Genomic DNA, 115,343 nt, shown 5'->3' with positions numbered 1-115,343 from the left:
TCTCTATGATGTTGATACAGACAAATTGAAAAGTAAAGCTGCTATTGAAGACTTCCTTAAAAAGCAAAAGAGATAAATATAGCCGTAGGAAAGTTTCTTTACCAATCCAAAGAATGTAGGATTTGGCTTTTCAAAAGAAAAGCGTTATATTTGCATGCTAAATGGATTCTGCCAATCAAGGTGGGAAAGAAGAAATAACATCTTCCCTTTCTACACCTATGAAAAAAGTACTTTCACGAAGGAAACTTTATATAGCAGAAGACAGCTAACCTCTTTTTTAGATAGAACATACTCTGAGGGGGAGATAAGAAACAGCGTATCATAGAGATACAAAAGCTAATGGAAAAAGAAACACTCAAGGAGAAAACAGCCAAAGGACTCTTTTGGGGTGCATTGAACAATGGTACAATGCAACTGCTGAATATTGTCATTGGAATCTTATTGGCACGTCTGCTCACGGCAACCGACTATGGATTGATGGGAATGTTAGCTGTTTTTACAGCGATTGCAGGGGCATTGCAGGAAAGTGGATTTACTACTGCGCTTGCCAATATGGAACGTCCAACGGATAATGATTATAACTCTGTCTTTTGGTTTAGTGCTATAATGGGTTGGATTTCATATATCGTTCTCTTCTTTTCAGCCCCTCTGATTGCAGCTTTCTTTCATCATTCAGAGCTTATCAGCCTATCCCGTTTCGTCTTTGCATCACTGCTTTTTTCGTCTTTAGGTACGGCCCCATCGGCTTACCTTTTTAAAAACATGATGGTCAAAGAGACAGCTTTGCTGCGTATCACCAGCCTTATTATTTCGGGTGTGGTAGGAATCATCTTAGCATTAAAGGGTTATGCTTATTGGAGTTTGGCTTGGCAGCAGGTGCTTTATATCAGCCTTACAAGTCTGTGGCGCTTCTTTATAATTCCTTGGCGACCCTCTTTTCACATCGACTTTACACCTGTGAAGAAGATGTTTTCCTTTAGTTATAAGATTCTTGTGACGACGATTGTCAACACGATTAGTCAGAATATTCTAACCTTTATCTTCGGTCGTTTATACTCAGCAAAGGTGGTGGGTAACTTCTCTCAAGCCTTCAAGTGGGACACAATGGCAAGCACGTTTGTATCAGGAACAGTGTCACAAGTAGCGCAACCAGTATTGGTGGAGGTGAATAATGACCTCAAAAGGCAAGTAAATGTGTTTAGAAAAATGATGCGTTTTACCGCCTTTTTGGTCTTTCCCGCTATGTTCGGATTAGCGATGATATCGCACGAATTTATCATTCTTCTTATATCAGATAAATGGATAGAGAGTATTCCTTTGTTGCGTATTCTTTGTATTATCGGGGCTTTCCTACCTTTTTATACAATGTATCAAAACCTCATTCTCAGTCGAGGTAAGTCTGCTGTTTATATGTGGTGTACGGTCTTATTAATCGTAGCACAGGTAGGACTCATTATCCTATGTTACCAACAAGGAATCGTCTTCATGGTGAGTGTCTATACAGCTATTACTATCCTTTGGTTGGGTGTGTGGCAGTTCTTTGCACATAAAGAGATTGGAATACGCTTCATAGATATCCTTAAAGATATATGTCCTTATCTATTAACATCCGTGGCGGTAATGATTTCAACCTATCTCATTACCTTATGGATACAGAATCTTCTACTTCTATTATTGACGAGAGTCGTCTTGGCAGCCCTGCTTTATTATATCGTAATGAAGATGGGAGGTTCGCAAACACTAAAGGAGTGTCTCAATTACTTTCATAGTAAGAAAGGGTAATAGCCTTAATCTTAGTGGTACATGTACAACTGCATGATAGGATAAAGCATAGCACGAAGTAGCTTAATAGGTCCACCACCTGATGTATGAAAGAGCTTCTTATAGTTCTTCGTTAGTAGATATTGTAAACGTAAGAAAGCAAAGACGCCCTGCTTGGTCTCCATTCGCATTGCTTCGCGGGCTTCGATGAAATCGTGTATATTTGAATGTAAGCCCTCCATCAACATAAGCTTACCTTGAAAGATGGGAACAACCTTCTTACGTATCTCTTTATAATGGTTCAGACTCCACGTTAACTCAGTGAGAGCGTTCCTCCATGAGGGTAGACTACTACTATAATCATTGTAAGTAGTAGCCGCTGCATGGCGTCGGAAATTAACTAACACCTTATTACAATAGACGATACTGTCGTAGGATGCGGCAATAATACTCAATACAGCATCGTAAAGGGTGACCTTAAAAACAGGACTCTCAATGGGTGGTAAGAGATTAATCAATGTACGCTTACATAATAAAGTATGGCCCGGTAGACCTAAGAACATCATACGAAAGATATTCACATTACGTGGTCTGTTGTCGAAATAAGCAAAGGAACCATCTGTCGAGAAGGGTCGTGAGTGTCCACTACATAGCAGCTTATCTCCTATACATCGCATCTGTATTTCTATCTTATCCCTCTCCCAGATATCATCTTGATCGGAGATGGCAATGTAATCACCTGTTACACGATGCAATGCAGAAAGGAAGTTCGCATTAACACCATGTTCGCCTTCATTCTTAAAAGTACGAATAACAGTATGTTTTGACGCATACGCTTGTAGTATCTCCCATGTCTGATCCGTCGAACCATCATCTTGAATGATAATCTCATGGATAGGATAAGACTGAGCGAGCAGTGAGTCTATCTGCTCCCTCACGTATTTCTCCCCATTGTAAGTACAGAGGACTATTGATACAGAGGCTTTGCTTTCCATAACTTTACTATAGTGTGAAGATGACGAGCGCACTGTTATAAACAATGAGGTAGAAAGCTATCAAGGCTGTCAGTAGGGTGATAGCATTCCTAATCCCACCTTTCGTTGACTTTATCAAGCAACCTATACACAACGGTATGACGTAAGCCCAATGCGCTGTCATTATATATACCTCGTTAATACCAAACCCTAAGCCTATATGAAGTATCATGTCAAGGGCGAAGAATGACAAACACATCCACATCAGCTTACTACGTCTACCAGCCCAGATTCCGCCTAAAAAGAGTAAGACGATAAGACCTTCAACAATATAGTTTACGACCCAGTTATAACTAACGAAGACTGGGCGATCGCGAATAACATCACATAACGTGTACTTCTGGTGCAACTGTATTGACTCACCAAAGAGATTCTCAACGAGTGTCTCACAGCGAGAAGTAGTCACATCTGTCCAGTTCAAGAACGGTTGTTTACTCACTGGCGTACCAGAATGAGCATATTGTGGTGCGCTATACTTTACCTTCAGCTGTGCCTTTCGGTGCTTTTTCCATAGTAACGCAAACGCTTCTGTCTGTTGTTTACTATCTTTAAGATGCGTAGTATCGCTGAACTCCTTCCACATCTTGGTCTTCTCATCCTTTACAGCTTTCTTTTCGTGTGCCTTTCGTGTATTGACACTATCGGCAACGAACGTTTTGTACTCCCAAAGACCAAAGCTCCAGATTGCTGCAGAAGGCAAGATGACAACAAGAATAAGGTTCTTAGGATGAAAGAAACGCTTTCCCTTTGAGAAAAGATCAGCTAATAACACCTTTAACCCATTATTAAGTGATACGCCAGCAGTAAGGATAAAGAAGACAATCGTCTGCCATTTTTTCAAGGGCTTATGCTCTGCCATCTGCTTACCTGTCACATAAATCACTAAGAGAATAAGAAATAACGACAAGATGAAATGGTCGGGTGAGATAGCTGCTAATAGTACGTATGCAAAGGAGAAGAGTAAAAAAGCAAGTACAGAAGACTCTCGTTGCGAGAGATGAAGGAGCTCTCTTCCTATTCGTATCATTAAAAGGAACGCATAAAGGGAACTGATGAGAAGGACGATAGCAACCAAGAACTGTACACAGTTAATACCCAATAAGCTTATTAATCCCTGATTAATAAGATAGACCGGATAGTAGAAAAAAGCCAATAAAGGGTGTCTATGCACATCGTAGACTGTTGTCCAGTCGGTAACAACGCAATAAGTGAGTGGGTCGAAACCAGACACATGGAACCAATCGAGAAAGTTTTTCCGATAATCCTTTGATATTCTTGAGAACACCGAATAGTAAGGAATAATCACTGTGGCGTGCATGATGAGCTGCCACAGGAGGAATAAACAAACCGAAAGACGCTCGTCTTTTCTTATTTTAATAAACTTCATCCACATAGCTTACGACATTAAGCTTACGACATTAAGTAATAGACTGTCTGTCCTGCATTGCAAATCCAAAGGTAGATGGTTAGCATGATTAACGCCACGCGCATCAATTTTAGCCATTTCATCGACAATCGTTTCAGTAAATAACCATAGGAGATAGGGATAATGAATGCCCATCCTGAAGTCATTATATACACTTCAGTGACGGCAAATCCGAGGATGAGATGCAAGGTGAGGTCACAAGCAAACCAAGCTAAAAGCATTTTAAAGAACCGTTGCTTATAGCTAAACACTATACCTACGATAAATAAGAGGACTACAAAAGCCTCGATGATATAATTCACGCTCCAGTTGTACTCCACAAAGATGGGACGTTCCCACGAAACATCCTTTAATAACGAACGCTGATGAAGCTGAATAGACTCGCCAAAGAAGTTCTCTACAATGGTTGGAACACGTGGTGTAGAGACATCCATCAACTTCGTTATCACCCCATCTCCAACAGGCTGACCGAGGTGTGTTCGCTGCCATTCATCTCTTTGTTTCTTGTGTTCGAGCACCTTCTGCGGGTTTTTCTTCAGTGTTTCGCTTTCGATATGACGCACAACTGCTTGCTGTGGAACCTCCAAAAGATAATATTGAGACTGTTGAATACCGAGCAACAAGAGCAATGGCAGGACTACTCCGATAGAAATAAACTTACAGGTAAATACCTTTTTTCCATTGGTAAACAAACCTGCTAACAGGGTCTTCACCCCATTTGAAGTTGCCATTCCTGCCGTGAAGAAGGTTAGAACTAACGATTGCCAAGCTGTTAGTAATTGTCCTTTCTTCATCTTCTTTCCCGTGATGTAGAGTGTCAGAGAGAGGAGCATCAGGGAGATAACGAAATGATCGGGCACCATGGTTGGGATGAGTACGTGTCCAAAAGAGAATAACAACAAGGTAAGTAGTCTTGCATCTTTCCGCCTCAACTCCAATACTTCACGGAAAACACGGTACATAAAGAGTACTGCATAGAATGCCGAAAAGACAATGATGACAGCCATGAAATACACAGCAAAGTTGTATCCTACATTTTGTATGAGCCAATCATTGAGCAGATAGAGCGGATAAAGAAAAGTAAGATACAACGGATGACGTGAAGTAACGAAGTGGATACGACCTCCCGAGACCGTTATCCACGACCAGCAATCATAGCCTGACATACGAAAATTCTTGGTAAAGACACTCCAAAATCCACCATGTGCTTCCATGGTGTAGACGTGATAGTGGCTTGCTATCACCATCGCATTGAACGTAATAAAGACTGCTAACATCGTAAAAGCCAGCCAGCGTTCTTCTTTCTTCACCTTGAAAATATTGAATATGTGCATTGAGTAGCTTTGATTATTTGGTACAAAGGTACAAATTAAAGCACATTTAACAAAGGAAATAAGGAGAAGAACTCGTTTTGCACGTAGCTATCTGCCTACTATTTCGACTTCTTTTCATGATAATAAAAGTTCTTCCCTTAAACACGTAGATTGTTAACAGAATGAGTTTAATCCACATATATGGTATGATTACCTCCCAATTAGATAGTTTTAGAACGGGGGATAAACTACATGATAAACGTCATTAGGTACGAAGTCTATCTGTATTCACAAACAACTTATTCCCTTACTACTTGAAGTTTGTAAATTATTTTCGTACAATTCGAAACCAACACATGCTCTTTTGGCTTCTAAAAGACGCCCAATTGACTTGCAAAAGGTGCCCTTTAAGGCCCTTATTAACGCCCTTTTGAAGTCCAATTAAGCACCTTTTACTTTGCTAATTTATAACTAATTGATTTCCTTATGGTTACAAACCTGCTTCGTATATGTGTTTTTGCCGTTATTTATTGGTGTTTTATTTAAAATTATGTAATGATTTTTCAAACACTTATCTGCAACTTTTCGAAATCTTGAAATGAAAAGATTTTCAATGAAAGAGGATGAAAATAGGATAGATAATTGACTATCTTAGCTATATGTCTATTTATTGAGGAACTTCTTTTCGTGAACAAAAACAATTCTTTTCATGAAAACAAGCTGCATCTGGGGCTTAATAAGGAGTAACACCTTACTTCCTATGTAAGAAAAAGCGCACTAAAAGGAAGTTGATTGGAACACAAATAGCGAACATAGGAATCAATGCTATCTGCTTGCTGAGACCTAAAAGAAGGAAGATTTTCAGGCAGACACTTTGCAAAAGGAAGTTGATGATATGCGAAAAGATGAAGCCTACGCCTCGTTTGGTAGTCGACTTTACACGGAAGGTGTAACGTGTGGAAGCGATATAGTTGAATGTGAAGCTAACAAGGTAAGCAATAGTATTTGCAATGAGGGGCTGTAGCCAGCATATTAATAGCAAATATGTGCCGTATTGTATGGCTGCGGCTGATGATCCAACGATGATAAAACGTACGATTTCACCGAGCTTTTTCTTGTTCTTTATTTCATTCTTCAGCATTCTATTTCTTATTTCTGAAAGGTTTGTAAAAGCCTTTGTCTGCAAAATCAAGTAGTTCTTTATCGCCTCTACTATCTCCAAAGGCGATTAAATCGTAGGCTTCACGATGTGGATAAAGTGCTGTGAGGCGATTCACTTTTTCCTGTCCATAGCAGTTTTTAGTGGTAAATTGTCCTGTTAGACGACCTCCCTTTGTTTCTATTTGCGTCCCTAATACCTGTATTTTTTTATCGATTCCATCGAAAAAAGGTCTTACCCAGTTGTCAATGCTTGCGCTGATGATAAGTACAGTGGCTTGTTCTTCGATAGCCTGTCTTACTTTCTCTATTCCTGCAGGGCGAAGTAGGTGTTTGTTTTGCTCTGCAAAGTGTGTACAAAGTGCGTTGAAATCGTCAATATTCATCCCTTTGAAGAAGTAAGAAAAAACCTGCTGCTTTACCTTCCAGTTAGGATAAAGATGCAGTTTCATCAGTATGAGGAGGGGTGAAAAGAGTAAAAAACCACAAAACATTTGTCCGTTTCCTTTTGCGAAACGGATAAATTCAAGGAGAGTGTCCTTAGTAGTCAGTGTGCCATCGAAGTCGAAAGCATATATCTTTCTCATGTCCTATTGGATATTCTTAAGTACGTAGATAATGAAAAGGAAGGCAAGTCCGAAGGCTAAGACGATGAACTGCATAAAACGGTCGTGTATCATCACCTTTGTTGGGTCACCACTCTTCTTGTCGACAACTGATATTTGGATATAACGAAGTAGTCCTAAGAGTACAAAAACACTGGTCAGATAAAGGTGATCCGTGTGGAAATTTGCAATGGTTTCAGGACTTACTGTGTACATAATGTAGCACACGAGGGTGACACTCGCTGTAATCGTAATGGCTTGATTGATAAACGTAAGATTATAACGAATCGTATTCTGGCGAGGTGCATGGCCAGTCTCGTTCATCTTCACAACATCGTCACGGCGTTTTGCAAAGGACAAGAAGAGCATTAACAAGAATGTCATCAGAACAATCCACTTACTCAGATGTATGTCTGTTGCATATCCTCCGGCAAGGATACGAAGTACAAATCCGAAGGCAACAACACACACGTCAATGATTGCATAACGCTTCAAACGGAGACAATAACCTATATTTAACAGCCAATAGAAGATTATTACACTGGCTGTCTCAACCTGACGTACATGCAACAAAAAGGTCGAAGTCATCGATAGAATAAACATCAATCCCATCAATATATAGCCCTGTGTAATGCTAACAGCCCCCGATGCCATTGGGCGATGACATTTCACTGGGTGCTGACGATCATCATGAACATCGACAATATCGTTCAGACAATAGATTGACGAGGCCGTCAGACTAAAAGACAGGACTGTGATTAACCCTGCATAAACCGCTTCCCATTGCAGTAAAGCACCTCCAAAGAAGACTGGAAGGAAGACGATAAGATTCTTAATCCATTGATGTGGACGTATTAACAGTATAAGGTTCTTCATTTTATTCTATTCTCTATGGGCGTTATAATCCCTTTAATTACAGTCTGTAAGAGCCATGCAAATATCAGACTAATGACGGTCGTCACAACAAACTTGTGCCAATAAGACCAATCAGTCTGCTCAAGATAATCGAGTACGAAGTGGGAATGTATCAAATAAAGTTCCAAACTCAATGCACCAAATACTTTTAGTATTTTGTTGATATACTTTGGTGTATGACGAAGGACTTGATTGAAGAGGATAATCGATGTAAACGTAAGAGGGATATAAAGCATACGTTCAAGGAATAAAGGGAACTGTCCGTGCTTCTCTTGTTCAAGAAACAGACAAGAGGAAAGAGCAATAATGAATGTTATCACTATCATCCAAATAGCCGAGCCACCCACGATGTCTTTCCGTTTCACCACCTCTGCAATGTTAATACCTATAAAGAAGATGGGTGCACGGCTCCAGAATATCTCTAAATGACCTACTGAATCATGCAAAGGGGTAATATATTCCACCACAATACACCACATTATCATGACAACAGGAGTCCAACGATAGATAGGATTCTTGGCGATAAGCATCATATAAAATGGACTCACAAGATAGAAAACCATAATAGCTGGGATATACCAGAACGTTAGCTCATTGTGCATCCAGAAGTCCCAGTTAATCGTTATATCCCCGATGAGATCGATGATATTCATACTGTGCCCGCTATGTCCTGTGAGATTGACGTTAAGGAAATCGGGTATATAGTAGAGACAAGCCATGAAAAGCCAAGTAGGATAGACACGTAAGAAACGGCGAAGATAAAACTTTCGCAGGGAAGGGTTCTTTGTCCAAGAGAACCACAAGCCCATACCGCTCAAGAAGAGAAAGAAGTCTACACCGATATTACCCATTCTCTTCAAGCCAAAGAAGGCATCTTCACGTGGCAATCCCACATGAAAAAGAATAACGAAGATGATGGCCAACCCCATCAACTCTCCTCGGTAACGGCTTATATCAGCTAATTCAATGCTTCTTATCTTCATTTATTGCGATGAAATCGTGTATTTATAAGACTCCTTTACTTTAACTTTGGACTCGGTATCTTCTTCATTAACTCTTTGAACAACCATGCTAAACAAAGCGAAGAGATAACGTAAAGGAGAAGTCCCGTCCAATATTCTCCCCCTCGAGAGATTGGAATAAATATCTTTCTTGTGATAGGATGACAGACGAAAAGGGCTGCTGAGATGCTGCCAACCCACGAGAGAACATTCATAACAGAGAAATACTTATTGCCAACTACACCTTCTATCCAACTGAGTAATCTCACAAAGGTAATAGAGGCAACACATATTACAAGTGGAATAAAATACCATGTTATATAGTTGAAACTCATCAATAGTATGGCAAATAATGAAAGGACAAAGGCTACAAGGTTTGTAGCAGTCGTCCAGGCGTGTGCGTATCTCGCATAAAGTACACCAAAGCCGAATGGCAGCATCCCACCGATAAAGTTATATCTCCAACGGTTCAGGGCCTCACTTTCTGGTTCACAGGATAACTGTATGGCAAAACAAAGCACTATCAACATAACATTCCATGCCCAATGTCGGCGATAAAGGAAAAGTCGATACACGATATACAACTGTATCATAAGCCCAAAGAACCAGTAAGGACCAGGCCAAATAATATCGTCGGGATTGGGAAGAAGATTATTAAAAAGTCCCATTTGACCGATAATATCCATCACATGATAATCGTGTGGAGCGTCTGTAATAGCGTCAACCATCGTAAAAGCCACAAAGCCAACTATCATCATACGGAAAAGCTTTACCCAATGATATTTGATAAAACCAAAGACTGGAAGACTTGATTGTGACTGCAGCATACTTGTTGGCACTGTTGGCTGGTGCTTTTCGTACTTCATTGTCAAGCCGTATGCTGATAAGAAGAGGAATACAGGTACTCCATAATGCCCAAAGAACGATAGAATATGAAAGAAGAACAATTCGTTCCACGACCCTTGTAACACTTGATAGAGTTTGTCTACATTGCGTTGAAAATACTGATATTCGTTCTCCTTTACCACTGGACGCAACCAATGGCAGTAGTTATGTAGGAAGATTCCGATAATGGCAAGCCCTCTCAACGCATCACACTCTACCCGTGTAAGCAACGCTTCTCGGCGTTCTTTCCTCTGTTCTGGTACGGATTGTTCTGTATATGTATTCCTTTCCTTATTAAACATCCTAACTTTAATGATTGATTTTGTGCGCTTTAAGCGTTTCTTTATACTGATCTAATTCCCCTCTATGCGTCCAACAGCCACCTTGAAAGCTGTCTTCTATTTTAATATAGACTTCTGATTCGGTAAGAGATGCTACTCCGAAGGACGAGTAAGCTTATCGTAATCCGTTGTATTCTTTAGTATTCTCGGTCTCATTTCATTGTATTGTGGACTGAGGATATTATACTCTGCATGGTAGTCTTTCGTATGAATACCTGCCAAATAGAGCAGCATGTGCGGTAGTGCATCCGTCATAAAACGACGGTTTTTAGCACCGATTATTTCTTTGTAAATGTCGGGATGCTTAGCAGCATACTTATAAGAGCAGAAGATCCAGAAAGGAATTTCAAACTCATAATGCGCTAAGTCGTAATCAATAGCAGCCGAGTGATTGCGACAGATGAATCCACGATTACCCTCATAGCATTCCTCTCCATGATCAGGCATATAGATAATGATAGCCTCCTTGTCCTCAAAACGACTAATAATAGCATCTACAATGGAGTCATTATATAAGACAGCATTGTCGTAATCAGCCAATACATTTCGCTGTTTTCCATTAAGGTCGGCACGTTTCTTCTCATAATCTTCTGCCTTAAAGTGGCGACGGTCGCTTGGGAATCGTTGGTTATATTTGACGTGCTGTCCGAGGAGATGGAAGATGATAAGATTATGATCGGTGTTGTGTTGTTGCTGATTTTTATCGTAATCATCGAGCAATCCTCGATCAAATCGGTATAATTGTTGATTGCGTGAATCAAACATCGCCTCTGAAAGTTCTGGATGATTAAGGAAGAATCCACCACTAAAATCATACACAGCCTGCTTTGCCTTAGGCAAGAACTGATTAGTTATAAAGGTCACATGATAGCCTGCCTTACGGAAGAGTGAAGGGAAAAGTGGGTAATCGCACCACTCCCCTTTCTCTCCAACAACGTGTAGAGAAAAGACGTTCTTAAACACGAAACTGGTCAGATTCCATGGTGCTACGACATCACTGAACGGTACAAGTAATCCCGACTTCTCTCGTTTAATCTGACGTGGGGTCGTCGGCATGAAGTAGCCATACTGTTGTGAATGTAGCTTTCCATAGCTTTCACCGATGATAAGGACGATATTTGGCGATTTAAACGAACAACTATCCACACTCATCTTGTCTTTAGCTTCGATGAGACGGTCAACTTGTTGCGATGCTAACTCATTAGAGAAAATACTGAAAGCAAGGCGATAAACAGGCAGATAGAACTGTGCACAATCTGCAGTTGTTAGTTCATGTTCTACAGAGCCAATGGTGTCTAAAGAGAACATTTGTACCATTTCTTTCTTGTTGTGAGCAGATGATTCAATCGCCCAACCAAGAAATACGAGACAAACGCCCCCAAGAATGTGGTAATTATGGTTAATGATTTGTTTCGCCACTGTTACCTTATAGCTAATAGCTGGTGACAGTTTTACCTTCTTCAGAAATGTTGTTAGAATATGAATAAGCATCACAAGCAGTAGTAATCCTACACTTGAGAAGATAAGGTCAGACGTAAAATAACTACTGAAAAACTCGATTGCCTCACGTTCATCAGTCTCACCAACAAGTAGGAGCATTGACGGATTCAACGTTGATTGGAACTTTACCCAACAGAAGAGGTCAGTAAGACTCGTGCAGTAAGTGATGATATACAAAAAAGCACGAATCCATCGGCGAATCTTTAGAGGGAATAGTGTAAGAATGATGCAGATAACATATAGGTCGAGAAACAACTCTAACCACAGGTTACTATATACAGTAGCATCGGGGTTGTTGGTTGGCAACTCCGCATATGATACTAATATACCGATAAGGTACATGAAGAAAAAGAATGAGGCGTTGTCCTTAATGGGCTGATACGCCTTATTCAGTAAACTGACAGCATACTTAATAAATTTCATGTAAACGTATATATTTGTTTGCAAAGTTAACACTATTTTAGTACAAGGCAAAGTTTAAATACAAAATAATACGGTGTTAGCAAGCAAGTCTTGTCTCGTATGAGTTTTATAGGTCCTTCCTTTAAATGTGTGGATGCTTTCCCGTATAGGTTTAAACCAACGCTCATTAGCCCACAATAGTTGTTTTTGGGGTTCTACTATTAAATGTATAAATTAAAAATAGAATAAAAAGTTACACGCTTGTAGGCTATTACTATCTCAAATTAGTTGGTTGTACAAAGGAGGATAAACTACAAGATATAACGCAAATTGCTACAATGTCATTCCGTCTTCTACAAGCAACCTATTAGCACATCAATGATATTTGTAAACTATTTTCATACACTCCGAAACCAATACATGCTCTTTTAGCTTCTAAAAGACGCTTAATTGACTTGCAAAAGACGCCCTTTAAGACCCTTACTAACGCCCTTTTGAAGTCCAATTAAGCACCTTTTCTGATACTACTTTATAACTAACTGAATTACTGATGGTTACAATATCGCTTTTTACATGTATTTTTGTACTTATTTATAAATCGTTTACTCGAATTTATGTAATGATTTTTCAAAGCGTTATCTATTACTTTTCAAGTATTAAAAAGAAAAAGGGTCTCTGCTCGGAGGATGAGAAAAGAATAGATAGTGGACAGTCCTAACTATGTCTTTGTTCCGTTAACGCTATACAAAAAAGCATCCACACATTCAACCGAAGAACATAATTCTTACTATAGTATGCCTTCCGATTTGGGTTAAAAACAAAGGAAATAAGTATTATTCTTGGTTAATATTCGTCATTATCATACATTATGATTATCTTTACATCCAAAACTAAATACTTAGAACATGGAATATGACCTTCTATCCTTTTTTAGTATCATCTTATTTTCAATAGCATTATTGGGCTTCTTCTATCTTATCTCTAAGCTTAACCAAATAAGTAATACGCTAAACAACGTCAGTTTTGAGATTTCCACACTGAAACTTATCATTGAAAAGATGCAGCGTGAGAAACAGAAACAAGCTGAAACTGCAACAGAAATAAAGCCAAAAGAGAATATTGAACAACCTAAGGAGCAGGTCGTAGAAACTTCGAAGGAAGTTCAGAATGAGTCCGTTAGTCCTAATCCTAACTGGTGGCAACAACCTATAACGGACGAAACACCAACAACCGATAAGGCTGAAGAAACAGAGACTACGGGTGAAAACGAACAGCCAGAGCTACAGGAAACACCAGAAACTATAGAAGTTCCTATTGTACACAATGAGGATATCAGACCTTCTACTGTAGAAATTCCTATTCAAGAGACAGAGGATAAGACTCCAGAAGTTGAGGAAGAAACCCCTGAAACCATTGAAGAACCTGTAGAAGAAGAACAGGAAGAGCCTGCAATGGCTATGGAGGAAGAGGAGGAAATTGAAGAATATGCCACTTCTGAGACCAACTTTGAGAAATATATCGGTGAGAACCTCTTTGGAAAGATTGGTATTCTCATCTTTATCATTGGTATCGGTTTCTTCGTTAAATATGCTATCGACCAGAACTGGATCAATGAGACTGCACGTACATTGATGGGCTATGCAGTCGGTGCAGGTATGTTGGTACTGGCTGAGCGATTACACAAACGCTACCATACTTTCAGTTCACTGTTAGCAGGTGGTGCCTTTGGTATCTACTATTTGATTACAGCCATCGCCTTCCATTACTATGCCTTGTTCTCTCATACAATAGCATTCGTGATTTTATGCGTCACAACTATCTTCATGTCGGCAGTCTCCGTCCTATACGATAGGAAGGAATTGGCAGTCACAGCACTCGTTGGCGGCTTTATTGCACCTTTCATTATTAGTACGGACTCAAGTAGTATCATTAGCCTACAGATTTATATTACCATATTGAACATTGGTATGTTCTGCCTTGCAATGTATAAGAAATGGGCAATACTACCTATGGTTTCCTTCGCTTTCACCTATATAATATTATGGGGAACAACAGCATTAGGATCATTCTCTGATAGTGAGGCTGTCACAACTTATCCTACCCTATTTGCTTTTGCAACATTATTCTACGTCATCTTCCTATTGCCTGTTGTCTTTATTCTGCGCACACAGTATGGTGAAAATACCAGACTTGGACTATTGGGTATCATCACAGCTAATAGCTTCATGTATCTTATTTATGGCGATTTCCTCTTACAACACTTTGAGGCATCATCTGATACGACAGCTTACTTAGCTTTCTTCATAGCTGCTGTCAACCTGGCAATACACCTTTATTTGCGATTCCGCGTCGAAGGACAAGACACACTGCGCAACCTTATGTTAGGACTTGCGGTCACATTCGCCTCTATGGGTATTCCAATTCTGTTCAGCGCAGCCAATGTTCTTATGGTATGGGCAGCTGAGTCAGTACTTCTTTTGTGGCTCTTCACAAAGGAGAAAAACAGAATCTACGAGTTGGCTTCAGCAGTATTGTTACTCTTAACATTGGGAGCATTGGCATACTACAGAACAACTGACACCTTCATCCATGATACAGGAGATAGTTTATTCTTCAATGGTGCCTTCTTTGTGACTACATTTGTAAGTATAGCCTACTATGTTGTAGCTGTCATTATGCAATTTAATAAGGAACTATTCAGTGATACGAAGCGTCTAATCGCATACACTCCATGCAATGCTATAGCCTATGCGTTGGGCTTCAGCATCCTGTTCCTTGCTTTCAGAGACAACTTCAACTTCCATCTTGAGCAACCAATATCAGAGTATGCGTCTCTACTTACAGCAAACATAATGCTCTTAGGAGGAGCACTTATCCTGCGCAAACGCTTCGAAATAAGTGAAAACAAGTTAGCATACGAGATAAGCCTCTACCTTGCAGGAATCTTATTTGCTATGACTGTATGGAATTACACAGCTCCAGACGGACTCTTACTGAGATGGTTAATGGCACTCGTAACAATCGCTTATATGGCATATTGTATGCGTGGGCAACTCCTTGTAACCTCTAATCAGCGAAACTTACATATAGAATACTCCATCATATCAACACTGATGTGGCTTACTTTGACGCGTTTATTGCTGATTACTTTCAATGAAGTAAACTTCAGTACCGCCTTCTCTTTGTCGTTAGGTATTGCAGCCTTCATCTTGATGTGTATCGGTATGCGTTACCACAGTAAGGAGATTCGTATTGTTAGCTTGGCAGAATTCGGTATTGTCATTGGCAAACTCATTCTCAATGACGTATGGGCAATGCCTGCTCTTGGTAAGATTATTGTCTTCATCAGCCTTGGAGCCATTCTCCTTATCCTCTCATTCCTCTATCAGAAGCTTAAAGATGCTCTCTTCAATGAGAAAGAACAAGAACAGGAGTAAGCCTCAACATCAGACATTAACATAACAACAATCGCCCTTATCTGTCCAAACTTCATTTTTATCTTGGACTGATGAGGGCGATTGCTTTGGTATAGTATTCGTGTTTCTTAACTATTATATTAGAGAGATATACTTCTTAATAATTCAATCCAAACATCCAAAGAGGTATGATATTACCTGTACCAATCTCGATATCATCTTTTACTACATACCCCTTCTTAGCTTCAACAATCTGTTTCTGCCCCTTACTCTTTCCTCCGACTTCAAAGGTTACACCATTAATCTCAAAGTCTGAGATACGAGAAACTATAATATCATTATGTACTCTCAACTGATTATAGAAGAAAGTCTCCCTTATATTCCCAATATTAGCTTCGCTACCTGCTAAGATATAAGCTAAATTAGGATTATCGAGATAAACCTTATCGACCTTACCTAATCCTCTTATGCCACCAGTAGCATCTCGTAGTTGACTAATAATCCCAGCCTTTTCCATATATAAGAAGTAATCTGGAAGCACATTCCTACTCACTCCCACCATTGTTGCCAAAGAATCCATAACAGGCTTAAAAGGTACGCTACGTGAAATTATAGCAAGTAACTTCTTTAGCTTACGACTTGTTGAAAGTGTCATATTTGCAAACTGTGGTATATCAACCTCCATCGTAAGATTGACACTTTGGTTTAATAACATTATAAATTCAACGTCATCTCCAAATGGATAATACCCATGACGCAAATACTCTTTAAACAAAGGTAGTGGATGTTCCAGTCCTTTGGGGAGTTCCACACGATGTTGAAGGATATCTTCTAAACTATAAGCTGGAACAACAATGCCCTTAAACATTTCCAGATACTCTCTGAAAGAAAGTCCCTGTAAATGATAAACAGGAGCGCGACGGCTAAGGTCTGCCTCTCCTTGTATTATATCAAGAACCGACGAACCTGTAAAAGCAACTTTCAAATCAACGTGGGTATCATATATTTGCTTTAGTTCTTGTGCCCATCCTGTGTACTTGTGAATCTCATCAATAAAGAGATATTCTCCTCCTTCTCTGCAGAATTCATCTGCCAAATCAACAAGTGTATGAGATGAGAAATAGACATAATCAGCTGATACATAAAGCATATTCTGCTCTGACTGATGCTCCTTTATATATTGTAAAAACATCGTTGTCTTACCGACACCACGTGGACCAACCAGTCCTAACATCTGTCTTCCCCAGTCTATACGATTATATAAATAACGATGAAAAGTGGTAGAGGTGTGCTCTATCCTTTCCTTCATAAATTGTATTAAACTAATATCCATAGCTCTTCTTTTTGCTACAAAGATACGAAAAATGCACTAACCACAGTGCAAAATCAGTAATAAATTGCACTATGAGCAGTGCAATTTGTGTTAAACAATGCACTTCCCACAGTGCATTTCGCAACGATCCCTGCACTATCCACAGTGCAATTGAAATAATGCATAGCATAAAAGAATGCTTATGAGTACTGCACTCTGGTGAGTCTTTTCCATATATTGATTAGTTATTAACCTCTTATTATCATCATTATAATAACCTTGATGCTCCTTTCTTCCCAACCTCAACCCATGTGCGAGTACTCCGCACACGTCGTGTTGATGGTTCGCACCAATGGTGTTCGGCCTCCGCACCAGTGGTGCGGAGCACTAAACACATTATAACAGCTTACCGAAATATATTCAACTTATTGATAGAAGCAAGCTATACTACCAAAACAAACTAACCAATATGCGGTTAAAAAAAGTTTCACATACAAGAGAATACTATTACAGCAACAGATAGTCACAACACATAAAGCTGTCCTTTTAGAAGTTTAAAGACATCGAAAATTACCGATGAAGCATGTTAAAAGAATAAAAAAAACACATCGCTAATGTAGTTCTTCAGTAAAAAAAACGACTAATAGAATAACATTGGTCTTTTTTATTTACCTTTGTAATAAGATAATTTCCAAGACAAATAACGTCTTAATGACACCTTTAAGGTGAGAAGAAGTAACATTAAATGGCAGAAAAGTATATATTTAACACATAAAACAATAAGCACATGAAAGCAAAAATCTTACTTTTTGCAGCCTCATTCATAGCTACATCAGCTATGGCACAGGGACTGAAGTCGGGCGTAGACCGCAACAACATGGACTTTAACGTGAAGCCCGGTGAGAACTTCTATGAGTATGCTGCAGGTAACTGGTTGAAGAGCCATCCGCTTGACAAGGAGCATCCAATGAACGGTGCCTTTGTTGATTTGGAAGAATTGAACAAGAAACGCATCCGTGAAATGGTTGAGGACTATGCTAAGAAGCCACAAACGAAAGGCACTGTAGCACAGAAGATTGCTTCTATCTACAACCTTTACATGGATAGTGTACGCCGCAACCGTGAGGGATATACCCCTATTAAGCCTGTATTGGCAAAGATTAGGGCTGCTAAGAATCGTAAGGAACTCATCAAACTGATGTATGACCTCGACGTGAAAGGCTATGGCACCTTCCCTGTTGGCTTTGGTATGACAGTAGATGCAATGAACTCTGACCGTTATATCATTGGTATCTCCCAAGGTGGTATTGGTCTTGATCCTGAATATTATACAAAGCCTAACGATCAACAGAAGGCTGTTATAGCAGCATATAAGAGTCTGAACAACGATTTGTTCAAGATGACTGGTAACGATGCTGCAACTGCGAAGAAGAAGATGGAGGCTGCTTTCTCTATTGAGAACCAGATTGCAAAGGTTAGCTATGACCAAGTAAAGTCACGCGACCCACAAGCTAACTATCACCCAATGACTTGGGAACAACTCTTGAAAAACTATCCAGGTGTCGATTGGAACTACCTTTTGAAGGCTTCTGGCTATCCAAATAACGGCGGAAAGGTAGATGTTGGACAGCCAGAGCCTGTACATGAAGTTGAGAAGATACTTGCTACAGCTCCGTTAGACGCATTGAAAGCCTACATGGAACTTGCTGTTATCTCAAGTTCTGCAGGTATGTTGTCTGATAACTTCTCTGATCGTAACTTTGAATATACCAAGGTAGCATACGGTGTTCAGCAGCAACAGCCACGTTGGAAACGTGCTTTGTCATTCGTACAGGGTATCATGGGTGAGGCTGTAGGTAAGCTCTACGTACAGAAATACTTCCCTGAGAGCAGCAAGCAACGTATGATTACATTGGTAAAGAACCTCCAAGATGCTTTTGCACAGCGCATTGAAGAGAACACATGGATGACTGCTGCAACAAAGAAAAAAGCAATAGAAAAGTTGCAAGCATTTGATATTAAGATTGGTTATCCTGATAAATGGCAGAATATGGATAGCGTTTTCGTGATTGATGACAATAAGTCATTGATTGAAAACGTGAAGGCTGTACAGGAAGCAGCTATGAAGTACCGTATTGCTAAACGCTGGGGTAAGCCTGTTGACAAGAAGGAATGGCACATGACTCCACAGACGGTTAATGCTTACTATGACCCAACAACCAACAGTATTAACTTCCCAGCAGCTATTCTCCAGCCTCCTTTCTTCGATCCAACAGTGGATGATGCAGCTAATTATGGTGCTATCGGTGCTGTCATTGGTCATGAGATGAGCCACGGATTTGACGACCAAGGTTGTCAATTTGATAAGGATGGTAATATGAAGAACTGGTGGACAGAAGAGGATAAGAAGAACTATGACGCTCGTACAAAGGTTCTTGTAGACTGGTTCAACAAGCAGGAAGTAATCCCTGGCTTGTATGTTAACGGTGAGAAGACACTCGGTGAAAACATCGGTGATAACGGAGGTTTGAACATTGCCTTCCGTGCACTTGAAAACAGTATGAAAACAAAACCATTGAGCGATATGGACGGTTTCACACCTGCACAGCGTTTCTTCCTCGCTTGGGGACGTGTTTGGGCAAGCAACGTTGCTCCTCAGTTTGTTGCTTATATTGTCAATTCTGATGTTCACTCACCAAGTATCAGCCGTGTGAATGCAGCCCTTCCTATGATTGATAATTGGTATAAGGCTTTCGACATCAAAGAAGGTGACAAACTCTTCGTGCCACAACAGAATCGTGCACACATCTGGTAAGAGAATATTTTAATAATGTACATATCATTTGATATGCCTTATAAGCTCTGTAGTGTCACTATCTATTAAGCAATGACCACGGAGTTTTATACCTAATATAAAGGGAGTGTGTCCAACAAAAAGGATCCACTCCCTTCTTTCTTTTGAACGTTTCTTTTTTAAAGTTCTACCTTCTCGCATCAAAGTAGTTTTTGTTAAACAAAAATCAAAAGTCTTCCTGTCGACAAAACTAAAACCAAAATACAAGGAATAAATAACCACAAGCAACCTTTTTGAGCACAGAGAAGGATGAAAAAGAGAAAAACAAAAATGATATTTCATAGTCATTCTTTTATCAGATTAAGCATAAAAACGCTGATTTTACCGTAAATTAGAACTAAATATTTTACGAATAGAATAATCTTTAAGCCCTAAAAATCAAACACATTAGCCTCTATTATAGGTGTAACAACAAAGTATTTTGTCATAATTTAACAAGTACAACGAGAAACATGATACTTTCCTTAATTCTCATATTATTGATAAGAAATAGTATTATTTATCTATTAATTCAATAAAATATTGTATATTTGCACCCAACAATAATTTTAATTGTAGATAAAATAGTAAAAAGTTTTTGCATAACAGCGCAATTTATATGCATTACTGAGCATAAAGAGTATCACAGGAACATAATAAACAGATTAAGATTCAAGATTTCAAGCAGCAGTAGGTAAGCTTACAAAACAACATTCTTTCATTAAAGACAGAATAAGAAACAAAGACATCGTTCTGCAAGAAACAAATAGATGTACAGACAAACATAATAAGTCTTGCCTAAATTCACCTGCTAAAATGTAATAAAAAAGGAAACATACATACCGAATCTTTTCAGATTAGCATAAATAAAAATAACTACCAAAATCCTATTTTCAATGGGATATTTTTAGTTACCAGTGGGATTTCATCGTGAGATGAGATCCCACACCTTTTTATATATAGTGGTATAAGATGATTCCTCTATTGTGCAAGTTCCCTCTTATACCCCACCTCACTATCATCTAAAAAACAGTTTTATAGAATCTTTATCCCATAAAACTGTAATCATTTCATTTCTTTTCAGTATCTTTGCGTTCAGATTAATCATCAATTAAAAACAGAAAGAATATGAACGTAGGAGATAAAGCACCGGAGATTCTGGGAACTGACCAGGATGGAAAAGAAATTAAGTTGAGCGATTATAAAGGACAAAAGATTGTTCTTTATTTCTACCCTAAGGATTCAACATCAGGCTGCACAGCGCAGGCATGCAACCTTCGTGATAACTACAAGGAGTTAAGAGACAAGGGATATGTGATTATCGGAGCAAGTATACAGGACGAGAAGTCACACAAGAAGTTTATTGAGAAGAATGAACTTCCCTTCCCACTCATTGCCGATACCGACTTAAAGCTCGTTGAGACATTCGGTGTTTATGGTGAAAAGAAGATGTATGGCCGCACCTACATGGGTACATTCCGCACTACTTTCATCATCAACGAAGATGGTATCATTGAGCGCATCCTCGGTCCAAAGCAAATTAAGACTAAGGATCACGCTGCTCAAATCCTTGCTGAAGACTAAGTCTTGCAATGGAAGACATAGTAACAGAAAGCCGATAACACGCTCATAATAATAAGAGAACGCCGATAATAAAAGAATCAAAAAACGCTCTCTACTAAAAGAGATGTGATAAAAAAGAAACGAGACAACTATGTCTAAAGCTCAAGACACAAGCAGTAAGAAAACGAAGACGATAAGCAAAGATAGCAAAAGTCTAAGGAATAAAAAGCAACCTCACCATTCACTTCCCTCTTCACTTGGAGAGGGAGGGATGGTGAGGTCTTTTTGTAAAGATATAGAAACGAAGTCTTTACGAAAAAGACTTCTTACCCTTGCTAACAAATATGAAACCTCGTCTTTTCTCAATGGCGACCCATCATGGTTTATGCACCAAGTGATTGGCAAAAGAAATCAAGAAACCATCGCTTTTATTGCTGCTTGCCTAAGTTATGGTTCACGACAACTTTTCCTGCCTCGCATACAATATCTGCTCGATTGTTCACGTAGCGAACCCTATGAATGGATTAAAGCAGGAAGGTACACACTCGACATTCCTAATGACAATCAATGTTTCTATCGCTTGTATACCAATGCTATGATGTGCGATCTCTTCCATGCACTACGAAAGATGTATGAGGAGTATGGCGACATGGAGAATTACATTCGCAGCTATGCAAACCTCCAAAAGGGAAGTAAAAAGACTGATACAATTACCGCAATTGAAGCTATTTGTGCGCATTTTTTTAAACATGAAGCCGTCGGAATCGTGCCCAAAAACACGAATTCAAGCTGTAAACGTGTATGTATGTTCCTACGCTGGATGGTTCGAACCAACTCTCCAGTAGACCTTGGACTATGGTCTGAGTTCATCGACCAACGTTCGCTCATCATCCCTCTTGACACCCATGTCATACAGCAGTCTCTGCAATTAGGTCTCATTACAAGCAAGACTGCTTCTATGTCAGTTGCTCGAAAACTAACCGATAAACTGTTAGAGATCTTCCCTGATGACCCTCTAAAAGCTGATTTTGCCCTCTTTGGATATGGAGTAAACCTGAAATAGAACAATCATCCTAATTTGATGATAGGCTCAAAGGATAAAGTAAGAACTCGTTTTCTCTATTACCTTTGTAATAAAAATTCAAAGACTCAAAATTTAAAGAGGCTTAATTAGACGCTAACTAAGGCTTAATAGCCTTGCAAAAGGTGCCCTTTTGAGGTCTAACTAACGCCCTTTTGAACCCTTATTAAGCACCTTTTAAAACACACCTTCATACAACTCTGACTATAAGATAGTTACAAAAACAGGAGGGAAGGGTGTTTTTTCTTAAATATTAGACTTCCTATACTCGCTTTTTGTAAAGTTATTTCACATCCACTGAATCCTAAAACCTGCTTTCGAAAAGAAAAGAAAGGGAGTATAAACAAGCGAAAGACGGTACTTAAAAACAAAGAAAAACAAAAATCCCGACTACGTTATAAACGCAGACGGGACCTTGTTACTACTCTCAAATTTCTAAATTACTTTCTTAATTAGGCAGCGATGTGATTATTCAAGTTAACTGCCTTTGCTACTAATGCTGCAACTACTACAGCTGATAATACTACTGAAATCATAATCTTTTTACCTTTAATGGGGAACCTTTTTCCCCTGTTCATTAATATGTTATCCTTTAATTACGAGTGCAAAGTTAGACAAAAACAAAACATCCAACAAAAGAAACAAACAATAAACTTAGGAATCTACCTTTTAATTAGCCTGTATCAAGTCGATTGATGTAAATCAAAGAAATATCACTTGCTTTTCTCAAATATTTAAACTAACTTTGCCAGCCGCAAGCAAAAAGGCACAAAAAGAATGGAGAAAAACCAAGAATTACGCAATGCGTGGGACTTTGTAGAACACACTGGAATAAGTATTTTCCTCACAGGAAAGGCTGGAACTGGTAAAACAACCTTCCTTCGCACACTCAAAGAGCGCAGCAATAAACGAAACATTATTGTTGCTCCTACTGGCGTGGCTGCTATCAATGCGGGCGGTATGACGATTCACTCTTTCTTCCAGTTGCCCCTCTCACCTTTCGTACCCAATACTAACATCAAGAATCGATTTGATTATAGCAAAGAGAAACGCAAGATTATGCGTACTCTCGACTTGCTTATCATTGACGAGATTAGTATGGTACGAGCTGATGTTCTTGATGCAATTGACTCCGTTTTACGTCGTTTTCGTGAGCCAGATAAGCCCTTTGGTGGTGTACAACTCCTGATGATAGGCGACTTACAACAGCTTACTCCCGTTGTAACTCCTGAAGAAGAGGAACTATTACGACAGTATTATGACACTCCTTATTTCTTTGGTTCAAAGGCATTACGCAGCATTAGCTATGTAACTATTGAGCTAACCCACGTCTATCGACAGCAAGATGCGACCTTCATCACCTTACTTAATAATATAAGAGAGGGAAAAGTTTCTGCAGATGACCTCCAGCGTCTCAACGAAAGATATGATCCAACGTTCCAACCAAAGGAGGGTAGTGATTATATTCGATTGACAACACATAACAGAATGGCGGAAAGCTATAACGAAGACCAACTTCGTAAACTTCCCGCAAAAGCTTATACCTTTAGCGCAGAAACGGATGGTAACTTCCCTGAATACAACTATCCAACGGACTTCAACCTTACGCTGAAGACGGGTGCGCAGGTGATGTTCATACGTAATGATAACAATGGCCGTTACTATAATGGGCGTATTGGACACATCACCCATGTTGATAACGAGAAGATATACGTTCTTTGCCATGGAGAGGATGAGGAATTTGAGGTTGAAGTTGAGACATGGGAGAACACTAAATACACCTTAAACGAGAAAACAAAACAAATAGAAGCAGAGGTGCAGGGGACTTTTAGGCAGTATCCACTGCGTCTGGCGTGGGCTATTACCATACATAAGAGCCAAGGACTTACCTTTGAACATGCTATTATAGATGCGCAAGCATCCTTTGCTTCGGGACAGGTTTATGTTGCATTAAGTCGTTGTAAGACCTTAGAAGGTTTGGTTTTGGCATCTCCGATTGGTAATACTGCGATTATAAATGATAACCGTGTAAGTGAGTATATCTCACATCAAACAGAAGAAGCTGAAAAGAGTATCTCCGCTTTACCTGCCTTGAAAGAAGAATACCATCGCCAATTACTTATCGAATTATTCAATTTCAACGAGATTAAAACCTACGAGACGGCTCTCTTTAGGGTATTAACAGAGTTCTTCTTCAAGTTTACAAAGATAAATGCACTGCATAAGATGGCGCTTACTGACTTAGAGTCACGCATCATTCAAGTATCGATGAAATGGGAGAATCTTATCAAAAAGATGACAACCGAGCAGCTTCACGAAGAGGATTTCAAGGAGAGAATAAAGAAAGGAGCGCTCTACTTCCATAGTGAGTTGACCGAAATCTTCAGTAGAATGATAGAGTTGACCAAGGAAGTACAGACAAATAATAAAATAGGTGCTAAACGTTTTGACAACGCTTACACTGAACTTAAACAGACTTACCTGGCAAAGCATGATCTGTTAGAAAGCATAATGGAAGATGGTTTCTCGATTACTACCTACCTCACAGCAAAGCAAGAGGCTATTCTCAACAGTATTTCCGATGGAAACGAGAGAAAAAGAAGAAAGAGAAAAGAAGATAAAGACAAACCTAAAGAGAAAAAAATCAGCACTTCTGAACAGACATATAACCTCTTCAAAACTGGAAAAAGCGTTGAAGAGATTGCCAAAGAGCGAGGATTGACACAAGGTACAATCCAAGGACATCTCGTATCTTACATCCTAAATGGAGACATAAAGCTTGAAGAAGTGATTGATGAAAAGAAAATAAATATCATCAAGCGGATAATTAAAGCTGTTGGAACAGAAAGCGGAATGAACCCTATTAAGGAGTTATGCCCTTCAGATATAACCTATAATGACATACGATTAATTATGAAAACAATGGTAACTTAAAGACTAAACAACACCTTTACAATCTTATAAAAAGAGGGATTACCATGCTTTTCAAGGTAATCAAAATATCAAAAAACGTCAAAAAAGAAAACCTAATAAAATAAAACAACCTCTGAGACGTTGTCATACAACATAAAATCCCAGCATAGACCGTACTAAAAAGGAAAGAGTGAGGTTTTCTGAGATTATTTTATTATCTTTGTATTAGACAACAACACAAATATATCATGATACTAAGTTATGCAACTTCATTGGCAGCTATAATTGCTTCGGCTATATGCTTTGCCATCATTGCATTGATGTATTGGAAGTCACCAAGTGGTCCACTCACTTTTAAGCGTAGAATAATTATATTGGACTATGGGCTTCTTCTTCTATATCTTTGCTGTCATTTTATACGGAGTGAGAACGATGAAACCGAAATATTATGTGTTCCATCGATATTATCATTATACCTTCTCTGGGAGTCTTTCCTTATCACATGCACGACATTCAGCAATGGAAAGATTTACAAGAATACGTATGCTCTGTTATTCTATAACCTCCTACCGCTATCACTACTTGTCCCACAGATGATATATGCAGCGAACGGAGACATTCATCATTACCAGAATTACAGTCAACTACAAGCTGATCTCCAGCAAACGATGCCAATACAAGCATTAATGCGTATTATCTTTTCAGCAGGTATCCTCTTCTGCAAGCTATTGATGATTATAGAGATTGTAACACAACAGATTAAATATAAGCATCAAATTATCGATGAAAACGGAGACCTTAGAGGTATAGCACGACGCAACAAAATCTATTTAGGGACGGGAATACTCCTCATAATGATAACGATAGGACAGCTTGTTCCGTCTACAATTTACCATGCCTTATTAAAGATTTGTATCATATTTACTGTCATAGCAATCACACGTTTTTACGTGAATCTACATAAACACATTATGATTTTGGAGTCAAACAACTATAACAAAGGCAATTCAATTAAAGAGAAAATAGACAAGTGGCTTCATCAGGACCCATTCCCATTGGCTGATACAGAGCTTACAATGGAGAAGACGGCAGCATCTATAGGAATACAGACCGTAGCCCTCTCCTACTATATCTATGAGTTTGCGGGTAAGACATTCCTATCTTGGCAAAGCGAATGTCGTATGATTCATTGCCGTGAGTTACTCAAAAACGATGACAAAAACATATCAGAAATCGCATACGAATGTGGTTATAGCGACCTTGCGGCTATGAGTAAAGCCTTCAAAAAGAGGTTCGGAGTAGCTCCAACCATTTATAGGAAGAGGCTTAGCGACACTAAAAGACCTCAAAACACAGAATCGCTTGAAGATGAAGTTTAATCGATGAAATGGGAGAAAAATGACGTTTAAAAAGGGTATAAAAGGTAGTTATAATAAAAAATAAGTCTTATAACAAATATAATTTATTTGCACAGACATCTTTTTTCCCACAAAATAACTATCTTTGTAATATCAATTAAAGATATTTCTTGAGTAGCAATCAAATTACGTTTAAATAGTTATTAGTAAGTTAATAGTCAAATTAAACTAATTAGGATGGTCCTCGTGAGAAGATTGCCTAATGATTTTTTGAGTCAAATAATTTTTTGAGTTATTTAGTTAAGTGGCTGAGTGTATGTCTGCGTGAGCAGATATACACTTTTTTCTTTTCTATAGTTTGAGCCGACAAATCGCGTGGTTTCATAAGAACTTCACGTATAAACAATTCTTTAGAAGCCTACCTTATAATTCACAATGAGGCAAACACACCTCTTCCCTACCATCTTTATCCATTGTATTATTGCTTGTTCCATGTCGTGTTCTTGGTAAACACCAATTGTGCGGAGCATGAGCACCAATCGTGCGAAGCATTAACACCATTCGTGCGGAGGGTTAAACACCTTATAATATACGACTAAGATGAAAGGCATTTGTTGCTAATAAAGAGCTATATAGCCCAAAACAAAATGGCATTATTGGATTAAGAGGCATCCTTTATCAAAGACAATAGGAATGAAAAGAGCATAACTATCAGCTTTAAAGTACAATTTCGATTAAAAATTATTAGGCTGTAATAATAGAGAATAATATCCTTAAATACTTTGCCAGATAATCTGAAAATAACTAATTTTGCAGATAGAACTTTCATTATAAGACAAAAGATATGGCAAATTTAAGATTTGGAGCTGTTGAAGAAGCATTCAAAAAACGCCCCTTAGAAGTCAAGACACCTACAGAACGTCCAGAACAGTTCTACGGTAAGTACGTCTTTAATCGTGCAAGAATGTACAAGTATCTCCCTGTTGATGTGTACCAAAAGCTGATAGACGTCATTGACAACGGTTCACGATTAGACCGTTCCATCGCAGATGCAGTAGCGCAAGGTATGAAGAAATGGGCAGAGGAACACGGAGCAACTCACTACACCCACTGGTTCCAACCGCTAACAGAAGGTACAGCAGAGAAACACGATGCCTTTGTCGAGCATGATGGCAAAGGAGGAATGATTGAAGAATTCTCAGGAAAACTACTCGTTCAACAGGAACCTGACGCCAGTTCTTTCCCTAATGGAGGAATCCGCAATACCTTTGAAGCACGTGGCTATTCAGCCTGGGACCCAACCAGTCCTGTATTCATCATCGAAGACACACTTTGTATTCCTACAATATTTATATCTTACACTGGAGAAGCACTCGACTACAAAGCACCATTATTAAAATCACTCCATGCTGTTAATGTTGCAGCAACTAAGGTTTGCCAATACTTTTATCAAGACGTAAAGCAGGTTCATACTAACCTTGGATGGGAACAAGAATACTTCCTTGTAGATGAAGACTTGTACTTTGCTCGCCCTGACCTTATGCTTACAGGCCGTACGCTGATGGGGCATGACTCTGCAAAGAACCAGCAAATGGACGACCATTACTTCGGTACAATCCCTGAGCGTGTACAAGCTTTCATGAAGGATCTTGAGATACAAGCACTCGAATTGGGTATTCCTTGTAAGACACGTCACAATGAGGTTGCCCCCGGTCAGTTTGAGTTGGCTCCTATCTTTGAGGAATGTAACCTTGCTGTAGACCATAACATGCTATTGATGTCACTCATGAAGAAGGTTGCACACAAGCATAGTTTCCGCGTTCTTCTACATGAGAAGCCTTTCGATGGAGTCAATGGTTCTGGTAAGCATAACAACTGGAGCCTAAACACTGACACTGGTATTCTCCTCCATGCAGCAGGTAAGACACTTAACGATAACCTTCGTTTTGTAGTCTTCATCGTAGAAACCTTGATGGCTGTCTATAAGCACAATGGTCTTCTGAAAGCATCAGTAATGAGTGCAACCAACGATCATCGTCTTGGAGCTAACGAAGCGCCACCTGCTATTATCTCCTCATTCCTCGGAAAACAGATTAGTGACCTCCTTGAGCATATAGAAAAGGCTGACAAGGAAAACATCTTTAGCCTTACTGGAAAGACTGGTTTACAGATGGACATTCCAGAGATTCCAGAGTTACTTATCGATAACACCGACCGTAACCGCACATCTCCTTTTGCCTTTACAGGTAACCGCTTTGAGTTCCGTGCAGTAGGTTCTGAGGCTAACTGTGCATCTGCGATGATTGTACTGAACACTGCTGTAGCAGAAGCTTTAGAGCGTTTCAGTGAGCGTGTTGACACCTTGGTTGAAAAAGGTGAAGACCTGACATCAGCAATCATCGATATCATTCGTGAAGATATCAAGACCTGTAAGCCTATTCACTTCGATGGAAACGGATATTCTGATAGTTGGAAGGAAGAAGCCAAGAAGCGTGGACTCGATTGCGAATCAAGTTGTCCTAAGTGCTTCGACCGCTACCTTGACGAAGATTCTATCAAGATGTTCGAGTCGATGAACGTGATGAAGCGCAACGAGTTGGAGGCACGTAACGAGGTAAAATGGGAGACATACACCAAGAAGATACAAATAGAAGCACGTGTAATGGGCGATTTGGCGATGAACCATATCATCCCTGTAGCAACACATTACCAGAGTCAACTGGCGAAGAATGTGCAGAATATGGTCAATATCTTCGGAGATGTAGAGGGAAAACAGCTCAGTGAACGTAATATAAAGATTATACGTGAGATTGCTGAACGCACTAATATCATCGAGACGGGTGTTGAAGAACTTGTCAATGCACGTAAACAAGCCAACAAAATAGAAAGTCAACGCGAAAAAGCAATCGCTTATCATGATACTATCGCACCAAAGATGGAAACCATCCGATATCAGATTGATAAATTAGAGTTAGTGGTCAGCGATGAGCTTTGGACACTTCCTAAGTATCGCGAACTGCTCTTTATCAGATAAAAGATTGCGATTTCATCGACAATTAACACTTTCTTCGTATCTTTACTTAACATTGTAAGGGGCGAAGAAAGTACCAAAAGAAAGGCAGGTAATCCAAACATCAACGGATTACCTGCCTTTCTTCTATCTTTCTAAGAAACGTATTACTGCTCTTCTTTCTCCTTATAGATAACATTATTAGCACCACTTGTGAACTTCAGTGCCTCTGGATGCTCATCTACAAAGCTCTCAATATGACGAACACGCTTCTCTTCGAAAATCTCATCAACCGCTATAAGGATACCAGTTTCCTCTACATCACCAAAGCCATAGTTGATAGCTGTACCGAAGAGTTTCATCGTTGGAGAAAGATTCATATAAGCATTCACTAAAGGAGGGATGTTATATCCCAACTCACGTATCTCTCTATTTAATATTCTATAGTCCTCCTTAAAACCATTTCCTTGGAAAAGAGCATCCAACTCAGTGGTTGGAGTGTCAATTTTCAACGGTTTAATCGGTATAATAAGGTCGTCCTTATCATCAAAATACTTCTTCAAAAAGTAAAGAATCATATCCCTACCACGACGGATATAAGAAGGATACATGGTCATCTTTCCGAAGAAATACTTACATTCAGGGTACAACACCGTCAACGCTCCAAGTCCATCCCAAAGGTTATCCAGCGCAAAGATGCTCTTAGAATTCTTACGAACGTTCTGGTAATCCAATGAAACAAAAGAACGTCCAAGCTCAACTGTATAAGGAGCATACTCCTTCATGAACTTATCAGAGAAATGGAACATGTGACTTGTTGCGACCTTTGGCTGTCCGTTTTTATCTATTTCCCACTCGCTACCGAAGATATAACGATATCCACCGATAATCTCTTCCGCTTCAGGGTTCCAAACAATCAACTGTCTACAACAATTCTCCATCGTGTCGAACTCATCGACATCCATCGATTTGCCCGTACCACCCCCAGCCGAACGAAAAGCTATTTCGCGCAGACGTCCAATCTCCTTCATCACGTTTGGCGCAGTCTTAGCCGTCACAACATAAATTTCATTGTGACTTTTGTTCGTCGAACGAAGCATCCGTTCAGGAGTCAACTCGCTCTTGAGTAGCTCCTTACTAATGGGTTGGATGATTTCTTCTTCCATATATTCTATCTATCTTTTTCTTTCTCTAAATCTAATCGCTTGATTGAACTCTTTATTCTATCATTTAATAAGGCTAAATTTTAGAGTTCATAAACCATGTCTTCAACATATTTCGCCCATTCCATCGATGTGCGACTCTTATCAAACGTCTGCCAAGGGATTGGTTTTCCTATTGCAACACGGAACGTTTTACCAACGTTTCTGTACATCTCATCAACAAGGAATAGCATCGCTATATTCACCTTCTTAACGTATTTATCACTGAAACGCGCAATACGATAGAATCGATCAGAATTACGTCCGCCAAAGAAGATGGGAACAACATCACGCTGATACTCCACACTCTTGGTGATAAATGTCTTCTTCCACTCTAAGTCATGAATCTTCCCATTAATCTTACGACTATTCAGTCCAGCAGGAAACATCAAAATATGATTATCACTTTTAAAGCCAGCCTCAACCATGCGAGGGAAATCACGACTCTGTTTTCCAGTTTTGTTGATGCCAATACTTACTGGTTTTAAGCCCGGAAGATTGAGTAATAAGTCATTAACCAGATAGCGAAATCTGCCATCATAGTGCTTTCCGATAATCGATCCCAATGCTACACCATCCTGTCCACCAAGGGGATGATTTGACACAAAGGTATAAAGCTTACCATCATCCTTATCTGGAAGATTCTCTAAACCTTCGATTTGCAGCGTCATGTCAAGATATCGAACACACTCCGTGAGCCATTCTGTCCCTGACAAACCACGACTATCCCATAGAAACTGATTGACCTCATCTTCATGGAGGATTCTTTTTAGCCAATTGACAGCAAAAGAAGGAACGAATTTAGCCTTCGCCCCCATCTTATCTCTTAGAATCTTGTCTATGTCTATCGTCTTCTCTATTTCTGCACCCATGTACTCAATTCTCTCCTAACAAAATGCAAAAATAACGAAACCATTTGGAATAGCTTGCGTTTTTTGCAAAAAATATATGTTTAAACAGAAAAAATCATGTCAACAACAGCGTTGATTACTCGTATTTAAAACCAAATGCTCCATTTTACCCCACTATTTTTAGGATCCTCCACTTCACATAATGAGCCTTAAAACCAACTTTGATACACCAAAAAGACTGAAAGAAAGGCAACTCAAAAAGAAGGAAATAAAAGCAAAAAGGGAACAACAAAACTCGTACTAAAAAACGTATTTTGTAATAATATTTCACAACATCAATTTCAATATATGCTCTCTTAGCATCTTAAAGACGCCCAATAAGCTTGCAAAAGGTGCCCTTTAAGACCCTTACTAACGCCCTTTTGAAGTCCGATTAAGCACCTTTTAAAAACCACCTCTATAACCATTTGGTTATCTGATACTTACAAAGGGATTCAGGACAATACTTTTTAGACCTAAATTAGCATTTTAAGCCCTCATAGTTGTAAATATATTTCAAACCACCACACAACTCACTCAACACGCTTAACACACAGCAAAAATCAAGTACACCACAAAGCGCAATTGACAAGAGGACAGAAACGTCGGCCAAAGTGTTAATATTCTAAAAATAGAGGTCGTTAACAAAATATTGTGGAGCATAGTGGGGATATGTGGGGAAAAATGTGTAACTTTGAAGCCAAATACAGCTTTATAAAAAATAAACATGAGATTCTTAGGCAATATCGAAGCAAAAACAGACGCAAAAGGAAGAGCCTTCCTGCCTGCAGTCTTCCGCAAGGTGCTCAACGCATCAGGCGAGGAATCGCTGATATTGCGCAAAGATATCTTCGAGCCATGCTTAGTTCTCTATCCCGAGTCTGTATGGAACGAACGAATGGACGCACTCCGCAAGCGTTTGAGCCGCTGGAGCCGTCGCGACCAGATGATTTATCGCCAGTATGTCACAGATGTTGAGATGATTACATTGGACGGAAACGGTCGTTTCCTCATCCCAAAACGATATCTAAAAATGGCGAATATCGACCAGCAGATTAGGTTTACAGGAATGGACGATTGCATTGAAATCTGGGCGAACGGTGAAAATAACGAGCCATTCATGTCGGCTGAAGAATTCAGCAAGGCCATGGAAGAAACCATGGGCATGGAAGGAGCCATCTCGCTTGATACCCCTTCACAAGACAACGATTAGTCAACCACAAAAGAATCAACAGCATGATTAAGACTGCAGAATGTTATCATATCCCAGTACTCCTCAACGAAAGCATAGAAGGATTGAACCTACATGCCAACGGAGTCTACGTGGATGTAACTTTCGGAGGTGGAGGTCATAGCCGAGAGATTCTTTCTCGCTTAGCAGAGGACAGTCATCTTTACAGCTTCGACCAAGATGCTGATGCCGAACAGAATATTGACAACATGGGCTTAAGCGATGAACAGGTAGACCGCTTCACCTTTGTTCGCTCCAACTTCAGATACCTGAAGAACTGGATGCGGTATTATGACGTAGGATACATAGACGGACTACTTGCCGACCTTGGTGTTAGCAGCCATCACTTTGATGATGAGACACGTGGGTTTTCTTTCCGCTTCGAAGCTCCACTCGACATGAGAATGAACAAACGAGCAGGAATAACAGCTGCCGACATTCTCAACGACTACGATGAAGAACGATTGGCAGACATACTCTACCTCTACGGAGAACTGAAGCAGTCGCGCCGCATCGCCTCAGCCATCGTTAAGGCAAGAGGACAGAAAACATATAAAACAACGAACGACTTACTGACAACCATCGAACCTTTCTTTCAGCGGGCACGCGAAAAGAAAGACATGGCAAAAATGTTTCAAGCCCTTCGCATCGAAGTAAACCACGAGATGGATGCCTTGAAGGAAATGCTTATGGCAGCAACCGAACTGCTTCGCCCTGGCGGTAGACTATCGGTTATTACCTACCACTCCTTAGAGGATAGAATGGTAAAGAACATTATGAAGTCAGGAAATATAGAGGGTAAAGTGAAACAAGACTTCTTCGGACGAATAGAAACGCCATTCCGATTAGTCAATAACAAAGTTATCACTGCAAGTAACGACGAACAAGAACGCAACCCACGAAGCCGAAGTGCAAAACTAAGAATAGCAGAAAAGAAAGCAAATGAATGACGAGAACGACAAGAAGAATCCAACGCTGACGGAGCATCCTCTCACAGAAGATCAGACTGCTTTCACTGAAGAGAGCATAAACGTCACAGAGCCACTCGTTAAGGCAGAGACTATAGAAGATCAACAAGAAGCTACTGCGAATAACGAGGTAGCAACACCACTAACGGAGGAGGAAGAAAAAAGAATAGAAGAAGAGGTTGAAGTAGAAAAGATTAAAGCTGCCATTGAGGAGCAAGCACGCGAAGATGAGCAACCACAATCATCAAACTTCACACTAAGAAAGATTCTTGGAGGTGACATCCTCTCTACACGACTCCTACGTAATAACATCTGGTTGATTATCACCGCTGTGATTTTCACTATCGTCTACATATCAAATCGATACAGTGTACAGAAGTACCTTATTGAGATTGATAAGTTGCAAAAAGAGTTAGAGGACGCTAAGTATCGTGCACTTTCAAGTAGTAGTCAACTCACAGAGAAGACACGTGAGAGCCATATACTTGAGATATTGAAAACAAGAAAGGACAGTGTACTGAAAATGTCTGACCGTCCACCTTATATTATAGATGTACCCGAGAAATAGGATATGAGTAAGTTTGATAATAGCAAAGTAATGCCTCGCTACAGCGTTATAGCGATCATCATGTCGCTTGTAGCTGTAGCTGTTATTGGTAAGACTATCTACACCATGACTGCAGGTAGAACCTACTGGCTGGAAGTTGCTGCTTCTCAAAAGAAAGACAGCGTCACAGTAAAGCCTACCAGAGGTAATATCCTAAGCTGTAATGGGCAACTTATGGCAAGTTCATTACCTGAATTTAAGGTTTACATGGACTTCAACGCACTCAAAGCTGCTGGAAACGACACAGCGTTTGTCGATAGCATCAACTATATCAGCAAGGGATTGAATAACATCTTCCCTGAGAAATCAGCAGCCTACTTCAAGAAGTACCTCATGGAAGGCTACCACAAGGAGAGTAAGCATTGGGCAATATGGAACGAGCGCATAGACTATAACACATTTAAAGAGATACAGAGCCTCCCTATTTTCCACCTTTCTAAATATAAGAGTGGATTCCACTGGGATGAGTTTAACGCACGTCGTCGCCCGTTTGGCTCACTCGCTCAACGTACGATAGGCGATATGTTCGGTGCAAAAGATACAGCTCGCTGTGGATTAGAACTTTCATACGACTCTATTCTGCGTGGTACAAATGGTATCATCCACCGTCGTAAGGTTCGTAACAAGTTCCTTGATATCACGGATACAGCACCAATTGATGGTGCCGACATCATAACTACCATTGACGTCAGCATGCAAGACTTAGCAGAGCGTGCCTTATTAGACGAGCTGAAAGACCCTAATGTAAATGGTAACGTAGGTGTTGCTATTGTGATGGAAGTCGCAACTGGTGACGTGAAGGCTATTGTCAACTTAGATAAATGTAGTGATGGCGAATATAGAGAGGTTAAAAATCATGCCGTAAGTGACTTGCTTGAGCCTGGTTCTGTCTTTAAGACAGCCTCTATTATGACCGTCCTTGATGATGGACTCGTTGATACTATGTACACCGTTCAGACTGGACCGGGTGTATGGAATATGTACGGACGAGACATGAAGGACCACAACTGGACACGTGGAGGATATGGAACGCTGACGCTACCATGGACTTTGAAATACAGTTCAAACATCGGTGTCAGTCGTATCATTGACATGCACTATCACAAGAACCCAGAGAAATTCGTTCAAGGTATCTACGACTTAGGTCTTGCAACCGATTTCCATGTCCCTATTGTAGGCTATTCACCAGCACGAATCCGCATGCCACATAAGAATAGTCATGGTCAGTATGACAACTGGAGTGCCACAGCTTTGCCATGGATGAGTATTGGTTATGAGACACAGATACCACCAATATCGACTCTTACCTTCTATAATGCGATTGCCAATGGTGGTAAGCTAATGCAGCCACGATTTGTAAAACAGATTGTAAAAAATGGCGAAGTCATCTATAACAATCCGCCAAAGGTATTAAAAGAGCGTATTGCAAAGGAAAGTACCATCAAGAATATTACACGCATTCTGACGGAAGTTGTTTCTGAAGGCTTGGGTAAGAAGGCTGGCTCTGACAAATTCCTCGTTGCAGGTAAGACTGGTACTGCCCAGATGTCAAAGGGAGCCTTGGGTTATAAGACTGGTGGAACAAACTATCTCCTCAGCTTTGCAGGCTTCTTCCCTGCCGACAAACCACGTTACAGTTGTATTGTCTGCATACAGAAGACAGGACTTCCAGCATCCGGAGGTGGCATGAGTGGTGTTGTATTCCACCACATTGCGGAAGGCATTATGGCACAAAGTCTGAAGCTGAATGTTACTGATGCACACGATGCTTCATCTGTAACAATCCCTACAGCAAAGACAGGCAACCTGCTTGCAACAGACTATGTGTTGAATTCTCTCGGCTTCCAAATAACGAATGGTTGGAACGGTGCTTACCCATTTGGTAATCCTATATGGGGAACTACCACCATAAAAGGAAAGTCATTGACCTTCCAAAAGGAGCAAACACCAAAAGCCAACATAGTCCCTGACGTCCATGGCATGGGTGCTCGCGACGCTGTTTACTTGATGGAGAAACTTGGTATTAAAGTAATACTTACCGGTAGAGGTCGTGTTATTAAACAAAGCGTTGCACCGGGCGAGAAGGTTAAGAAGGGCATGAAATGTGAATTAAGAATGGGATAAACATTCACTTCACAAAGGCAGAACACTTCGATTACAATCATAAAGAATAAGAAAAGAACAAAGATATGAAGTTAAGCGAATTACTCAAAAACGTTAAGGTTATTGCCAGCCAAGGCAATATTGACGTTGAGATTAAAGGAGTGAACATTGATAGTCGTAAGATAGAGAACGGCCACTTGTTCATCGCAATGAAAGGAACACAGGTAGACGGACATAAATTCATTAGCAAAGCTATTGAGTTAGGAGCCGTAGCAATTCTACTTGAAGATATGCCTGAGGAACTGAATGAAAAGGTAACATACATTCAGGTAGCATCAACTGAGGAAGAAGCAGGAAAGGTTGCCACAATGTTCTATGGAGAACCATCACGCAAACTAAAGTTGGTTGGTGTAACTGGAACGAACGGTAAGACAACCATTGCCACCTTATTATATAGAATGTTCCGTGAGTTCGGTCATAAGGTAGGCTTACTCTCTACCGTATGTAACTATATTAATGATGAGGAAGTTCCTGCAAGTCACACTACTCCAGACCCAATAGAACTTAACTGTCTACTTGCCAAGATGGTTGAGGCAGGCTGCGAATATGCGTTCATGGAGTGTTCCAGCCATGCTATCCATCAGCATCGTATAGGTGGTTTAGAGTTTGTAGGAGGCATCTTCACCAACCTTACACGTGACCATCTCGACTACCATAAGACTTTCGAGAACTATCGCAATGCCAAGAAGATGTTCTTCGACGGATTACCTAAGACCGCTTTTGCCATTACCAATGCCGATGACAAGAACGGAATGATTATGGTTCAGAACACAAAGGCAACAGTCAAGACCTATTCTATCAAACGAATGGCAGACTTCCGTGCAAAGATTCTTGAATGCCACTTTGAAGGAATGTACCTTGAAGTTGACGGCAAAGAGGTTGGCGTACAGTTCATTGGTAAGTTCAATGTGAGCAATCTGCTTGCAGTATATGGCGCTGCCATCATGTTAGGTAAGAAGCCAGAGGATGTCCTAATAGCAATGAGCACACTCAAGAGTGTTAACGGACGATTAGAACCTATCCAATCACCAGAAGGCTACACTGCTGTTGTTGACTATGCCCATACACCAGACGCATTGGAGAATGTCCTCAGTGCTATTCACGATGTACTTGATGGTAAGGGCGGACATGTCATTACTGTCTGCGGTGCAGGCGGACATCGTGACAAGGGAAAGCGTCCATTAATGGCTCAAGAGGCTGTTAAACAAAGTGACACTGTCATCCTTACAAGTGACAATCCACGCGACGAAGAGCCACAGGCTATTATCGATGATATGCTTGCAGGACTTGACACTACACAGCGCAAGAAGGTTCTCACGATTACTGATCGTAAGGAAGCAATTCGCACTGCAGCCATGATGGCACAGAAAGGTGACGTTATTCTTGTTGCAGGTAAGGGACATGAGAACTACCAAGAGATAAATGGTGTGAAGCATCATTTCGATGACCACGAGGTTATCCGTGAAATCTTCGGTATTAAGTAATTCTAAAATAGAGACCCTATCGTCTATCGTAAGAACAACATAAAAGAGAAATAAAATGTTATACTATCTCTTCCGTTGGCTTGACCAGTTCGGTATCAGTGGTTCTCACCTTTGGGGCTACATCAGTTTCCGTTCTATCTTGGCAATGATATTAGCACTGATTATCTCTGCATGGTTCGGAGAACGCTTCATTAAATACCTCAAGAAGAAGCAGATTACAGAGGTACAACGAGATGCACAGATTGACCCATTTGGTGTCAAAAAGATTGGTGTACCATCAATGGGTGGTATTATCATCATCGTTGCACTCTTGATTCCTGTCGTCTTGTTAGGTAGATTACGTAATATCTATCTGCTCTTGATGATTGTCACAACCATTTGGTTGGGTTTCCTCGGTGGTATGGATGACTTCATAAAGATATTCAAGCACGACAAGGAAGGACTGAAGGGTAAATATAAAATTATCGGACAAGTAACCATCGGACTCATCGTTGGCTTAACACTTTGGGCTTCTCCTGACGTTAAATCAAACATGAACCTTGAGGTTGCAAACCAGAATGGTAAAGAAATTGTTATAAAACATGAGGCACAAGCCGAAAAGACATTGAAAACAACCATTCCATTTGTCAAACTGCATAATCTGGATTATTCAGAGATAGTAGGCTTTTTAGGCGAGTATAAGAATGCAGGTGGCTGGATTCTCTTCGTGCTTATGACTATCTTTGTTGTCACTGCCGTCTCTAACGGTGCAAACCTTAACGACGGAATGGATGGTATGTGCGCAGGAAACTCCGCCATCATAGGTGTCGTATTGGGTATATTAGCCTACGTAAGTAGCCATATACAATACGCAGCCTACCTCAACATTATGTACATTCCAGGCTCGGAAGAGTTAGTAGTGTTCTTCATGGCATTCATTGGAGCATTGATAGGCTTCCTTTGGTACAATGCTTATCCTGCACAAGTGTTCATGGGTGACACGGGAAGTCTTACCATCGGAGGTATCATAGCAGTAGGTGCAATCATCATTCACAAGGAGTTGATGCTCCCTATTCTCTGTGGCGTATTCTTTGTTGAGAGCTTAAGTGTTATCGTACAGGTTTGGTACTACAAGTTAGGAAAGCGTAAAGGTGTTAAACAGCGTATCTTTAAGCGCACACCAATACACGACAACTTCCGTACACAAGATAGCCAACTCGATCCAGAGTGTAAGTATCTCTTGAAGAAACCACATAGTGCAGTGCATGAGAGTAAGATTACACTACGCTTCATCATCGTGACTATCATCCTCGCTGCAATGACTATCATCACACTGAAGATAAGATAAACACGAGGCGTGCGAAGCCTTAGCACGATATGTGCGGGGCGTTCGCACAATTGGTGTTCATACGAAACACCACACAGCTGACCACTACCCAAGAGGCAAGTAACCGTTTACTCGAAGAGAGGTAAGCAGCCAGCAAACAAAAACATTACATAAGCAAGAGTAAGGAAAGGAAAGATATATGAAAAGAATAGTAATACTTGGTGCCGGTGAAAGTGGTGCCGGCGCAGCAGTATTGGCAAAGAAAGAAGGCTTCGATGTCTTTGTTTCTGACATGTCAGCCATTAAGGACAAGTATAAGAAGATGCTTGATGACCGTGGTATAGAATGGGAAGAGGGACAACACACAGAAGAGAAGATTCTCAATGCTGATGAAATCATCAAGAGTCCTGGTATTCCTAAAGAAGCTCCTATGGTTCAGAAACTTATCGCACAGGGTACACATATCATTAGTGAAATAGAATTTGCTGGTCGATACACCAACTCTAAGATGATATGTATTACTGGAAGTAATGGAAAGACCACAACAACGAGCCTCATCTATCATATCTTCAAAGATGCTGGTTACGACGCTGGTTTGGCTGGTAACATTGGTAACAGTCTTGCACTGCAAGTAGCAGAAGACCCACATGAGTATTATATCATTGAGTTGAGCAGCTTCCAGTTGGACAATATGTATGACTTCCGTGCCAATATTGCCATCCTTCTCAATATCACCCCTGACCACTTGGACCGCTATGACTACAAGTTTGAGAACTACGCAGACGCTAAGATGCGTATCATTCAGAATCAAACCAAGGAGGATAGCTTCATTTACTGGAACGATGACCCTGTCATCAAGAAGGAACTCGAGAAGTTTGATGTACATGCCGTATGCTATCCATTCTCTGAATTAAAGGAGAAAGGCAGTATCGGTTACATTGAAGAAGGACAGTATACGATTGAACAGCCTGAGCCATTCAACATGGAACAGGAAGACCTTTCGCTCACAGGACGTCACAACATCTACAACTCTTTGGCAGCAGGTATTGCCTCAGACATTAGCGGTATTAAGAAAGAAAACATCCGTAAGAGTCTGAGCGACTTCCCTGGCGTTGAACATAGATTGGAAAAGGTATGTAAGGTTGCTGGCGTACAATACATCAACGACTCTAAGGCTACCAATGTTGACGCTTGTTGGTATGCACTTGAAAGCATGCGCACACCAACAATCTTGATTATTGGTGGCAAGGATAAGGGAAATGACTATAACAGCATTAAGGACTTAGTTAAGCAGAAGTGTGCTGGAATTGTCTACCTTGGAGCTGACAATAAGAAGCTACATGACAACTTCGACGACCTTGGTCTTCCTATCCGCGACACCCATTCCATGAAGGATTGTGTTGCAGCTTGTGCAGAGTTAGCAAAGCCTGGTGACACAGTTCTCCTAAGCCCATGCTGTGCAAGCTTCGATCTTTTTAAGAATATGGAAGACCGTGGCGAGCAGTTCAAGAGCTATGTAAGAGCATTGTAGGAAAAGACTTATCTGGCTAATTGGGCTAATAAGACTAAATTGGGCCAACAAGACTAATTGGGCTAATAAATCCCATAAGGAACAAAAAATAATGAAGAATAAATCTCTCAGTAACATATTCAAAGGAGACAAGGTTATTTGGATGGTCTTCTTCTTCCTATGTATCATCAGTATCATTGAGGTATATTCAGCCTCAAGTTCACTGTCGTACACAGGAGGTAACTACTGGAGCCCTATCATCTACCATTGCAGCATCCTTGTTGTTGGCATTGCTTTGATGGTGGTTGTATTAAATATTAAATGCCGTTACTTCAAACTTATCACACCGATTGTACTGGGCATGTCCATACTAATGCTTATATGGGTACTCGTAGCAGGACAAAGTACGAATGGAGCAAGCCGATGGATTAGTTTTGCAGGTATACAATTCCAACCTTCCGAATTAGGCAAGGGTGCTTTGGTATTAGCCATTGCACAGATACTTAGTGCAATGCAAACCGAACATGGAGCAGATCGAAAAGCCTTTAAATATATCATGTGGCTATCTGGTGGTATTATTCTCCTGATTCTTGGTGAGAATCTTTCCACAGCTATGCTCATTGGTTTGACCGTAGTATTGATGATGTTTGTGGGAAGAGTTCCTTTTAATCAGTTAGGTCGTTTGATCGGTTTCATCGTCTTACTTGGAGTTTTCGTCCTATCTATGGTGATGCTTGTGGGTGATGACAAGAAAGCTGAGGACGAATTATCTGCCAAACAAAACCTTACAGAACAGACGGTAGCTGCACAGCAAGAGGAATCACCCGGATTCATTGGTAAAATTCTCCACCGCGCTGACACATGGAAGGCACGTGTCAAGAAATTCTTTAGTAACGAATATGTTGCACCAAAAGATTACGACTTAGATAAAGATGCGCAGGTGGCACATGCAAACATAGCCATCGCTTCATCAGACGTCGTTGGTAAAGGACCAGGAAACTCTAATGAAAGAGACTTTCTTTCGCAAGCCTTCTCCGACTTTATCTATGCGATTATCATTGAAGAAGGAGGTATCGAAGGAGCCATCTTTGTGGCACTCCTATATATTATCCTTCTGTTCAGAACTGGAATTATAGCCAACCGGTGTGAAAATTCTTTCCCTGCTTTTCTCGCTATGGGTATCGCTTTCCTCCTGGTTACACAGGCGTTATTCAATATGTTAGTAGCTGTAGGATTGGCACCAGTAACAGGACAGCCACTTCCTCTTATCAGTAAGGGTGGTACTTCAACTATCATTAATTGCGTCTACATAGGCGTAATACTCAGTGTAAGCCGTTCGGCAAAGAAAAAGAAAGAAGAAAAGAAACCTTCTGAGAAAGTTTCACATGCAATAGTCTAATCTGTAGAGAAGGCTAAAAAGAATGTGAAAGTTGAAAGAAGATAAAAAAAATGATTACCTTTGTAGGTTATAAAGAAGATGCAAATGGACGAAGAATTAAGAATTATCATCAGCGGTGGCGGCACGGGAGGACATATTTTCCCTGCAGTATCTATTGCTAATGCCATTAAGGCAAAACACCCAGAGGCGAAGATTCTCTTTGTGGGTGCTGATGGACGTATGGAGATGCAACGTGTTCCTGCTGCTGGTTATGAGATAAAAGGCCTACCTATCAAAGGTTTCGACCGTGCTAATAAGCTAAAGAACATTGAAGTACTTTGCAAACTTTGGAAGAGTCTTCGCATGGCTCGCCAGATAATAAAAGACTTTAAGCCACAGGTTGCTGTGGGTGTTGGTGGTTATGCCAGTGGTGCAACGCTCTATGAGTGTGCAAAGATGGGCATCCCATGTCTTATCCAAGAGCAGAATTCTTATGCTGGTGTTACCAACAAACTATTGTCTAAGCGTGTGAAGAAGATTTGTGTTGCTTACGAAGGTATGGACCGTTTCTTCCCTGCTGATAAGATTATCATGACGGGTAACCCTGTTCGTCAGAACGTCCTCTCTACCCCACTCTCTATTGAAGAATCACGTGAGAGTTTCGGTCTTGACCCTAACAAGAAAACGATTCTCCTCGTTGGTGGTAGCCTTGGAGCAAGAACTATCAATCGCTCAGTCATTGAGCACCTTGATCTCATCAAGCAATCAGGCGTTCAATTCATATGGCAAACGGGTAAGTTCTATCATCAACAGATATTGGATTCGATGAAGGGTAAGGAACTTCCAAACCTAAAGATAATGGACTTTATCAGTGATATGGGTGCTGCATATAAGGCTGCTGACCTTGTTATCAGTCGTGCTGGCGCAAGTTCTATCAGTGAATTCCAGCTTATCGGAAAGCCTGTTATCTTGGTACCAAGTCCAAACGTGGCAGAAGATCATCAGACAAAGAATGCGATGGCATTGGTCAATAAAGATGCTGCACTCTGCGTAAAGGACGTTGATGCACCTGACACTTTGATAAAACTTGCACTCGATACCATCACGAATGATGAGAAGTTGGCAAGTCTTAGTGAGAATGTTAAGAAGATGGGGCTGAAGAACTCCGCAGAGATTATTGCTGACGAGGTTATCAAACTCATTAAGGGATAAAGCTATCTTCCAATAGATAGGGTTTAAAGAAACCATCGTAGAACGCTGTTCTATCCCCAAACAAAAGAAAGAAAAAGAATATATAACACATGGAACTCAAAGATATTAAATCAGTTTACTTCGTAGGTGCAGGTGGCATCGGTATGAGTGCTATTGCCCGTTATTTCCTTCATAAAGGATTGATAGTTGCAGGTTATGATAAAACTCCATCTGAACTTACCCACACTTTGGAGAAAGAAGGAATGGACATTCATTATGAGGAGAATGTTCAACTCATCCCTGCAGCGTGCAAAGAACCAGCATCAACGTTGGTAATCTACACACCTGCCATCCCTTCTAACCACGCTGAGCTGGTTTACTTCCGTGAGAATGGCTTTGAGATTCAGAAACGTGCACAGGTTCTCGGCACACTCACCCGAACACATAAGGGTCTTTGCTTTGCTGGAACACATGGAAAGACAACGACTTCCTGTATGTGTGCACACCTTATGCACCAAAGTCATTTGGACTGTAACGCCTTCCTTGGTGGTATTTCCAAGAACTATGGCACTAATTATATCCTCTCTGACCATAGCGACTTTGTTGTGATTGAGGCAGACGAGTTCGACCGTTCTTTCCATTGGTTGCGTCCTTGGATGAGCGTTATCACCTCAACAGACCCTGACCACTTGGATATTTATGGTACAAAAGAGGCTTACCTTGAGAGTTTCCGACACTATACAGAACTCATTCAAAAGGGAGGTGCACTCATTATCCGCAAAGGATTAGAGATGAAACCAAACGTACAAGAAGGTGTTAGAATCTATGAATACAGCCGTGACGAAGGCGACTTCCACGCTGAGAATATACGAATTGCAAACGGAACAATCACCTTTGACTTCGTTTCTCCTATTGAAAATATAAAGGATATTGAGCTTGGACAACCTATACCTATCAACATTGAAAACGGTATCTCCGCAATGGCTATGGCTCAACTCAATGGCTGTACGGCAGAAGAATTACGCAATGGAATGAAGACATATGGTGGTGTTGATCGTCGTTTCGACTTCAAGATAAAGGATAACCGCCACGTCTTCCTCTCAGACTATGCGCATCATCCAAAGGAGATTCTGCAGAGCGCAAAGAGTCTTAAGGAACTCTATGCTGACAAGAAGGTTACTGCAATCTTCCAACCACACCTTTACACTCGAACACGTGACTTCTATAAGGAGTTTGCAGAGGCACTCAGTCATTTCGATGAAGTGGTATTGACAGAGATTTATCCTGCTCGCGAAGAACCAATCCCAGGTGTAACAAGCGAACTCATCTATGACAACCTCAGTCCTAATGTTAAGAAACAGATGATTAAAAAGGACGATGTTCTCGACTTTGTAAAGTCAAGAAACTTTGACGTTTTGGTTGTTTTGGGTGCCGGTAATCTCGACAATTATGTCCCAGAAATTGCAAAGATACTCAACGAGAAATAAGAAGAAAGAAAGCAAAAACTCTTAAAGTAAAAGAGAGAAGATATGCACATTAAGTGGAAAAAGATAATTATCACTGCGCTGGACATTGTACTGGCTATTTATCTCATCATGGCAGTTACCTCATGGAACAAGCCCGATGAGAGCAAACAGCTATGTACCAAAGTGAATATCAACATATCTGACTCTAACAATGCTGGCTTTCTTACCGCAACAGAAATCAAACAAATATTAGAGAAGGTACACCTCTATCCCCTCAATAAGAAGATAACTGACATCAATCCGCGCAACATTGAGGAGGCATTAAAAGTGGGACCATTCATCAATACAGCCCAATGCTACAAAACAAAAGATGGACACGTCAACATCTATATTACTCAACGTATGCCAATTATCCGCATTAAGAGTAGCAATGGAGCTGATTACTATCTTGATGATAATGGGGGAATACTTCCGAACTCTAAGTACACCAGTGACTTGATCATTGCGACTGGCAATATAGATAATAACTTTGCACGCCTTTATATTGCTCCTCTTGCCAAGGCTATCAGTGCTGAACCACTATGGCTGAACCAAATAGAGCAGATTAATGTCTTACCAGACAGAGGCATCGAGTTAGTACCACGTGTCGGTAATCATATCATCTTCATGGGTTACTTGCCTAAAAACAATGGTCCATGGAAGCGTAAGCATGATATAAATATCTTCGTTAAAAAGAAGTTGTCACGCTTAGAGAAGTTCTATCGATATGGTCTTTCACAGGCTGGTTGGAACAAATACTCTTACATCGACATAGAATTCGACAACCAAATCATCTGTAAGAAACGTGATGAGAAAGCTGAGAAAGAAGAAGAGGATGCATTGCTTAAGAAGGCTCAGTCTGAACAAGTAGAAGACGTACAACGTACAGAAGAGGAGGAAAGAGATAAAGCCCGTAAGGAAGTGAAACGGCAAGAAGATGCCTCAGCAGGACTTACGGAATAAAAAATATCATTTTAGAGAATATAAAATAAGGAACATAATACTTAACGAATATGGCAGAGTTCATAGTAGCCATTGAATTAGGCTCATCAAAGATTACGGGAATCGCTGGCAAAAAGAATCTTGACGGCAGTATCTCCGTGCTTGCTGTTGTAAAGGAAGACGCTACACAGTGTATTCGCAAGGGTGTCGTTTACAACATCGACAAGACCGGACAGTGCCTCACTGGCATCATCAACAAACTAAGAAAACAACTGAAGTATGAGATTTCTCAGGTCTATGTAGGCGTGGGAGGACAGTCTATACGAAGCGTTCGCAACGTTATCGTAAAGGATCTGCCTACTGATACCATCATTACCTCAGATATGATTAATGAGTTAATGGATGCCAACCGCAATATGACTTATCCTGACCAGGAGATTCTCGATGCTGCCACACAGGAGTATAAGGTTGACAACCAGTTTGTTCTCGACCCAGTCGGTATCAAAGCCACCCGCTTGGAGGGTAACTTCCTTAATATCCTTTGGCGCAAGGCTTTCTATGATAACCTCAACAACTGCTTTGAGAAGTCTGGCATCTCTATTGCCGAGATGTACCTTGCACCTTTGGCTTTGGCTGATGCCGTATTGAGCGAGGCTGAGAAACGTGGAGGTTGTGTATTGGTTGACTTCGGTGCTGACACAACAACAGTTTCTGTATACTACAAGAACATTCTCCGTCACTTGGCTGTTATTCCATTGGGTGGTAACAATATTACAAAGGACATTGCCAGCCTACAGATGGAAGAAAAGGATGCTGAGGCAATGAAGCTTAAGTATGGTTCTGCTTTCACTGAAAATAACGATATCGACAATACATTAAAATACTCTATCGACTCAGAACGTACCGTAGAGAGCCGTAAATTCATTGAAATCGTTGAGGCACGTATTGGCGAAATCGTTGAGAATATATGGTGCCAGGTACCATCTGACTATGCCGACAAACTCCTTGGCGGTATCATTCTCACTGGTGGCGGTATGAACTTGAAGAACATTGAACGCTGTATTCGTAATACCACACATATTGACAAGATTCGCAAAGCAAACTTCGTCACACATACCATCGCTTCAAGCAATGCTGATATCACAGCTAAGAATGGTGATATGAACACAATTCTCGGTTTGCTTATCAAGGGAGAAATGAACTGTGCTGGACCAGAATACAACCCTGCACAGAGCAATCTCTTCAACAACGAAGACATTGCTGTAGCAACTCCTATTGACCAACAGCAGCAACCTTATACGCCATCATCTACAACAAGACAGGGACAAGGTATTGTTCCAACACCTGAAGAGAAGAAGAAGGCTGAAGCTGAACGTCGTAAGCGTGAAGAGGAAGAGCGCAAGCTGCGTGAGGAAGAGGAAGCAAGAGAGCGCGAACTCGAAGAGGAGAAGCGTCGCAATAGCTTCTGGAACAAATTCTCACGTAAGGTGAAAGATTTCGGAAAAACCATTATGAGTGAGGATGAAGAATAATCCAACAGCTCACACAGAAAAAGAATATAGGAAATAAACATAGACAACATACTGTTATGGCAGACAACAATAATAAAATGGATATATTAGACTTCGGTGACGGCGATGTAGCTGATAGCATCATCAAGGTCATTGGTGTCGGTGGTGGTGGTGGTAACGCCGTAAACCACATGTACAGAGAAGGTATCCACGATGTGACCTTCGTACTCTGTAACACGGATGCGCAGGCACTCAACGACTCTCCTGTTCCTGTTCATCTGCAATTGGGTAAGGAAGGATTAGGTGCTGGAAACCGTCCTGAACGTGCACGTCAGGCTGCAGAAGAGACAAGCGAGGATATCAAGCGTATGCTCAACGATGGTACGAAGATGGCATTTATCACCGCTGGTATGGGTGGTGGTACGGGTACTGGTGCAGCACCAGTCATCGCACGTGTCAGCAAGGAATTGGGTATTCTCACCGTGGGTATCGTTACCATTCCATTCCGTTTCGAGGGTGCTAAGAAGATAGATCAGGCGTTGGATGGCGTTGAAGAGATGGCAAAGCACGTCGATGCGCTACTCGTTATCAACAACGAACGTCTCCGCGAGATTTATCCTGAACTGAGTTTGCTCAATGGTTTCCGCAAGGCTGACGACACACTGAGTGTGGCTGCCAAGAGTATTGCAGAGATTATCACCGTTCATGGTATTATGAACCTCGACTTCAACGATGTTAAGACAGTCCTCAAAGATGGCGGTGTAGCTATCATGTCTACCGGTTACGGTGAGGGTGAAGGCCGTGTGAAGCAGGCTATTGAGGATGCACTCAACTCACCACTGCTTAACGACAACGATGTCTATAAGTCTAAGAAGATTCTGCTCTCTATCAACTTCAACACTGACGACAAGGACAACCCTGGTCTGACAATGGAGGAAATGGGCGATGTGACAGAATTCATGAACCACTTCAGCGCAGACTTCGAGTTGAAATGGGGACTTGCTATTGACCCTGAACTCGACAAAAAGGTTAAGGTTACTATCCTTGCAACGGGCTTCGGTATCGAGGATGTTGACGGTATGGGTAGCCATATCAAGAAGCAGACACAAGAGGATGCAGCACGTCAGGCAGAGGAAGAGGAGAAGGCTGCAGAGCGTCGTGACCGTCGTGATCGTTTCTATAAGGACAACAACAGCTCACAATACAAGCATCGTCCACACATCTATCGCTTTACTGCGGATGAGCTCGACAACGAGGATGTTATCCTTGCTGTAGAGAACACACCAACCTACAAGCGTACTAAACAGATGATTAAGGACATCAAGCGCATCAGTAATCCTGAGCAAGATAATGAAGATAACGAAAACAAAGAAGGTGCTGTCGAAGGCGTTATTAGCTTCGTATAATAGTTATATCAATCATAAGAAAAGGCTGGACTCCGAAAGAAGTTCAGCCTTTTTTGATTCATCAACCATCTCCATTATAAGAAGAATAACCCCTTCCCTTTGGGGAAAAGGCAGTCTTTCTATAAGTCGCTTTACCCTTATATGCGTTCTTATTAAGCCTCCGCACCACATGTGTTAGGCGTCCGCACATAACGTGCTAAGCCTTCGCACACTCATAGAAAACGGCAAGACTTCTACTATTTAGACACGTTTTCTTTCTTACAAAGGCTCATTCCAGAAATATAATAGACCGTTGGGACTGGCTCTTTTAGATACAGTTCCACATCATATTGCTTACAACTATCAGAAAGGTCATAGTCTGAAAGTGAGAAAGAACGCTCAAAAACTCTCCCCTTAAATCTAAAAGAAATATGATCTACTCTAACAGTTGAAAAGCCATTTAATGGTACCTTATAAATCTTTTCTGGCAGATAATACGACCTTAACATCAGAGTGAGCCCAACTACTGTCCAACAAATACATGCGTTATTAACTATAGCATCAAAGCCCTTCGGTGCTATCAACTTATCATATAGGACTGCCACAACCGTAACAACAATAAAGAGTCCAATATCGTAATATGACACCACCAGAAAGCTCCGATAGATAACATTACATCCCATTATCAATAGCAACGAAAGGTAATAACGCAACTTACCTAACTTAGCCTTACTAAATAGTTCCTTCATTCTACCTTATTTACAATGTTATATCTATGGATTGTATCGTAGACTCGCCACAAATACGCTCCTCACATAGTCCTAAATATTAATCAATCCAAAACAAACACCAAAAACAAACATGTTCCCTCGAATGCGCACTTCATCAACACCCAACACTTAACACTCATAGAGACAAAGTAACATAAAAATAGCTTGCAAGATGACTTATACACCAACTTTTCAAAGAAAATAAACATTTTATAATAATTTTTATTTATCTTTGTATCGAATATCTACGACACAGCTGTATGCTGTCGTGCGTTATTGAGAGTTCAAATTTTAGAAAAGCCATTGATAGAAACATACGCTACCGCAGAAGGCAAGAAACATATAAAATGTAAAACATCCCTCTGTTAAGCCTTGTTTATAGTCACTCTTGAAATCAAATATTAATTATATAAAATTATTAAGTATGAAACATTTTTACTTCTTGATGATAACCCTACTCATGGGCTTATCAGCCAATGCACAAAAAACTGGCACATGTGGACCTGATCTAGATTGGGAACTCACCGACGACGGCGTATTGACCATTACAGGAACAGGTGAAATGGATAACTATACTGGGGGCATTGCAGGGAAACCATGGAGCTATAAAAATGTCAAACAAGTTATAATAGATGATGGCGTTACAACTATTGGAAATTTTGCTTTCTATGGGTGCACAGCACTAACGTCTATAAACATTCCAAATAGTGTTAAAACTATTGGAGATTGGGCTTTCTCAACGTGCAAAGCACTAACGTCTATAAACATTCCAAATAGTGTCAAAACTATTAGAGAAAACACTTTCAGTTATTGCACAGCACTAACGTCTATAAACATTCCAAATAGTGTCAGAACTATTAGAATGAACGCTTTCAGTTATTGCACAGCACTAACGTCTATAAACATTCCAAATAGTGTTAAAATTATTGGAGATTACGCTTTCTCAGGGTGTACAGCACTAACGTCTATAAACATTCCAAATAGTGTTAAAACTATTGGAGTTCGCGCTTTCTCAACGTGCACAGCACTAACGTCTATAAACATTCCAAATAGTGTTACAACTATTGAAAAGGGAGCTTTTTCTTATTGTTATAAACTAAAACAAATTGATATTCCAAATTCAGTAACTACACTCAGTAAAGATCTACTGTCGGATTGTAGAGCTTTAGAAAGCATAAGAATCCATAAAGACGTAGTGAAAATTGAAGAAGCTGCCTTCGACGGATGTTCTAATCTTACAAATATTTCATGTGAGGCTACCACACCACCTACTTGTGGCACAAATGCTTTTAAATACGTTAATAAGAGTAAATGTAAACTATTAGTACCCCAAGCCAGCATTGATGCTTATAAAGTAGCTGATGAATGGAAATATTTCTCATACATAGAGGCTGCAACTGGCATTACAAACAATGTTTATAATAAGACAGAACTTGTAGATGTCTATACCATAGATGGAACAAAACGACTAAGCAAAGCAAGCAAGGAAGAGATGAATACCTTGCCTAAGGGTGTTTATATTGTTAATGGCAAAAAGCTGGTCATTAAATAATAGCCTCACCCCGCTTACGAAGCCTCCCCTCTGCCTACGATAGTATCTTCTTCCGAGAAAAAAGAATTAAAACAGAAGTTCGCAGAGAAACTGTAATGGCTTAAACTCAAATCTGCCCTTAGACCACAACATGTTTAGGATTCTAATAACTGATTTGGGTTTAACTGATAATAAGATAAATAAAAGCTCCGTTATATTTTTGTACTACATCAGTAACGAAAAATTAACGGAGTTTTTTAGTCTCAGTAAGTTTCATAAGTACTCAACACCTAACACCCAAGCCAACATTTACACATCATCATCACCCACCATTCAACACCTAACACCCATATTCAACACCCAACACCCAACATAGGCACTAAATATTTTGCCAAGCAATAACCTCCACCAATTAGCCAGCACCATAGAATTGCAGCCAAGAGGAAAGGTTTAAAGCCTGCTTTCTTAAACTTATCAATACTCGTTTCAGCACCAAGTGCAGACATAGCCATTGTAAGCAGGAAGGTATCGAGGGTATTGATAAAGTCGACAAGTTCTTTTGGAAGTAAGTTCAATGAGTTGAAACCGATGACCACAAGGAAGAGAATCGCAAACCAAGGGATGTTTATCTTACGACTACCGCCAGCCTCATCGTCTCGCCCAGCAACATTCTTTGCCACAAAGAAAGCAATGACCAATAACACAGGTACCAACATCATCACACGAATCATCTTAACAATAATCGCAGAATTGCTCACTGCAGCACCCATCGCATTACCTGCACCGACGACGTGAGCCACCTCATGAATCGTAGAACCCGCAAAGATTCCCATTGCATCGGGTGATAAATCAAAGACACCTGCACGATAAAGAATAGGATAAAGGAACATTGAAAGTGTACCAAAGATTACCACCGTCGCTACCGCTACAGCTGTCTTATAAGGCTTCGGACGAATAGCTCCGTCGACACCTAACACCGCTGCAGCTCCACAGATACCACTTCCACAAGCTGTCAAAAGAGCTATACTGCGGTCCATCTTCAAAAGTCTACCTACCAAAACACCCAAGAGAATCGTTCCACATACGATAATTGCATCCACGATGATAGCAGGGAAACCCACTGCCACCACGTCTTGAAAGGTCAAACGAAAACCATAAAGGATAATTCCAAAGCGCAAAACACGTTTTCCGCAGAAGGCAATACCGGGCACCCAAGTATCTGGAAGGTTATTGCGAAGACTGTTGGCATAAAGCATACCCAAGATAATACCAACAACCATCGGACTCAACGAAAGTGCTTTCACCCATCCCATATCACCGATATAGAACGCTGCACAGGCAAACAAAGTAATCAGCAGTACACCATGAAGCATACTACTACGCTGTTCTGTTAACTTCATAGACTTATTTTATATATAGACAAAGTTTGAATTTTCATGCTTCGAGACCACAAAAGTAATAAAAAAACGAAACATATAAAAAGGGTATCGCATTTTATTTCTATGATAAGAGGAATTTGTTTTTACGAAAAAACACAAAAGTAAACTTCTGACAACTATTTACTATTACTATCGTAAAGCGCATTAACTAAACAGTTCGCGCATCACCTGAAAACTCTTTAGCTCAGGCATATCAGGCACATGGATTCGATAGTAATGCAATACTATATCAGAAATACGATTGCGATCGTGACGAGATAGACGGAAAAGGTGCATATTCTCGTAGTCCATACGAATCAACTGATTAATACCTGCTGCATCTGAAGGGAGTAAATAATCAGAATGAAGAGGTGCACTTGCAGTGAAGGTTGCATTGCGAAGATCAAAACAAGCACCCGCCTGATAGGCATCGAGATTAGGGAAGAAACCTATGAAACGACTCAAACGCATCATAAAGACAAGGTGGAAGTTGGCATAATCATGTTCAGCCTCATCCAACCATTCCATACTCGCACATATATAATTATAGAGGTGGGCGTTCTGTTGCTCACCACGCGTGACATAATAAAGGAATTCAGAAAGGAAGAGAAGTATAGCCGACTTCACAGGGTCAAAAGGTATAGAGCCGTAAGGACGAAGGATACGCACTTCCTTTATACGCTGCAAAGAAGTTCGCGGACGGTAATCAAATTCAAGGTCGAGTAAGGTCAGCGGTTGAAAATACTGCTTCTTAATCTTCCCTTTTGCCGTCTTAGGAATGCGCGTTATAAAAGAAATACGCCCCTCTAACTCGGTAAACATATCAATTATTAGCAATGAGTCACCGAACTTCAGAGAACGCAAAACAATAGCCTTTGACTTCAAAATCATATAAAAAACAATGCAAAAATACAAAAATACAGCCTCTTACGAAAATTTATTAGCAAAAAGTTTGGTTGATTAAAATAAATGGGCTACCTTTGCACCCGCAAAATCAGCTATGGTCCCTTCGTCTATCGGTTAGGACGAGAGATTTTCATTCTCTAAAGAGCAGTTCGACTCTGCTAGGGACTACAAGTAAAATAAAAGAAGAAAACAAAGATGGCAAATCACAAATCATCATTGAAGAGAATCCGTCAGGACAAGGTTAAGACCTTGCACAACAGATATTATGCAAAGACTATGCGTAACGCTGTCCGCAAGTTGCGTAGCATGACGGATAAGGAAGAGGCTGTTAAGCTCTACCCTGTTGTACAGAAGATGTTGGACAAGTTGGCAAAGACTAACGTTATCCACCAGAACAAGGCAGCTAATTTGAAGTCTGCTCTCTGCAAGCACGTAGCTGCATTGGGATAAAAATACTTTCAGTCATAGCTGAAAAGAACAATAAAAGCCGTAATCCTATTGGGATTATGGCTTCTTGCATGTTATATATACTTGTTTGATGTATATACAGTGCTTCACCAAATGGGGTAATTTTCAATTTGCTGTCACTGCTGTCATCCACTCTAAACACCTAACTTATTCGTTTACAGAGGAGTAAAAGAAGTGTTAAAAGTGACAGCAAATTAAAATAAAAAATATTACGTGTAAGACAGCTGTATTTACGATAAAGCTAAATAAATCTTCTCTGCCATATCCACAGCTTGCTTGATCCTATCGCCCATACCAATACCATCTTTCAGATTACCAATAATATGTAAACTTGGATAAGCACGTTCTACGGCATCAATAGTGCGAAGGCGAGCATCCGTTTCGGGCATATATTGTGGAATAGCATGACTGTGCCTATAAATACGAATAACATCGGCTCGGGTACCTTTGGGATATCCCAACATCGTATGAAGGGACGTATTAACCAATTCTGTCAGTTCTTCATCCGTCTTATTGAGATATTCAGGATGGCAAGCACCACCAATGAAGAATGCATAATTAGCTCCTTCCTTAGGCGAACGCCCTTGAAAACAAGCGGAAGGCATAAGAATTCCCAACACATTCTGTTTTTCTTTTGACGGTACTAATCCGCCAAAGGCATTCCAATATACATCCCCCGTATTCTTCATTCCTACTCCTATCTCAATCACTGGAGCATAATAAAGATTGCTTAAATCGTCAAGTTGGTCCTTAGGCAAGAAGCTCAACAACTTTGGTAAGGCATAAGCAGGACAAGTTGTAACAACCTGCTCAGCTACTATCGTATTCTTACCCCAAGATAGTTTCCACTTATCTTCTAACGGCTCTATACTTAGGTCTTTACAATTCGTTAGGATTCTCTCATCACCTATCACTCTCCCCAATGCAGAAACAAGGCTACGGAAACCTCCACGGGTAGAGAAGACAGCCTTCGTTGCACGTTTTTCCCTGTCCGTCTTTGGTTGTTTTGCAAGTGCCATAGACCCTTTAATGAAACTCCCATAACGCTGTTCTAAGTCGTAGAGTTTAGGCAAAGCAAGGCGAGTTGGTAGTTGATAAGGGTTACCAGCATACACACCAGAGAGGAAAGGATCGACTGCATAATCAACAAAAGACCGTCCCAACCGTCGTTCAGCAAGGCTTCCCACACTCTCGTTAGGGTCTGTTCCCTTCTTACGCCATGGCTCACCAAGGATGCGGAACTTATCTTTCAGCGTGAAGAGAGGAGTTGTGATAGCAGACCAAAGTCCTGAAGGTAGGGCATGGAAGCGTCCATCCTTCCATATCAAACGACATTTAGCAGAACTCTGTGCCACTTCCACCGTACAATCATCGCCTAACATATCGAAGAGTTCAGCCACTTCAGGGTATTTAATTGTACCCGTACTTGGTCCTTGTTCCATCACAAAGCCGTCAACCTCCTCCGTCTGCATAAGTCCACCGATACGGTCGGTAGCCTCCAAGACCACTGCATCTTGACCTTTACGACGTAGATAAGCAGCACAAGTAAGACCAGTAAGACCAGCACCAACGACAACTATCTTTCTTTCTTCCATAATATTAATGCTATATAGATTCCCCTTCCCAGTTTCTCTACCCAACGAAAAGGGAGCATAAAACTTTTATATCGGCTTTGAAAACTTCTTATCCGTAGCCACCATCATCGGATCAAGCACAGCAGCCACAGTACGAACAAAGGGATTCCCCTCCCCTGTCATCTCCAAGGTATTCTCTGTTAAACAAAGAATACCATCTCTTTCCATCTCTTGCAGACGTTCAACATCATAGTTGATAGCCCCTTTCACGTCAGCTACTGAAACTGCAAGATCCTCCGCGAGATGCGTCCAATCAAGATGATAGTTACACATCAAACGTTCAATTACCTCACGTACTATACGTTCTTTGGGCGTTAATTGGTAGCCTTTTCGGATAGGCAACGTACCCACAGAGACTTCTGCTATATATTCGTCTATCGACTTTGTATTCTGTGCATAGGCAGTATCTAATTGGCTGATACCCGTCACACCGAAGGCATACACCTGCCCCGTTGTGCGACGCGTGCAATAACCTTGGAAGTTTCGATGTAGTCGATGAGATTGCAAAGCCTCAGATAGTTCATCATTAGGAAGTACAAAATGGTCCAAACCAACACTAAGATAACCCGCCTCATGCAGCACATCTTTAGCCTTTTGGAACATCAAAGCCTTCTCCTCCGTATCAGGAAGGCCAGCCTTTTCAAGTATCATCTGCCGTTTAAATATCCATGGGCAGTGTCCATAACTGAATGTTGTAACACGGTCGGGGCGCATTGCTACAGCACGCTCTATCGTCTTCTTAAAGCTATCCGACGTCTGAAGTGGTAAGCCAAAGAGGAAATCCATATTAATATTAACACCCGCGTTACGGAGAATTGCCACTATTTCTTCTGTTGGCAATTCAGAAGGCGTACGATTAACAAGCCTCAACACCTCTTCATTGAAGTCCTGTACACCTAAACTAAAACGATTAAAACGTGCATCCAACAGTCCTTGCCAGTCCTTTGCTGTTAGATAACCTGGATGACATTCTATGGCTATCTCAGGCTGTTCTATCGTAGAAAAGAGTGACAGCAGATGCTCATTCAGCTCCTTAAGAACACTGACAGGCATAGCCGTTGGACTACCACCGCCATAATGAATCTGCGATATACGTCTACTTTTATCTATATGCTTTGCTACGAGATCTATCTCCTTATGCAACGCTTGCACATAAGCTTCAATACGCTCTTCCTTTGCCATAGGGTAAGAGTTGCAGCCACAATAATGACACAGGCGCCGACAGAAAGGCATATGAAAATAAAAGGAAAGATTCTTCTCACGCACCTCATTGCTATAATCAACCTCCTTCAAAAACTCTTCCCCAGTAAAAGGTCGGAAGAAGTTAGCTGGTGGATAACTCGTATAACGAGGTACAGATACATTGTATTTATCAATCAGTTCTTGCTTCATTCGTCGAAATAAATTATATGACAAAGGTACGAATACCTCCTAACATAAACAATCCTCATTTATAAGGAAAGCACAATAGGCTTACAAGCCTAACTTTATTATGATATAATCTGAATAGGTCATTAGACCATAATACGTGATCGGTTTGGGGCAAAGCCACGTTCTTCTGTAAAGGAACACATGGCTTATTGTTCCTTTTTAAAGGCTGAGAGAACATAAATAAGGCTGATGATAGCCACCACTGTTTCAGCTATATAAAGACCACGATAGTCGAAGATATGCGCCACCGTTCCCGCTAATACCGCAACGAGCAGACCGCTTACATGACTAATAACAATTTGTATAGTGAAGTCTGTCCCTTCTCTACCAGGACGTACGCATCGCATGGCTGTAGTGTAAAGAACCACAGTTGCCAATCCGTAACAAGCTTGGATATAAATGATTCCAATGACAAATGCTGTCTTGTTAAAGTCGGCAAAAGTCATTGCAAGGAAGTAGATAGGTGCTAAAATAATAAGTCCTGCAATGATAATACGAGCCTTATAAATTCCGATTCGACGTATAAGCACTCCAGAAAACCACGCCATAACGAAGGAAGCAGCAGTTCCTACGATACCAGTAAGGAATCCTATCTCCTTCATATCGTATCCCTTATCAACGAGGTAAGGACGCAACATAGAAAGAATACCGATGATTCCCATATAATACAGCAGCAAGAAACCTATCTGTGGCCATATCTCCTTACGTCCAAAGAAGCTAAAGATGTCAGTCCACTTGGCACGCTCTCTTGGTTTCTCATTCTCTATCTTGATATGAGGATTAAACATTAAAGGAATAATCATCATACAAACAAACAAGGCTAAGCAGGGTACTACAACATTCCAGCCATAGCTTTTCAGTAAGATAAGCAAGACTCCTCCACCAATAACAGCACCTCCGAAAGCTCCCATAGACTGCATACTATTAAGCATACTATGGTCGTGCTTCTTAAAAGAAAGGATGGCAAGCGCATCTGTAGCAATGTCTTGCGTAGCCGAAGCAAGCATAGAGATAAACGCCAGAATGACTACAAGCATGATTTCCGAACGCACATTAATCAGCCCTGTGGCTAAGAGTGCAACGGCATATATCAACTCTGTAGCGATAATCGTACGTTTGTAGTCACGCACTGTTACGCAGTGGCGGTCAACAAAAGGCGACCATAAGAACTTTATCGTCCATGGAACTCGGACAAGGTTTAGCAACCCAATGGTTGCAAGACTATATTGTCCTTCCCTCATGATAACCTGTAAGGCTGTCATAAGAAAGGATGACGGTACCATCTGTGCAATATATAGACAGAAGAACGTACCAAAGCTTAGTTTCTTTGATGAAATGCTGTTGAACATGTAGTGAATTATATAAGTAGAGCATCGTGTTACATATCATGAGAAAGGACTTTAGGAGAAGTGAGCTGAATTAGCTGCAGCATCCTTTTTCTCCTACCCTTAATCCTCTCCTTAGAATGTCATGCTGAGGGAAGTACCAAAGGTAAGAGGCTTACCCTTCTGTGCATAGTTACCAGTTGACATCTTGAAACTGTATGCTATATAGTCAGTTCCTGTCAGATTCTTACCCCATAAATCCCATGTGAATATACCTTTTGTGATACTAACCTTTGCATTAAGCGTCCCATAGAAGTTCTGGCGAACGACATTGTCATCAGCCCAATAGATACGACCGAGCCCTGTTAAGCCAGCATTAACGACAATCTTATCAAACCAACCCGCCTGCAAAACGGTGTAAGTTCCATCTATTGAGAGCGTGTGGTTAGGCACCATTGGAAGTCTATTACCCGAGAAATCTTCTGTAGCACTCTTCTTATATTCCAAGTAACGAGCGTGGGTGTAACCATAGTTCAGACTAAACTGTAAACTCTTTATTGGATGATAAGCAAATGAAAGTTCGAATCCTTTACTATCCGTATGTCCTGCATTCGCAATTAGATTACCCACAGCAGGAACAGTATAGGTAGTCTGCATGTGTCGCCAATCAATGTAGAAAAGATCTGCTTCAGCAGTCAATCGTCCATTCAAGAACTTCAATCGCGCCCCTACCTCATAATTCCAGCTGTATTCTGGGTCGTATGCACGCTCTGCATCGGTCTTAAAGATAGTATTAAATCCACCTGGCTTATAACCACGAGTGACACTCGCATAGTAGAGATTGTCCCTGTTTGTAAGATATTGAAGCGTAAACTTAGGGGTGAACTGACGGAAGTTAGCACTACTAACAAAGTTCTTTACATGTGCATTAGCACCTGTTGTTAACGTTACCTTATCTTGATTGTAGTCTATCTTCGCATGCTCATAATCGAATCGTAAACCAACAGTTGCCGATAAACCCCTCCATATATTATAAGAACTCTGGTGATAGATTGCATAGCCTGCTGTAGGGTTCTTATAAGAAGTTGGAGTCGAGAAATCCTTTGTATAATAGCTTGTTTCTATAAAGGGGTCAGAATGGAGTAGCATACCAAACATACCAATAATCCACTGGTAACGACCTTTATCATTCGATTTCAAGGTTAGCTCTTGTGAAAGCATATTCTGATGATAACTATTATCAGCATAGAAGAGGTCCTTTGGTGTGAAATCTTGGTCTATCCCCTGATGTGATTTGATGAATTGATAAGATGTCTGACTATTGAAACTAATACGACTATTCTCATATCGAGCATTAAGACCTGTTGTTGAAATCAGACGTTTGTAAGTGCTATTGCGGTTATAACTAATAGGTGATAACGCATCTTTCGTCAGGTCGTATGGTGCATATGGATAACCATTCTGCTTACTATGAGTAAGCGTACTATTGAGATGAATAAGCCAATTCATGGTTGGTCGCCAGTAAAGTCCGAGTCGTCCTTCAACCTCATTCACCTTATCTGCCTTATTATTCAGGAACTGATTGATGAACATACCATCATTATGATGATAAGAAATAGCACTCGACAAACCAAGTTTATCAGTCAGCTTAGAATAGTTAGAAGCTTGTGCTACAACATCGTTATACATTCCATAGCCTACTTTTATACGCGTCTTCTGATAATCAAGAGGGTCATGTGTGTAGACATTGATAACACCTGCTATAGTGTTACGGCCGTATAAGGTTCCTTGCGGACCTCGAAACACATCTACAGCAGCAATATCACTAAGGTCAATATTAAATGCTGACGACTCAAAATGAGGCACACCATCTACATAAAAACCCACGGCAGAACCCTTCGTCTTTGCTCCAATACCACGAATAAAGATAGGTGTGTTAGCATATGAACCATAGTCGGGCATGTAAAAGTTAGGCATTACTGCCGTTAATTCCTTCAAGTTCACAATTTGTTGGTTCAGTAATTGCTGACTGTTAATGGTTGAAACTGCAATAGAAGTTAGGTTTCTTTTGTTCTGCTTGAAGTCAGTAACAACTACTTCGTTAAGTGATACATCTTTGTTCACTACTGAGTCTGGAGTCACTCCATCTACCCTGCTGATAGCAAGGGATGCAAATAATAAGGTATTTAACATAAAGATGGCTTTTTGTTAATGTTTTTGTGTTGCAAAGGTACAGATAATGACTTTTCTGAACAATCCTCATTTATAAGGAAATTAAATATTACCACTAAAAAGAATAAAAGCTAATTATCAGCACAAAACAGCAATTTGATATGCTTTCTTTTGTGTTTTTTGCAGGTTTTTATTTTCAAATATAAAGGAAAAAGTGTATCTTTGCATACTATAAGAACAATCGAAAGAAAATGGCAGAAAATCCAGAAAACGAGAATAATTACTCCGCCAGTAACATCCAGGTATTAGAAGGCTTGGAGGCAGTACGCAAGCGTCCTGCTATGTACATTGGTGACATTAGTGAGAAGGGACTCCATCACTTGATTAACGAGACCGTCGATAATTCTATCGACGAAGCAATGGCTGGCTACTGTCAGAACATTGAGGTTACAATCAACGAGGACAACTCCATTACCGTTGAGGATGATGGTCGTGGTATCCCTGTTGACATGCACGAAAAACTTCACAAGAGCGCCCTTGAGGTTGTTATGACCGTTCTCCACGCTGGTGGTAAGTTCGACAAGGGTTCGTATAAAGTCAGCGGTGGTTTGCATGGTGTGGGTGTTAGTTGTGTAAATGCACTCTCTACACACATGAAGTCACAGGTGTTCCGTGATGGTAAAATCTACCAGCAGGAGTATGAGAAGGGTAAGCCTCTCTATCCTGTAAAGGTTGTTGGTGAGACTGATAAGACTGGTACACGTCAACAGTTCTGGCCAGACCCAGAGATTTTCACCACTACAGTTTACCAATGGGCTATTGTAGCACGTCGTATGCGCGAGTTGGCTTATCTGAATGCTGGTATCAAGATTACGCTTTCTGACCTTCGTCCAGACCCTGAGACAGGCAAGACACGTACTGAGGTCTTCCATGCTAAGGATGGTTTGAAGGAGTTCGTTCGATACGTTGACCGCCATCGTCAGCATCTCTTCGATGATGTTATCTATCTCAAGACAGAGAAGCAGAACATTCCAATCGAGGTGGCTGTGATGTACAACACTGATTATACAGAGAATATCCACTCATACGTCAACAATATCAACACTATCGAGGGTGGTACTCACTTGCAGGGATTCCGTGCTGCATTGACTCGTACACTGAAGACATACGCTGACAATGACCCACAGATTTCTAAGCAGTTGGAGAAAGCTAAGATTGAGATTGCTGGTGAAGACTTCCGCGAAGGCTTGACAGCTGTTATCTCTATCAAGGTTGCAGAGCCACAGTTTGAGGGTCAAACAAAGACTAAACTCGGTAACAGCGAGGTCTCAGGTGCCGTTCAGCAGGCTGTTGGTGAGGCACTGACCGATTATCTTGAGGAGCATCCTAACGAGGCAAAGATGATTTGTAACAAGGTTATCCTTGCAGCTACTGCTCGTGTTGCAGCCCGTAAGGCACGCGAAAGCGTACAGCGTAAGAACGTGATGAGCGGTGGTGGCTTGCCTGGTAAGTTGGCAGACTGTTCTAACAAGGACCCAAAAGACTGCGAAATCTTCCTTGTCGAGGGTGATTCTGCGGGTGGTTCAGCTAAGCAGGGACGTGACCGTTATACACAGGCTATCCTCCCTCTCCGTGGTAAGATTCTGAATGTAGAGAAGGTTCAGCGTCATCGTGTATTCGAGGCTGAGTCTGTTATGAATATCATTCAGTCTATCGGCGTACGCTTTGGCGTTGAGGGAGAAGGCGACTTTGAGGCTAACACCGATAAACTTCGCTATGACAAGATTATCATCATGACCGATGCCGACGTCGATGGTTCTCACATCGACACACTGATTATGACGCTTTTCTATCGTTATATGCCAAAGGTTATCGAGCAGGGACACCTATATATCGCTACACCTCCACTCTATAAGTGTACTTATAAGAAGGTAAACGAATACTGCTATACCGAGCAACAGCGTCAGGCTTTCATTGATAAGTACGCTAATGGTGCTGAAGATGCAAAGGCTATCCACACACAGCGATACAAAGGTCTTGGTGAGATGAACCCAGAGCAGCTTTGGGAGACAACTATGGACCCAAAGACACGACTCTTGAAACAGGTAACTATCGAGAATGCTGCTGATGCAGATGAGATTTTCTCTATGCTGATGGGCGATGATGTTGAGCCTCGTCGTGAGTTCATCGAGAAGAATGCGACCTATGCTAACATTGATGCATAAGCTTTTCTAAGCAGATTAAACACAGCTTCTAAAGCTGAAAACATAAAGAGACTCCCTTTCTCACAAAACGAGAAAGGGAGTTTTTATTTTCTCCTAATTATCACCTATAATCGCTTATTATCGTCTATATCCCTATGAATATTGTTCTTTTTCCCACATAAACTTTTCGGAAAAAGAAATAAATGAGTATATTTGCAACTTCAAAACAATAGGAAAATGAACAAAAAGATAAGGCTCCTCGAAGTTAATGTAGCACAAGCAAAAGCTGTCTATCCAGAAGGTAAATTTATTGATAACGACCTTATACTCTTCGAGGATATCACGCAAGTACCACTTCCTACCAATCCTTCTCGTATGAAGTCTCTCTTCCTTGCCCTCTGTACCAGCGGTCATGCACAATATACTGTTGATACAAAGATGCACGAGGTGGGTGCTGGAGACGTCATCATCATCAGTGAGAAACAGGTAGTTGCCGACTATATGCTCTCACGTGATTGTAAGGGTATCGCCCTCATCCTGTCTTATGACTTCTTTCAGAACATTGTAAGCGGAGTTCACGAACTATCAGCTCTCTTCCTCTTTGCCCGTACCCATCCTGTTTTCCACCTTGATAACAATCAGGCGAAGGCATTAGAAAACGACATTCAGCATATCAAGGAGAAGATTATTGATACTGGTCATCGCTTCCGTCGTGAGTTAGTTATGACAATGCTAAAGGCACTTATCATCGATATGAGTGATATCATCTATCGCTTCCAACAAGTTGGAGAAGCAGGACAGACACGTGCTGAAGCTATCTTCCGCGACTTCATTCAGACTGTAGAGAAGAACTATCGTATGGAAAGGCGTGTCAGTTGGTACGCACAACAACTGTGTATCACATCTAAATATCTCTCTGAAACCGTGCGTACTGTCAGCAGACGAACACCAAGTGATTGGATTGACTCCTACGTTACACGTGAGTTACGCGTGATGCTTAGAAACAGTACGATGAGTATTAAGCAGATTGCTGATGAGCTAAACTTCGCCAATCAGAGTTTTATGGGTAAATACTTTAAGGAACATGTGGGCATGAGTCCTTCGCAGTTTAGGAAGAGTTAACGAGTTGTAAAGCGAAATTTGCCTTATTAGCCCAATGAGGCATATTGGGCTAATACGGCTAACAAAACTATTAGAACAAATAGTCCAGCATCAATTAACCCAACAACTGCTCAGCTACCTCGCACAATTCATCATACCACTCCTTACCAAATCTACGCGTAAGGGGTTCCTTCAAAAACTTATAAAGGGGAAGATTCAGTTCTTCTCCTTTTTTTCTTGCATCAGCACAGATGCGCCAGTGATGGTAATTAATACCACAAGTACCATTCCCAAAGTCTTTCACTCGAACTGGATACAACGAACAAGAAATAGGTTTTACGAAGCCTGTCTTGCCATTACGGTAGGAACGTTCCAACGCGCAAAGACAACAACCATCCTCATAACAAGTGAAGACACAGTCCTTACCACCAACGATACTCGTCACCAAATCGCCCTCTTCATCGGTGTAAGCGACACCCTGTTTATCTATGACTGCCTGCCCAGAAGCTGACAAATCACCCCAAACAGTATCAAGGACATTCTCTATCTCCATCGTCTCGTCCAATGTCACGGGTGCACCAGCATCTCCCTCAATGCAGCACTGACCATGACATTTATCAAGGTCGCAACAGAACTTCACATTGATTATATCTGGTGAGACAAGCACATCTCCCACCATGAATATATGATCATACGTATTACCCATCTTTCTTAACGCTAAATTATTTCATTTCTAACTATGTCTTGCCGTTCGCTCAACAGCATCTTCTCACTAAAATGGAACTCCCTTCCAATTTATTTTCACGTAAATAATTCCCTCCTAACATGATTTTAGAGTGTCAAAGAGCTTTGACTATTATGCTACTCTTATTAGAGTAATTAGGCTAATACGCCACATAAGCCTAATAACAACTAACTTGTCAACCCCTAAACTCGCCAACTTGCCTACTTACCATTCAATAGGCTGTGCGCCACAAGCGGTTAAGTAGGCATTACAACGAGAGAACTGGTGCTGCCCAAACCATCCACCACGATTAGCAGAGCGTCGCGAAGGGTGTACACTTTCTATGACACAATGTCGCTGCTGGTCGATCAGTGCCTTCTTACTACGCGCAAAAACGCCCCAAAGCATAAAGACTAAGTTCTCTCGACCATCACTTAGTGCCTTGATAGCTGCATCAGTAAAGGTTCCCCACCCTAATCGCTGGTGACTATTAGCGACGTGTGCTCGAACGGTAAGTGTAGCATTCAACAGGAGAACTCCTTGCTCTGCCCATCGTGTTAAGTCGCCAGACTGATGAATCGCTGTACCCAAGTCAGCTGCAATCTCCTTATAGATATTCTGCAATGATGGGGGAAGCTGTACTCCCTCAGGTACGGAGAAACTCAGTCCCATAGCCTGACCAGGATTAAAATAAGGGTCCTGCCCCATAATGACAACCTTTACCTTATCAAAAGGACAAAGATTAAAGGCATTGAAAATCTTATCTTCTGGCGGATAGCAAGTCTCATTCTCATACTCCTCTTGCACCTTATCTACCAATTCCCTGTAGTAGCGTTTATCCATTTCGCCTTTCAGCTTTTCACGCCACGACTTTTCTAAAATCCATTCCATTGCTATTGATTATCACTACCACTCTATAGGCTGTGCGCCACAAGCGGTTAAGTAGGCATTACAACGTGAGAACTGATGCTGCCCAAACCAGCCTCCACGGTTAGCAGAGAGTGGCGAAGGGTGTACACTCTCTATAACACAGTGTCGCTGTTGGTCAATCAGTGCCTTCTTACTACGCGCAAAACCGCCCCAAAGCATAAAGACTAAGTTCTCTCGTCCATCACTAAGCGCCTTAATAGCTGCATCGGTAAAGGTTCCCCACCCTAACCGTTGATGACTATTGGCAACATGTGCACGAACGGTAAGTGTTGCATTCAACAAGAGAACTCCCTGCTCTGCCCAACGTGTTAAGTTGCCTGACTGACGGATAGGGGCACCCAAATCTGCCGCAATCTCCTTATAGATATTCTGTAATGAAGGTGGAAGCTGTACCCCATCAGGTACGGAGAAGCTTAATCCCATCGCCTGACCAGGCTCATGATAAGGGTCTTGCCCAATAATCACAACCCTCACCTTGTCAAAAGGACAAAGATTAAAGGCATTGAATATCAAGTTTCCTGGAGGATAACAAGGGAAATGTGCATACTCTTGTTTCACCTGTTCAACCAACTGCTGGAAGTAAGGTTTCTCAAACTCTCCACTCAGTTGCTGTGCCCACGATGGTTCTATCTTTACACTCATAGCTATGATTGTTATCTGCTAATACGATAAGAATAAAGCAAAGTTATAATTTATCGCATCTTATCACATGCAGTTTTGTTACTACAAAAGTACGATAAAGTTCTGATAACAACAAAAAAGTCGTGCCTTTCGACACGACTTTCTTATTTTTAAAGCTAAACTATTACTTCTTCTTTGGCTGAGCCTGCTTCTTGCAGCAGCTACCAGCCTGTGCCTTCTTGCAGTCCTTCTTTGCCTTGTCGCAAGCCTTAGCAGACTTATCGCAAGCCTTTTCCTGCTTCTTGCAGCAGCTACCTGCCTGCTTATCACAAGCCTTCTCAGCTTTCTCATCACAAGCCTTACCTGCCTTATCGCACTGCTTGCCCTTCTCTACCTGCTCATTTGGAGCCTTATCACACTTCTTTGAACACTGGCTCTGTGCCTGTGCACTAAGTGAACATACGCTAAATGCTACTACAAATGATAATGCTATTTTCTTAAAATCCATAATCTTTTACTGTTTAAAAATTACACATTAATATCTTTAAAACTCGGAAAGGATATAATCCCTTATGGGCGCAAAGGTAATGAAAAAAGAAGTTTCAACTGCAAAAAAGATTCATTCTGTTTGTAAATTTTAGATTTATTAAAACCTACATATTTGTTTAGTGAATTTATGTAAACTACAGTTTTAATCGCTCTTTTTCCCTACCAACAAACAAAAAGAGGTTCTTCCGTTAAATGCGTAGACACTTTTTGTATTGCTTTAAAGGAAAAAATGAAGTTACTCATTAAACAAAAACATAGCTAAGACAGTCAAGTATCTATCCTATTATCATCCTCTAACATTGAAAACCATTTCATTTAAGACTTCGAAAATCTGCAGACAAGCGTTTGAAAAATCATTACACAAATTCTAACGAAACATCCATAAATAACGGCAAAATCACATACAAAAAGTAGGTTTGTAATTAGCAGGAAATCAATTAGTTATAAAGTAGTAAAGTAAAAGGTGCTTAATTGGACTTCAAAAGGGCGTTAGTTAGAGGCTTAAAGGGCATCTTTTGCAAGTCAATTGGGCGTCTTTAAGAAGCTAAAAGAGCATGTATTGGTTTTGAATTGCATGAAAATAAATTACAAAACTCGACTAATGAGGGAGTAAGTTGTATGTAGAAAGCAGATAGACATCGCACCTAATTATATTTATCATGTAGTTTATCCCCCGTTCTTAAACCATCCAATAGGGGGTAAGCATACTGGTGTTGGGTGATGGTTGTTGGGTGTTGAGCCTTTATAAAACTATATTATTGGAGGAAATCATACCCTATATGTAGATTAATCTCATTCTATTAACAATCTACGCTTTTAACGGAAGAACACAAAAAGAGCCGTGAATGAACACGACTCTTTTATCTACAATTAAATAATTGTTTCTATTTAAGCAAATTATTTCTCCTTCTTAAAGAACGCTTTAACCTTCGCCTTGTCCTTGTTATAAGTGTTCTTGATTTTCTGTCCGTCCTTAGCAAGACCTTGCTTAACCTTTTTTACGCCAGCTTTAACCTTCGCCTTGTCCTTACGATATGCGTTTCTTACTTTCTGCTTATCCTTAGCAACACCCTGCTTTACCTTTGCCTCATCCTTACGATAAGTATTCTTTACTTTCTGCTCATCTTTAGCAAGACCGTTCTCAGCCTTCTTAACATCAGCATTGAACTTTGCCTTATCATCCTGATAAACCTTATTTACTTTCTCCTTGTCCTTAGCAAGGTCTGTCTTAACTCTCTGCTTGTCTGCGTTGAGCTTTGCTTTCTCAGTAGTTTCAGCCTTCTTAACGGCAGCACCTACCTTCTGTGCATCAGCGTTTAACTTAGCTTTCTCCACACCTTCTGCATGTTTAACATCAGCACCAACCTTCTTTGCCAACGTGTCAACACGCTGCATGATAGTCTCATGAGGCTTTTCTGTATTGTTGGTCTGTGCTTGTGTGCTGAGAGAAGAGAGTCCTGCAAGGGCTACTAATGATAATAATAACTTACGATTCTTCATTGTCTTTAATCTTAAAAATTAATACTAATACCTATATAATATTAGAATCGAAATACGACTCACGGCAGCAAAGGTAATAAAAAACAAATCCCAAAAGCCATAAAAGACCTTTGGGATTCGCCTAATTTAATATAATTAACCTTTGATTAATCTGTAATAAGATTTTCACCTGTCATATCTGCTGGCTGTTCTAAGCCCATAATATGAAGGATTGAAGGAGCAACATCAGCCAAACGACCATTCTTCACTGTTGCAGAATTGTTGTTTGTAACATAGATGAATGGTACTGGGTTGAGTGAGTGAGCAGTGTTTGGACTGCCATCCTCATTGATTGCGTTGTCTGCATTACCATGGTCAGCGATGATGATTGTCTCATAATCGTTAGCCTTCGCAGCCTCAACAACCTCCTTAACACACTGGTCAACTGCCCATACAGCCTTTGCAATGGCATTATAAACACCTGTATGACCTACCATATCACCATTAGCAAAGTTCACAACGATGAAGTCATACTCCTGTGTATTGATAGCACCAACAAGTTTATCCTTCACCTCGAAGGCACTCATCTCTGGCTGCAAGTCATATGTCGCAACCTTTGGAGAAGGAACCAAGATACGATCTTCACCCTCATAAGGCTGCTCACGACCACCATTGAAGAAGAAGGTTACGTGTGCATACTTCTCTGTCTCGGCTGTATGAAGCTGCTTCTTACCGAGCTTGCTGAGGTATTCACCTAATGTATCCATTACGTTCTCCTTAGGGAAGAGAACATTCACGTTCTTAAAGTTTGCATCATATGGAGTCATACAGTAGAACTGCAGATCCTTAATTGTATGCATACCTTCCTCTGGGAGGTCCTGCTGTGTGAGCACAGATGTCAACTCCTTAGCACGGTCGTTACGGAAGTTAATGAAGATAACTACGTCACCCTCCTCAATCTTACCATTCACAGAAGAGTTTGTGATAGGCTTGATAAACTCGTCTGTCACACCTTCTGCATAGCTTGCCTCAACCGCCTTAACCATGTCAGTAGCCTGTACGCCCTTACCCTCAACGAGCAAGTCGTATGCTTCTTTCACACGATTCCAACGTTTGTCACGGTCCATTGCATAGAAACGACCAACGACTGAAGCGATATGTGCATCATTTGCATCGCAAACCTTCTGAATCTCAGCAACGAAACCAGCACCACTCTTTGGGTCTGTATCACGTCCGTCCATAAAACAATGAACGTAAACGTCCTTAAGGTTATACTCCTTACCAATCTCGATAAACTTGAAGAGATGATCAAGTGAAGAGTGAACACCACCCGTAGAGGTCAGACCCATCAAGTGAAGTTTCTTACCATTCTTCTGTGCATAGCTATATGCATCAATAATACCTTGGTTCTTCAAGATGTCACCGCTCTGACAAGCTTTGTTAATCTTAACGAGGTCCTGATAAACAATACGACCTGCACCTATATTCAAGTGACCAACCTCAGAGTTACCCATCTGACCATCTGGCAGACCTACATCCTCACCTGATGCCTGCAACTCAGAGTGTGCACTAACTGCGTTCAAATAATCTAAGTATGGAGTTGGTGTGTTATAGATTACATCACCCTTACCATGCTTACCGTTACCCCATCCATCAAGGATCATCAATAAAGCTTTCTTTGCCATAATTATTCCTTTATTTTTGTTATTATCTTCGTTTATTACCTATTATTATTTTTGTTACTGCAAAGGTACGATAAAAGAATAAGATGGGTGCAAAAAGCCATTGGAATTTTAAGGTAGAGACCGACAGAATCTTAAGTATTGTTTTATCCAAACCTACACTGTATTACTTAAAAGCATAATCCCACTTAACAGTAGATTATAAATTATGCCGATTTCATCGGTATTATCTCCTACAACGTGGCTTTATCTCCTCACAAAATTATCTATATCAAAAAAACAAGACTGCCTATTAAACTATTATTCATTCTTATCTCAACTGAAATTCTACAGCCTTTACCATCCACAAACATTTCTTCGTTCGATCCCTCCATTTCCATTTTGGCATTAACTTTAAAACACGTAGAACTTCCTTGTCAATCAATGGGTCTACAGAACGCACAATAGAAAAATGATCACACTTTCCTTTGGGGTTAATACAGAACTTTACTACCACCCTCCCCTGTATACAATTTTCCTGTAAAGAAGGTGGATAATGAAAGTTGGAAAAGATGAACTCATTAAAATCTCATGGAAAGAATGGGAATTCTTTTAGGACAAACACGGTGTCATGCCGAGCTTTTTTAGAATTTTCTGGTAAGGTAATAGCCTTCATATTAGACCTATTCTCCTGTTGGAATTTCATCTGGCTACTATTCGTAGCATGAATACTACCTACCGTCATCAAGTTTAAAAAGAATATAATCAGAAACTTCTTCATCCTAATCATATACGTTTAAAGATTCATTTTCTTCTATATAAGTAAATAAACACCGATGAATACGCTCTATTTTAGTGATTCATTAGCGCCTTTACTATCTTCTATAACAATAACTTTCATATCCTCATTGCATGTTTTAACCAATCTATTGATGCTGCGCACATGTGGTGCTAAGCATCAACACGAAATGTGTTAAGGGTCAACACCAAATGTGCTAAGGGTTAATAGCGATATTGATAACGATAAAACGGCTTACAAAAGGTGATAACAACACGAGCAATTTGGGCTTATAATAATCTGAAGGTGACAGGTACAAGTTGCCAAACTCCTTGCTTCGGTCGTCTTTCCCACTTCCATGCAGGCATAAGTTTGAGTACTCTGAGTGCCTCTCGGTCAAGGTATGGGTCTACAGAACGCATAACCCTAAACAGGCAGCAACAACCTGAAGGGGTCACAAAGAACTTTATTACGACTCTTCCCGAGATTGTGTTTTCTGCCAATTCAGGAGGATACTGAAGATGTGCCGCTATAAATTCTAAGATATCACCAGGGAACGAAGGTTTTAATCCCTCGACAGTTTCGAACATCTTTGCACCTAAGGTATCCACATTCAATGTATCGCAAACAGGCGAAGTACTTGGTTCTCCACAACAAGGACGTTCAAAACATTCCTTTTTCTTCGGTTTCATCGACATTTTCGGCTTCTGCGCATTGACATTACCAACAGCAAACAAACTTACTAATAGGACTAACAACAATTTCTTTATCATGACAATATACTTTTAAAGTTGACTTTTTTGCTTCTTAAATCTAACAGGCAAAACAAACCAAGTCCCACCCTTAGCCGTTGAATCCACATTCCACTTCGGCATTAACTTCAATACCCTTAACGCCTCTGTATCAAAAGCAGGACTCAACGAACGAAGTATCTTGAACTGAGAACAAGTGCCGTCACGTTCTATATAAAACTGAACAATCACCTTTCCTTCAACTTTTTTGTTCTTACGACCGGCTGGCCATACAAGGTGAGCACGAAGGAATTGTTGGATATTACCTGGGAAAGATGGTATTGGAGGAATACAACAGATAATCTTCTCGGGCATTTCTTTTTTCACTCCTAAGGTATCGATTGTATCTTTCCGAACCTCATTTTCATAAGGTTTCATCGACATCTTTTCCTGTTGAGCATTAATAGTTCCTGCCATACAGATACTAAGTGACATTGCAAACAATATTCGTTTCATCTTATAAACCTTTCATTTTATTCTCCTTTATGGCTACTAAACGCATCCTTTCGAGAGATTATTATAAACAAACTCCTCACTTTGAAGAGTCTTGTGAACATTCTTAAATTAAAACCTGCGCCAACGCTTAAACGCAATCACGTCGCCGCAGGTTTATGAAATGCAAATGACATATATTGGAACTTATTGTCGATGCAAAGGTAAAGAAGAATATAATGTAATGCAATAGCCACTTTAGTGTTGACACAGAAACTGCAAAACAGCATCTGATTGTCAACAACTTACACATAAACAGACTAATCCTTTGACACAATAAAGCATCTAAATGTTCCCTCGTTTTCGCACTTTACCGAGCCTTAAGATAGCTTTTCATCCCCTTTCCTCTCACCCTAATTTGGCAATACGCAGTAGAATGTGTATCTTTGCAAATATGAAGAAAAGACCGATTTTATTACTGATTACTCTTTTGACTTTGCTTTCATGCAGCCAAAGAAAACTGCCTAACTATCCTGCAACAGACGAAGGAATCACTCGGATGAGGCTCGATAGTGCTGCTTTCTTCATGGCTAAACATGACACAAGGAATGCGATGTATCAGCTAAAATCGGCAGAAAAGCACCTTTTCAACGTAACGGAAGACTCTTTGAAGTTTGCTACATACTATCGTATTGCTCTATTGAATGCCCAAAATGGTGCTTATAAATTGGCACTTGACTACTTCGACCATACTGCTCGCTATGCAAATGATAGTAAGAAGAGTCACAGGTTGACGGATATTTACCTCGGTAAAGCCTCTGTTTTCAACCAAATCGGACAACGTGACTCTGCCCTGTTGTACGTAAAGAAGGCTGAATCCTTCAAGCCTCGTATTCGTAAAGACCAAGAGCAGAGTATTAATCAACTAAGAACACGCATTGAAAAACATCAAATTTTATCGGTTTCACCGGAGAAAGATATTGAGATTATACAGATACAAGACCGTTATGAAGTGGCTATCGCACAACGTAAAGCCTTGCAACTTCAACTCTATATAGCTTATCTTGTTATCGTCTTGATACTCCTTACATCTGGTATCGTAGTATGGTTCCGCCGTCGTATGCGCCAACAGCTACATACCTATCGCAGACAACAAGAGATGACAGAGCAGAATATTCAGCAGTTGCTCCGACGAAAAGATGCAACGATAGATGAGATGAAGGCTGAAGTTGACAGTAAAATCAATGAGTTAGAACAGTTGAAACAGAAAACTCCTATACACAACGGAGATTCAAAAACAGCCGATTCCATCGAACAAACTAAGTTGGGAATAGACGCGCTCTATACCATTCTAAAAGGTGGAAATATCTCACAGATGGGTAAACGTGAACAGCAGGCTCTCAACGCTATTATGCCTAACTTCGATTACGACCTTGCCTATATCCTCAATAATCCCCGCTATGCGTTCACTCCTAAGGAGACATTCTACTATATAATGGAACACAACAGGATGACCGACGAGCAGAAAGCTGACGCCTTCTGTTGTACGTCACAAGCCATTAGATCGATTAAAAGTAGATTGAAAAAGAAGATGGAAAAGTCACAAGAAGAACTTTCTAAAGCAGATATAGAACTTGCAGCAGAGGATAAATCAGCCTTATACTTAACACAACTTCATCATTAACTTGTAATGGACAAAGGTACACAGGTGACTATTTGATGAAGGTAGGTTTGATGGTCCTCTCAGCCAACGAGGGTTCAAGTAGAGTCCTCGAGCTGACTGCAGAGTAAGCCTTTCTTATTCTTTAGATAGGTATTATTCCCATGCAGAGTAGAAATCTATAATCGCAATAATGTAAGTGTGTATGTGGCTTATCACGAATCATAATTAAAAAGAAGAATATTTAATGATGAGTAAGTTATCGGTAATTCTATGGTTATTATTGTTTGCGACAACATGTGTTGGGCAAGATAATTTAGGTAATAATAGTGACAAGGATTCTTTAAGATATAAGCGATTTGATATTGAGGAGTATAAGAGGTTAGCAAGAAAAAGTCCTACAGCTTATCGTATACGCAAAGAAGGAAAGTTGGGTGAGCTTATAGAATTAAGAGATGAATACGAAAAAAACTCCTTTGCTGGCTTTCGGGAGTCTCATACATATAGAGACTCTCCATACGAATATATCTATCTGTATAACACAGTGGGAAATATAACGGCATATTGGGCATATCTTTACCAAATGCCAGTAGGTAAAGGATATCAATTCGATGGTCATGGACATGAAGTAAAATGTGTAGATTATGATTTGCCTTATAAGTTTAGTATAGATTCATTAAAAGTAAAAATGTTGCACCAATATGGTATTAATCTCATGGATAAGAAGGAAGTGTTTAGTGTAAGACGTTATGAAGAACGAACGTATATTAAGCGGCCGATTTATATAGTCTGTGCTCATTGGAAAGATAATAGGAATGACATTTATCTTATTGACGGGATTAATGGAGAGACATTATATATCCAAAAGGCTGTTGAAACAATTCGGGATGATTGTCCTACTGATTGGAAGAGCATAGAGGAATTATATCACGACTCTAAGAGTTCCTCGTCAATACCAATGCAGCAATAATGTTATTGGGTTGTATTTCCTAATAAAAGAATAAGTTATGGGTATATTTGATTATTTCTTTAGCCATGCTAAACAGAAGCAAGATAAAGCTATTAGGGATAAAATAAAGAATAGGAAATTCTTTAGCAAGATGTTGATAGAAATCGCGAAAAATAAAGGTGAAACCGAGAGATTAATATTGGAAGCGAATACCAACAAAAGGTTAGATACCGTATACTTACATTGGTCATTAGGGGAACAGTACATCTCTGAAATAGAAATAAGGTATTCTATGGATGCGAATATGACGGAATTAAAACGAATATATTCAAATTCTTTGGAGTATTTTATAACGGGTCTTGCTATTGAAGACCCAATATATTTTGAAATCCTGAAACGAGTTTCGTTAGGTATTCTACTAAATGTTTCCTGTGCAGAGTTTCAGCAGCTTATTGATTATGTGGAACGGGTAGATAATCAGGCAGAGCCAGCTGATTGGACTCCAGACCTTTTACTCTGGTTTATGCTGAACTCTCGAATGGGCGAAGATGAGAAACAAACGCATGCAAACAAGCTTGCCTTCCCTAAATTGTATAAAGGGCTTTTCAAATTAACACAGTTGTCTGATGCGCAAGCAGCGAAGAAAGCTTTGATAGATTACATCGGGAAATGGTATAACTTGAATAAGGATGCCCCTTGGTATAATAATCATTTGAAAACAAGCAGTTATCGTGGTTACTGGGCTTGGGAGGTCGCAGCCGTAGCAAAGATACTGCAGATAGATGATTCCGACCTAAAGGATAATCCATATTATCCTTATGACATGGTACATTGGGAAGAAGACGATACAACTAACGATGAGTAATAATGATCAGATACTGCTTTCACCTTGTAATATACGAAGCAGTAGACTTTTCTAAATTAGGAAGTGATAGCATCTATTATGGTCAGAATATAGTACATAATATTACAAAAATAGTTTTATTTTCTTTTGCTGTTATATCTAACACTTCGTGTAAGTCCACTGTAAATTAACAACTTAGATGGCTCTGATGAATGACAGATATGACAGGAAACTTTATTTGGAGTTATTGCTTTCCCATAAACAGAGAATGTCTATCATTCTAAAGTGGTACTTCACTTTCAATAAGAATGATAGACATTATCGTAGACGATAAGCGGGGAAGAAATTACTTCCTTTCTGTCAATGGTCGTTGACTGGAGGGAGTTGGTACATTCATCTCTTCGAGTCTCTCGGCAGCATATTCTCCCATCATCTTATACCCTTTAGGGTTAGGGTGCAACCAGTCGCCAATCTGGCAGTCTTTGCGTAGTCTGTCGGGTGATGACGGATCACGCATGAGCGTATCAAAGTCGATGAAACCGTCGATTTCATGGTTTGTTCTTATCCATTCGTTTACCGTCTTACGTGCTGCATCACGTGCCTCTGTAAAGTAACCTTTGCAGCCATTAAAAGGAGTTATTGTCCCCATATAGACCTTCAAGCCACGCTGGCGAGCCTTCTTAATCATCACTTGATAGGCTTCTATCAACTGGCGAGCAGTTTTTTCTGGATTGGTTGACGTACCGATATCATTAATAGCCTCGAAAATGATTACTGCACGAAGTCCTCTTTGTCCCAAGATATCACGATCGAAACGTTCCTTTCCTGGCTGTCCTAAACCCACAGAGAGGATACGATTATCTCCAATACCAAGATTCAACACACCCGTTTTCGGACTCTTCGACTCATGTTCTCCATTCAGTACGGCAGACATAAAATCAGGCCAGCGGTCTTGTGCATTTGTCACACAACCCTTTCCATCGGTAATACTATTACCAAGGATAGCCACACTGGAAGCAGAGGCATCAAGAACATCAATAGCAGAAATATTAAACCAATGGTCCTCTTTGAAAGCTGTTGAGAAATCAGTATTAGCATTTGTCACACCACGTAATATATAAGATGTAGTACGCGAACCCATGTGAACAGTAGGTTCTTTTGGTGCTTTAAGATAGTTAATCGTAATTGACAAACGTTCCAATGGTTGTAAATCGAATTTCAACGCATCTGAAAATGCAGCCTTACCAGCAGGTATCGTTACCCGACGTTTATTATTAAAACGGAGATACTTAGCTGAATTCTTCTGTATCTCTGCCCCCTCTCCAGCCTTTGCAATATAAACGCTGGCAATCTCAACAGGCTCCGAAGACAGTTCATTACTCAACTGCAAACGAATAACAGGGCCACCGATACTCACCTTCACGACCTGTCGTACGGAGCGATTCGTCATTTGGTTATTATAAGGCATAAAACCCTTATCAACTGTCTGTGGCGCACAAGCCCATGTACCTACCCAACGTTCTTGCTGTGCATAAGCGTTGAATGTGATAAAAAACAATAAAACGAATAAAATCTTACGTGTAAACATTGTCCTGAATTTTAAAACCTCCCAAACCTCTCGCATTATCTCTAACTAAAAGAGAACATATTTCTATTAATGGAAGGTTAATGATAAATAATGATAGTTTGCAATGAATAATAGAACAAAGAATGAACTTCCTACTTCTGCAATAGTTGGTTTGACGAATCAATAAGACTTTCTATTTCTGCTCTCAGATATGCCTTAAAACCATCACCCTCTATGATTTCTATATCTTTAAAGAGTCCGAGAACGAAACGACCTAAACCACGATAATCGCATACTTCTATATCTAAAAGCCACGAGCCATCCGCATTCGGAGTAATATAATGCGCCCCTTGTGGATATTCTTCCTTAAAGAGATTGTGGGATAACTGTCCTAAACGTAACTTCACACGATATCGTTCCTCACTACTAAACATAAAGATATCCGTAAACACCTGCCTATGCTTGTCTTCATGTAACCACGATGTATCCAGTATCTCCACACTCGTCATGCGAGAAATCTTAAATGTCTTATTTTGTTTTGACACCAATTCATGACAGCGTACATCCTCATTATTATGCAACAAAAGGAAAGGCTCTACAAGACGATCCTTAACAGAGTGACTATGTGGACTTGAATAACCAATTAAACGTACCGTCTTCTTCTCTGCCATGGCCTTGCGTAGCAGTTTCAGGTTACTCTCCATTTGGCGACGAATGGGTGACTCTGCAGACACAGAGAAGTTATAAGAACTTTCCAACTTCTGCCTTAGCTGGTTCACCATCTCACTATCATTACCTGCCATTGTCAGTACACTATGTATCGTCTTCACATCCTTATCTGTAAACTGAATCGTCTGTAACAGCTGTGTGAAGAAAGGAGAGCGACGATCAATATGATAATAGCCCTGATTCTTAAATACGATAAAACCTGCATGCTTGATGAAGTCGAGTAGGTAATAGAAATTCCTACGCGACAAGTTCATCCGCCCACACAGCTCTTCAACCGTATAATTGCGTCCATCAGACAATAGAATCAAGAGTTCTAACTGCTTCTTTAATTTATCGAATCTCATTCTTACAATGAATAGACATATGATATATAACGCAGAAACAACACTTTTATTAATCTCTACAACCATTTTTTATGTCTGATTATACCTAACCACTGACACTACCCTCTATAACAAAAGGCTCTTCCCATAACAAGAGATAATGATTCCCTACCAAGAGCGAGATATTTATACACCATACAAGAATAGTTTTATTTTGATTTGCTGTCACTTTTAACATTTCACATAACTCCATTGTAAACAAACGAGTTAGACAAGTACTTTGGATGACAGGAATGACAGGAAATTTAGTTTTAGAGAGACAAACAATCTTCTCGGTAATAAAACAAAATATGTTTAGGCGCTAATAAACGATTTGATTAAAAAACAAAGAAAGGCAGAAAGAAACCTGTTCTCCCTGCCTTTACATTTATAATAACATAAGACCTATTCGTTCCTCACAAGATCATTATAATCGATCTCGTTCTGTGGAATTACCCAAGTCCACTTGTTTCCGTAATCTACAGCAATTGTTTTTGCAACAGCAGCGTGTGCATTACCACCTTCAGCAAATGAGTGGCGAACAACAGGAATGTTCCAACGCTTGTAATCACTCCATGCAAAGCCTTCACCCCAAAGCTCAACCTCACGGTAATCCTTGATTTCATTAAAGAGATCAGTACCAGTCTTTGTACAGGTGTAGCTTGCGTTACGACCTGTAGTAGCATTCAGTTTAACCAATGCAGCCTGTGCATCAGCAGTGTTACCCAAGAAGTAATTAGCCTCAGCTTCGATGAGAACCATCTCACTTGAACGGATGAAAGGAAGATAACTAACACCTGGCTGTGCTGTTACCCAGAACTTCATTTGACCATCCAAATAGATATAACCAGAAGCATAAGCTGCAGAGAGACCAGAAATCTGGTGCTTCTTAACGATAGAGTCTGCCTGTGCCTTAACACTCTTGTTACCCTGACCTAAGATTCCATAGGTCTGATTTACCTGTGCATTGTCAGTAATATTAATACTGCGGAATTTATCTTCAGTGATAAAAAGTTGCTTACGAGCATCATTATTAGGAATACGAGTAATCAACTCATGACCGATCGTACCAGCACCCGTACTCTGATTACTTGCATAGTAACCATTACAAGCACCCTGTACACCATAAGCCCAATACCAGTTCTGCTCACTTGCATCGCCATAGCTACCAAGAATCCATTCATCATTTGGCTTATAGAAACCAGCAGCGTATGTATCACCTGTCATCAAAGGACGACCATTCTCAGCTAATTTAGCCTGTGCCAAAGCTGTAGCATAGTCCTGACGAGTCAAAGCAGCACGTGCGTAAACAGCGTGAGCTGTATTCAAATCAGGAATCCAACACTCTGCTGTTGAACGTGTCACACCACTTTCAGTGAAGAGCGTGATAGCATCCTGACAGTCCTTATAAATCTGAGCATAAGTCTCAGCAAGCGTAGAAGCCTTCAAATTACCCGTAGAAGTGTCAAGGCGCAATGGCAATCCCTGAGAAGTACCATTGTTACTATCTTGCCAACGATAACAATAGTAATGTACTAACTTCTCATAAGCATATGCACGGAAAGTCAATGCCGAAGCCTTGATAAACTTCCTATCTGCATCATTACCAGCGGCATTATCAATGTTTGCAAGGAGTGCATTTGCATTGTTAATAATCTGATAATAGTATGCCCACGCATAAGAATCATACTTTACTGTAGACCTATAGTGATAATCTTGGTTATGGATAGTTGCCCAACCAGAAGCATAACGGTTGTAGTTATAGTTCTGACTTGGAAGATTCTCATAGAGACGCATTATCGCATTTTCGCCTGCAAATCCTTGACCATAGTAAGCTTGCTGTACGGTCATCGACTTTGCAATACCATTCAAGGTGTTACGCGCATTGCTTGTATTAGCATATGCTGCAGAAGGCTCAGCCGACTCTGCTGGTGATACATTGAGATAATCACTGGAGCAAGATGCTGTCATTGCAGCTACAGCAATTAAAGCCCCTGCGGTGAATTTATTTATTGAATATTTCATATTATTCCTTTTTTAAATTCTACAATATTAGAGATCCACTGTCAAACCGAAGTTAAACACACGTGCAGATACATAAGTATTGTCACTGTCACCATTAAATTTATACTGTGGGTTTATACCCTTACGACCAGTAAGTGTGAAGAGGTTCTCAACACCAGCCTTTACAGCAATACCACCAAGACCCCACTTTGTAACCAATGCCTTTGGTAAACGATAAGTGAGCATGATATTCTTCATGATGAAATAAGAAGAACTTGTCAACCAACGGTCACTAACCGCATTGTTATCAACACTTCCGTTGAAGTCAAGGATTGGTGTACCATTAGGGTCGATACGATTAGGAGATGTAGCTGTCATACCTGCAGGAACACCATTCCAAGAGTTAAGTGCATCCTTATGAAGTGCAGCTGCAGAAGAAGCTGAACCTGTAGACATCAAAGCTCTGTAAGAACCGTCCATTGTCTTACCACCAAGGCTATAAGTCATCAACATAGACAAGCTCAAGTCCTTCCAACGAAGGTTAGAACCAAATGAGCCATAAACAGAAGGGAGAGCTGTACCCGCCCACTTACGGATTGCCTGAGAAGTAGACGTTGTGTACTTTGTTCCATTAATCTCTACAAGTTTACCAGCAGCAGAAGCAGTAGCTTCCTGCTTTGGATCAAGATCATAGAGAGATTTACCAGTCATCTGATCAACACCTACGAAGTGATAGGTGTACCACTCATAAGCAGAGTGCCCCTCAGAATAGTTCTGCTGACCATGCAAGATATCTTTACCCTTAGGCAACTTGAGTACCTTGTTCTTCAATGTGGTAGCGTCAAAAGAGAGGTTCCATGTCCAATCCTTAGAACGTACAACATCACCACCTAACATGATTTCGAAGCCACGGTTAGAGATAGTACCGATATTCTGATACTGTGTAAGATTCTGAATAGCATCATCATCGAAGAAAGAACCTGCTGACAATGGGAAACGAACCTCGAAGAGCAAGTCCTTAGAACGCTTGTCAAAATAACCCAAGCTGAAGTTCAAACGATCAAAGAGCGTACCCTCAATACCAAAGTCAAGTGTCTGAGTTGTCTCCCACTTCAAGTCGAGAGCTGATAGCTTCTGACGTACCAAAGCAGGGTTACCACCATTCTTAGTAATGTAATAAAGTGCCTGATAACCATAATAGTTAACAGCTGCATCGTTACCAACCTCACCGTATGAAACACGGGCGCGTAAAGCATCAACCCACTTCACATCCTTCATGAAGTTTTCTTTCTTAATGTTCCAGTTTACACCAGCAGAGAAGAAGTTACCCCAACGCTTATCTTTATGGAACTTAGAAGAACCATCACGACGAAGAGAGAAGTCAAAGAAGTACTTCTCATCATAGTTGTAACGCAGACGACCAAGATAAGATTCAGTTCTATAATCCTCAAAATAGCCTTCTGTATCAGTGTTTAATACGAAGTTACTCAACGCACGCAAACCTGCAATAGCAGCATTCGTGTTCATGACACGTGCATATTTACGATTCCAGCTATAATTCTCATGACCGAGAAGAACATCAACATGGTGGAGATCAAAGTTATGATCCCAGTTCAAAAGTTCCTGTCCTGTATAAGAGATATACTGATAAGCATATTCTGACAAACGACCATTGTTAGATGCACCATCACCAATAACAGGGTTATTATATTTCTGACGGTTTTCATTAGAATGGTTCAAGTCTACTTTTCCAGTCAAAGAGAAACCGTATGGCAAACTAATTTTTGTGTACAACAAACCATCCAATACGTTTCTACGTACTCGGTCCATATCCATCGTCATCTCGTAAGGGAGGTTACGATTTTCAAGATACTCAGATGTAGTATCATATTGCTTGTTACCATCTGCGTCCAAAGCGTATGTGCCATCAGCATTATGCAAATAGACAGGATAAACAGGAGCCATGTAACGAGTTACATAGAATGGATTAGCATAGAAAGTTTCTTTAGCACTTGAATTATAGCTTCTTACAGAAGAAGTACCAGAGAGGTTCAAACCTAATTCGAGCCACTTGTTAGCTGTATATTGTGTATTAATACGACCAGTAAAACGCTCATAACCTGAGTTCAAAGTGTAACCCTGCTCATTCAGATAACCAGCAGAAGAGTAGATATTGTACTTATCACCTGCTACACCAGCAGAAAGGCTATACTCCTGACGATGACCAGTACGCTCAACAGCTTTCTGCCAATCAAGGTCATCATAACCAGGACGAATAGAAGCAATCAGCTTACCATTTGAATCAAAGAGAGCATTATCAGCAGCATCATAGATATTACGCTTCACAAAATCACCCATCAAGTGCTCAGTAGCAAAAGTACCGGCTGCAGCCTCAGTTGAAGCGATACCACCTGAAAGCGCATAATTCTTCATTGCTACCCAAGAAGCCTCCATCCACTCGTTTGGACCTAAACGGTCATACTCTGGGATACCACGTCTGTAGAAACCTTGATCCATCTTCAAAGAGATATTTGGCTTAGAAGAGAACTTAGCCTTCTTTGTTGTAATCAAGACAACGCCATTAGCCGCACGGTTACCATAGAGAGCTGCTGAAGAAGCATCCTTCAAGACAGACATAGACTCAATGTCGCCAGGATTTAACTCGGCAATATTACCTTCAAATGGAGTACCATCAACAATATAAAGAGGCTGGTCAGCATCCTTAACCAATGTACCCACACCACGGATATGAATCTTAGGTGTAGCACCAGGTTCGCCATAAGAGTTATTTACCTGTACACCAGGGGCAGAACCTTCCAGTGCACCCGTTACCGTAGTACTAATACGATCAGAGATTTTCTTAGAATCGACAACGGCAACAGAACCTGTAATTGATTGACGTTTAGCTGTACCATATGCCACAACAACGACTTCATCAAGATTCTTGTCATTCGGATTTAAGGTAACCTTCATGTTGTTTGAAGCTGTAACAGTCTTTGATGCCATACCAACATAAGACACCACCAACTTAGCTCCTGCAGGTGCTGAGAGACGGAATTTACCATCAATATCAGTTACAGTACCGTTCTGAGTTCCAGACACAAGGATAGATGCACCCACAACAGGCTGCCCATCACTTGAGGAAACTACAGTTCCGCTAATCTCTGTCTGCGCCAGCGCTGTTCCTAAACTTAGGAATAGACCGACTAAAAACATCATTAGTCTTTTTTCCATAAATTCTCTCTTTAATTAATATAATAAATAAACTATTTCAGACTCAAACTATTAATACGTAAGGTATTACAAATTGCATACAATCATGGTACAGATATTTTTTAACACAGCACAAAGATAGTACACCACTTTTAAAGTTCCAAGTGGAAGTGAAATTTTAATTAATGTTTTCACATTTATTAATGTTTCGTTTTTACGAAACGACATATTATTGCATGAAAATAAATTAATTATTATATATAACAACGCATAAAACAGCATATTGTAAGTATTACACTTCCATCCCTTATTAAAGATTAAAATATAATTAAGTATAGAGAGATAAAGTAACTTTAGAGCCAAATCTGCCATTAAATCGTAATAGCGATTATTAATATTAATCCAAACGAGCAATATCACCCGATTTTTAGAAGAAGTAAATAACTTAACAAACCTACTTACTAACAATAAAATAAGCCTTTTCTAACAATGAGTTACGAACAAACAACTGACATATTACAAGGTGTTTAGTACTCCGCACCATTGGTGCTAAGACTTAACACGGTTGGTGCTGACCCTTCGCACCACATGTGCGCAATGACATATGTTTAGCCCCTCATGACCGATTGGGGATTCAAAAACAGAAAAAAAAAATCCTTATAGCATATTATAAGGTATAAAGAATATCTTTATTAGGGAATTGTTTACAAGACAGCATAAACAATATATAAAAAAATAAGGACTTAACCTTACATTTACGCTGTTAGAACCACAAATAATGTAAAGTAATCCTATTAGAATAATGTAAATAAAAGTCGCAACTCAATTCGTTGAGGAGAATGAAGTCTAAAACAGATGAATCTCAGATTGGGTCATTAAACAATACCTAATATGATATCATTTTTAAACCGAATTTAGGCTCTTATTAGTATCTTGTCTGTCTTTGTAACTTGATTTTAGTACACTATGCTGGCGTTACAATAACAGACAAGATGCTTGCCAATACAATAAAATCTGTTTAGAATCATATATTCAATTAGGTTTAGAAGTCAAAAGAGAGCTGCCCATCACCCAAAAGGTTATAACTTTTGCGATGATAAGGTGTGATACCATGTTCACGAATAGCCTGACGATGCTTCTTCGTTGGATAACCCATATTTGACTGCCAGTCATACTGCGGATATTCCTCTGCCAAGGAGAGCATGTAATCATCACGATAAGTCTTGGCAAGGATTGAAGCAGCTGCAATAGAAAGATACTTCCCATCTCCTTTAACTATGGTTGTTGAAGGTAGATCTTGGTAAGGCTTAAAGCGATTACCATCAACGATAACCGCTTCTGGACGTACCTTCAACTGGTCCAACGCTCGATGCATAGCCAAGAAAGAGGCGTTGAGAATATTTATCTTATCTATCTCTTCAGGCGTAACGATACCCACTGCCCATGCAATAGCATCTCGCTCAATTTCCTCACGAAGTGCATAACGTTTCTTTGCTGTCAGTTTCTTTGAGTCGTTTAACAACTCATTCTGATAATCGGGTGGTAGGATAACGGCTGCAGCATAGACACTTCCAGCAAGGCATCCTCTGCCTGCTTCGTCGCAACCAGCCTCTATTAGGCTTTCATAATAATGACTTTTCAGCATGAGCAATAGGTTTTAAAAGTTAAAGAACCTTTCGTTTTAATCTTATATAACAAATATTTTTTGCAGAGTGAACATTCCTTGCATAACACACAACTAATTTTGCAAACGTAAACCAAGGAATGTTTTACACATCATTTATATATAGCAACAATTAAAGAACAAAGAATATGAAAAAAGAATTGATTCTCACAGAGCGTAACGCATCGTACAACGAGCTTAGTCGTTTCTTCGCAGACGCAGCTGCATGGTTCCAAACTCCAGTAGAGTGGCTACGTAATTATTACAGCTCTGTCCTCGAACGGGAAGTGAGTAGCAAGCAGGCTTCCTATATCACGCAAGCTCAGTTGGCTTTGATTCTGACTATATTCCCGATTGTTTCATCATTACTATTACAAGGAGTCTTCCTTATTTGGTTTGTCTTCAGCCTTTATAAGTGCAAGAAGGGATAAGAACCTCGGTGTATACCTTGTATATCTGCAAGAAAACAGGCGTTCATAAGCGTAATGAAACGCATATAAACGCCTGTTTGAATCTACTTATTTCCTTAAAACATCATTGCAATACGCTTGATACCTGCTACCAAAGCATCCACTTCCTCACGTGTGTTATATAATCCGAAGGAGGCACGAACAGTACCAAGGATACCAAGGCGATCCATCAAAGGTTGTGCACAATGATGACCCGTGCGGACAGCAATACCTAACTGGTCGAGCAATGTACCAAGGTCCATGTGGTGAATATCACCGACATTGAAACTGATAACAGCATCCCCGCTGTCATTACGATGTCCATAGATGTGCATACCCTCTATCTCACGAAGTTGCTGAAGTGCATAATGTGTGAGGTCCTGCTCATGAGCAAGGATATTATCCATTCCTAAGGAAGTAACATAATCGAGGGCGGTTGCAAGTCCATGCGTTGCAACATAATCAGGTGTTCCAGCCTCAAACTTCAAAGGTGGACGCTCAAAGGTAGTCTTTTCAAAGCTAACACGCTCTATCATCTCACCACCACCTTGATATGGAGGTAGTCGGTCGAGCCACTCTTCTTTACCATAAAGAACGCCCACACCTGTCGGACCATACACCTTATGACCACTAAAGGCGAGGAAGTCGCAATCTAAGTCTTGCACGTCAACGGCAAAGTGAGGAACGCTTTGCGCACCATCCACTACTACAGGAACACCGTGTTCATGGGCGATACGAATCATCTCCTTTACAGGGTTGACGGTGCCAAGAACATTGCTTACCTGCGTTACACTAACAAGTTTTGTACGTTCGGTGAAGAGTTTCTCGTATTCTTCAAGCAGAAGTTCACCCTCATCGGTCATTGGAATAACCTTTAGCACAATTCCCTTGCGCTGTTCCTGCAACTGCCAAGGCACAATGTTTGAGTGATGCTCCATGGTAGAGACTATCACTTCATCACCCTCCTTCATACAACCTTCTACAAAACTGGAAGCAACGAGATTCAAACTCTCTGTCGTACCACGTGTGAAGACAATCTCAGTTGTTGAACGAGCATTGATAAACTTCCGCACTGTCTCACGTGCTGCCTCGTGCAAGTCAGTTGCCTGTTGTGACATCCAGTGTACACCACGATGCACATTGGCATTTACATTGAGGTATTCTTCCCGCATAGCATCCAACACACAGAGCGGTTTCTGCGTGGTGGCACCATTGTCAAGATAAATCAGGGGTTTACCATAGACGGTGCGGGAGAGAATTGGGAAGGATTCCCGAACTTTCGTTATATCGTACATCTTTTATTGGGCTAATTGGGCTAATAAGGCTTATTGGGCTAATAAGGCTAATAAGCCCAATTAGCCTAATACCAAATTACTTACACAAATCGCAACCTTCACACTTATCAAGCTCACCACGGAAACGCTTCTCTACCAAATGGTGGAGACGGTCGCGCAATGGCTCAAGTTCCATCTTATCAATTACCTCATTGATAAAGGCAAACTCAAGGAGGAGCTTTGCTTCTTTCTTATCAATACCACGCTGCTGCATGTAGAAGAGCGCAGCATCATTAAGCTGTCCTACCGTTGAACCATGATTACACTGAACATCATCAGCATAAATCTCAAGCATTGGCTGGGTGAACATACGAGCTGTCTTGCTGGCACAAAGGTTACGGTTGTTCTCTTGTGAAAGCGTCTTCTGCGCGCCCTTGCGAACAAGCACACGACCTGCGAAAGCACCTACTGCATTATCATCAAGTACGTACTTGTAAAGTTCGTTACTTGTGCAATGAGGTACTTGATGGTCGATAAGCGTATTGTTGTCAACATGCTGACTCTTATCAGCTATCACACAACCATTACAGAAACATTCGCTACCCTCTCCCTTGAAAACAAGGTCGAGCATATTACGAGTAACTCCGTTATGCAATGTAATGACATTGTGGCTTGCACGTGAATCACGCTGCTGCTCGATATATACATTCGACACGCGTACATTCTTTGCATGCGTTTCCTCAAGACAGTTCAACTCAAGATTGGCATTTGCTCCTACGTAGGCTTCGATTACCTGTGTAGCAAGGAAGTTACGGTCGTCAGCAGCGTGGTCACAGAAGAGGAACTGTGCCTTAGCACCTTCTTCAAGAACAATGAGTACCCGACGATTGACCATCAAGTCAACATCTGAACGAAGGATATTGATTACTTGTATGGTACGCTCAAGCTGTACATTCTTAGGCACATAGATAAAAAGACCATCTTGTGCAAGCATTGTATTCAAAGCTGTTATCGCATCAGCCTCAGTATTGGCAAGACGACCATAATACTTTGCAACCAACTCAGGACGCTCAGTTGCTACATGATTCAAGCTGTCAACAATGACACCATCATTAAGCTTTGCCTTTGGAAGTGACTTACTGTAGAACTGATCATTCACTATGAAATAAAGAGAAGTGCTGAGATTTGGAACATCGCACTTGAAAGTATCATAAGGATTAACAGGAATCTCAAGACGGTTGAGATTCAATCCATAATCAGGTTCAAAGAGCTTCTGCATATCCGTGTACTTATAGCGTTCCACCTTCTTGGTAGGAAAGCCCTGTCGACGGAAGTCTTCAAAAGCCTTATCGCGTACCTCATTGAGCACAGGTGCAGCATGCTCTTTGATGAGTTGCTGCGCCTCTGTATAGAGGTCTATATATTGTTTTTCGCTTTGCATTGTAATTTCTTTTTGGAGGTTTTATCTAAAGGATAGCGGGACTAATGCCACTCGTAATACTATTTTTATTAGAACTACAAGACACTCTTAAGCCACCGATTATTCCTCTGCGTCAACCTCTTCCTTAATCCAATCGTATCCGCGCTGTTCAATCTCCTTTGCAAGTTCAGGACCTGCAGTCTTCACGATACGACCCTTATAAAGCACATGAATAACATCTGGCTTAATCATCTCTAACAGACGCTCATAGTGTGTGATAACAATAGCTGAAGTCGTTTCATTGTGCATCTTGTTTACACCCTCAGCTACAATACGCATAGCATCAACATCAAGACCAGAGTCTGTCTCATCAAGAATACTAAGCTTTGGCTCCAACATTGCCATTTGGAAAATCTCATTACGCTTCTTCTCACCACCAGAGAAACCCTCGTTTACACTACGGCGAGAGAGTGTTGAGTCCATACCAACTAACTGACGCTTCTCACGCATGAGTGCCATAAACTCTGCAGCCTTCATTGGCTCTAACCCTTCATAGGCACGCTTTGCATTGATAGCAGCCTTCATGAAGTTAGTCATACTTACGCCAGGTATCTCTACTGGATACTGGAAAGACAAGAAGAGTCCCTCATGAGAGCGGTCCTCAGGCTTCATCTCCAAGAGATTCTTGCCATTAAACAATGCCATACCATCAGTTACCTCATAGAGAGGATTACCTGTAAGTACTGCACTCAGTGTTGACTTACCAGAGCCATTAGGACCCATAATAGCATGAATCTCACCATCTTTAATTGTGAGGTTGATGCCTCTTAATATTTCTTTACCTGCGATGGTTGCATGCAGGTTTCTTACTTCTAACATATTATATTTGCTTTATTTTTTCTTCACTAAAAATATATTAACGAAATCCAACAACATGTCGAATACGAAATCAGAGGTATGATACTCCCCACGAGCCATCTTCTCTGTTTTTTCTTGTTCTCTCTGCTCTTCAAAAAGCGATGGCGAAGAGTCATTATAACCAAGGAAGGACTTTGATTTCTTCTTGTAACGTGGTAAGTTGCCTATCATCTCCGAGCCCGTAACTGTACGATAGAGACGAGTTTCAAAGGGCTTGGGTATCGATGGCAACCCCATCACTGACTGACATGTAATCGCTGTATCCTGCTTCACTTGCTCATCAATCAAATATTTCTGCCACGGCTTTATTTGCCATGACTGAGCTTGAAGCATTGTTGTTAGCAGCAAGCCAGACGTGATAAGAATGACCTTTCGCATGTTGTATATTCAGTTATATTATCCTACTGTTCCTTCAAGTGTTACAGAGAGTAGTTTTTGTGCCTCAACCGCAAACTCCATTGGAAGCTTATTGAGTACGTCCTTAGCATAACCATTGACAATCAAACCAACAGCATCTTCAGTAGGAATACCACGCTGATTACAATAGAAAAGTTGGTCCTCACTAATCTTCGAAGTGGTTGCTTCATGCTCAACAATGGCTGTATCGTTATGAATATCCATATAAGGGAAGGTGTGAGCACCGCAGTCAGAACCTAAGAGAAGAGAGTCACAACTTGAATAGTTACGAGCGTTCTCCGCATTGGCTGTAGCACGAACCAAGCCACGATAAGAGTTCTGACTATGGCCAGCAGAGATACCCTTAGAGATGATTGTACTCTTGGTATTCTTACCCATGTGAATCATCTTCGTACCCGTATCAGCCTCTTGGTAGTTATTGGTTACAGCAACAGAATAGAATTCTGCCTGTGAGTTATCACCCTTCAACACACAAGAAGGATATTTCCAAGTGATTGCCGAACCTGTCTCTACCTGTGTCCATGACAGCTTTGAGTTCACTCCACGAAGTTCACCACGCTTTGTAACAAGGTTCAAGACACCACCCTTACCGTTTTCATCACCTGGATACCAGTTCTGAACAGTAGAGTATTTTACTTCTGCATTGTCCAAGACAACAATTTCAACGACTGCTGCATGCAACTGATTCTCGTCACGCATAGGAGCAGTACAGCCCTCAAGATAGCTAACATACGAGTCATCATCAGCTACAATCAATGTACGTTCGAACTGACCTGTATTAACCGCATTGATGCGGAAGTACGAACTAAGCTCCATTGGACAACGAACGCCCTTAGGGATATATACAAAGGAACCATCACTAAAGACCGCAGAGTTGAGTGCTGCAGAATAGTTGTCACGATAAGGAACAACACTTCCGAGATACTTACGTATCAAGTCAGGATGCTCCTGAACTGCCTCACCGATAGAGCAGAAGATTATACCCTTCTCAGCCAACTGCTTCTTAAAAGTAGTCTTCACTGACACCGAGTCCATAATGGCATCAACTGCCGTACCACTCAAAGCAAGACGCTCTTCCAATGGAATACCTAACTTATCAAAAGTCTTTGCTAACTCTGGATCAATCTCCTTGTTCTTTGGCTTCTTCGCTAATGGATCAGCATAATAGGAGATATCCTGCAGATGTAACTCTGGCAAATGCAAGTGTCCCCACGTTGGAATAGGGAGTGTCTGCCAGTAACGGAAAGCCTTCAAACGAAAATCGAGGAGCCACTCTGGTTCCCCTTTCTTCTGCGAAATAAGTCGAACGACATCCTCGTTCAGACCTTTCGGAATGACCTCCGTATGTACATCAGTCGTAAAGCCGAACTCATACTTTTGCTCTGCGACCTTCTTTACAAATTCATTATTCTTGTTCTCAGACATTTGTTTTTTGCGATTAAAGAGAGGGAGAATACTCAGGAGTCAAAAGAGTTAGAGGGAGTTAGAAGGGTTAAAGAGAATACCTACCTTTTCAGTATACTTCTTTATCTCTAACGTTTAGCCCATCCAAATACACTATCTGCCTTTCCTATACCTATTGTTTGATTCATTTAAACCTATCGTTCCTATTCATCCAACAATAAGTTCTTAGTTTCCACCGTCTCTATTCTCAATACTTATATACACTCTGTGAACATACAATATGTATGCCACAAAGTCCAATGGCAACATTTGTTACCACGAAGAAAAAACCGTCTTTACTCCTTTAATGGAGAAAAGACGGTTTTTTATATTGTTACAATTTCTGTTCAACCTCAATCTCCGTGAAGGTTTCGATGATGTCACCCACCTGTAAATCATTGTAATTGACAAGTGAGATACCACATTCAAGTCCTGTAGCGACCTCCTTCACATCGTCCTTATAACGCTTCAGAGCATCAATAGGAGCTGTATGGATAACGATACCATCACGGACTACGCGACCCTTATCCTTGCTGTGAACCTTACCTTCAGTAACCATACCACCGGCAACAGTTCCAACCTTGGAAATCTTGAAGACCTGCTTAACCTCAAACTGACCAGTGACAATCTCCTTCTTCACCTTGTCAAGCATACCCACCATCGTTGACTTAACATCGTCGATAGCATCATAGATGACAGAGTAAGTATTGATTTCTACACCCTCACGGTCAGCCAAGCGACGTGCATCAGCAGAAGGACGAACCTGGAAGCCGACGATAACAGCATCTGAAGCTGATGCCAACATAACATCGTTCTCAGAAATCTGACCTACAGCCTTACTGATAACGTTAACATTAACCTTCTCTGTTGACAGTTTGATGAATGAGTCGGACAATGCCTCGATAGAACCATCAGTATCACCCTTCACAATGATATTCATCTCATGGAACTCACCACGAGCGATTCGGTGAGAGATATCAGACAGGGTAAGACGTGTTTGTGTACGCAAGCCCTGCTCACGTTGCAACTGCTCACGCTTGTTTGCAATCTCACGTGCCTCCTGTTCAGTCTCCATAACATGGAAGGTATCACCTGCTGTTGGTGCGCCATTCAGACCGAGGATGATTGCAGGCTCTGCTGGTCCAGCACTTTCGATACGCTGGTTACGCTCATTGAACATAGCCTTGATACGACCCCATGAAGTACCAGCGATAACGTTATCACCAATCTTCAATGTACCATTAGATACAAGAACCGTACTTACATAACCACGACCCTTATCAAGTGAAGACTCAATGATAGTACCTGTAGCCTTACGGTTAGGGTTAGCTTTGAGATCCATCATATCAGCCTCAAGAAGAACTTTATCAAGAAGTTCGTTCACTCCGATACCCTTCTTAGCACTGATTTCCTGACACTGATACTTACCACCCCACTCTTCAACGAGAAGATTCATTTGTGACAAGTCTTCACGAATCTTATCAGGGTTAGCTCCTGGCTTATCAATCTTATTGATTGCAAATACCATAGGAACACCTGCTGCCTGTGCATGAGCAATAGCCTCCTTGGTAGTAGGCATCACAGAGTCGTCTGCAGCAATGATGATAATCACAATATCGGTAACCTGTGCACCACGAGCACGCATAGCAGTAAATGCTTCGTGACCAGGAGTATCAAGGAAGGTAACCTTACGGCCATTCTCAAGTGTCACACCATAAGCACCGATGTGCTGGGTGATACCACCTGCCTCACCAGCAATCACATTCGTATTACGGATATGGTCGAGCAAAGAAGTCTTACCATGGTCAACATGACCCATGACAGTCACGATTGGAGCACGTGATACGAGATCATTCTCATCATCCTCCTCTTCACTAACTGCTTCCTGTACTTCTGCACTTACATATTCTGTCTTGAAGTCGAACTCATCAGCAACAAGATTGATAGTCTCTGCATCAAGACGCTGGTTGATAGACACCATGATGCCTACAGACATCAAGGTTGAGATGACATTTGTTACAGGAACATTCATCATTGTTGCCAACTCTGAAACAGTAACAAACTCTGTCAACTTCAATATCTTACTTTCCTTGCGCTCTGCCTTTGCCTCTGCATTCAGACGTTCTTGAACAGCATCACGCTTCTCTTTACGGTATTTAGCACCCTTCTTATTCTGACTCTTGCTTGTCAAACGTGCAAGTGTCTCCTTTACCTGGCGTGCTACAGCCTCATCATCAACCTCTAAAGGCTTCTGATTACGATTGCGGTTCTTCTTACCCGCATTCTTGTTGCCACCGCCATTGTTGTTATTGCCTTTCTTACCATTCTGGTTCTGCTGCTGATTAGCGGCAGCATTGATATCAACACGTTCCTTGTTAATACGAACGCGTTTCTTCTTGCCCTGACCATTACCCTGACCAGCTTTCTCTTCACGCTCTTTACGGCGTTCCTCCTTACTCTTCTTCTTAGGCCGGGTACTCTGGTTCAAAGTGCTGAGATCAATCTTACCTAAGACATTCACCTTAGGTGTATTTAAGATCTTCTTCTCATTCTTGGTCTGGAACAAACCATTATCTTTCTTCTCCTCTGCAGTAGCAGGTTCAGCTGGAGTATTAGTAGCTGCAGGTTCAGCCTGCACCTTAGACTCAGCCTTTACCTCAGCCTTAGCCACAGGAGCTTCTTTCTTCTTAGGCTCAGTCTTTACCTCAACAGGTTTCTCAACCTTTGGAGCAACAGGTTTAGCCTCTTCTTTATTTACAGCAGGCTTCTTGCTTGCATCATGTTTCTCTACCTTTTTCTTCTCCTCTGCAGGTTCTACGGCAGCAGCAGGGGTAGGTTTATTCTCAACAGGAGCAGCAGCTTTCTTTGCAGCTGGCTTATTCAGCTGATCAAGGTCTATCTTTCCGACTGGTTTATACTGCTGACGCTCAGCCTTCATGACTGCTTCGCCTTTATGTTCTGCAGCGCTTTTCTTCTCTTTAGTCTTCTTCTGCAAAAGCTTAGCAGCGTCCTTCTTTACCTCCTTATCATTATTGAAGGCATCTACGAGAGCTTTATACTGACCCTCGCTTAGCTTGAAGTTAAGCTCGTTCTTCACCTCGCCTAACTCTGGCTTCTTCTCTAAGAACTCCACTGCCGTTTGGAGTCCTATATTCAATTCACGAATTGCTTTGTTTAATCTGATGCTCATTAACTTTATTTTTCGGTGTAGGGTGTTGGTTGTTGATATGCCTTTTGGTAGAGAGGGGTTCCGAACATGGAGTTGCTGAATAGTCACACCCGTTAGCTTTCAGTCAACAGCCATCACCCACCAACCAATCACCTTTTACTGTTCAAACTCTGATCTCAATACGTTCAACACGCTATCAACGGTCTCTACCTCCAAGTCTGCCTTTTCAATCAGCATCTCACGTGGAGCGTTGAGTACCTGGCGCGCTGTGTCAAGTCCGATACCCTTAATGGCATCGATAACCCACTGATCAATTTCATCAGAGAACTCATCCAAGTAAATATCCTCCTCTGCATTCTGTTCGTCAAGTTCACGGAATACGTCGATGGTATAACCTGTCAGCATACTTGCCAACTTGATGTTCATACCACCACGACCAATCGCAAGACTTACCTCCTCTGGCTGCAAGTAAACCTCAGCCTTCTTATTCTCCTCATCAATAGTTAAGCTACTCACCTTTGCAGGAGCAAGCGCACGCTGAATAAAGAGTTTTGTATTTGCAGTCCAGTTGATAACGTCGAGATTCTCGTTGCAAAGTTCACGAACGATACCATGAACACGACTACCACGTACACCAACACAAGCGCCTACTGGGTCGATACGCTCATCAAAGCTCTCAACAGCAATCTTTGCACGCTCACCCGGCATACGAGCAATCTTACGAATAGCTATCAAACCATCATTGATTTCAGGCACCTCAGCTTCAAGCAGACGCTCAAGGAACTCTGGAGCAGTACGTGAGAGGATAATCTTTGGATTGTTATTCTCATTGTCAACACGATGAATCACCGCACGAACAGTCTCGCCCTTACGATACTGATCACGTGGAATCTGCTCACCCTTAGGGAGAATCAACTCATTATTCTCTTCATCAACAAGCAGAACCTCACGCTTCCAAGTCTGATAAACCTCACCAGAGATAATCTGACCAACACGGTCCTTATACTTATTATAGAGAGAGTCATGCTCCAGCTCAAGAATCTTAGAAGCCAATGTCTGACGAAGATTCAAGATAGCACGGCGACCGAACTTATTGAAGTCAACCTCCTCACTTACATCCTCACCTACTTCATAGTCTGCCTCTATCTTACGTGCATCTGTAAGGCTTATTTCCTTATTCTCATCCTCAACCTCACCATCAGCCACAACCACACGGTTACGGTGAATCTCGAAGTCGCCCTTATCAGGGTTTACAATCACGTCGAAGTTTTCGTCACTACCAAAAATTTTAGCGAGTACATTGCGGAAGCTCTCCTCCAAAACGCTCACCAATGTAGTACGATCGATGCTCTTGGTGTCTTTAAACTCCTTGAAGGTCTCGATCATATTCGGACGTTCTTCTTCTATTTTTCTTGCTGCCATAGCTTTACTTGAAACTTATTATGTATTTTGTATATTTTACTTCATCCATCTTGTACGCATGGTCTACGTCCATCTTCACTGGACGTTTCTTACCTTCCACTTGTACCTTCTCATTGACTGCAACAACAAAGTCGTTACCATCAACGCTCTTCAATATGCCTTTGACTTTCTTTCCGTCCTTACCGAGCACCTCAACTTCTTTACCAATGAAGTTCTGATACTGCTGAGGAACTTTGAAAGGCTGACCCAATCCTGCAGAACCTACCTCAAGTTCGTAATCCTCCTCGTCACGTGAGAGACGATCTTCGATATACTTGCTCAACTCTACACAATCTTCAATCCACACGCCATCAGCATGATCAATCTCAACGACAATCTTATCGTCAGAACTGATTTGAATGTCAACCAGGAAGTACTCCTTACCTTCCAGCCACTCGTCAACAAGACTTTTTACAACGTTTTTATCTATCATAAGTGTTTTAATATGAAAAATGAGGGACTATTAAAAGCCCCTCATTCCTCTGAACGTTTGCAAAGTTACAAATATTTTCGCCACATTCCAAATGTTTTACGGCTTTTTTATCTGCTTATAAGCGATTTAGATGAAATATATCCAAGGTCTTTCTTCCCCTAAGAAATCTTCGAATTCTAAATTCTTTCATGAAAGAAAATATTTCTTTTCGTGAAGAAAAATATTTTTTTTCATGAAAATAAATTCTTCCTTTCATGAAAATAATTCTATGCAAACCTTTTTTTAGATAACTAAAAGATATGAACAGCCCATATAAAATCCACTAAATCAACTGCATATAAGCACATATCACCACTTATCAATTCTAAATAAACTGCGAATTCTGTATTTATTGTTTGATAAAACGAACGATATCTTCCAAGACTTCTGGCGAGATCGTTTCTTCGATCATCCTATACTCCGAAACATTTCCGGTCTTACAGTGTTGGAAAAGATGGTTAAGAGATGGATATTCTTTGATAACGTTTTGGGGATTACTCTTTAGATGAGCCTTAATTCCTGTAAGATTCAGCGATGATATCACCTGAACATCACGACTCCCATTAATAGCCATAACAGGACAAAGCGTCTTTGAGATATCCGCAGATGGGTCATAATCAATAAAGAAGTTCAACCAAGGTGACCTCTTTATAATGGCATTCATACGATACTGATGCGTAGAGAAACGCATTGATTGCCCTGTTAGTTCGAGTATCTTATTTGTTTGTGCTGTCAAAGCTGTGTCTCCTTTCACGCCAACACCAGCCATACTAATAACGAAATCTACTTTCCCTTTCGCTCCCAACATGAAAGCTATAGAGCCTCCTTCACTATGTCCGAGTACGCCAACCTTACCAAAAAGCTTTGACGTACGCAGAAATTCAACACCACTCATTGCATCTCGCATAAAATCAAGCGTCGTAGCATGTTCCACATCTCCGCCTGTTGATTTACCAAAACCACGGTCATCATAACGCAAAGTGGCTACACCATTCCGTGCCAGATAGTCTGCTATAACAAGGAAAGGCTTATGATCGAAGACTTCTTCATCTCTGTTCTCCTGCCCACTCCCAGTAACCATCAACACAACAGGGGTCTGTCCTTTCTTATAACCAATAGGGTATGAGAGTGTCCCAACAAGTGTTGCCTTATCTGTCACATTATTAAACGTCACTTCTTCTGTCTTATATGGATAGGGAGCTACAGGGTTCTGCGGACGATTTAGTTTCTCCTCTCCTCGTTTCAAGGTTAATGGAAAGGGTTGCCCCTGGGTAAAAGTACCGACTATCTCGTCCCCTTTCAATTTTCCTTGATAGCTGAGAGCCAAACTTGCGAGGGTTATACTGATAGAATCAGACGAGCAGTAATCTGTTTCTACCGCTATCCCCTTTGCCCCTTGATCAGGACTATCGAGCGTACATTCAACTTTTCCTTGTGCATTACAATTCACATGCAACACAATAGTCAACGATTGTGGACCAAGATTCAACTTACCCATCCACACGCCTTCCATAGGTTTCTGTGCAAAAACTCCAACCCACGAAAACAACAAACATAAGAGCAGAATCTTCTTTTTCATATTCATCAAATTTATAGTACAAACTGTTTTAGGCAAAACAAGTACTTTAAAAAACTTTTTCAAGTCTCGTTCTCACATCCATCCTCCACTTGCCTTGGCACTGAATAACAAACAAGTAAGGTTCCCACAGGGCAAAGATAAAGAAAAAAGACATATAAGTCAATCCTTCTAAAAGAAAATATTTCATATATAAAGAGAATTATCTATCACAAAGCAGTTCATTAACATTACAAATAACCCATAAACAAACACACAAAATGACTATATAAGAATAAGGCTTATAAGTTCCACTTGAACTCATAAGCCTTATTCCTTTTATTAAAAAGTTCCCTTTATTTCGCCTTTGACTTCTGCTTTTTATCAACAGCTACATTGCTTGCTGGTTCGAGTTTAACCAAAGGCTGACCAACAACAGGCTGCAAGAGTTTCTTATACTCTGCTGGATTCTTCAAGATTTCCACTGCCTTTTTCCACTGCTTATCAAACTGCAGACTATTCTCCAAGGAGCCTTTCTGGTAATAATAAGCTGAAACGAGGTCGCTCGTCAACACCTTCTTCAGGGTTTGCTTGTTATAATCAAGGTCTTTAGCAAGATTATGATTCAACTTCTTCTCTAAGGCATCAAACTCACCTTTCGCATCATCATAATAGCCTTCGAACTTAGCCAACTTTACAAGATTCTCCAAGTATTTCTTACTCTCACGGTCATACTTGAATCCACTCTTCAACACTGCTTGCTTGAAGTCTTCAAAGTCAGCATCTGAAATAACAAATGTCTTTGCAGGACCAATAGTAGGATGCTTCTTCAAATACTGCAACTCCCAATTCCACATTACCTCTGTTGAATCGCGACCAGAGGAAGCAAGATAAAAAGCAATGTTTGGTAGAGAGTCTGGACGCACCTCAACATCTGGCTTGATACCACCACCATCACGCACCTCACGTCCGTTTGCTGTGTGGAACACATGTGTTAGCGAGTCTGGTACATGCTCAGTATATCCGCCATTTGCATGCTTATAGTTGATTGCCTGTATGCAACGCCCACTTGGAATATAATACTTACTTGACGTTAGTTTTAAGTTTCCATTATAAGGAAGGTCCATTGACACCTGTACAAGACCCTTACCATAGGTTCGTGTACCGAGAACTACCGCACGATCAAGGTCTTGCAGACTACCACTGGTAATCTCACTGGCACTCGCAGTCTCATCATTCACCAACACAACAATCGGCATAACGGTGTCAATAGGTTCAACTGTCGTCTTATACTCTTTGTTTGCACGTTCCATCTTACCCACCGTCTTCACCAGTGTAATCCCTTTCGGTACAAACATATTTACGATGTTAACCGCCTCTTGCAAACTACCACCACCATTGTTACGGAGGTCGAAGACAAGTGAGGTCATACCCTGTTTCTTCATATCAAGGAAGGCACGACGTACGTCCTTAGCACATCCCGTTGTGAAAGAGTTAAGATTCAGATATCCCACTCCACCATCCTGCACACCATAATAAGGTACGGCAGGGAGCTGAATAGAACGACGAGTAATCTTAAACTTCATCTTCTTATTCACTGACGGACGCTGAATAGTCAGGATAAAGGTTGTACCAGCATCGCCACGTAGATGATTGCTGACGTATGCAACATCCTTACCCACCATTGACGAATCGCCAATAGCAAGGATGACATCACCCTTCTTCAAACCAACTTCCGCAGCAGGCATATTCTCGTATGGCTCATCAATCACCGTATTCTTCAATAAGAAATTATAACGAATCAATGCACCGACACCTGCATACTTACCCGAAATCATCAAGTCGAGGTCTTTCACCTTCTCCTCTGGATAATAAATTGTATAAGGGTCGAGCGAACGGAGCATGTAATTGATACCCGTCCCGATTACCTCGTCGGCATTAAGGCTATCAACATACATCAAGTCAAGATACTTGTAAATAGCCGAAAAAGTCTCAAGATTCTTTGCGACATTGAAGTTATGCTCCTTCTCCGCAGTGCTTTGTGCCATAACAGACCCACTGAAAGTTAGCAACCAGAGTCCGAAAGCCAAAAACAATTTTCTCATTATATATTATATCTGTTTGTTGTTTAATGTTCTTATAACGGGACAAAAGTACATTATTATAATGGAAAACACGCCTTAATGACAATGAAAATAAAGAAAATTACGATTTTATTGAAATTTTCTTCAAAAACATTTGGCAGTTTCAAAGAAACATACTACCTTTGCAACCGCTTACAAGAAATAAGCAATACAAACTGCTTCAGTAGCTCAGTTGGTTAGAGCACCTGACTGTTAATCAGGGGGTCGTTGGTTCAAGCCCATCCTGGAGCGCATCAAAAGGAATTACGAAAGTAATTCCTTTTTTGTTTTATAACTTTCAAGAGCTTTTGATAAGATTATTAAGAATTTCTAAATTAGCTCTTATTAGGGGACAGTAGATATTTAGTGGGGATAGGCATATATTTTGGCAAGCCTAAAAAGAAAGAAACTTTTATCTACAACTCCTCTTAAGTTAGCCCTAAATAGTTTTATTTTTGCATTGAAGGATTCCGCAGCAGCGTTTGTAGATCTGTTAATATAAAAGTTAAGTATGTCTTCGTAATGCTCGTAGAAAGTTGCAGCAATGACATTAAAGGAATGAAAACCAGCTTCTGCGACGTTATTATACCATTTTGCCAATGATAGTCTGGCTGCATCTTTGATAGTATTCTTAGCAAAAATCATTCTTAGCGAATGTGATAAACCGTAAGCCTTCTTAATGTCAGGATATTCTCTGAACAGTATTTTGGCTCTTAGTTTCTGTTCATCAGTCCATTTCTCTGATGATTTGAACAACAGGTACCTACTTCTTACCAGCAGTTCACTACGTGTATCTCCATTTTCAAAAGTCAGTGGTTGATACGCTATCTTTTCTAACTTCGCATTCTCTTTCTCGTCATTTGCTTGCTGTAAAGCTGCCCAGCGATACTCTATTCTCATCTGTTGCACGGCATCACTTGCAAGTTTCTGTATATGAAAGCGATCAATCACTCGTTTAGCCTTTGGAAAACAATGCCTTACAATCTTACGCATGCTATCGGACAAGTCCAAGGTGACCTCTTCTACGGCTTCCCGTTTCTTTTCATCTATCTTATCCAATACCTTGCAGACATCCAAGGATTTGGTTCCAGCAACAATGGCTACAAGACATCCTTGCTTGCCGTGTTTGTCCCTATTAGTGATAATCGTATAGAGTTCACCATTGGACAAGGATGTCTCGTCTATTGCTATATTCTTACCAATATTATCCTCAAAGAGAAGCCACTTCTGAGCATGAGACAACTGATCCCAGGACCTGTAACCACTTAATGTTTCCTTGTATTGTTTCTCAAAACTACGTCCATTGATATGATAGAATTCCTCAAGCGTACGGCAGGTCACTGGGGATATCTCCATACGTTTCTTTTAAAAAAGCTCCGAACTCTTTGGAATAACGAGTGCCGGAGGCTGTAATATCTATCTGCAAGGGAAGAGAGAAACTCTTACCTGTACGAATATCTATCCAACGACGTCGACGAAGAACCAAAATAACCTTATGGTCACGAATCGGAAAGTCCGTCACCTCGACAGCTTCCATAAAGCCTTTTGATTCAAAATGAAGATCATCGGAAAGTTCTTTCTCCATCTTCTCATCAAGATAAATACGTAACAATGAAGTATCAGACTCTATCTTAACAATAGAGAAATAATGTAATACATCACTGGGTAAAACGAATTCGGCTAACTGATATAAATATTTTTCTTCCATGATACAAAGGAAAGAAAAATATATTAATTAAGAAAATTTCCCCACCTTTTTTCTACTGAGCTCTTATTAGCCTAATTAGGCTAATTAGGCTAATAAGCCCAACATAATAAAAGAAAAATAGGAAAAAGGAAAAGAAAAAAGGTGTATGCTCTCCTTTTTAAGAAGACTCATACACCCACTATTATATGTAAGTCTGAAAAGTTGCTCTTACTTTGAGCGCCAAAGACCATGAAGGTTGCAGTACTCACGTGCGTAAACCTCTGTAGCATCAGTCTTAAACTCAGCTACTGGACGGTCTGTTGGCTCGAGATACTTACGGAGAACCTCGTTGTTGTTAGTTACCAACTCAATCCAAAGGATAGAGTGAGCCTCTGTCATTGGGTGCTCAACCTCACCAACAGTTACGCGGTAGCCACCTTCAATCTTCTCAACAACTGGTACGTGCTTCTCAGTAGCAGCATCAGTAGTATTCTCAACTACATGCTCCATACCAGCAACACCACACTCACCGCCTACTAATACTTCAACGATCTGACCACTCTCTGAACACTTATATAATTCGTTTCGCTTTGACATAATAATTATTTCTTAATGTTTTATGTCTGCAAAGATATATCTATTTTCCGAAAGAAACAAACTTTCCACTTGTAAACATTACAAAATTTACATTCTTTAATACTTTCCTCGCCTCTATGATTGCCTTGTATTTACAGAATATCTTACCTTATTATCAATCAAAACTTTATCAACTCTACCCTATCCCACCATCTTTTACCATCGAAAAGATGCCTAACACCAATGGTGTTAACGCCTAACACCAATGGTGCGAACCATGAGCACACGATGTGCGGAGGGCTAAACACCAAAGAACTCATCATATAAAAAAGTGTCCTATGACGTTAGAAAAAACATATAAAACAAAAAGTAAGTCTACCTAATGTGATAAGAAGACATACTTTCTCAAGGTTTATACACCTTTAAATATAGGATATTACAGAGAAGAATGTATGCTTTTTTCTTTTTATCTGATAGCTTTACTTACTTTACAACTATCTTCTTGCCTGCATGGATATAAACGCCACGCTGTGAAGGCTTACCTGTGAGTCGCTGACCAGAGAGTGTGTAATAATACTTATCGCCCCTGACCTGTTTAGTATCAACCTCAACTCCCTCAATACCAAGAACTTCGCTCGTCACGTTATTGACTACATACTTACCATTCTCCTTTGTTGATGAGATAACAAGGTAAGACGTTTTCTTCACGCGCTCGATGTCTAAACTTTGATTATCACTGGCATTTGATGCGCTACCAATACTAAAAACAAAGTTCACATAATCATCAGCTTTTGTGAGCGTATAGTCTTTATAGAACCAAGTCTTACCATTCAGGATTGTCTTTGAAGTAACCTTATCTCCCGGCCATGCCGTTGCTGTGTGCGCACCACCCCATGAATGATAATTCACGTATGTCTTCCAATTCACCTGATCAGTATTCACATAAACCCGAATCGTCTCTGGTGTGAAGGGAATAGGGGCCGTAACCTGATAGCTGCGAGTGATAACCTTACCCACTACACCACCTGCCAACAATGCCACCTTCAAGGTTGTTTCACCCTCTGGAAGGGTTATCTCCGTTCCTGAAGCTACCTGAGTGCTGCTTGCCGTTGGTGTTGTGCCATCCGTTGTATAAACAAGTTTAGCTCCCGCATTGGCAGACACCGCAGTTAGTTTAACTTTTAAGTTCTCTACTTCATACTGACCACTCGCCTTATCAACCCAAGGGGTCTCAGCATCATTAGTCAAATAATAAGCGTAGTGATAACCACTCAACAACTTAGTATAACGTGAAGTAGGAACTATTAGTTGGTTAGCATTGTTACCCACAACGACCAAGAGCTTTCCATTCGTACCTGTAACAACATTGGCATAATAATCCTTTGAAGTACGATAGACCAGATAACTGCTCGTATTCGTTACCCCAGCTAATTTACGAGCATCAATCATTGCCTTTATTTCCTTTGGATAAGCAAGGTAGTGGGTATAGAAAACACAAGGTGTTCCGGGCATTGCCAAGAGATAAGCATTGGCTGCCAACGTATCCTTACGGATAGGGTCTGGGGTGTAACCGCTCGTCGTTCCTCTATCTTGAACATCATGATTTTCTACAAAGGTAACAGCATATTGCTTATAAGCACCATTATCTATATTAAGCCCTGTAGGTCTTGTATCATTAAGAACACGCCAATCATTCTGATTAATAGCATCACGAACAGCATAGCGGAAAGCAAAGTCGAAGGCAGCACTACGTTTTCCTGTGGCATCAATCCATGCCTTTACAGTATTCGCATTGCCGTCCCAATACTCACCTACAGAATAAGTAACGTTAGCCGCTGTATTATAATCACCAACATGAGAAGCGGCAAATCCCTTCACCATATCATAACGGAAGCCAGCATAACCAAGGTCGTTAAGCAAATAGTTTTCGTATGCCTTAACAATCTTCTGAACGTTCGCACTCTTATGATCAAGGTCGCGCATACCGCCCCAACCTTCTCCTTCGTCATTGTTCTGACTAAGTTGAGTGCCCGTTTTTCTTGCTTCTGTAGCAGCTGCTCCACCGTCATCATCAGCACAAACATCCGTAGAAAGGTTTTGATAAGTCACTCCCTTATAAACTTCTGCAGGGAAACCAAACCATCCATTATTCGTTCCATGATGATTGATAACCACATCGGCAATCGTACCAATCTGCTTATTTTTAAAGGTAGTAATCATACTCCTCAACTCTGCCTCAGTACCGAACGATGAGTTCTGATTGAAGTAATAGAGTGGATCATAACCCATCGACTTCGTTGCAGCAGCCTTACCACTCTGCGGAACCCATACAAGATCGAAATAACCAGAGAAGTCATTAGCTTTCTTCTCCAGCACTGTCCACTGCGAATCGTCGAACGAATCCCAATAAAAACCCTGTAGCATTACACCACCATAACCAGCAGGCCAACCCTGTGACATGGCACAAAGGGAGCATACTAAGGCATATAAAAACACGAGTTTACGTTTCATATAGATTTTGTTTTTAGTTGTTTACAGTCTATGTGTACAAAGATAATGATTTACCAAACACAATATTCGCAAACAACTGTGTATCTAAGTATTTTAAAATGCAATCGTTTGCACTTTCATGAACAGAAAACTAAGCCCCAAGTACTCAATAGTTTCCTCTTCAAAAGCCATAAAAAAGAAAGAGTGTGTCGAACAATCCTTCGACACACTCTTATCGTTTTACCTAAATTCAAGTCATTAAGGAACAAGTTCCATTGTACAGTGTGACTTCGTATCACACAAGAGATAGAGTTTGATATTATACTTACCAGCTGCAACATTGATGTTACCACCCTTGAAAGTAATATCAGTTAATGAGCCACCCCAGTCTAATACCCAATCATTGTTAGCACGGAACTTCATCTCACCTGCAGTCAGTGTGATGCCCTTTATCTCCCAACACTTCTCAGTAGCATTATAGGTCATTGCCTGATCGCTGTTCCATCCGTTTGGAGTTGCAGAACCAATAATACCAACGCGATTGATAGCTGTGTAGGTCAATGCCTGTGATGTGAGGTCAATATCCACCTTATAGAAACCTGCTGGTTCAGTCAACACGATATTACTACCCTTCTCTACGAGACCAGTACCATAGTCAGTACCGTTCCAATCCTGCTGAGTTGCGAACTTAAAGCCATTCTGATTGAGATACATAAAGCCAGTGTACTTACCATCAGCAGCTGCGCTATAAAGCGGATTGCTGAATGACCAGCCGTTAGCATCACCTGACATATAAAGATACTGAGTGAAGGCTGGTGCAACACAAGTTACGTTTGCAGTCACACTCTGTGAAAGGCTGAAGCCCTCACCACGGAGCAACTTTACTTTATCAGTCACAGTAATAGGCACCTGATGTAGGTTGCCATTCTTACCATAGAGGCTCTCTACGGCAGAAATAAGTTCTGTACTCTTCACCTTACCCTCTTTACTTGCGTTAAGGGTTGCGGTCTTACTATTATAAGAAAGTACAGCCGTCAAGGTCTGAGAAACGACAGAATCCGTTGAGACAACCTTTGGAACAAACAGCTGAACAGAGTCTGCTGTTGCAGTATTGAAGTCGATGGCAGCTGCTTGGTTTACAGTAAACGTAACCGTACTGGCAGTCTCTGCGCTGTTACTCTGTGGTGCAGTCCATGCTTCATATTCATCGCTACCGCAAGAAGCAAGTAGCAATGCGGCACTTGCCATGATTAATAATTTCTTCATTTCGATTCTTCTTGTTATGTGATAAGGGTGTGTCATACTAATTGTGCCTGCTGACACACCCTCTATTATCATCTTTAATAAATTACTGCTTTACGAAAGAATACTGACCAGTGATGTCGTTGAAGTAAACAGTGTAAGTACCCTTACCATTGCGAACATTCTTACCGCCCTTCGTTGCAACACCATATGGGAATGCTTCAGAACCCCAGTTTACGTCCCAAGTACCGTTAGCAGCGAACTTACAACCCTCACCATCAGCACCAGTAGACTTCTCATTGAAGGTCACAGTAGCCTTCCAATCATGATTCTCTACAACAGTTGTCTGTGCAGTCATTGGTGTTCCTGCAGCATTCCAGCTGTCATGCTTACCCGGAAGACCCATAGAGTTGTAAACAGTAGGTGTAGCACCAGTGTACTCTGCGATTGTCAGTTTCACATTCTTAGTATCAAAAGTAATGGTATAGTAACCAGCTGTTGGGACCTTGATATCAGAAGAACCGCCATCATTATAAAGGAACTCGCCATAGCTTGCGCCCTGACCAACCTGACCAGCATCCCAATTCTCTGGGTTCTTCTTCAGTTTGAAGCCTGCTGTTGACAGGTAACCAGTCCAAGAAATTACGCCCTTACCAGTCTTCTTATCATACTCCTGACCTTCCATTGGCAACAATGGAACCACCTGACTATTGCCCCATGAGCCATCACCGAAGTTACCACCGATGAGATACCAAGTCTCAACAGGAGCGTCAGAAAGCTCAACATAATAAGGAGCAACACTCATCTTTACAGGGTTAGAGTAGATTGTATCACCATTTACTAATGAGTAAACACGTGCGTAGAGTTCCTGTGTTGCAGGGACAGTAGTTTCCTCATAGCGTTCCATCTTCTGAATAGCCGTTGCAAGGTCGGCTGCAGGAACAGAGGTAGAAGCTGTACCTGTTGGCGAACCAACAGCAGCATAGTTACCACGTTCAGCATCCATATCAACAACAGCGTCCACAGACTTTGTCCAAGTGTTGGTAGTTGAGAACTGCATACCATATTCAGCAGCTACAGGGAAACCGTATTCAGGCTGCGACCATGTGAACTTCAGGCTCTCAGCAACCTTTAAATCTATTGTTTGTGCAGCGTAAGCTGGTGTGTTCAGAACAAATGTCTTTGGTGACTGAAGAACTGGATTATTGTCCAAGTCCTTGTCACAGGCAGAGAACAGTGCCACACCTGCACACAACAGCAACGATGACTTAATTATTGATTTCATATTGATTATTCTTTAATCGTTTTATTTCTATTATTCAGTAGCACGTCTTTTCAATGCCTTTTAAGTCCCAAGAACGTCTTTATTAACCATGAAATAGGTCATGTTGAAGTCTTGTTGGCGAATTCTTTTCATGAAAAGAAATAATTATTTTCACGAGTGGAAATATTTATTTTCATGAAGAAAAATATTTATTTTCATGAAAAGAATTTGCCGTAGATGATTTCCAAGAAGTTAATTCTCAGTTTTCATCAGACCTTCCGGCCATTGATTACACCTTAATTAATACCCTGGATTCTGAATCAAGTTGGCTTCGTTAGCAACCAAATCACTTGTCGGAATTGGGAAGAGGTTAAGGTGAGAGTCGAAGTTACGGCCGTTCTTCACACCACCCTTCCAACTCCAGTTGTAATTAACATTACCACCAAAGTAGCCGAAACGGATAAGTGTTGTACGACGCAAGCCTTCGAAGTAGAACTCACGACTCCACTCGTCACAAATCTGGCGGAGTGAATAAGCGGTCTGAGTAGTAGCATTAGCACGCGTACGGAGCGCATTGATATAAGCAGTTCCCTGTGCAGTTGTCGTTCCATTGTTCTGACGTGCATCTGCTTCAGCATACATCAAGTAAGCCTCAGCAGCACGCATGAGGAAGAAGTCGGCATCTGGGAAGAGCGAGTTATGACCTGCACTGCCGTCCGTCTTGAAGTTATTAAACTTACAAACAGAGAATCCATTGGTAAATACCTTTACACCCTTCTCATCGTCACCATTGCTTACATTACGACCTTCACCATCGAAGAGGGCACGATCGTCATCAGCTGCTGCTGGCATAGCGTATGCAGCAACATTAGGAGCATCGTTATTTGGGAAGAACTTCAATACGAGGTCTGTACGCATACGGTTACCAGCCCAACCGCCAGTTGTGCTGTTACCAGCAATAGTAGCACTCTTGATATGCTCGCTGTTATCGTTAGAACCAGCCATAAGGTAGAGGGTTGTACCATATGAAGTTGTCTTCAAACCATCCTGAAGGATTGGGAAGATAGCCTCAACAGAAGCACCATTCTCACCATTATCGCCCATGAAAAGCTGCTGATAAGCACTCCACTGACCCTTCTTGGTGGTATAGAGCTTATAAGGAGAGTCGATAACCTTCTTTGCATATAACTTAGCATTAGCCCAATCAGCAGTACCTGTATAAACCTCAGCATTCATATAAAGACGAGCCAAGAGCATCCAAGCAGCAGCTTTGTCGACACGACCATAACCAGTAGTGGCTGAAGTCTTAGGACTTGCATCGTTCAAATTAGGCTCAACCTCATTCTTCAATTCATCAATAAGCCACTTATAAAGGTCTGCACGCTGGATGCGAGCTGGCTTAGCAGAAGATATTGCTGTTGTGAAAGGAACATTACCCCATCCGTCCAAGAGATAGTAATAATTCAAAGCACGGATGAAACGAACCTCTGCTGACATCGTTGCATTGTAGTCACCGAAGTCTGCAAGATACTGATTGCAATAGGTGATACCCGCATAAAGACGATAGTAAAAACCCTTCAACATTGGATGTGAAGCGTCATAACTATCGAAGTTCATGTTAGAAATACCTTCATCACCCCATGCGCAGATAGCCTCATCGGTGGTCAACTCCTGTGAATTGAATAGCTGACGTACGTAACCACTGGTTCCACCATCGATACCGTCAACATCGCTATCACCATTAGCTCCACCGTTACCAGCCATAGCAATATGAGCATAACACTTATTGAATGCGCTTTCTGGCGACGTATTTTCCTTTGTATTAAGGTTTGGATCAATTGGTTTTACATCCAAATCGCCTGTACAAGAGGTGAACCCTACTGACAGCAAAAGTGCTGCTGTAGAGAATATATATTTGAATTTAGTATTCATTGTCTTTACTCTTTTATAGATTTAGAAATTCAGGTTCAAACCCAAGATGAATGAGATTGGACGTGGATAGAGGTTGTTGTCAATACCATTGAACACCTCTGGGTCGAGACCTTTATACTTAGTAAGGCAGAACACGTTATTCACAGTTCCATAAATACGACCAGTAATACCATTCCATGAACCCTGCTTGAGAAGATTAGCGAAGCTATAACCCAAGGTTACATTATCCAACTTCAAGAAAGAAGCATTCTGTACCCAGTAGTCTGTCTGAGTAGATGTAGTCTCGGTTGACAACCAGTTGTCTGCTACTACATCTGTAGGACGGTTCACGAGGAACTTGCTCTTTACATATATTTCTGAGTTAGACATATTAGAAGTACTTGCAAAAGCATCATTGTAAACATAGTTACCAAGACTTGCACGGAGTGCGAAACCAAGGTCCCAGTTACGATACTCGAAACGAGAAGCAAAGCCCATCGTTACTGGTGCTGCAGGTGCCTTGTAGTAGTACTTATCTGCATCGGTAATCTTACCATCGCTGTTGCGGTCGACAACTACACCCTCCAACGGCTTGCCATTCTTATCATATGCCTGCTGGAATACGTGGAAAGAGTTAACTGCATTACCTACATGCTGTGCCTGGATGTTACCACCAGTACCAGCAGAGATACCTCCTGTTGGTACGAAATAGTTTGGATCGCTACCACCATTGAGGTTCGTAATCTTATTATAGTTATAGGTGAAGTTGTAATCCATTGTCCAGTTGAAGTCCTTAGCGTTCACTGCCAACCAGTGGAGACTTGTTTCAACACCCATATTATACATAGAACCAATGTTGCTCATTACCTGATTACGGAAGTTAGCACCTGCTGGTACGGTTGCATTGTTGAGCAGGTCGTTGGTCTTGCGATAGTACCAATCAACGCTACCTGTGAGGCGCTGCTTGAGAATACCCCAATCAAGTCCTACATTATAAGAGGTAGTAGTCTCCCACTTCAAGTTTGGATCGTATGCCTTTGGACGAGCCAAAGAGCCATCACCAGCGATTGGATAGTAAGATTCATTACCTTTATTCATTTCGTATATAGCAAAGTAATTATAGTCGCCGATACCTTCCTGCTGACCAGTCATACCCCAGCTAAGGCGAAGTTTCAAGTCTGACAACCAGTCAATCTGCTTGAAAAGGTTCTCTTCATTGATACGCCATGCAAAAGCGAATGATGGGAACGTTGCCCAATGCTCCTTGAAACGTGAAGAACCATCATTACGTACGGTTGCTGTTACCATATAACGACCGTCCATCAAAGACCAGTTTGCACGGCCGAAGAAGGATACAAGATAGTTCTCTGTCGCATAGAAATAAGGTGCATAGTTGCGTTGTTTGCCAGCAAGAGTTGCATCACCGTTTGTTGATGGATAGTAACTCCAATAAGCGTTATTAGTGTTATGCCAGAAGTGTGCCCACTCATAACCAGCCATGATATCGAAGTGATTCTTTGCTTTATCATTGAAATCGTGGTAGTACTGAGCGTATGCAGAGAGCTGCATGTTACGTTTCAACTGTGACTCCCATCCATAAGAACCATAATAGATAGCCTGTGGAGAGGCTGGATCAACATCTGTTACCTGACGTCCCTTAGCAACATCAACACCTGCAGTAACGTGGAAACGGAGGTCTTCAAAGCCATGAACTTTATAATCAACATCGGCACTACCAAGGAAGTCGCGGCTGATAGCACGGTCGTTCTTTAGGTTAAGAATAGACACAGGGTTCTTTGTTGCCAATGAATAATAGGTCTTTGGCCAACTGCTATCATTGAGCGCTGTACCATCATCAAGCCACTGATAGTAGCCACCGAAGTTATCATAACCAGCCGCATAGACTGGCTGTGTTGGGTCAAACTGACGTGCTGCCTTGATAGCCTCACCATCAGCATAGCGATTCTTTGTCCACATTCCCTTAGCATTCAACGTAACCTTCAAGTGGTCATTCAAGAAAGAAGGACTCAATGTCAACGCTCCAGTGAAACGCTCAAAGTTAGAAGTCTTGATGATACCCTGCTGATTTGTGTAGCCTGCACTAACACGATAAGGCAACCAGTTAGCAACTTGACCAGAAACGGCTACGTTATGATCGTGGCTAAAAGCAGTACGGAAGATTTCGTTCTGCCAGTTTGTATTAGCCTTACCAAGGCGTGAGTAAGCTGTTGGAACTTGATTACCATTAGCATCGAGGGTATAAAGATCAGTACCAAACTTGTTTGCTATGAGGCTACGATACTCATCAGCAGACAAGACATCAAGGTTCTTTGAATTCTTACTAACGGTAAAGCTACCATTATAAGACACCTGCAAACCACGACGTCCCTTCTTAGTTGTAATGATGATAACACCATTTGAACCACGAGAACCATAGATTGCAGTAGCAGAAGCATCCTTCAAAACGTTGAAAGACTCAATATCCTGTGGGTTTACAAGTGACAAAGGATTGCTAACACCCTTAATACCTGTCTGGTCCATAGCCACACCATCAATCACAATCAATGGATTGTTAGATGCGTTCAAAGAAGAACCACCACGAATACGAATGTTAGCACCGCCACCAGGAGTGCCACCATCGCTCGTTACACTCACACCGGCAACCTTACCAGCAAGCATATCCTGTGCATTAACAACAAGACCCTTATTCTTGCTATCAGGTTTCAAGGCTGTCACAGAACCCGTAAGGTCACTCTTCTTAACAGCACCGTAACCAATAACAACAACCTCATTCATCTGCTGTGCTTGGTCTTCCTGAAGTGTAATTACCATACCATTGGCTGCAGCTACCTGTTGTTTTTGGAAACCAATGTAAGAGATTGTCAAAGTAGCACCCGGCTGTACGCTGATAGAGAAGTTACCATCAAGGTCGGTCACTGTACCATTACTTGTCCCATTGATAAGGACAGAAGCACCAATGACTGGCTCACCAGTAGCATCCTTCACCTGTCCTGTAATCGTAGACTGCGCAAAGGCACTGACTGAAAGGAATAGACCCAACAATAGAGTCAATATCCTAACAGGAAATTTGCATTTTACCTGCTTCATCTTTGTTATTGTTAAAGTAATTTATAAATTGATTAAAGTAATATTCGTTTAGCTTTATCAAAGTTAGGTTAATAGCCGTTTTATGGGCTTACTCTGCTGCAAAGTTAGTTGAGATTAAGCTACTTTATACTATTTTTGCTTTGAATTTGTATTTTAAGCAATGCAAACGATTGCACAAATAAATAAGAGATAAATAAATTGATATAGGTCAAAGAAGTTATAGAAAATATGTATATTTGCGTAATAAAACAATTAGCAGACTAAAGACAAAGCTAAATCGCATGAGTGACTCAACCAACATAACAATGAAGGATATAGCCCGAGACCTTGGTGTTTCGGTTGCTACCGTCTCTCGTGCGCTCAAAGATAGCCCTCGTATCTCTGCAGAAAAACGTGAGGCAATAAAGAAGTATGCACAAGAACATAACTTCTACCCAAACATCCTTGCAGAGAGTCTGCGCAAAAGTAAGGTACAACCGATTAAGATTATCGGCGTAATCATTCCGCAACTTGACCATTTCTACTTCTCATCTATCCTTTCTGGCATCGAAGAAGAGGCTTCTTCACGTGGCTATCGAATTATGGTTGCACAGAGCCGAGAGAACTATGAGGACGAAGTGAAAATCTGTCGAGCATTTTCGGAGAGTAAGGTTTGTGGCATCATTGTTTCTCAAGCGAAGAATACAACCAAATACGACCATTTCCAAACACTCATAGATAAGGGTGTACCTTTGGTTTTCTACGATCGTATCAGTACGGGTGTAAATGCCAGTCGAGTGGTTGTTGATGACTATATGGGGGCCTTTTCCGCCGTCACACATCTTATAAACACAGGTTGCAAGCGTATTGCTTATTATGGTACTTCGCTAACCATGCAAATCGCAAAGAACCGTTATAACGGATATCTTGATGCCTTACTGAAGAATGGCATGCACCCTAACGAGCAACTGATTAAGAATTGCGACAATAGGGCAGACGCTGAGCTTATCACTCCAAGCGTGATGCGACTTTCTGAACCACCAGATGCCTTCTTTGCCGTCAATGATGACACAGCTATCGGTATCCTCTACTCCTGCAAACGCTTAGGTTTCCGTGTGCCAGAAGACGTCTCTATCTGTGGTTTCACAAACGGACAACGTGCCATTGCCTGCGACCCAATGCTGACAACAGTTGAACAAAGAGGAGTCCGCGTGGGTGAAGAGGCTGCGAGTATTCTCATCGATCAAGTGGAAGGAAGACTTCCTAAGAATCGAGTTGAGAAACGTGTGGTGAAGACAAGACTGATTATCAGAGGGACAACGAGGTGAGGGAACCTCCCCCAACCCCTCCAAAGGAGGGGAGTGCTGGGGACTGAATTGGGCTAATAAGCCTAATTAGCCCAATTAGCCTAATAGACCTCTCTTAAAAAAGAAAAGGCAAAACAGGCTTCACACTCCCTCGCAAGAGGGCCTTAGGGAGGAGAATATTGGGCTTATTTGCCTAATCAGTCCAATCAGCCTAATAATCCTCTCTTCAAAAGAAAACAAACAACACAAGCTTCCCATCCCCTCGCCAGAGGGACTTAAGGAGCACAAAAACTAACATAACAATGAAACAAAAACCTAACTTAAGCTTCTGGCAACTTTGGAATCTCAGCTTTGGATTCTTTGGAGTGCAGATTGCGTACGCGCTGCAGAGTGCCAACATCTCACGCATTTTTGCGACATTAGGTGCTGACCCTCACAATCTTAGTTACTTCTGGATACTCCCTCCATTGATGGGTATTGTCGTACAGCCGATTGTAGGAACACTCTCTGACATGACGTGGACACGCTTCGGACGTCGCATCCCTTATCTCTTTGTTGGTGCTGCCATGTCTGTTCTCGTGATGTGCCTACTTCCGAATGCAGGTTCTTTAGGTATGGCTGTCTCAACGGCTATGGTGTTTGGACTTGTCTCATTGATGTTCCTCGACACAAGTATCAATATGGCTATGCAACCCTTTAAGATGTTGGTGGGCGATATGGTCAACGAGAAACAGAAGACACTCGCCTACTCTATTCAGAGCTTCCTCTGCAATGCTGGCTCCATCGCAGGCTATGTCTTCCCATTCTTCTTCACTTTCTTAGGTATCTCTAACCAAGCTCCATCGGGTGTTGTTCCAGACTCAGTGGTCTATTCTTTCTATATCGGTGCAGCCATCCTCATCCTTTGTGTTATCTATACCACAGCCAAGGTAAAGGAGATGCCACCAAAGGTTTATGCCGAATACCATTCAGTAGAGAAGAAAGATGATACTTCAAAGTCTAATGTCTTCACCTTATTAAAAATTGCACCACCTACCTTCTGGAAAGTTGGTTTAGTACAGTTCTTCTGCTGGTTTGCCTTTATGTATATGTGGACTTACACCAACGGAACCGTAGCAGCTAACTGTTGGGGTGTGGATATGCTTGCACATGATGCAACAATGACAAAGGGATATCAAGAAGCAGGCAACTGGGTAGGTATTCTCTTTGCCATTCAGGCGATTGGTTCAGTGGCTTGGGCAATGGTTCTTCCACAGTTCAAGAACACAAAACTCGCATACTCCTTCTCACTTATCTTAGGTGCAGCAGGCTTTGTCCTCGCAGCCTTCATCCACAATCAATATGTAATGTTCATCCCATTCATCCTCATCGGATGTGCTTGGGCAGCCATATTGGCAATGCCATTTACCTTGGTGACAAATGCACTCGAGGGCTATGGCCACTTGGGAACTTATCTCGGATTGTTCAACGGTACCATCTGTATTCCACAAATTATCGCTGCGGCTATTGGCGGAGTACTCCTTCAGATGGTTGGTTCCGTACAAAGTAATATGATGATTGTAGCAGGCGTTTCCCTCTTCCTCGGTGCAATGTCCGTTGGAATTATAAAGGTACGCCGTCCTGCGGAACAAGGGTAACATAACTTTTTTATAATCTCTCTGAATTTAAGGGTGTACTGAAAAGCGTTTCAGTACACCTTTTTCCTTTTCTACAAACACTTTTTACACCTCTTATCGCTCTTCTAAATAAACCTTTTCTACCAACAACTTACTACCACTCTACCCTCACCAACAAGTTATTTTCATGAAAAGAAATATTTTTCTTCATGAAAATAAATATTTCTTCTCACGTAAATAAATATTTATCACCATGAAAAGAAATGATAAACCACTGAGAAATCAATCTCAATAGAGCATTCTTTCCTATATCAAATAAATAGCTAACATCAGCTAACAAACATCCTCTTATCAGCTTGCTATTCCCAGTTTACAAGCCATATAGTCCTAAACCCAAAATTCGTTTACCGTTTCTAACGACTGTGTTGCAGCCCCGCACCATTGGT

At 41.0% G+C, this 115,343-nt stretch carries 84 protein-coding genes and 1 tRNA gene (1 of these 85 running past the window's edge); 33 read left to right on the top strand and 52 right to left on the bottom strand.

Going from position 1 to position 115,343, the window contains the following annotated elements; all coding sequences use genetic code 11:
* On the top strand, positions 1 to 76 hold the 3' end of the coding sequence (locus tag HMPREF0659_RS01220; RefSeq protein WP_013263894.1) for a hypothetical protein. The gene continues 440 nt to the left of window position 1, outside the view; 76 of the gene's 516 nt are visible here — the last part of the coding sequence; the start codon falls outside the window, past its left edge; it ends in the stop codon at positions 74 to 76.
* 263 nt (positions 77 to 339) lie between these two features.
* Entirely contained in the window at positions 340 to 1,782 is a 1,443-nt protein-coding gene (locus HMPREF0659_RS01215; protein WP_013264282.1) for a lipopolysaccharide biosynthesis protein, read from the top strand.
* An 11-nt stretch (positions 1,783 to 1,793) separates the two neighbouring features.
* On the opposite strand, the gene HMPREF0659_RS01210 is transcribed toward HMPREF0659_RS01215, so the two are convergent.
* The 9 genes from HMPREF0659_RS01210 to HMPREF0659_RS01170 form a co-directional block, all read right to left on the bottom strand.
* Positions 1,794 to 2,756 (bottom strand): glycosyltransferase, encoded by a 963-nt coding sequence (locus HMPREF0659_RS01210; RefSeq protein ID WP_013264958.1) that lies wholly within the window; start codon positions 2,754 to 2,756, stop codon positions 1,794 to 1,796.
* 7 nt (positions 2,757 to 2,763) lie between these two features.
* Positions 2,764 to 4,188 carry a DUF6080 domain-containing protein gene (locus HMPREF0659_RS01205; RefSeq protein ID WP_394330194.1) on the bottom strand — a complete coding sequence of 475 codons (1,425 nt, stop codon included), beginning with the start codon at positions 4,186 to 4,188 and terminating at the stop codon, positions 2,764 to 2,766.
* Positions 4,189 to 4,205: 17 nt separating this feature from the next.
* Positions 4,206 to 5,555, bottom strand: a complete 1,350-nt coding sequence (locus HMPREF0659_RS01200; RefSeq protein WP_013264396.1) for a DUF6080 domain-containing protein — start codon at positions 5,553 to 5,555, stop codon at positions 4,206 to 4,208.
* A gap of 730 nt (positions 5,556 to 6,285) precedes the next feature.
* Complete coding sequence (locus HMPREF0659_RS01195; RefSeq protein ID WP_174254472.1) at positions 6,286 to 6,675, bottom strand: GtrA family protein; 390 nt, start codon at positions 6,673 to 6,675, stop codon at positions 6,286 to 6,288.
* Between the two features lies 1 nt (position 6,676).
* Complete coding sequence (locus tag HMPREF0659_RS01190; protein WP_044045807.1) at positions 6,677 to 7,279, bottom strand: HAD family hydrolase; 603 nt, start codon at positions 7,277 to 7,279, stop codon at positions 6,677 to 6,679.
* A 3-nt stretch (positions 7,280 to 7,282) separates the two neighbouring features.
* A complete protein-coding gene (locus tag HMPREF0659_RS01185; protein ID WP_013264333.1) occupies positions 7,283 to 8,173 on the bottom strand; it encodes a decaprenyl-phosphate phosphoribosyltransferase in 891 nt (296 codons plus the stop codon).
* On the bottom strand, positions 8,170 to 9,195 hold the full coding sequence (locus HMPREF0659_RS01180) for an acyltransferase family protein (protein ID WP_013264773.1): 1,026 nt from the start codon (positions 9,193 to 9,195) through the stop codon (positions 8,170 to 8,172). Before HMPREF0659_RS01180 ends, HMPREF0659_RS01185 begins: the two co-directional genes overlap by 4 nt.
* Before the next feature lie 35 nt (positions 9,196 to 9,230).
* Positions 9,231 to 10,400 (bottom strand): acyltransferase family protein, encoded by a 1,170-nt coding sequence (locus HMPREF0659_RS01175; RefSeq protein WP_013263902.1) that lies wholly within the window; start codon positions 10,398 to 10,400, stop codon positions 9,231 to 9,233.
* A 132-nt stretch (positions 10,401 to 10,532) separates the two neighbouring features.
* Positions 10,533 to 12,362, bottom strand: a complete 1,830-nt coding sequence (locus tag HMPREF0659_RS01170) for a sulfatase-like hydrolase/transferase (protein ID WP_013264511.1) — start codon at positions 12,360 to 12,362, stop codon at positions 10,533 to 10,535.
* An 884-nt stretch (positions 12,363 to 13,246) separates the two neighbouring features.
* On the opposite strand from HMPREF0659_RS01170, the gene HMPREF0659_RS01165 reads away from it, so the two are divergent.
* Positions 13,247 to 15,778 (top strand): DUF2339 domain-containing protein, encoded by a 2,532-nt coding sequence (locus tag HMPREF0659_RS01165; protein WP_013264861.1) that lies wholly within the window; start codon positions 13,247 to 13,249, stop codon positions 15,776 to 15,778.
* A 136-nt stretch (positions 15,779 to 15,914) separates the two neighbouring features.
* Here HMPREF0659_RS01165 and HMPREF0659_RS01160 read toward each other — a convergent pair whose 3' ends face one another.
* Positions 15,915 to 17,090 (bottom strand): ATP-binding protein, encoded by a 1,176-nt coding sequence (locus HMPREF0659_RS01160; RefSeq protein WP_013264450.1) that lies wholly within the window; start codon positions 17,088 to 17,090, stop codon positions 15,915 to 15,917.
* A 766-nt stretch (positions 17,091 to 17,856) separates the two neighbouring features.
* Between HMPREF0659_RS01160 and HMPREF0659_RS01150 the strand changes: the two genes are divergently transcribed.
* A complete protein-coding gene (locus HMPREF0659_RS01150; protein WP_013264663.1) occupies positions 17,857 to 19,884 on the top strand; it encodes a M13 family metallopeptidase in 2,028 nt (675 codons plus the stop codon).
* 24 nt (positions 19,885 to 19,908) lie between these two features.
* On the opposite strand, the gene HMPREF0659_RS12830 is transcribed toward HMPREF0659_RS01150, so the two are convergent.
* Positions 19,909 to 20,205, bottom strand: coding sequence for a hypothetical protein (locus tag HMPREF0659_RS12830; protein ID WP_088582080.1), 297 nt, complete (start codon positions 20,203 to 20,205; stop codon positions 19,909 to 19,911).
* An 825-nt stretch (positions 20,206 to 21,030) separates the two neighbouring features.
* Here HMPREF0659_RS12830 and bcp point away from each other — a divergent pair.
* From bcp to HMPREF0659_RS01120, 5 genes are all read left to right on the top strand, one after another.
* Positions 21,031 to 21,486, top strand: a complete 456-nt coding sequence (gene bcp / locus HMPREF0659_RS01140) for a thioredoxin-dependent thiol peroxidase (RefSeq protein ID WP_013264261.1) — start codon at positions 21,031 to 21,033, stop codon at positions 21,484 to 21,486.
* 250 nt (positions 21,487 to 21,736) lie between these two features.
* Positions 21,737 to 22,528 (top strand): TIGR02757 family protein, encoded by a 792-nt coding sequence (locus tag HMPREF0659_RS01135; RefSeq protein ID WP_044045954.1) that lies wholly within the window; start codon positions 21,737 to 21,739, stop codon positions 22,526 to 22,528.
* A 795-nt stretch (positions 22,529 to 23,323) separates the two neighbouring features.
* Complete coding sequence (locus tag HMPREF0659_RS01130) at positions 23,324 to 25,480, top strand: helix-turn-helix domain-containing protein (protein WP_013263875.1); 2,157 nt, start codon at positions 23,324 to 23,326, stop codon at positions 25,478 to 25,480.
* Between the two features lie 227 nt (positions 25,481 to 25,707).
* Entirely contained in the window at positions 25,708 to 26,838 is a 1,131-nt protein-coding gene (locus HMPREF0659_RS01125) for a helix-turn-helix domain-containing protein (RefSeq protein ID WP_013264034.1), read from the top strand.
* Positions 26,839 to 27,661: 823 nt separating this feature from the next.
* A complete protein-coding gene (locus HMPREF0659_RS01120; protein ID WP_013264717.1) occupies positions 27,662 to 29,851 on the top strand; it encodes a glutamine synthetase III family protein in 2,190 nt (729 codons plus the stop codon).
* A 143-nt stretch (positions 29,852 to 29,994) separates the two neighbouring features.
* Here the strand turns inward: HMPREF0659_RS01120 and HMPREF0659_RS01115 are convergent, their stop codons facing one another.
* Together HMPREF0659_RS01115 and HMPREF0659_RS01110 are read right to left on the bottom strand one after the other, a co-directional pair.
* Positions 29,995 to 30,993, bottom strand: coding sequence for a GNAT family N-acetyltransferase (locus tag HMPREF0659_RS01115; protein ID WP_013264392.1), 999 nt, complete (start codon positions 30,991 to 30,993; stop codon positions 29,995 to 29,997).
* Positions 30,994 to 31,073: 80 nt separating this feature from the next.
* Complete coding sequence (locus tag HMPREF0659_RS01110; protein WP_013265002.1) at positions 31,074 to 31,901, bottom strand: glycerol acyltransferase; 828 nt, start codon at positions 31,899 to 31,901, stop codon at positions 31,074 to 31,076.
* A gap of 745 nt (positions 31,902 to 32,646) precedes the next feature.
* Between HMPREF0659_RS01110 and mraZ the strand changes: the two genes are divergently transcribed.
* From mraZ to ftsZ, 13 genes are all read left to right on the top strand, one after another.
* Entirely contained in the window at positions 32,647 to 33,132 is a 486-nt protein-coding gene (gene mraZ, locus HMPREF0659_RS01105; RefSeq protein WP_013264382.1) for a division/cell wall cluster transcriptional repressor MraZ, read from the top strand.
* A 23-nt stretch (positions 33,133 to 33,155) separates the two neighbouring features.
* The gene (rsmH, locus tag HMPREF0659_RS01100) at positions 33,156 to 34,100 is read left to right on the top strand and encodes a 16S rRNA (cytosine(1402)-N(4))-methyltransferase RsmH (RefSeq protein ID WP_013264018.1); all 945 of its coding nucleotides are present in this window, start codon (positions 33,156 to 33,158) and stop codon (positions 34,098 to 34,100) included.
* Positions 34,093 to 34,686 carry an FtsL-like putative cell division protein gene (locus HMPREF0659_RS01095; protein WP_013264632.1) on the top strand — a complete coding sequence of 198 codons (594 nt, stop codon included), beginning with the start codon at positions 34,093 to 34,095 and terminating at the stop codon, positions 34,684 to 34,686. Before rsmH ends, HMPREF0659_RS01095 begins: the two co-directional genes overlap by 8 nt.
* A gap of 3 nt (positions 34,687 to 34,689) precedes the next feature.
* Positions 34,690 to 36,849: a penicillin-binding protein gene (locus HMPREF0659_RS01090; RefSeq protein WP_013264046.1), complete on the top strand. Its 2,160-nt coding sequence runs from the start codon at positions 34,690 to 34,692 to the stop codon at positions 36,847 to 36,849.
* Positions 36,850 to 36,914: 65 nt separating this feature from the next.
* Positions 36,915 to 38,372 (top strand): UDP-N-acetylmuramoyl-L-alanyl-D-glutamate--2,6-diaminopimelate ligase, encoded by a 1,458-nt coding sequence (locus tag HMPREF0659_RS01085; protein WP_013263847.1) that lies wholly within the window; start codon positions 36,915 to 36,917, stop codon positions 38,370 to 38,372.
* A gap of 55 nt (positions 38,373 to 38,427) precedes the next feature.
* A complete protein-coding gene (locus HMPREF0659_RS01080) occupies positions 38,428 to 39,699 on the top strand; it encodes a phospho-N-acetylmuramoyl-pentapeptide-transferase (RefSeq protein ID WP_013264846.1) in 1,272 nt (423 codons plus the stop codon).
* A 178-nt stretch (positions 39,700 to 39,877) separates the two neighbouring features.
* Positions 39,878 to 41,209 carry a UDP-N-acetylmuramoyl-L-alanine--D-glutamate ligase gene (gene murD / locus HMPREF0659_RS01075; protein WP_013264831.1) on the top strand — a complete coding sequence of 444 codons (1,332 nt, stop codon included), beginning with the start codon at positions 39,878 to 39,880 and terminating at the stop codon, positions 41,207 to 41,209.
* Between the two features lie 91 nt (positions 41,210 to 41,300).
* Positions 41,301 to 42,587 (top strand): FtsW/RodA/SpoVE family cell cycle protein, encoded by a 1,287-nt coding sequence (locus HMPREF0659_RS01070; protein ID WP_013264404.1) that lies wholly within the window; start codon positions 41,301 to 41,303, stop codon positions 42,585 to 42,587.
* Positions 42,588 to 42,671: 84 nt separating this feature from the next.
* Entirely contained in the window at positions 42,672 to 43,778 is a 1,107-nt protein-coding gene (gene murG, locus HMPREF0659_RS01065) for an undecaprenyldiphospho-muramoylpentapeptide beta-N-acetylglucosaminyltransferase (RefSeq protein ID WP_013263962.1), read from the top strand.
* A gap of 89 nt (positions 43,779 to 43,867) precedes the next feature.
* Entirely contained in the window at positions 43,868 to 45,244 is a 1,377-nt protein-coding gene (gene murC / locus HMPREF0659_RS01060; protein WP_013264980.1) for a UDP-N-acetylmuramate--L-alanine ligase, read from the top strand.
* A gap of 42 nt (positions 45,245 to 45,286) precedes the next feature.
* On the top strand, positions 45,287 to 46,225 hold the full coding sequence (locus HMPREF0659_RS01055; RefSeq protein WP_013263811.1) for a hypothetical protein: 939 nt from the start codon (positions 45,287 to 45,289) through the stop codon (positions 46,223 to 46,225).
* A gap of 50 nt (positions 46,226 to 46,275) precedes the next feature.
* A complete protein-coding gene (ftsA, locus tag HMPREF0659_RS01050) occupies positions 46,276 to 47,736 on the top strand; it encodes a cell division protein FtsA (RefSeq protein ID WP_013264578.1) in 1,461 nt (486 codons plus the stop codon).
* Positions 47,737 to 47,792: 56 nt separating this feature from the next.
* On the top strand, positions 47,793 to 49,121 hold the full coding sequence (gene ftsZ / locus HMPREF0659_RS01045) for a cell division protein FtsZ (protein WP_013264285.1): 1,329 nt from the start codon (positions 47,793 to 47,795) through the stop codon (positions 49,119 to 49,121).
* 236 nt (positions 49,122 to 49,357) lie between these two features.
* Here the strand turns inward: ftsZ and HMPREF0659_RS01040 are convergent, their stop codons facing one another.
* Positions 49,358 to 49,849 (bottom strand): hypothetical protein, encoded by a 492-nt coding sequence (locus HMPREF0659_RS01040; RefSeq protein ID WP_013265021.1) that lies wholly within the window; start codon positions 49,847 to 49,849, stop codon positions 49,358 to 49,360.
* A gap of 445 nt (positions 49,850 to 50,294) precedes the next feature.
* On the opposite strand from HMPREF0659_RS01040, the gene HMPREF0659_RS13060 reads away from it, so the two are divergent.
* The gene (locus HMPREF0659_RS13060; RefSeq protein WP_407918602.1) at positions 50,295 to 51,422 is read left to right on the top strand and encodes a leucine-rich repeat domain-containing protein; all 1,128 of its coding nucleotides are present in this window, start codon (positions 50,295 to 50,297) and stop codon (positions 51,420 to 51,422) included.
* Positions 51,423 to 51,754: 332 nt separating this feature from the next.
* On the opposite strand, the gene HMPREF0659_RS01030 is transcribed toward HMPREF0659_RS13060, so the two are convergent.
* Both HMPREF0659_RS01030 and recO read right to left on the bottom strand, forming a co-directional pair.
* Positions 51,755 to 52,801, bottom strand: coding sequence for a YeiH family protein (locus HMPREF0659_RS01030; protein WP_013264262.1), 1,047 nt, complete (start codon positions 52,799 to 52,801; stop codon positions 51,755 to 51,757).
* A 183-nt stretch (positions 52,802 to 52,984) separates the two neighbouring features.
* Complete coding sequence (gene recO, locus HMPREF0659_RS01025) at positions 52,985 to 53,710, bottom strand: DNA repair protein RecO (RefSeq protein WP_013264575.1); 726 nt, start codon at positions 53,708 to 53,710, stop codon at positions 52,985 to 52,987.
* Positions 53,711 to 53,920: 210 nt separating this feature from the next.
* On the opposite strand from recO, the gene rpsT reads away from it, so the two are divergent.
* The gene (gene rpsT, locus HMPREF0659_RS01020) at positions 53,921 to 54,175 is read left to right on the top strand and encodes a 30S ribosomal protein S20 (RefSeq protein ID WP_004358670.1); all 255 of its coding nucleotides are present in this window, start codon (positions 53,921 to 53,923) and stop codon (positions 54,173 to 54,175) included.
* 248 nt (positions 54,176 to 54,423) lie between these two features.
* On the opposite strand, the gene hemG is transcribed toward rpsT, so the two are convergent.
* The 4 genes from hemG to HMPREF0659_RS01000 all read right to left on the bottom strand — a co-directional run bounded on the left by hemG (position 54,424) and on the right by HMPREF0659_RS01000 (position 60,776).
* A complete protein-coding gene (gene hemG, locus HMPREF0659_RS01015; protein WP_013264204.1) occupies positions 54,424 to 55,788 on the bottom strand; it encodes a protoporphyrinogen oxidase in 1,365 nt (454 codons plus the stop codon).
* A 66-nt stretch (positions 55,789 to 55,854) separates the two neighbouring features.
* Complete coding sequence (gene hemN, locus HMPREF0659_RS01010; RefSeq protein WP_013264939.1) at positions 55,855 to 57,219, bottom strand: oxygen-independent coproporphyrinogen III oxidase; 1,365 nt, start codon at positions 57,217 to 57,219, stop codon at positions 55,855 to 55,857.
* A gap of 185 nt (positions 57,220 to 57,404) precedes the next feature.
* Positions 57,405 to 58,607, bottom strand: a complete 1,203-nt coding sequence (locus tag HMPREF0659_RS01005; RefSeq protein ID WP_013263851.1) for an MFS transporter — start codon at positions 58,605 to 58,607, stop codon at positions 57,405 to 57,407.
* Between the two features lie 111 nt (positions 58,608 to 58,718).
* On the bottom strand, positions 58,719 to 60,776 hold the full coding sequence (locus HMPREF0659_RS01000; RefSeq protein WP_013264815.1) for a TonB-dependent receptor: 2,058 nt from the start codon (positions 60,774 to 60,776) through the stop codon (positions 58,719 to 58,721).
* 230 nt (positions 60,777 to 61,006) lie between these two features.
* Between HMPREF0659_RS01000 and gyrB the strand changes: the two genes are divergently transcribed.
* Both gyrB and HMPREF0659_RS00990 read left to right on the top strand, forming a co-directional pair.
* A complete protein-coding gene (gyrB, locus tag HMPREF0659_RS00995; protein ID WP_013264759.1) occupies positions 61,007 to 62,980 on the top strand; it encodes a DNA topoisomerase (ATP-hydrolyzing) subunit B in 1,974 nt (657 codons plus the stop codon).
* Positions 62,981 to 63,196: 216 nt separating this feature from the next.
* Positions 63,197 to 64,081 (top strand): AraC family transcriptional regulator, encoded by an 885-nt coding sequence (locus tag HMPREF0659_RS00990; RefSeq protein ID WP_013264747.1) that lies wholly within the window; start codon positions 63,197 to 63,199, stop codon positions 64,079 to 64,081.
* A 94-nt stretch (positions 64,082 to 64,175) separates the two neighbouring features.
* Here HMPREF0659_RS00990 and HMPREF0659_RS00985 read toward each other — a convergent pair whose 3' ends face one another.
* From HMPREF0659_RS00985 to HMPREF0659_RS00945, 9 genes are all read right to left on the bottom strand, one after another.
* Entirely contained in the window at positions 64,176 to 64,766 is a 591-nt protein-coding gene (locus HMPREF0659_RS00985) for a DUF3109 family protein (protein ID WP_013264358.1), read from the bottom strand.
* 243 nt (positions 64,767 to 65,009) lie between these two features.
* Positions 65,010 to 65,675: a uracil-DNA glycosylase gene (locus HMPREF0659_RS00980; protein WP_013263876.1), complete on the bottom strand. Its 666-nt coding sequence runs from the start codon at positions 65,673 to 65,675 to the stop codon at positions 65,010 to 65,012.
* Positions 65,676 to 65,690: 15 nt separating this feature from the next.
* The gene (locus HMPREF0659_RS00975) at positions 65,691 to 66,356 is read right to left on the bottom strand and encodes a uracil-DNA glycosylase (RefSeq protein ID WP_013264191.1); all 666 of its coding nucleotides are present in this window, start codon (positions 66,354 to 66,356) and stop codon (positions 65,691 to 65,693) included.
* A gap of 163 nt (positions 66,357 to 66,519) precedes the next feature.
* On the bottom strand, positions 66,520 to 66,843 hold the full coding sequence (locus tag HMPREF0659_RS00970) for a hypothetical protein (RefSeq protein ID WP_044045803.1): 324 nt from the start codon (positions 66,841 to 66,843) through the stop codon (positions 66,520 to 66,522).
* Positions 66,844 to 67,781: 938 nt separating this feature from the next.
* Positions 67,782 to 68,384: a hypothetical protein gene (locus tag HMPREF0659_RS00965; protein WP_013264394.1), complete on the bottom strand. Its 603-nt coding sequence runs from the start codon at positions 68,382 to 68,384 to the stop codon at positions 67,782 to 67,784.
* A 146-nt stretch (positions 68,385 to 68,530) separates the two neighbouring features.
* On the bottom strand, positions 68,531 to 70,048 hold the full coding sequence (gene gpmI, locus HMPREF0659_RS00960; RefSeq protein WP_013263837.1) for a 2,3-bisphosphoglycerate-independent phosphoglycerate mutase: 1,518 nt from the start codon (positions 70,046 to 70,048) through the stop codon (positions 68,531 to 68,533).
* A gap of 307 nt (positions 70,049 to 70,355) precedes the next feature.
* Positions 70,356 to 70,598, bottom strand: a complete 243-nt coding sequence (locus HMPREF0659_RS13005; RefSeq protein ID WP_081439532.1) for an energy transducer TonB — start codon at positions 70,596 to 70,598, stop codon at positions 70,356 to 70,358.
* Between the two features lie 494 nt (positions 70,599 to 71,092).
* On the bottom strand, positions 71,093 to 71,575 hold the full coding sequence (locus HMPREF0659_RS00950; RefSeq protein WP_013264064.1) for an energy transducer TonB: 483 nt from the start codon (positions 71,573 to 71,575) through the stop codon (positions 71,093 to 71,095).
* Between the two features lie 12 nt (positions 71,576 to 71,587).
* On the bottom strand, positions 71,588 to 72,049 hold the full coding sequence (locus HMPREF0659_RS00945) for an energy transducer TonB (RefSeq protein ID WP_013264745.1): 462 nt from the start codon (positions 72,047 to 72,049) through the stop codon (positions 71,588 to 71,590).
* 412 nt (positions 72,050 to 72,461) lie between these two features.
* Here HMPREF0659_RS00945 and HMPREF0659_RS00940 point away from each other — a divergent pair, with 412 nt between their 5' ends.
* From HMPREF0659_RS00940 to HMPREF0659_RS00930, 3 genes are all read left to right on the top strand, one after another.
* A complete protein-coding gene (locus HMPREF0659_RS00940; protein ID WP_013263817.1) occupies positions 72,462 to 73,709 on the top strand; it encodes a hypothetical protein in 1,248 nt (415 codons plus the stop codon).
* A gap of 223 nt (positions 73,710 to 73,932) precedes the next feature.
* Positions 73,933 to 74,655: a hypothetical protein gene (locus HMPREF0659_RS00935; protein ID WP_013264608.1), complete on the top strand. Its 723-nt coding sequence runs from the start codon at positions 73,933 to 73,935 to the stop codon at positions 74,653 to 74,655.
* A gap of 37 nt (positions 74,656 to 74,692) precedes the next feature.
* On the top strand, positions 74,693 to 75,499 hold the full coding sequence (locus HMPREF0659_RS00930; RefSeq protein WP_013264797.1) for a PoNe immunity protein domain-containing protein: 807 nt from the start codon (positions 74,693 to 74,695) through the stop codon (positions 75,497 to 75,499).
* A gap of 325 nt (positions 75,500 to 75,824) precedes the next feature.
* On the opposite strand, the gene HMPREF0659_RS00925 is transcribed toward HMPREF0659_RS00930, so the two are convergent.
* The 5 genes from HMPREF0659_RS00925 to HMPREF0659_RS00905 form a co-directional block, all read right to left on the bottom strand.
* The gene (locus tag HMPREF0659_RS00925) at positions 75,825 to 77,066 is read right to left on the bottom strand and encodes an SGNH/GDSL hydrolase family protein (RefSeq protein WP_013264304.1); all 1,242 of its coding nucleotides are present in this window, start codon (positions 77,064 to 77,066) and stop codon (positions 75,825 to 75,827) included.
* A gap of 131 nt (positions 77,067 to 77,197) precedes the next feature.
* The gene (locus HMPREF0659_RS00920) at positions 77,198 to 78,118 is read right to left on the bottom strand and encodes a helix-turn-helix transcriptional regulator (RefSeq protein WP_044045801.1); all 921 of its coding nucleotides are present in this window, start codon (positions 78,116 to 78,118) and stop codon (positions 77,198 to 77,200) included.
* A gap of 423 nt (positions 78,119 to 78,541) precedes the next feature.
* Positions 78,542 to 80,161 (bottom strand): RagB/SusD family nutrient uptake outer membrane protein, encoded by a 1,620-nt coding sequence (locus HMPREF0659_RS00915; RefSeq protein ID WP_013264459.1) that lies wholly within the window; start codon positions 80,159 to 80,161, stop codon positions 78,542 to 78,544.
* A 27-nt stretch (positions 80,162 to 80,188) separates the two neighbouring features.
* Positions 80,189 to 83,374, bottom strand: coding sequence for a SusC/RagA family TonB-linked outer membrane protein (locus HMPREF0659_RS00910; protein WP_013264360.1), 3,186 nt, complete (start codon positions 83,372 to 83,374; stop codon positions 80,189 to 80,191).
* Positions 83,375 to 84,395: 1,021 nt separating this feature from the next.
* Positions 84,396 to 84,998 (bottom strand): ribonuclease HII, encoded by a 603-nt coding sequence (locus HMPREF0659_RS00905; RefSeq protein ID WP_013264005.1) that lies wholly within the window; start codon positions 84,996 to 84,998, stop codon positions 84,396 to 84,398.
* A 167-nt stretch (positions 84,999 to 85,165) separates the two neighbouring features.
* On the opposite strand from HMPREF0659_RS00905, the gene HMPREF0659_RS00900 reads away from it, so the two are divergent.
* On the top strand, positions 85,166 to 85,447 hold the full coding sequence (locus HMPREF0659_RS00900) for a hypothetical protein (protein ID WP_013264647.1): 282 nt from the start codon (positions 85,166 to 85,168) through the stop codon (positions 85,445 to 85,447).
* A 95-nt stretch (positions 85,448 to 85,542) separates the two neighbouring features.
* Here the strand turns inward: HMPREF0659_RS00900 and HMPREF0659_RS00895 are convergent, their stop codons facing one another.
* The 10 genes from HMPREF0659_RS00895 to HMPREF0659_RS00850 all read right to left on the bottom strand — a co-directional run bounded on the left by HMPREF0659_RS00895 (position 85,543) and on the right by HMPREF0659_RS00850 (position 99,699).
* Positions 85,543 to 86,760: an aminotransferase class V-fold PLP-dependent enzyme gene (locus HMPREF0659_RS00895; protein WP_013264764.1), complete on the bottom strand. Its 1,218-nt coding sequence runs from the start codon at positions 86,758 to 86,760 to the stop codon at positions 85,543 to 85,545.
* 76 nt (positions 86,761 to 86,836) lie between these two features.
* Positions 86,837 to 88,180, bottom strand: coding sequence for a Fe-S cluster assembly protein SufD (gene sufD, locus HMPREF0659_RS00890; RefSeq protein WP_004358706.1), 1,344 nt, complete (start codon positions 88,178 to 88,180; stop codon positions 86,837 to 86,839).
* 99 nt (positions 88,181 to 88,279) lie between these two features.
* Positions 88,280 to 89,038, bottom strand: coding sequence for a Fe-S cluster assembly ATPase SufC (sufC, locus tag HMPREF0659_RS00885; RefSeq protein WP_013264703.1), 759 nt, complete (start codon positions 89,036 to 89,038; stop codon positions 88,280 to 88,282).
* A 12-nt stretch (positions 89,039 to 89,050) separates the two neighbouring features.
* Complete coding sequence (locus HMPREF0659_RS00880) at positions 89,051 to 89,455, bottom strand: hypothetical protein (protein WP_044045800.1); 405 nt, start codon at positions 89,453 to 89,455, stop codon at positions 89,051 to 89,053.
* An 18-nt stretch (positions 89,456 to 89,473) separates the two neighbouring features.
* The gene (gene sufB, locus HMPREF0659_RS00875; protein ID WP_013264873.1) at positions 89,474 to 90,919 is read right to left on the bottom strand and encodes a Fe-S cluster assembly protein SufB; all 1,446 of its coding nucleotides are present in this window, start codon (positions 90,917 to 90,919) and stop codon (positions 89,474 to 89,476) included.
* A gap of 352 nt (positions 90,920 to 91,271) precedes the next feature.
* Positions 91,272 to 94,127: a translation initiation factor IF-2 gene (gene infB / locus HMPREF0659_RS00870; protein ID WP_013264077.1), complete on the bottom strand. Its 2,856-nt coding sequence runs from the start codon at positions 94,125 to 94,127 to the stop codon at positions 91,272 to 91,274.
* A gap of 135 nt (positions 94,128 to 94,262) precedes the next feature.
* The gene (nusA, locus tag HMPREF0659_RS00865) at positions 94,263 to 95,528 is read right to left on the bottom strand and encodes a transcription termination factor NusA (protein ID WP_036921634.1); all 1,266 of its coding nucleotides are present in this window, start codon (positions 95,526 to 95,528) and stop codon (positions 94,263 to 94,265) included.
* 4 nt (positions 95,529 to 95,532) lie between these two features.
* Positions 95,533 to 96,000: a ribosome assembly cofactor RimP gene (rimP, locus tag HMPREF0659_RS00860; RefSeq protein ID WP_004358718.1), complete on the bottom strand. Its 468-nt coding sequence runs from the start codon at positions 95,998 to 96,000 to the stop codon at positions 95,533 to 95,535.
* A 388-nt stretch (positions 96,001 to 96,388) separates the two neighbouring features.
* A complete protein-coding gene (locus tag HMPREF0659_RS00855) occupies positions 96,389 to 97,618 on the bottom strand; it encodes an alpha/beta hydrolase family protein (RefSeq protein WP_044045952.1) in 1,230 nt (409 codons plus the stop codon).
* Positions 97,619 to 97,950: 332 nt separating this feature from the next.
* Positions 97,951 to 99,699 (bottom strand): S41 family peptidase, encoded by a 1,749-nt coding sequence (locus HMPREF0659_RS00850; RefSeq protein WP_013264281.1) that lies wholly within the window; start codon positions 99,697 to 99,699, stop codon positions 97,951 to 97,953.
* A gap of 196 nt (positions 99,700 to 99,895) precedes the next feature.
* On the opposite strand from HMPREF0659_RS00850, the gene HMPREF0659_RS00845 reads away from it, so the two are divergent.
* Positions 99,896 to 99,969, top strand: a tRNA-Asn gene (locus HMPREF0659_RS00845).
* A gap of 111 nt (positions 99,970 to 100,080) precedes the next feature.
* Here the strand turns inward: HMPREF0659_RS00845 and HMPREF0659_RS00840 are convergent.
* The 8 genes from HMPREF0659_RS00840 to HMPREF0659_RS00805 form a co-directional block, all read right to left on the bottom strand.
* Positions 100,081 to 101,073, bottom strand: a complete 993-nt coding sequence (locus tag HMPREF0659_RS00840; RefSeq protein WP_013264964.1) for an ISAon1 family transposase — start codon at positions 101,071 to 101,073, stop codon at positions 100,081 to 100,083.
* Positions 101,039 to 101,425, bottom strand: coding sequence for an ISAon1 family transposase N-terminal region protein (locus tag HMPREF0659_RS00835; RefSeq protein ID WP_013263850.1), 387 nt, complete (start codon positions 101,423 to 101,425; stop codon positions 101,039 to 101,041). Before HMPREF0659_RS00835 ends, HMPREF0659_RS00840 begins: the two co-directional genes overlap by 35 nt.
* A gap of 207 nt (positions 101,426 to 101,632) precedes the next feature.
* Positions 101,633 to 102,001, bottom strand: a complete 369-nt coding sequence (locus tag HMPREF0659_RS00830; protein ID WP_009010935.1) for a desulfoferrodoxin family protein — start codon at positions 101,999 to 102,001, stop codon at positions 101,633 to 101,635.
* Positions 102,002 to 102,463: 462 nt separating this feature from the next.
* Complete coding sequence (locus HMPREF0659_RS00825) at positions 102,464 to 104,440, bottom strand: alpha-amylase family glycosyl hydrolase (protein WP_013264350.1); 1,977 nt, start codon at positions 104,438 to 104,440, stop codon at positions 102,464 to 102,466.
* Between the two features lie 288 nt (positions 104,441 to 104,728).
* Positions 104,729 to 105,736, bottom strand: coding sequence for an Outer membrane protein SusF domain-containing protein (locus tag HMPREF0659_RS00820; protein ID WP_013264542.1), 1,008 nt, complete (start codon positions 105,734 to 105,736; stop codon positions 104,729 to 104,731).
* A gap of 82 nt (positions 105,737 to 105,818) precedes the next feature.
* Positions 105,819 to 106,997, bottom strand: a complete 1,179-nt coding sequence (locus HMPREF0659_RS00815) for a SusE domain-containing protein (RefSeq protein WP_013263971.1) — start codon at positions 106,995 to 106,997, stop codon at positions 105,819 to 105,821.
* Between the two features lie 279 nt (positions 106,998 to 107,276).
* A complete protein-coding gene (locus HMPREF0659_RS00810) occupies positions 107,277 to 108,908 on the bottom strand; it encodes a RagB/SusD family nutrient uptake outer membrane protein (RefSeq protein WP_013264021.1) in 1,632 nt (543 codons plus the stop codon).
* A 21-nt stretch (positions 108,909 to 108,929) separates the two neighbouring features.
* Positions 108,930 to 111,995, bottom strand: coding sequence for a SusC/RagA family TonB-linked outer membrane protein (locus HMPREF0659_RS00805; RefSeq protein ID WP_013264965.1), 3,066 nt, complete (start codon positions 111,993 to 111,995; stop codon positions 108,930 to 108,932).
* A gap of 281 nt (positions 111,996 to 112,276) precedes the next feature.
* Here HMPREF0659_RS00805 and HMPREF0659_RS00800 point away from each other — a divergent pair, with 281 nt between their 5' ends.
* Both HMPREF0659_RS00800 and HMPREF0659_RS00795 read left to right on the top strand, forming a co-directional pair.
* Entirely contained in the window at positions 112,277 to 113,302 is a 1,026-nt protein-coding gene (locus HMPREF0659_RS00800; protein ID WP_013264135.1) for a LacI family DNA-binding transcriptional regulator, read from the top strand.
* 281 nt (positions 113,303 to 113,583) lie between these two features.
* Positions 113,584 to 114,918, top strand: a complete 1,335-nt coding sequence (locus HMPREF0659_RS00795) for an SLC45 family MFS transporter (protein ID WP_013264983.1) — start codon at positions 113,584 to 113,586, stop codon at positions 114,916 to 114,918.
* Positions 114,919 to 115,343 lie beyond the last annotated feature (425 nt).

The sequence above is a fragment of the Prevotella melaninogenica ATCC 25845 genome, from assembly GCF_000144405.1.
Taxonomy (GTDB): domain Bacteria; phylum Bacteroidota; class Bacteroidia; order Bacteroidales; family Bacteroidaceae; genus Prevotella; species Prevotella melaninogenica.
The sequence above is the reverse complement of the archived record's forward strand: the minus strand, read 5'-3'. Positions and strand labels throughout refer to the sequence as shown.

Excerpts from the sequence above, each read along its gene's own strand:
- HMPREF0659_RS01215 (WP_013264282.1), top strand. The coding sequence starts at position 340 with ATGGAAAAAGAAACACTCAAGGAGAAAACAGCCAAAGGACTCTTTTGG.
- HMPREF0659_RS01210 (WP_013264958.1), bottom strand. The coding sequence starts at position 2,756 with ATGGAAAGCAAAGCCTCTGTATCAATAGTCCTCTGTACTTACAATGGG.
- HMPREF0659_RS01205 (WP_394330194.1), bottom strand. The coding sequence starts at position 4,188 with ATGTGGATGAAGTTTATTAAAATAAGAAAAGACGAGCGTCTTTCGGTT.
- HMPREF0659_RS01200 (WP_013264396.1), bottom strand. The coding sequence starts at position 5,555 with ATGCACATATTCAATATTTTCAAGGTGAAGAAAGAAGAACGCTGGCTG.
- HMPREF0659_RS01195 (WP_174254472.1), bottom strand. The coding sequence starts at position 6,675 with ATGCTGAAGAATGAAATAAAGAACAAGAAAAAGCTCGGTGAAATCGTA.
- HMPREF0659_RS01190 (WP_044045807.1), bottom strand. The coding sequence starts at position 7,279 with ATGAGAAAGATATATGCTTTCGACTTCGATGGCACACTGACTACTAAG.
- HMPREF0659_RS01185 (WP_013264333.1), bottom strand. The coding sequence starts at position 8,173 with ATGAAGAACCTTATACTGTTAATACGTCCACATCAATGGATTAAGAAT.
- HMPREF0659_RS01180 (WP_013264773.1), bottom strand. The coding sequence starts at position 9,195 with ATGAAGATAAGAAGCATTGAATTAGCTGATATAAGCCGTTACCGAGGA.
- HMPREF0659_RS01175 (WP_013263902.1), bottom strand. The coding sequence starts at position 10,400 with ATGTTTAATAAGGAAAGGAATACATATACAGAACAATCCGTACCAGAA.
- HMPREF0659_RS01170 (WP_013264511.1), bottom strand. The coding sequence starts at position 12,362 with ATGAAATTTATTAAGTATGCTGTCAGTTTACTGAATAAGGCGTATCAG.
- HMPREF0659_RS01165 (WP_013264861.1), top strand. The coding sequence starts at position 13,247 with ATGGAATATGACCTTCTATCCTTTTTTAGTATCATCTTATTTTCAATA.
- HMPREF0659_RS01160 (WP_013264450.1), bottom strand. The coding sequence starts at position 17,090 with ATGGATATTAGTTTAATACAATTTATGAAGGAAAGGATAGAGCACACC.
- HMPREF0659_RS01150 (WP_013264663.1), top strand. The coding sequence starts at position 17,857 with ATGAAAGCAAAAATCTTACTTTTTGCAGCCTCATTCATAGCTACATCA.
- HMPREF0659_RS12830 (WP_088582080.1), bottom strand. The coding sequence starts at position 20,205 with ATGAAATATCATTTTTGTTTTTCTCTTTTTCATCCTTCTCTGTGCTCA.
- bcp (WP_013264261.1), top strand. The coding sequence starts at position 21,031 with ATGAACGTAGGAGATAAAGCACCGGAGATTCTGGGAACTGACCAGGAT.
- HMPREF0659_RS01135 (WP_044045954.1), top strand. The coding sequence starts at position 21,737 with ATGGTGAGGTCTTTTTGTAAAGATATAGAAACGAAGTCTTTACGAAAA.
- HMPREF0659_RS01130 (WP_013263875.1), top strand. The coding sequence starts at position 23,324 with ATGGAGAAAAACCAAGAATTACGCAATGCGTGGGACTTTGTAGAACAC.
- HMPREF0659_RS01125 (WP_013264034.1), top strand. The coding sequence starts at position 25,708 with ATGATACTAAGTTATGCAACTTCATTGGCAGCTATAATTGCTTCGGCT.
- HMPREF0659_RS01120 (WP_013264717.1), top strand. The coding sequence starts at position 27,662 with ATGGCAAATTTAAGATTTGGAGCTGTTGAAGAAGCATTCAAAAAACGC.
- HMPREF0659_RS01115 (WP_013264392.1), bottom strand. The coding sequence starts at position 30,993 with ATGGAAGAAGAAATCATCCAACCCATTAGTAAGGAGCTACTCAAGAGC.
- HMPREF0659_RS01110 (WP_013265002.1), bottom strand. The coding sequence starts at position 31,901 with ATGGGTGCAGAAATAGAGAAGACGATAGACATAGACAAGATTCTAAGA.
- mraZ (WP_013264382.1), top strand. The coding sequence starts at position 32,647 with ATGAGATTCTTAGGCAATATCGAAGCAAAAACAGACGCAAAAGGAAGA.
- rsmH (WP_013264018.1), top strand. The coding sequence starts at position 33,156 with ATGATTAAGACTGCAGAATGTTATCATATCCCAGTACTCCTCAACGAA.
- HMPREF0659_RS01095 (WP_013264632.1), top strand. The coding sequence starts at position 34,093 with ATGAATGACGAGAACGACAAGAAGAATCCAACGCTGACGGAGCATCCT.
- HMPREF0659_RS01090 (WP_013264046.1), top strand. The coding sequence starts at position 34,690 with ATGAGTAAGTTTGATAATAGCAAAGTAATGCCTCGCTACAGCGTTATA.
- HMPREF0659_RS01085 (WP_013263847.1), top strand. The coding sequence starts at position 36,915 with ATGAAGTTAAGCGAATTACTCAAAAACGTTAAGGTTATTGCCAGCCAA.
- HMPREF0659_RS01080 (WP_013264846.1), top strand. The coding sequence starts at position 38,428 with ATGTTATACTATCTCTTCCGTTGGCTTGACCAGTTCGGTATCAGTGGT.
- murD (WP_013264831.1), top strand. The coding sequence starts at position 39,878 with ATGAAAAGAATAGTAATACTTGGTGCCGGTGAAAGTGGTGCCGGCGCA.
- HMPREF0659_RS01070 (WP_013264404.1), top strand. The coding sequence starts at position 41,301 with ATGAAGAATAAATCTCTCAGTAACATATTCAAAGGAGACAAGGTTATT.
- murG (WP_013263962.1), top strand. The coding sequence starts at position 42,672 with ATGGACGAAGAATTAAGAATTATCATCAGCGGTGGCGGCACGGGAGGA.
- murC (WP_013264980.1), top strand. The coding sequence starts at position 43,868 with ATGGAACTCAAAGATATTAAATCAGTTTACTTCGTAGGTGCAGGTGGC.
- HMPREF0659_RS01055 (WP_013263811.1), top strand. The coding sequence starts at position 45,287 with ATGCACATTAAGTGGAAAAAGATAATTATCACTGCGCTGGACATTGTA.
- ftsA (WP_013264578.1), top strand. The coding sequence starts at position 46,276 with ATGGCAGAGTTCATAGTAGCCATTGAATTAGGCTCATCAAAGATTACG.
- ftsZ (WP_013264285.1), top strand. The coding sequence starts at position 47,793 with ATGGCAGACAACAATAATAAAATGGATATATTAGACTTCGGTGACGGC.
- HMPREF0659_RS01040 (WP_013265021.1), bottom strand. The coding sequence starts at position 49,849 with ATGAAGGAACTATTTAGTAAGGCTAAGTTAGGTAAGTTGCGTTATTAC.
- HMPREF0659_RS13060 (WP_407918602.1), top strand. The coding sequence starts at position 50,295 with ATGAAACATTTTTACTTCTTGATGATAACCCTACTCATGGGCTTATCA.
- HMPREF0659_RS01030 (WP_013264262.1), bottom strand. The coding sequence starts at position 52,801 with ATGAAGTTAACAGAACAGCGTAGTAGTATGCTTCATGGTGTACTGCTG.
- recO (WP_013264575.1), bottom strand. The coding sequence starts at position 53,710 with ATGATTTTGAAGTCAAAGGCTATTGTTTTGCGTTCTCTGAAGTTCGGT.
- rpsT (WP_004358670.1), top strand. The coding sequence starts at position 53,921 with ATGGCAAATCACAAATCATCATTGAAGAGAATCCGTCAGGACAAGGTT.
- hemG (WP_013264204.1), bottom strand. The coding sequence starts at position 55,788 with ATGGAAGAAAGAAAGATAGTTGTCGTTGGTGCTGGTCTTACTGGTCTT.
- hemN (WP_013264939.1), bottom strand. The coding sequence starts at position 57,219 with ATGAAGCAAGAACTGATTGATAAATACAATGTATCTGTACCTCGTTAT.
- HMPREF0659_RS01005 (WP_013263851.1), bottom strand. The coding sequence starts at position 58,607 with ATGTTCAACAGCATTTCATCAAAGAAACTAAGCTTTGGTACGTTCTTC.
- HMPREF0659_RS01000 (WP_013264815.1), bottom strand. The coding sequence starts at position 60,776 with ATGTTAAATACCTTATTATTTGCATCCCTTGCTATCAGCAGGGTAGAT.
- gyrB (WP_013264759.1), top strand. The coding sequence starts at position 61,007 with ATGGCAGAAAATCCAGAAAACGAGAATAATTACTCCGCCAGTAACATC.
- HMPREF0659_RS00990 (WP_013264747.1), top strand. The coding sequence starts at position 63,197 with ATGAACAAAAAGATAAGGCTCCTCGAAGTTAATGTAGCACAAGCAAAA.
- HMPREF0659_RS00985 (WP_013264358.1), bottom strand. The coding sequence starts at position 64,766 with ATGGGTAATACGTATGATCATATATTCATGGTGGGAGATGTGCTTGTC.
- HMPREF0659_RS00980 (WP_013263876.1), bottom strand. The coding sequence starts at position 65,675 with ATGGAATGGATTTTAGAAAAGTCGTGGCGTGAAAAGCTGAAAGGCGAA.
- HMPREF0659_RS00975 (WP_013264191.1), bottom strand. The coding sequence starts at position 66,356 with ATGAGTGTAAAGATAGAACCATCGTGGGCACAGCAACTGAGTGGAGAG.
- HMPREF0659_RS00970 (WP_044045803.1), bottom strand. The coding sequence starts at position 66,843 with ATGGATTTTAAGAAAATAGCATTATCATTTGTAGTAGCATTTAGCGTA.
- HMPREF0659_RS00965 (WP_013264394.1), bottom strand. The coding sequence starts at position 68,384 with ATGAAGAATCGTAAGTTATTATTATCATTAGTAGCCCTTGCAGGACTC.
- gpmI (WP_013263837.1), bottom strand. The coding sequence starts at position 70,048 with ATGGCAAAGAAAGCTTTATTGATGATCCTTGATGGATGGGGTAACGGT.
- HMPREF0659_RS00950 (WP_013264064.1), bottom strand. The coding sequence starts at position 71,575 with ATGATAAAGAAATTGTTGTTAGTCCTATTAGTAAGTTTGTTTGCTGTT.
- HMPREF0659_RS00945 (WP_013264745.1), bottom strand. The coding sequence starts at position 72,049 with ATGAAACGAATATTGTTTGCAATGTCACTTAGTATCTGTATGGCAGGA.
- HMPREF0659_RS00940 (WP_013263817.1), top strand. The coding sequence starts at position 72,462 with ATGTGTATCTTTGCAAATATGAAGAAAAGACCGATTTTATTACTGATT.
- HMPREF0659_RS00935 (WP_013264608.1), top strand. The coding sequence starts at position 73,933 with ATGATGAGTAAGTTATCGGTAATTCTATGGTTATTATTGTTTGCGACA.
- HMPREF0659_RS00930 (WP_013264797.1), top strand. The coding sequence starts at position 74,693 with ATGGGTATATTTGATTATTTCTTTAGCCATGCTAAACAGAAGCAAGAT.
- HMPREF0659_RS00925 (WP_013264304.1), bottom strand. The coding sequence starts at position 77,066 with ATGTTTACACGTAAGATTTTATTCGTTTTATTGTTTTTTATCACATTC.
- HMPREF0659_RS00920 (WP_044045801.1), bottom strand. The coding sequence starts at position 78,118 with ATGAGATTCGATAAATTAAAGAAGCAGTTAGAACTCTTGATTCTATTG.
- HMPREF0659_RS00915 (WP_013264459.1), bottom strand. The coding sequence starts at position 80,161 with ATGAAATATTCAATAAATAAATTCACCGCAGGGGCTTTAATTGCTGTA.
- HMPREF0659_RS00910 (WP_013264360.1), bottom strand. The coding sequence starts at position 83,374 with ATGGAAAAAAGACTAATGATGTTTTTAGTCGGTCTATTCCTAAGTTTA.
- HMPREF0659_RS00905 (WP_013264005.1), bottom strand. The coding sequence starts at position 84,998 with ATGCTGAAAAGTCATTATTATGAAAGCCTAATAGAGGCTGGTTGCGAC.
- HMPREF0659_RS00900 (WP_013264647.1), top strand. The coding sequence starts at position 85,166 with ATGAAAAAAGAATTGATTCTCACAGAGCGTAACGCATCGTACAACGAG.
- HMPREF0659_RS00895 (WP_013264764.1), bottom strand. The coding sequence starts at position 86,760 with ATGTACGATATAACGAAAGTTCGGGAATCCTTCCCAATTCTCTCCCGC.
- sufD (WP_004358706.1), bottom strand. The coding sequence starts at position 88,180 with ATGCAAAGCGAAAAACAATATATAGACCTCTATACAGAGGCGCAGCAA.
- sufC (WP_013264703.1), bottom strand. The coding sequence starts at position 89,038 with ATGTTAGAAGTAAGAAACCTGCATGCAACCATCGCAGGTAAAGAAATA.
- HMPREF0659_RS00880 (WP_044045800.1), bottom strand. The coding sequence starts at position 89,455 with ATGCGAAAGGTCATTCTTATCACGTCTGGCTTGCTGCTAACAACAATG.
- sufB (WP_013264873.1), bottom strand. The coding sequence starts at position 90,919 with ATGTCTGAGAACAAGAATAATGAATTTGTAAAGAAGGTCGCAGAGCAA.
- infB (WP_013264077.1), bottom strand. The coding sequence starts at position 94,127 with ATGAGCATCAGATTAAACAAAGCAATTCGTGAATTGAATATAGGACTC.
- nusA (WP_036921634.1), bottom strand. The coding sequence starts at position 95,528 with ATGGCAGCAAGAAAAATAGAAGAAGAACGTCCGAATATGATCGAGACC.
- rimP (WP_004358718.1), bottom strand. The coding sequence starts at position 96,000 with ATGATAGATAAAAACGTTGTAAAAAGTCTTGTTGACGAGTGGCTGGAA.
- HMPREF0659_RS00855 (WP_044045952.1), bottom strand. The coding sequence starts at position 97,618 with ATGAAAAAGAAGATTCTGCTCTTATGTTTGTTGTTTTCGTGGGTTGGA.
- HMPREF0659_RS00850 (WP_013264281.1), bottom strand. The coding sequence starts at position 99,699 with ATGAGAAAATTGTTTTTGGCTTTCGGACTCTGGTTGCTAACTTTCAGT.
- HMPREF0659_RS00840 (WP_013264964.1), bottom strand. The coding sequence starts at position 101,073 with ATGGAGATATCCCCAGTGACCTGCCGTACGCTTGAGGAATTCTATCAT.
- HMPREF0659_RS00835 (WP_013263850.1), bottom strand. The coding sequence starts at position 101,425 with ATGGAAGAAAAATATTTATATCAGTTAGCCGAATTCGTTTTACCCAGT.
- HMPREF0659_RS00830 (WP_009010935.1), bottom strand. The coding sequence starts at position 102,001 with ATGTCAAAGCGAAACGAATTATATAAGTGTTCAGAGAGTGGTCAGATC.
- HMPREF0659_RS00825 (WP_013264350.1), bottom strand. The coding sequence starts at position 104,440 with ATGTCACAGGGTTGGCCTGCTGGTTATGGTGGTGTAATGCTACAGGGT.
- HMPREF0659_RS00820 (WP_013264542.1), bottom strand. The coding sequence starts at position 105,736 with ATGAAGAAATTATTAATCATGGCAAGTGCCGCATTGCTACTTGCTTCT.
- HMPREF0659_RS00815 (WP_013263971.1), bottom strand. The coding sequence starts at position 106,997 with ATGAAATCAATAATTAAGTCATCGTTGCTGTTGTGTGCAGGTGTGGCA.
- HMPREF0659_RS00810 (WP_013264021.1), bottom strand. The coding sequence starts at position 108,908 with ATGAATACTAAATTCAAATATATATTCTCTACAGCAGCACTTTTGCTG.
- HMPREF0659_RS00805 (WP_013264965.1), bottom strand. The coding sequence starts at position 111,995 with ATGAAGCAGGTAAAATGCAAATTTCCTGTTAGGATATTGACTCTATTG.
- HMPREF0659_RS00800 (WP_013264135.1), top strand. The coding sequence starts at position 112,277 with ATGAGTGACTCAACCAACATAACAATGAAGGATATAGCCCGAGACCTT.
- HMPREF0659_RS00795 (WP_013264983.1), top strand. The coding sequence starts at position 113,584 with ATGAAACAAAAACCTAACTTAAGCTTCTGGCAACTTTGGAATCTCAGC.